Origin of the sequence: Cobetia sp. L2A1, assembly GCF_009796845.1 — a bacterium.
In the GTDB taxonomy this organism is placed as follows: Bacteria; Pseudomonadota; Gammaproteobacteria; order Pseudomonadales; family Halomonadaceae; genus Cobetia.
In genome coordinates, this window is the sequence record NZ_CP047025.1 from 3,573,277 (window position 1) to 3,688,619 (window position 115,343).

Consider the following 115,343-nt stretch of genomic DNA (forward strand, 5'->3'; position numbering starts at 1 on the left):
TTCACCTCATCAGCTTCACCACGGCGCCTGACAACGACAACTGAGTCGCGCCTGCCTCATCTTTCAGAAACGACAACGCCCGCCTCCCATTCACATGGGGGCGGGCGTTGTCTTGTCGGCTCAGGCACTCATTCTGTCAGTGATGACACTGGCTGAAGACTGAACCTCCAGTTCGCTGGATCACTCTTCCATGAAGGAACGTAGTGACTCAGAGCGCGACGGATGGCGCAGCTTGCGTAGCGCCTTGGCTTCAATCTGACGAATACGCTCGCGGGTAACGTCGAACTGCTTACCGACTTCCTCGAGCGTGTGGTCAGTATTCATGTCGATACCGAAACGCATGCGCAGCACCTTGGCTTCACGCGCGGTCAGGCCAGACAGAATGCCACGAGTCGCTTCGATCAAGCCTTCGCCAGTGGCAGAATCGATCGGCGACACCATCGAGCCATCTTCGATAAAGTCACCCAGGTGCGAATCATCATCATCACCAATGGGCGTCTCCATGGAGATGGGCTCCTTGGCAATCTTGAGTACACGACGCACCTTGTCTTCCGGCATCTCAAGACGCTCGCCGAGCTCTTCTGGCGTCGGCTCGCGCCCCATCTCCTGCAGCATCTGACGCGAAACACGATTGAGTTTGTTGATCGTCTCAATCATATGCACCGGAATACGAATGGTGCGCGCCTGATCCGCAATGGAGCGGGTAATCGCCTGACGAATCCACCAAGTAGCATAGGTCGAGAACTTGTAACCGCGACGGTACTCGAACTTGTCGACTGCCTTCATCAAACCAATGTTGCCTTCCTGAATCAAATCCAGGAATTGCAGACCTCGGTTGGTGTACTTCTTGGCGATCGAGATCACCAGACGCAGATTGGCTTCGACCATTTCCTTCTTGGCACGACGTGCCTTGGCCTCACCGATCGACAGGCGACGATTCACTTCCTTGAGATTGCTGACCGGCAGCTGGACCATGTCCTGCTCGAAGGCGATCTTGCGCTGAGCGCGAAGCACATCGGCACGGAACGGCTCAAGCTTGTCGGAATACTTCTTGCTGCCACCGATGAAACCATCGAACCAGCCCATGTCAGACTCGTTACCCGGGAAGGCTTTGATGAAGCTCTTACGGGGCACCTTGCCGCGCTTGACGAAGATCTGCAGGATGACTTTTTCCTGCTGACGCACCTGCTCGACAGAGACGCGAATCTGACCTACCAAGCGCTCAAAGTGCTTAGGCACCAGCTTGATTGGCGAGAACAACTCGGCCAGACGATCCTGCTCGGCCAGCGCCTCGGGAGAACGAAGACCGTATGCCTCGAGAGCTGCCTTGGTCCGTTCGTTCTGCTCACGAATCTGCTCAAAGCGGACGCGCGCAAGCTCCGGATCAGGGCCACCTTCAGACGCAGTATCATCTTCGTCTTCTTCGTCGCCTTCGGTTTCTTCGCCTTCAGGAGTCTCTTCGACTTCTTCGACTTCGACTTCAGCAACACCAGGCACGCCTTCATCAGGATCGATGAAGCCGGAGAAAAGGTCAGACAGACGCCCGCCATCTTCTCCGAGTGTACCGTCGTAGGCTTCCAGGATAGAGTCGACGGCTCCCGGCAAGAATGCCAGTGCCGACATCACCTCACGCGTGCCCTCCTCGATCCGCTTGGCAATTTTGATCTCGCCTTCACGGGTCAGAAGTTCTACGGTGCCCATTTCGCGCATGTACATGCGCACGGGATCGGTGGTGCGGCCCACGTCGCTTTCTACCGCGGCGAGAGCGGCAACGGCCTCTTCGGCGGCAGACTCGTCGGTGGAAGAGTCAGACATCATCAAGGTATCGGCATCAGGCGCTACTTCAGAAACCTTGATCCCCATATCATTGATCATGCTGATGATGTCTTCTACCTGTTCGGGATCAGCGATATCCTCAGGCAGGTGATCGTTGACCTCGGCATAGGTCAGGTAACCCTGTTCCTTGCCGCGCGCGATCAACTCCTTGAGACGCGACTGCTGCTGCGCATTACCAGCCATAGAACCCCTATCTCGACGAAGAAGAATGAAGCACCTGGACGCGACGCAGCTCAGCGAGCAAGCATGGCGCCGGTATAGGAACGAAGGGAGCATCAAGCGCACCAGTATAGCGTGCCATCACGAGATGCTGCCAGCGGCGTATTTGCCGAGTCATCCAGGTGTGTTAGCGTAATTGGTTACGTTGCGGCAGTCCGCATCGGGAACTACCTCTTTAAATAGTGTGTGTAGCACCGTCTTTCAAGGCCAGTTAACGTTTTTTCATCCACTGACCTTTCGAACGACCACACATCAGCGCCGCGTTGCCAACTGCATCAGCAGTGCCATCAACCGCTGCTTCTCTTCTGCAGATAACTTCTCGCCACGCTTTTCCTTGGCCAACAGCGCCTGATACTCAGCTTCCGGTGTGCTACGCGCCCGCTGATGCTGGCAATGCTCCACCAAACCTTTCAACTCGGCACTACGTACCTCACGCGGAATCAGCAACTCATGCGCTGCCAATTGCTCCAGGCGAGGTCCTTGCGCTGTACCAAGAAAGTGCGCCAGCAACACTTGGGGCGAGCGATACTGCCCTGCCTTGAGCAGACAGATCACCTCGCCCAGCAGCAGAGCATCTTCACTGTCGAGCGACTCACCGGCACCTTCGATCCAATCGTCAGAATCCGGAAGCTCAGCGGCCAATAGCGGCTCATGGACCAGCATATGCAACAAGCGCGTCAGCATACTGACAGAAAAGCGCTTACTGGCGGCCTTAGGCGAACTACGCCGTACCTGCTGACCCGGCGAAGTCCCTGAGGGTGAAGTCCCGTGGTGCTGTGGAGCCCCCTCTTGCGGCTCACTACTCGTACTTTGGTGCCAGTCATCAGGCTGCCAGCCATCAGACTCACCATCACCGAAGCCTGCATCCGCCATTTCATCCAGCGACGACCAATCTCCTGCGGCCTCTGCAAGCGTGCCACCCTCAAGCGGGTTACCTGCCGAAGCGACGCTGGCTGACTGTCGTAGCTGCTGATGCTGCTGCAAACGTGCCTGCTGTGCTTCCCGCACGGCCGCACGCTCAATGAGCATGGCGTCCAGACGCTCTCGCTCAAGGCCGCTACGACGCTCAAGCTCCTTGAGTAACAATGAGCGTAGTACGCCTTCCGGTACGCGGGAAATCCACTCCAACGCCTGGGTGACAAAACGTTCCAGCTGCTCCATCCGCTTCAGGTCGCGGCCCTCTGCAGCCTGCTCAAAGAGAAACTCGGAGAGCCCCGAGGCACAGGTCACGCGTTTCTCGAACGCCTCCTGCCCCTCTCGTCGCACCAGCGAGTCCGGATCTTCACCATCCGGTAGAAACAAGAAGCGCGCTTGTCGGCCATCGATCATGACGTCAAGCACCGTTTCCAGTGCTCGGCGTGCCGCCTGGCGCCCAGCCTTGTCGCCATCGAAGCAGAACACAACTTCATCTACCAAGCGGTAGAGGCGCTTCAAGTGGTCTTCGCTGGTGGCAGTCCCTAGCGTCGCGCAGGCATTGCGAATCCCATACTGCGCCAGCGCTACCACGTCCATATAGCCTTCAACGATCAGCATGCGCTCGAGCTTGCGATTCGCCTTACGGGCTTCAAACAGACCGTAGAGCTCTCGCCCCTTGTGGAAAACGGGTGTCTCAGGCGAGTTCAGATACTTGGGCTTGGCATCGCCCATCACGCGACCACCAAAGGCGATGGTGCGGCCTTTCCAGTCCCGGATCGGGAATATCACGCGATCACGGAAGCGATCGTAGCGCCGGCCGCTTTCCTCATGATGGATAAGCAGACCATATTCGATCTGCACATCCTCACTGACTCCCAGCTTGGTCAGATGATGCTTGAGATGCTCCCATCCTTCCGGGGCGAAGCCGATACCGAAATCACGCATGACCTCACGGGACAGACCACGTCCCTCAAGGTAATCACGAGCAGGCTGCGCCAGCGGCTCGGTAAGGCGTTGGCGGAAGAAATCAGCAGCTGATTCGAGCAGATTGACGCCTTCTTCACGGGCTTGCTCTCGACGTTGACGCTCGCGGCGCTCATGAGGACTTTGACTGCCTCCTTCGCGCGGCACTTCAAGCGCCAGCCGTGAGGCCAGTTGCTCGACCGCATCGGGAAAGGGCAGGCGATCAAACTCCATCAGAAACTTGAGTGCACTACCGCTCGCCCCGCATCCAAAGCAATGATAGAACTGCTTATCGGGGATAACATTGAACGACGGTGAGTTTTCCTGATGGAAGGGACACAGCCCAACATAGCTCTTGCCAGCCTTTTTCAGCTGAACGCGCTCGCCCACCACCTCGACCACATCGGTACGGGCTAGCAGATCGTCGATGAAGCCTTGCGGGATAAGACCAGCCATGATTCGCCAGGAGTCGTGGAAAAACGGACTGACCGCAAGATAGCACCTGGTCGATATAAGGCAATCGACGCTACCTTCGGGTCAGGCCATTCCTCGAGAAAACGACGTGTGCAGAAGCGTAAGCACACGGCTCGAGAAGAAACGGACCACCAGAGACAAAAACAAGCGGCCACCGTAAGGCAGCCGCTTGGTGTCCTTCCAGAGAGCAACTATCACTCCCCAAAAGTACGGATCAGTAGAGACGCTCGAAACGCTTGCGCTCACGCTGAACCTTCTTGGCGTGGCGCTTTACAGCGGCCGCCTGCTGACGCTTGCGAACAGCTGTCGGCTTCTCGTAGTGCTCACGACGACGCACTTCGGATAGAACACCGGCTTTTTCGCAGGAGCGCTTGAAACGGCGCAGGGCGACGTCGAACGGCTCGTTGTCACGTACTTTAACTGAAGGCATTAAACACTCACCTACCTTGAGATCATGAGTTCGGTTTGAACGCACATCCGCTGCAGCCACTCCTCAGGAGCTACCTCCAAGCAACGGTAAACCGCCACCTGTCGGCTAATCCGGCATCAATCTTTCACCTGCAACACCACCGGTGAGGGTAGCCGTCACATGTAGATTTCATGAATTGGGGAGCTTTTGCGGGATGGTCGGATGTACGACCCAGTCTTGCAGAGTGCCATATTCTAGACATCCGGCACTGTCTTTGCAAACTCAGCCTGAGCAATCCTGTTTGCGCAGACCGTGCATGGCCATTTATAGAGACACTCTTCACTGCTGCAGAAAGCCCTGGAACACGACCGCCTCGCGCGACACTCGGCCCTTCAGTCAGTAGAATGACGGTCATCCACGACGCAGCTGATATGCAGGCACTTTCATTGCTGCACTCCTCAGTATGCGCCACCCTCTTATTCTGATACTTCCTGAGAGTCAGCCATGCGCGTGCTCGGTATCGAGACCTCCTGCGACGAGACCGGCGTCGCTCTTTATGACACCGATGATGGCCTGCTTGCAGATGCCCTCTACAGCCAGATTGCCATGCATGCCGAATTCGGCGGCGTGGTGCCGGAACTGGCCTCCCGCGACCATACTCGCAAGCTGTTGCCCTTGATCCAGCAAGTCATGGATGAGGCTAACGTCACTGCCAGCGACATCGATGCCATCACCTATACGGCAGGCCCGGGGCTGGTCGGTGCACTGATGGTCGGTGCATCTACCGCGCACGGCCTTGCACGCGCCTGGCAGGTGCCTGTGCTCGGCGTGCACCATATGGAAGGCCACTTGCTGGCCCCCATGCTTGAAGACGATGCACCAGAGTTCCCCTTCGTCGCGCTGCTGGTCTCTGGCGGTCACACCCAGCTAGTCGCCGTGCGTGGACTGGGTGAGTATGAACTCCTGGGCGAGTCCGTTGACGACGCTGCCGGCGAAGCCTTCGATAAAGCCGCCAAGATGCTGGAGCTGCCCTATCCCGGTGGCCCGCAGATTGCAAAGCTGGCCGAGCAAGGCGACCCGAAGCGCTATCGCTTCCCGCGTCCGATGACCGACCGACCCGGTCTCAACTTCAGCTTCTCCGGCCTCAAGACGCACACGATGGTCACGCTCAAAAAGGCCAAAGCCAGCGGTAAGGTAGATGAGCAGCACCGCGCCGATATTGCACGCGCCTTCGAAGAGGCCGTAGTTGATACGCTGGTGATCAAATGCCGCCGTGCGCTGGATCAAACCGGCCTCAAGCGCCTGGTCGTGGCAGGTGGCGTCAGCGCCAACACTCGCCTGCGTGAGCGCCTTAGCCACGAACTGACCAAACGCAATGCACGTGCCTATTATCCGCGTGGCTGCTTCTGTACCGACAACGGTGCAATGATTGCCTATGTCGGTGCTCAGCGTCTAAATGCCGGCGAACAGGACACGGGCCCGATGCGTGCAGTACCGCGCTGGCCACTCGACAGCCTAATTCCCCCGAAGGCGTCAGGCCTTTGATCTCGCGCTAGCGACCATCAAACACACAGAAAAAAGCCCTACCGGTATCCGGCAGGGCTTTTTTTCGCTGAGCAGTATCACTGCATGACCTATATCGCCCTTCAGGCGATAACGCTGGCTTGAGAGATTCTGCGACAGCGCCAACTGAAATCAACAGCCCAGAGACGCTGCTGCTCTGCACGCCCTTCTGCCACGAATTCACGCCACAGGCTAGCGTAATCACGACCACTGACCGGATGCTGCTCGTCACCAAACACCTCGGCCAACGGCAACAGCACAAACGCATTACGGTCCACTTCATCACGCGGCAGTATCACGCCATCCACCTCACCCGTGAGCGAGCCGACGGTGAGCAAATCAATATCCAGCGTACGTGGGCTGAACTTGAGGCTGTCCTTGAGACGGCCGTTGGCAAACTCCACCCGTTTGCACCACGCCTGCAACTCGCCGACATCCCAATCACTGTCAAAACCAGCAACCAGATTATAGAAGTTACGCCCATCGATGAAGCCAACCGGCTCACTCTCGTAAACCGATGACAACGTCAGTGCACCAAAGGTCTCCTCGAGCGCATCCAGACACACGCTGACATGGTGATCACGCTCGATATTACTGCCGATAGACATCAGCACCAGACTCATGCGATCTGGTCCGTAGCTGGCGTCAACGTACCGCGCTCGATACGCACGCCAACAGCTACTGCCTCAGGCACCGCACCCGGCTTGCGCAGTGTCATGCGCAGCCAGGGAATGCTGAACTCTTCACGCAGCAGGGCCGCCAGCCGCTCAGCGAAGGTTTCCACCAGCTCAAAGCTGCTCTCGGCGGCGTAAGACTGAATGCGCGCACTGATGGCGGCATAATCCAGCGTATACGTCAGATCATCGCCCGCGGCGGCCGCACGAATATCAGTCGCCATTTCCAGATCAATCACCAGACGCTGGCGGATGGTACGCTCCCAGTCATAGACTCCAATGACGGTCTCTACTGCCAGAGCCTCGATCAGCACACGATCCACGGCGTTACCTCTATGCTTGTCGGATATACGAATAAAAACGACGCCCAGGGCCCCGCCATCATGCGAGAGATTCTACTGCACCCGGCCCCCGCTTGGCCAAGCTGCACCCGACCTTCCGCATGCCCTCAAAAGCCATGCCGAGCATTACGGAGGGAGTAGCATGCTGAATGCATTGATCAACTGGGGAGCAGAACTGGCGAACTGGCAGCAGCTGAGCCTGTTGCTGGCCACTGCCTATGTCTGCGGGTCAGTTCTCGGGGCCGTGTGGTTATGCCGGATATTGCACCTGTCAGACCCACGCCTGGCGGGGTCGTTCAACCCGGGGTTCTCCAACGTGCTAAGGCTGCACGGCAGCCTTCCTGCCTTGTTGGTGCTGGCCTTCGATGCCGCCAAGGGCATGCCAGCACTATGGCTGGCGATCCACCTTGGGTTGGCACAATGGGCATTGGGATTGGTCGGGTTGGCCGTACTGATTGGGCATAGTCTGCCACTGTGGCATCGCGGTCATCGCGGCGGCAAGGCCGTCGCCGCCGCCTTTGGCGTGCTACTGATGCTGGCACCCGGTGTTGCACTGAGCTGCGCGACACTGTGGATAGGGCTGGCATGGCGGCTGCGCACGGCTGCCATCGCCTCGCTGGTAGCGGGCCTGGCGGCGCCGCTTTTCAGCTTGTGGCTAGCACCCCAGATGAGCGGGGTGGTGATGGTGTTCGCCAGCCTGATCGTGGTGCGTCACGCCTTGAACCTGCGTCGCCTGAGCGATGGCAGTGAGCCAAGGCTTTGAACCCTGATCCACTCACTTCTGAAAGCGACAGACTGAGCGTCAGTGGCCGTGCCCACAACCACAGTGCGGTGCATGCACTTCTGGCATCGCCTGCCATTCACTCAACGCCGTCTCAATCGCTTCCTGACGCTGCTGAGACAGGGCCCGACCTATCTCCGCTCCCTTGAGGCCTTGCGCCACCAGCGACTGCGGTGACACCGCGGTTGCCGCCTGCCATACCATGTTGCCGAGGCGCGCCAACCCCGCGTCATCGACCGCCAGAAGCCCGATCAGCACCTGCTGACGCTCGCCACGCCGCCAAGCATCCACACCATCCAGCCAGGCTTTGAGATCCGGTGCTGTCACTCCCCCTTCACGCTGCGCTGTCTCGCGCAACTCGCGACACAGACGTGCCTGCTGCGCAGCATCTCGTACGGCACTTGGTAAACGCAGATCCTGCGCAAGTACATCAATCGCATCGCGATCCAGATGCTCCACCAGCCGCGCCATGCGCCAGCAGACCATGTCGGACTCATCTGCCAAATGACGCGGCAAACGGTCCAGCCTGAGCAACGCCTGAGGTAACACAGCTGCATCAAGCACCAACGCTGGCATCAGTACCGCCAAGGCCCCCAGCTCATCGAGCAGCTGAAAATAAGCTTCTGGATTTGCCTCGCCAAGCGCCTTCTCGGTTTCCTTCCAGACCCGTTCAGCCACCAGGTGTGAGACCTCACCACTCTCGACCATGCTCGTCATCAGCTGACGGGTTTCGTCTGCAACGGTAAAGCCGAGCCCCTGATAGCGCGCCAGAAAACGTGCCACACGCAATACACGCAACGGATCTTCGCTGAAGGCAGCAGAAACATGACGCAAGAGACGCGCCTCAAGATCCGCAAGTCCCCCATGTGGATCGATCAGCTCTCCCTGTCCCGGCTGGCTGTCCAGAGGCTCCGCCATCGCGTTTATGGTCAGATCACGACGCACCAGATCCTCTTCCAGCGTCACATCAGGGCTGGCATGCACGGTAAAACCGACATAACCATGCCCTGATTTACGCTCGGTGCGCGCCAACGCATACTCCTCTTGCGTCTGCGGATGCAGGAAGACAGGAAAGTCACGCCCGACCGGGCGAAAACCGCGCGCCTGCATGTCTTCAACCGACGCGCCTACCACTACGAAATCGCATTCATGCCAAGGCCAACCAAGACGAGCGTCGCGTACCGCACCGCCGACCCGATAGACCTCAAGGCCAGCCAACAGACGGTCGGAGGATGTGGTAAGTCGATGAGTGGCGATACGGGTCATGCTGCCCTCCTTTTCGCGTGACGAGTGATGGATGAACAGGGTGAAGAAACGTCTAGCTACCACTCTCGACATCGTCGCCATGCGTGAGCTGATACTGGGTAAAACCACCATCGAGGGAATAGACGTTCTCGAAGCCCTGGCCTACCAGCCAGGCTGCAGCCTGCTGACTGGAGTGACCGTGATAGCAAACGACGACCAGCGGCCGGTCACGCGGCGTGTCTTCGAATATCGCACCCGCACTTGCATTGTCGAGATGGCGACTGCCGGGAATACGCCCTTGCGTGAAACTCAGCGGATCACGGATATCCAGCAAGGCGAGCGGCTGATCGCGTTCACGCCAGTCGCGGAGGGTAGCAAGATCAAGATGTTCGAAACTCATGCGAACTCCAATAACAAGGAAGGGGATAAGAGAGGTGTGAAGAGAATCTCGGGCCGCACCAGTCACTCAGCCGAGACCAAGACAGGATGGTGAGCGCATCAGGCGTTAACGGCAGGCTCGAAGACACGCTCATCCGTCTCAAGATTCAAGGCCGTCAGCCCTCCCCCCCACACACAGCCGGTATCGAGTGCTTCAACATCCTGCCGCGCAGCCGGTGCTTTACCCTCCAGCGCCGCCCAATGCCCAAACAGCAGCCGCGGAGAATCGTCTCGGCCACCTTCCGGACGCGGATACTGGAACCAGGGACGATAACCTTCAGGAGCCGAGTCGAGTCCTTCCTTGGCGGCAAAATCCATTCGGCCATTACGATCAATGAAGCGCATTCGCGTGAAGACGTTGACGATGCAACGTAGACGCGCAACCCCTTCGAGCTCCTCCTGCCAAAGGTCTGGCGTATTGCCGTACATCTCACCCAGGAAGTCACGGTACTGGTCACCACTCAGTACGGCTTCTGCCTCACAAGCAAAACCGGCGGCCTGCTCCAGCGTCCAGTTTGGCAACACGCCTGCATGACTCATTACCGTGTAACGAGCCCCGATCGTGGCCGTCACCATCAATGGCTGACGGCGCAGCCAGTCAAGCAACTCATCGCGGTCTGGCGCGTCAAGAATCGGCGTGAGCGTATCGGAGCGTTTGAGGCGACCATAGCCTTCCGCCACGGCGAGCAGATGCAGGTCATGATTACCCAGCACGACTCGCGCGCTGTCGCCGAGCGCTTTCACATGGCGCAAGCACTCGAGTGAACCCGGCCCACGATTGACCAGGTCACCCGCCAGCCATAGCTCATCGCATTCCGGCGTGAAATCAAGCCGCTCCAGAAGCCGCACAAATTCTTCGTGACAGCCCTGTAAATCGCCAATGGCCCACTGCGTCATGCCTGCTCCCTGACCGCCACCGCGGCCTGACTCTTGATGAATGCTTGCGCAAAGGCTCGTGATGAAGACTCGTGGCAAAGACGTGTAATGACGACTTAGTGGACCTGGTGCGGTCCAGCAAGACGAAATGGCGCAATGGCAATGTCAAAGGTACGCGTATGAGTCGCGTCACAGAAAGTATAAGCGCCTTGCATCACCCCCACTGGCATATCGAGTACTGCGTGTGAGGTATAGCTAAAACTCTCACCGGGCGCGATCAGCGGCTGCTTGCCAACAACGCCTTTGCCGCGCACTTCCTGCTCATTGCCACTGCCCTGGGTAATTTTCCAGTAGCGGGCCAGCAACTGCACTGTCTCATCTGTCCCGTTATGCACGGTGATGGTGTAGCGGAACACGAAGCGATTCTCTTCGGGGCGGCTATCGTCGGCACAGTACTCTGGCACGGTATCCACACGAATGGCCGTCACGTCATTCATGCGTCACTGCCGTCGTCATCGGCGCCTGGCTCGCCGTGATCGACACTGTTCTGTTCAGCGCCAACGGTCTCAGCATTGCCATGCCCAACATTGCTGCGCGGACGCTTCTTCGGCGCAGTATCGGTCTTCCCGACGGTCATTCCCTGCGCGCTCAGATGATCACTGATCATGACAAGCTCCGCGACAGACAAGGTTTGCGGACGACGCGTAGGATCAATACCCAATGCCGTCAGCTGGTCTGCATCAATACGCCCCTTGAAGTTGTTACGCAGGGTCTTGCGACGCTGAGAGAACGCCTCACGCACGATAACGGCCAGCAGTTTCTCGTCAGCCGCAGGATGCGGCAAGGTCAGATGCGGCACCAGGCGCACGATGGCAGACTCGACCTTGGGCGCCGGGAAAAAGGCCGTCGGCGGTACAAGGAAGAGGTTCTCTACCGTGCAGTAGTACTGGGTCATGACGGACAGACGACCCCAATCCGTACCACCCGGCTCGGCAGCCAGACGCTCGACCACTTCTTTTTGCAGCATGAAGTGCATGTCGGCAATGGCACCACGCGCTTCCAACAGGTGGAATATCAGCGGCGTAGAGATGTTATACGGCAGGTTGCCGACGACACGCAGCGCGGGGCCGTCGCCCACTAGCGCCGGAAAGTCGAAGCGTAGGGCATCGCCTTCGTGAATCACGAAATCAGGGTAATTGAAGAACTGCACGCGCAGCCCGGGGATGAGATCGCGATCCAGCTCGATGACCTCAAGCTTACCGGCAGCTTCCAGCAACGGGCCTGTCAGTGCCCCCTGACCCGGGCCGATCTCTACCAGTCGTTCACCCTCATCCGGGCGAATGGCATTCACGATGCGAGAGATGATGCCGAGGTCTTGCAGGAAGTTCTGACCGAAGCGCTTGCGTGCGCGATGCGCCGGGAAATGTTGGGACATGAGACTGACTTTCCTCCGGGGAATCCTTGAAGATTCCCGACAACAAGACGCCGCCCATGACCTATCGATAGACAGACAAGGGCGACGAGACCATCAGTGATGGTCGAATGACTGGGGTGGCATCAGCGCCACGAATGGGCGCACGCCTGACGGACCGTTAAACGGTCACGCCCGAATGGGGGGGATTATCTCAGGCTCGCGCGGCGGCTGCCATCTCGATGGCCACATGCACGGCTTGTACAAGACTACCGACATCGGCACGACCGGTGCCCGCGAGGTCCAATGCAGTACCGTGGTCGACCGAAGTACGCACGATGGGCAGGCCCAACGTAATATTGGCCGCCTGGCCGAAGCCTGCATACTTGAGCACCGGTAGTCCCTGATCATGATACATCGCCAGTACCGCATCGACGCCCGTGAGGTGACGCGGCGTAAATAGCGTATCCGCGGGAAGAGGGCCTTCAAGCTGCATGCCTGTCGCACGCAACATGTCTAGCGTCGGTATGATCACCTCGATCTCTTCATGCCCGAGATGCCCGCCCTCGCCCGCATGAGGATTCAGTCCACATACCGCGATTCGTGGCGCCTCACACCCGAAGTAGCGCGTGAGATCATGAGCAAGAATAGCCAGCACTCGCGCAAGTCCCTCCTGCGTGATCGCATCGGCAACGTCGCGCAATGGCAGATGCGTTGTCGCCAGCGCCACACGCAGCCCCGGACAGGCCAGCATCATGACCACTTCCTCGACGCCACAGACATCACGTAGATATTCGGTGTGCCCCGTGAAACCGGCATGCCCAGCCTCAATCACCGCCGCCTTGGACAGCGGTGCTGTAACCATGGCACTGGCATGCCCTGCCTGACAGGCAGCAATGGCCACATCAAGCATGGCCAACACATGATCACCATTGCGCGCATCAATCACGCCTGCCTCACTCGGCACAGCAAGAGACACCGGCCAAACGGCCAGATGCCCATTGCATGCGGGTGGCAGCGGATCACCCGGCGCCACCTCGTGAAGCGTCAGCGGCAGGCCGAGCAGCTGCGCGCGACTCGCCAGCAGTGCGGGGTCTGCCACCGCCACCAGCTGCGCCGGGAAGGTTTCTGCCTGACCCGCCAGCATCACTAACAGCTCGGGCCCGATGCCCGCGGGCTCCCCCGCGGTCAACGCAATCACCTGACTATTCATGCCTGCGTCCTGATGAGTTAGCTTTTCTCGTCGAGACGATTGTCGACGTACGCCTCAGCGCGAATCTGCTGCTGCCAGGCTTCCAGCTCATCATTCAGCTTGCGCTGGAACAACGTCTTTCTGACCTTGTCGCGCTGACTTGAGTTGGTCACGTCTTGCTGGCGACGCTCTTCCACTTCGATGATGTGATAGCCGAAACGAGTCTTGATCGGCTGGCTGATCTCACCCACTTTCTGGGAGTTCATGGCCGTCTCGAACGAGGATACGGTCTGGCCAGGGCTGACCCAACCCAGCTCGCCACCTTTCAGTGAGCTTCCCTTGTCGTCGCTGAATTCCTGCGCGAGAGAGGCAAAGTCTTCCCCTCCCAACAGGCGGCGACGAATGGACTCGGCACGCGCTCGCGCCTGGTCATCGCTCATGTTCGGGTTAGGCTGAATCAGGATGTGGCGTGCACGCGTCTGAGCGATCAGCGCCTTGCCAGCACCGCGCTTCTCGATCAACTTGACCAAGTGATAACCACTGGCACTACGCAACGGCTCAGAGACCTGGCCGACTTGCATGTCCGGCACCACATCTGCAAACACGCTCGGCAACTCACCGCCAGCACGCCAGCCAAGATCACCACCGCTCAGTGCCTGACTACCCGCAGATTCAGCAGCCGCCATCTGGGCAAAATCAGTGCCCTGTTCGATCTGCTGACGCAGCGCTTCAGCCTTGGCACGTGCTTTCTTGACCTGATCCGGCGTCGGCTCCTGCGGCAGTGCAATCAGCAGATGCGCCAGATGGTATTGCACATCGCTGGCAACATTCTGTTGGCTGAGATAACGGTCTATCTCGCGATCAGAGATACGTACCTTGCTGGCGATACTGCGCTGCTGAACCTGCTGAACCAGTAGCTCGCGCCGAACTTGCTGACGCACTTCGGCCAATGACATGCCGTCTTTTTCCAGCTTGTCAGCAAAGGCTTCCAGGCTCATACCATTATCCTTGGCAATACCGCGCAAGGTGGCATTGAGCTGAGTGTCATCAATGTTCAGATTGGCCTGTTCCGCCATCTGTAATTGAATCTGCTCATTGACCATACGATCGAGCACCTGGCGTTCCAGCACATTACGCGGCGGCAGATTGATGCCACGATCTTTCAACTGCTGGCTAGCCTGTGTGACGCGCTCCTCCATGTCGCTTTGCATGATGGCGTCCTTGTTGACCACAGCAACTACACGGTCAAGCAACTCAGCGGCGCTGGCTGGCAGACTTGCCAGCACAAATGCCAGCCCCAGCGGGGCAATCAGGGTCTTGCGCATCACTTGATCTCTCGGCGTAAAAGCGTGTTGATGGCGCTGCCTGTCAGCAGCGCCTTGACATAGTCATTCACGAACCGTCGCAGCGAATTAGAAACCAGCGTTACGGTAGCCCGGTACCGCCTGTTCCAGATAGCTGTCAGCTCCGCGGCCAACGCCTCCTAACCCCTTGAACTCGAAGGTCAGGAAGATACCGTTCTTTTCTTCATCATCAGAGACGGTACTGGCGGTGTCGTTATCATCCTGCCATTCGCGCCAGGTCACCTGCACACCGTAACAGCAGTCGTTGTACTGGACACCCAACACCTTCTCCAGCGAACGGGAATTGGTGCTGTCGTACTGATAACGCCCCAGCAACGACCAGCTCTCGGTCACCGGCGTCGCGAATGAAAGATTCCACTCGTTACGGGTGTATCCGATCACGTCATCTTCATCGTCGTCATCGTAGGGGACAAAGCCTTCGATCTCGCGATTGTAGCCAAAGTTCATTACCAGCCCATCATCGCCACGGAAACTCAATGAGGTCTGGGCACTTTCAGTCACACCGCGATCGAAGTCCTGGAACACTGCCTGGCTGGCAGTCCACTGATCATTGAGCGTCAGATCAGCCTGGAAGACGACCGGCGAACGATCACGCGTCGCACGGTAGTAATCGGCATAGCTGTCATAATCCGAGCGCGAGCTCTTGTCGGGATCGCCATCCATGTCGATGTTACGATCTTCCAGATAACTGGATTGCCCCACACCCAACTTGAGGCGCTCACGGCCGCTCTCGTCGCTGATGAAGCGAGAAGAGACGCCATACGAAACCTTGTTGGTATCCCCGACGCGATCACCACCGCTGAAACGATACGGAGACCACAGCTGATTCCAGCTGAAGGCATCTTCGGTGGTATCGAAATCAGGAAAATCCGACTGATCGACTTCCGGCACGTAGGCGTAGTAAAGACGCGGTTCAAGCGTCTGCTTGTAGCCTTGACCGAACCACTCGGTCTCACGGTCAAAGATCAGGCCGCTATCCAGTGATATCACCGGAATGGTCGCCGAGGTACTGGTATCGCGATCCGTATCGCGATCACCGTAGTCGAGGTCGTAGTTGAGACTCACCAGTTGAGCGCGTGGCTCGATGAAGCTCCAGCTCTGATCACTGCGCCAACCTGCAGCCGGCGCCAGGCGCAGACGCGTGCCATTGGCGGCCTCATCGACGGGGATGTCGGTATCTGTCTCATCCACATCGCGCCAGAAGTAGGTCGCGTTGGAATTCCACTCCTGGTAGAAGCCGTTGGACTGACTCCAGTGTCCATTGGCCGTCAGGCTCGGCAAGCGATAGAACGGCTTGTCGTCGTCATCCAACGGATAGTCCATGCGCTGATAACCCTGGGACTTGAACTCAAGTTCCCAGGTGTCGTCGCGGTAGTTGAGCTCTGCCAGACGCTCCAGGCTATCCGTTTCGGTCTCGCCGAAATTACGCCCGAAGTCATCGAAGTAATTACCGTCAGACGCGGCACCATACTTGAGCCGATAGTCGGTATTCGCATTGAAGCGACCGCTTTGCTGATAGTTGATATACCAGCGATTTTCTCCGATGAGATCTTCTTCATCATCATCAGGGTCACTGCCGCCATCATCATCGGCAAGCCAGGCTCCCTCAAGGGAACCTTCGTCGCCATTCGGCAGCAGGTAACGGAATTCGCCTTCCAGCATCTCTCCACGCTCGGAAATGTAGCGAGGCGTGATGGTGGCATCGTAATTGGGCGCCAGATTCAGATAGATCGGCTGCGCATAATCGAAGCCACTGGAACTGGTGTAGCTGATCTGCGGCCACAGCAGGCCCGTATGGCGGCGGTCATCAACCGGGAAGCGTATATAGGGCCAATAGAAGACCGGCACGCCGCCCATTTCCATCCGTGCATTCTCTGCCGTACCCCAACCAGATTCACGATTGATGGTGATGTCGCTACCGACCAGACGCCACAGGCTATTGCCCGGCTCACAGGACGTGAAGCTGGCATCTTTCAAACGGTAACGCCCATCTTCCAAGCGTGCCAATTGCACTGCATCGCCACGGATACGCTGCTTGTGGAAGACATAGTGGCCGTTATCAACACTAGCCGCATCGCTGTTGAGCGATACACGAGCATCATCACCGCGTAGCAGCACACCCGGCTGACGGTAGGTGGTAGGCCCTTTGGCCGTTGCCGTGTCACGCGCCTCGTTGACGCTGACCTCCGGCGACTCCAGCTGAGAATCACCACGACGCAACACGACCTCACCCATGAGGGTGGCCGCACCATCGTTACCATAATTGGCTTTGTCGGCAGACGTCGTGACCTGCTCCGGCGTGTCACCGGCATCAATCCGATAGGCCGGCGTCACATAGCGTCCGCTACATAGCTGCCCGCGAGGCACGTCGTCGTATTCCTGCCAGTCAAGCTGGCTTGCTGACAGTGGCTCCGGCGGTGCGGCCTGCGCCAACAACGGCGCACCAGCGGCCAGCGGGGCCAACGTCCATAACAGACGAAACACCAACGGTTTGAGCCGCCATGTCGGCCGCTCACCGTTCAGCAAGGCTGTCGATGTCGACATCAGGGGGCTCTCGAGACGACGATTTCGTCGCCCGAGGGCAGACACCGGCTTGCCCGGGTGTGTTGAATGGCTGCGCTGGGCCATGGCTGCTCTGTGTCCTTGGCTGGGGGAATCGGTATCATACAGGCCCAGCAACCGGCCTTCCTGCTTGCCGGTCCCGCCTGCTTCATGGGTCACCACCCGATAGCATGCGGGGCCGCGGCACAGGCGTCAACTGACAGCCGGCCCTCGTATACGCCAACAGGAGCCCCGCCCCATGACATCCGACGCCCGACGCCAGGCCCTGCACACCTGGGCCGCCGCTCGACACAACCTCACTCCCGATGCGGTGCGCATGAGCGCTGTGGCCGACGACGCCAGCTTCCGACGCTATTTTCGCCTGCATCTTGAGGAAGTCACCCCGTCGAAACCGGCGCGTATCTTGATGGACGCTCCGCCCGAAAAAGAAGATAGCCACGGTTTCGTCACCATCGCTCGGCAATGGCGCGACGCTGGCCTTCCTCTGCCTACCGTGCATGCTTTTGATGAAAGGCAGGGCTTTTTGGAGCTCGAAGATCTCGGCGATACGCCGCTGATGACTGCGCTGACCAGTGTCGACACTGCTGATCACTATTACGGGGAAGCCATCGGACTGCTGGAACGTCTACATGAATTGCCGTTAGCAGAGCTACCGGCCTATGACGACGCTAGACTCAAGGCTGAACTGGATCTATTCCCGGAGTGGTGTCTCGGTCAGTTGCTCGAGATGCCACACGATCGCCGCTACGCCGCATGGGAGAAGCTCTCCCGCCAATTACTCGAGGCAGCGCGTCTTCAACCAATCGTGACGGTGCATCGCGATTTCCATGCTCAGAACCTATTCCTGCATGCCGATGCCAACCAGTCTCAAGACCATCTGTGGATAATTGATTTTCAGGACGCCGTGACCGGTCCCGAAAACTACGACCTCATCTCGCTGCTGCGTGACCGTCACTGGCGCTGGCCGGAGTCCGCCATGGCGCGCTGGATTGAACAATCACGCCTCGCCGCCCTGCCACGCTATGCCGCTGCTGGCTTGCCCATGCCGTCGCCGCTCGAATATCGCCAGAGCGTCGAGCGCATGGGCGTACAGCGTAATCTCAAGATTCTCGGCATCTTTGCGCGCCTGACCCTGCGCGATGCCAAACCGCGCTATCTGACGCTGATGCCACGTTTTCTTGGTCATCTGCGTGAAGGACTGGCCTTCTGCCCGGAACTGACTCCCTTCACGCATTGGCTGGATGAAGTGCTGACACCGGCATTATCGCTACATATCGCGCATGAAAGCGAGGTTCGTGATCTGCGACTGGCCAATGGCGAGTACCCCGAGATCAACCTTGATGACTACGATGAGCTGGCAGCACTGGCAGACCGCGCCGCACGCCTGATGCGTGACGCTGCCCCGCAGATATCAAACTCAGCGCAGGGACTTGCCTGATGCGCGCGATGATTCTGGCCGCCGGTTTCGGTACCCGCATGCGTCCGCTGACCGACCACACACCCAAGCCACTGCTTGAGGTCGCCGGGCTGCCATTGCTGGAGCATCACCTGCTGCGGCTAGAGGCTGCCGGCGTGGAGACGGTAATCATCAACGTCGGCCATCTCGCTGAACGAATTCTCGATCACTTTGGTGCAGCGCCCACGCCAGAGGGCTTGCTACGCGCCTTCTGGCAGGGCCAGACGCGAGCACTGACGCTGACGTTCTCGCACGAGGAGATTCCACTGGAAACCGGTGGTGGCATTGCACGCGCCCTGTCACTGCCTGGAGCATTGGTTGCCGATGATGCGGACGACACACCTTTCCTGCTCATCAATGGTGATGTGTGGTGTGATGCAGATCTCACTCTGCTGATGCGCGAGGCCATGACACGCCAACAACACAGCCCACTTCCGCTTGCCGGCCTGGCGCTGGTCGATAACCCACCACATCACCCCGAGGGCGACTTCCTGCTCACGCCCGCAGGCGAGGTATGCGATGAGACAGATACCACGGGAAATGATGAAGCCAGTGACGGCACCCGCCTGACCTTTTCCGGTGTCTCCTGGTTATCACCGATATTGATCCGGCGGGCTATCGCCGAATGCGCAGCGTTACGGGATACGAATAGCGTTTTCAAGCTGGCACCCTTGCTGCGTGATGCCATGCACCGCGGTGAGGTGAGAGGCTTCCATCATCGCGGTGCATGGATTGACGTAGGGACGCCTGAGCGACTGGCCGAACTGGATGAACTGCTCCGCCGCCGCAAGACATGATTGCGGGCATAAGCTCATCACCGGACATTCCTCCAGAGATGCAGCGAGAATGCTATTCTGTCGGCCTTCGTGCCACCCCGAGCCCCTGAATCGGACGCACATCATTGAGTCATTGAATCACCGAATGGAGAGATTTCGACATGGCAATGAACGCCAGCATCAAGTGGACCGATGGTCGCCAGTTCCTCGCTGAATCCGGCAGTGGCCATAGTGTCGTGATGGACGGTAATCCGGAAAATGGTGGCCGCAATACAGGCCCCCGCCCGATGGAGATGATGCTGATGGGGCTCGGCGGCTGCACCAGTTTTGACGTCATCCAGATTCTTGAGAAGGCACGTCAGCAGGTCACCGATTGCCATGCACAACTGACCGCAGAGCGCGCCGATACCGTGCCTAGCGTATTTACCAGGATTCACGTCAACTTCGTGGTCAGCGGTCGCAATCTGAAGGAAGCTCAGGTCAAGCGTGCCGTTGAGCTATCTGCCGAGAAGTACTGCAGCGCCTCACTGATGCTGACAGCGGGCGGCGTCGAAATCACCCACTCCTACGAAGTCGTGGACGTCGCACCCTGATCAAGTGAATGCACTCCCGTCACGACATGGCAGCATCGGGGGCGGGTTGTTGTCATCCAACGCAAGGCAGTGGACAGGCGGCAGCGGGAATTGTCACTGGCATGCCAGCCCTGCCTGTGCATAATACCCCCCTCAAACCGGTAGTCTTCTCGGTAGCTCACAGGCCATTGGCTGTGTTGTGAGCGCGACGAGACCACCTCTTCGGCCCGATGTTCATCACTCATTTTCAGACCTTGAGAGACGCATCGGATGTCATACCACCCTCCCATCTCAAGGAGGCCTGGACGTGAGCGATCAACTCCGCCTTCACGGGTTCAACAACCTCACCAGTTCGTTGAGCTTCAATATTTACGACATCTGCTATGCGCAGACCGAAGAGCAGCGTGAGGCATACATCGATTATATCGATGAGCTTTACAACGCCGAACGCCTGACCCAGATACTCAAGGATGTGACCAACATCATTGGCGCACACGTGCTGAATATCGCACGTCAGGACTATGAGCCGCACGGCGCCAGTGTGACCATCCTGATCGCCGAGCATGAGCTGGAAGAGCAGGACGCCAACCAGACTGAACCTGGCCCGGGCCCGCTGCCGGAAACGGTTGTTGGCCACCTGGACAAGTCTCACGTCACGGTGCACACCTATCCGGAGTCTCACCCGGATAACGGCATCAGCACCTTCCGTCTCGATATCGACGTATCAACCTGTGGCATGATCAGCCCGCTCAAGGCGCTGAACTATCTTATCCACAGCTTCGATTCCGACATCGTGACCATGGACTACCGTGTGCGTGGCTTCACGCGGGACGTGGATGGCAAGAAACTGTTCATCGATCACGACATCACCTCCATCCAGGATTACCTGGCGGAAGACACCAAGCGTGCCTATCAGATGGTCGATGTGAACGTGTATCAGGAAAACATGTTCCACACCAAGATGCTGCTCAAGGACTTCGAGCTGGACAACTACCTCTTCGGCACCTCGCGTCGCGAGCTGACCTTTGAGGAAGCCACCAATATCGAAGGCCGTCTGCGTCGCGAAATGCTCGAGATCTTCTACTCGCGCAACTTCGACTGATTCGCAGCGTCGATGACTGATCTACAGCATCCATTCGTCGTCAGCTGACGTGTCAAAAAAAGCCCTCGACACCATTACGGTGTCGAGGGCTTTTTCATGTCGGCTATCGACAGGAGAGGCATCCTGCCTATCGCTGCCCAACTATCACTGCCCCCATCTCCGTCTGATCCATCACTTGTCGACATCAGGCGTGTCTTTCCCCGGAGAATGCGCCTCTTGATAGCGTTGCTCCATTTCATGATGCGCTTCACGACGGAGCGCCTCACGGCGCAACTCACGCTCAGCAAGAGGCTCCCTCTGTGTTTCGGCCACTTCATCAAGGCGTACCCGCAACTCACGCACCTCGGTGGTCAGCTCGCTGATCTGATGGTAGAGCGCACGCGTCATGTCACGCTGGGCACGCGCGGCACGTGCATCTTGCTCACTACCATCCGCGATGAATATCGAACTGATATAGGCCGCGAAGCTACCGAACAGCCCTACGCCACCGACCATCAACAATACCGCGACGACTCGCCCCAGCGTGGTAATCGGATAGAAATCACCATAGCCCACGGTGGTGACAGTCACGATCGCCCACCACAGCGCCTCATCCGCCGTATTGATGGGACTATCCGGATTGGGGCTTTCCACCATCAGCATGGTGATCGCACCAAAGGCGACCAATAGCACCGTGGCAGTCGCTGCTGATGCAAAGACACCTTCGGCACGGTTGCGAAACAGCAGTCGCCAGATCATCTCCATCGACTTGATGGCGCGCAGCACGCGCAGTACCTGTACCACACGAAACAGGCGTGCCCCTTGGAACCAACCCGCCGGAATACAGGCAAGCAGATCGATCCAACCCCATTTCATGTATTCAAGCTTGCTGGGAGCACTGGCGAAGCGCTTGCAGAAGTCGATGAAAAAGAACACGCAGACCACATAGTCCATATACTGCAACAATTGCTGGACCTGTGGCGTGAGCTCGAACACGAGATCGGCCGCCATCGCGCCAATGACATAAAGCGATATCACGAGTATGAATAGCTGAAAGGGCGTGACGCGTTCCTGCATCCGTGACTCTCCGAGGATGGCTGCCAATGCGTGGCCTGATGCATCGCAGTATGCCGGTGGTTCAGAGTTTATCCAAAGCCTACCCAACTCCGTCGCTGACAGCGCAGAGATTCCCCGACGACCATCGACAGATTGTCACTCCTGCATATCGTCACTGTTGCTTGTCATCACTCCTTTAGCCATCGGGATGCACAAAGGTGGAGCGTGCACTGATGTCCTCACCACTCATGCGCTGCAACAGCTTCTTGAGCTTATGACGTTGGCGACGTGATGATAGACGACGGGAGTCCCAGTGCTCCGGCAACAGATCACAGACGCCCTCACCGTTGCGAAGCTTGAAGGAACGCTCGACGCCAATCGGGTGATCTTCACTGCCATAGATACCGATAATGCGCAGTGTCAGGCGCTGAAACTCGACCTTCTCGTGACACGGCCAGTGACCATCGAGATCTACCCCATTGCTGCGCGCGAGTCGTTCCACTACTTCGGCAAAGGTGCCGATGTGCAGAAAGTCACCGGATTGCAGCGGGCCTTGGCGAGTGGTGTCGACAATACGCATGTCACTGACCTTGACCCTCCCCTGTTGCGCAGTCTGAGAACTTTCCGCCCACGTAGACGAATGTTGAGAGGTTGAGGAGGAAGCTGAGGAAGTAGCAGACGCGGATTCATTGGCGTTGCTCTTGCCAGTGTCGTACTGGCGGCCGTCCGTGTGGTCGCCATCGGTTCCTTCGATATTGTTGCCGTGCTCATCACCTTGCTGATAGTTGCGTTCAAGCTCGGTGACATCCATCAGCAGGCTGCCGCAGTTGGTATCAAGCTGGGCCACGATATGTTCGATGAAGATCGACTCGGCACTCATGTTACTGATGATGCACAGGCTATCGATGCCCTTGCTCTTGCCGCGATTGATCAGCACACGCGGACGACGCTGGCGCCGAAAGTTGTGGTACAGCAGTTGCGCATAGACCAGCCAGATGAAAAACGAGCCGATGCTGGCAACTGCCGAGATGGTCTTTGAGTGATTCGCGACCCATTCAAGCATCCTGGCCTCCCTAGTCATGTTGATTGAAGACGTATTTACTGGGGATGGACGCACAAGATTGCGAGCATTGATGTGACGTTTAATGCGTCAGATTCATTCAAGCAGCACTGGATTCACCCAGTAATGCCTGCCAGATGGCGACGACGCGCTCACGATGCATGGCCAGCAGCGGATATTGATTCAATCGCACCAGGCTGCTGCGCTTTTCCAACGCCAAACGATGACTCGCATCACGATAGGCAAGATAGGCCTCACGCAGCTCGCTGGCCTGCTCGCCAGGCAGGCGGCCACAGGCTTCCAACGTTTCCAGCAGGCGCATGTTGTCGCTCCACTCCAGCAACGCCGGTACCTGATGGCTCATTGACAGTACGCAGTACTGGGCGAGGAATTCGATATCGACGATACCGCCGGCATCCTGCTTGAGATGGAACTGGCCAGTCTCGCGGTCCTTGGCGGTACTGCCAAGGTGGTCGCGCATCTTGTGGCGCATGGCGATGACCTCCTCACGCAGACTGACGGCATCGCGCTCACGATCCAGCACCTCTCGCCGCACCTTTTCAAACGACTTCGCCAGGGCAGGATCACCGGCCACGGCACGTGCACGTACCAACGCCTGATGCTCCCAGGTCCATGCCTGGGTGAGCTGATAGTCACGAAAAGCCGTCAGACTCGACACCAAAAGCCCCGAGTTTCCTGAGGGCCGCAGGCGCATGTCGACGTCATACAGCGCACCGGCAGGTGTCACAGCAGTGAGCAGGTGAATGACGCGCTGCCCCAGACGAGTGAAAAACAAGGGATTGTCGAGGGGCCGAGGTCCGTCCGTCTGGCCCTTGCTAGCGGCGTCATGCAGGAAGACCAGATCCAGATCCGAGCCATAACCCAGCTCGATACCGCCGAGCTTGCCATAGCCGACGATCACGAAGCTGCCACTCAAGCCATCTCCCGTGATCGACTGACCATCACGCCCAACTGGAAAACCGTGCTTGCGAGACAATGTCTTCCACGCCATCGCCAGTACCTGCTCCAACACCACCTCGGCGATGTAGGTCAGGTAATCGCTGACTTTCATCAATGGCCGAGCCCCTGCGATGTCAGATGCGGCAACGTGCAACACCTGCGCATGTCGGAACACACGCAGCGCCTCAAGCAGTGCCTCCTCATCGTCTTCGGGAATTCGTGACAGCGCGGTACGCAGCTCATTGGCGAGACGCGCCTTGTCGGCGGGCGAGTAGAGATTGTGCGGATGCAGCAACTCATCCAGCAGCACCGGATAGCGCGCCAATTGTTCCGCGATCCACGGACTGGCAGCACATAGACGCATCAGCTGAGCCAGTGCATCAGGATTCTCACGCAGCAGTGCCAGATAGGCGGTACGACGCAGCACCGCCTCGATCAAGGGCAATACGCGTTCCAACACGCGACTGGCGTCATGCTCACCAGGCTTTTCAGGATCGCCAGCAGCGGCTCCCAGCGCCTGCAGCAGCGAAGGCATCAGAGCATCAAGTCGATCACAGCCAATACGCTGCATACCCTGCACCGCTCTGGAACGACGTAGCGTATCCAGCCGCCGCAAACTCTCGGTAGGCGACTCAAAGCTGCTGTCGGCCAGCAGTGTCTCGCCTTCCTCAGTGGTCAGCTCGCCACGCCACAGCGCGCGCCATTCATCCAACGCCAGCTGACCATCAGCCGGTTCGACATCTTCATCTTCCGGTGAGGCAATCACGTTATCGAAGTGATGACGAATACGGGCACGTACGGCCTCGAGCCGTTCGTACAGGGCATCCCAATCCGTTAGCGACATGGCCAACGCAAGGCGCTCTCGACCCAGTGGGTCCAGCGGCAATGTCTGGGTCTGGCGATCCGCCTGCGCCTGCAGTGCATGTTCAAGATCACGCAGGAAGACATAATCCGGCACCAGCTCATCCACCACGGATTGCGGCAGCAACCCCAGCGCCGGCAAGCGCGCAAAGGCCTGCCGTAGCGAGGTGACCTGTAACTCCGACTCACGTCCGCCACGAATCAACTGGAAAGCCTGAGCGACAAACTCAACCTCGCGAATACCGCCAGAGCCAAGTTTGATGTTGTCAGAAAGCCCGCGGCGCTTGACCTCGCGGTTGATCATCGCCTTCATCTCACGCAGTGATTCGATGGCGCCGAAATCAAGATACTTGCGATAGACGAAGGGACGCAGATGAGCGATCAAGCGCTCGCCTGCTGTCACGCTACCGGCAACAGGACGCGCCTTGAGCATCGCGTAGCGCTCCCACTCACGCCCCTGATCCTGATAGTAACTGGCCAGCATCGAGAAGCTGCCGACCAGTGGTCCGCCATCGCCCAGCGGACGCAACCGCATGTCAACGCGGAACACGAAGCCATCAGAGGTCATCGCGTCCAGTGCTGCGATCAGCTTCTGCCCAAGGCGTGTGAAATATTCCTGATGGTCCAGTGACTTGCGGCCACCTTCGGTCTCGCCTTTATCGGGGAAGGCGAAGATAAGATCGATATCGGAGGAGAGATTGAGCTCGCCGGCACCCAGCTTTCCCATGCCCAGTACGACAAGGCGTTGTGGCTCACCGAAACGGTCCGGCGAGGGGTGGCCATAACGCGGTGCCAGCGAAGTCTCCAGCCACCCAAGCGCTCCCTCGAGCGTGACCTCGGCCAGCCGTGAGACGGCGCCGGCCGTATTCCACATTTCAGCACCATTCAGATCACGCCACACGATGCCAAGCATGCGCAGCTGTCGAAAGCGGCGCAGCACACTCTGCATCATCTTTTCGTCAGTCGCTGTTGCAAGCCCTTCGGTCAATCTTGCCGTTAGCTCAACGGCCGGCAAGGCACGCTCAAGCTCGCCACTGGCGACAAGCTCCGCCAGCAATTCAGGACGACGACACAGAGTATCGAGAGCAAAATCAGACAGCGTAACAAGCCGCCCCAGCTGGTAGCGCTGCGCCTCATCGAGCGTAGTAAAGGCCGTCAGCGGCGATGTCTCATGACCTCGCATCTCGCTGAGATCACGGGCTTGCGCCAGACTGTCATTGAGACGCTCAAGTGCGCTGTGGACGGCGCTTTCAAGAATCGCGCGACTCTCTTCAGACTGCTCGGAAAGCAGTGATGACAGCGGAAAGAAATCAGCGGACAGCAATTGGCGGGACTGTGCGGGGGCGGGCTGGGGCATGGTCGTCTCCTTCGATCCAGCCCTCAGCATAACGGAGGCCGCCGGCACATGACATGTGCTGAATGTCGTGTGCCGGCGTTATCTTTGCGACGACATGAGGGCCTGCCGAACAAGGGTCAACCGAACAGCTTGTCGTACAGCAGCATGCCCCACGTCAGGCCCGCAAAAATCAGGCTGATCATCACTGCCGCCGACCCAAGATCCTTGGCGCGTCCAGATAACTCATGGAACTCGGGACCGATGCGATCAATCGCGGACTCCACCGCCGAATTGAGCAGCTCGACCATCAATACGATCAAGCTGGAGCCCACTAGCAGCAGCCATTCGACATGTGAGTCACCAATCCACCAGGCGAACGGCAGGAGCAACGCACACAGTACCAACTCCTGCCGGAAGGCCTCCTCGTTTCGCCAGGCAGCCTTGAGTCCTTTCAACGAGTAACGCGTGGAATGTTTGAGGTGGGTCAAGCCGGTATGACGTGATTTCATCTTCATTTCTCGTGCGGAGGCAGAATGAATCGCTGCGCAGGGCCGGTTTCAAGATCGGTTTTCAAGGGGGCCTTTCAAGACCAGAGACTACCCGGAGCCTGGTGATCGAGCATGCTCCAAGACAAAACGGTACGTGATAATGGCGGCGATGATAGCAAAGCTGAGGCGACAAGATATCCGCAGTGCTGCCCGTGGCTCCGATCCAACAATAACAAGGTATCGAAACGGATATCGCCCATGAATCCCACGCCTCGTGGAGGCCGTCAGACGCTTGGCTATGGACTGACTCGCAACTTCCTCGGACAGTCGCCACGCTGGCACAAGCAACTGATGTGCCTATTTTTGATCACCAAACCGCTACTGCTGTGGCTCAGCGGGCCACTGGTCGGCCTGATGACGGCACGCAGCGTCATTCAAGTGATACACGCCAGGCGGGGTGGCACCAAACCAATCATCGCAAGCGTTGCGTCGTTGTCATCCCAATGTCGGAGTCACACGCCTTCCCCGTAACGCGCCTTGCAGGCAAGGTGAGGTAGGGCGTCGACGCTGGACACCCAATGATTGTCACCCATCGGCACGCCGCCAGATAAAGACACTGCCAAGGAATCGGAGAACGCCATGTCACGCGCACTAATGCTGCACGAAGATGCCCCCCGGGCCCGAGTCATCGAACTCGAGGATACCCAGTTGCCAGACCTGCCAGTCACGGTGGCCATCGAGCGCTCCGGCCTCAACTACAAGGATGCGCTCGCCATCACCGGGCGCGGCAAGATCGTACGTGAGCTGCCCTTCGTACCCGGCATTGATCTGGCAGGCCGCGTGGTGGCCTCCGATTCATCGGACTATCAGGTCGGTGACGAGGTCATCTTGACTGGCTGGGGCGTGGGTGAGCGCCATTGGGGCGGGCTGGCCGAGCGCATGCGCGTCAAGCCCGAGTGGCTGGTAGCACGCCCTGAGGGCATGAGTGCCGAACAGGCCATGGCCTTCGGGACTGCCGGCCTGACTGCCATGCTGTGCGTGATGCGTCTCGAAGAGGCAGGACTGACACCAGAACAAGGGCCTGTGCTGGTGACTGGTGCTACTGGCGGTGTCGGCAGTTGGGCAGTGCAGATGCTCGCGCAGCAGGGGTTTGAGGTGCATGCCGTCAGCGGCAAGGCCGAGCAACGCGAGTGGTTGATGTCGTTGGGCGCGCATGAGGTACACCAGCGCAGCGACTTCGAAGCCAAGGGTCGGGCTCTAGAGAAGAGTCGCTGGGCGGGTGCCGTAGACACCGCAGGCGGGCAGGTACTCGCCAACGTACTGGCACAGATGCACTACGACGGCAAGGTCGCGGCAGTGGGCCTGGCAGCAGGCGCAGATCTCCCCACCAGCGTGATGCCCTTCATCCTGCGTGGCGTGTCGCTACTCGGCGTGGATAGCGTGATGATCAACGCCCAGCGTCGCCAACAAGTCTGGCAGCGCCTGGCGGCATTACCGGCCACTATGCATTCACGGATGCAATTGGAAACAGTAGGGCTGAATGATCTGGCGGAGCGGGCCGAGGCCATGCTCGACGGCACCACCAGTGGCCGTGTTCTTCTTGACCCTTCGCGCTGAGTCGGCATTCAAACGAATGTCCCATGAGAAAAGTGGCATCTTCCGGCCAGAGATTGACCCAAGTCATTGATTGTTGCGGTGCAATACGGGGTTTGGCGTTAGCCATCGAGGCCACACAACGCTATGCTCTAGACATCTCGTTGCGCCCTGTCGAGCGTCCCGAGTGCCCTCCCCTCAGCCATGCCGGGCGTGTGGAGGACCACCCCGCCTTCGGGCGGGGTTTTTTGTGTCTGTCTGTCACGAATTGGCCGTACAACTGCTGCCTAAAGCCCCAGACGAAGACACCCCGCCAGAGGCGAGGTGTCTTCATTGATCACATGGCTTTCCGTCAGACTGTGTGTCGATGGATACAACGGCTCAGGCCACAAAGCCAGACAACCGAGCCAGCCGATCGCCTCGCCTGTAGCTGAGGGGTCAGTTGCGCTCGATCATCGCCGTCAGGTCCTCGGCGACCGGATCCAGCACCTGCGGCCAGGAGAGGTATGGCACGGCAGCACGGCCGTTGACCATGACCGCGAAGGCGCCCCAACGGCCACTCTTGCCACGGAAGTAACCCGAGATGGCACGCACCGGCACCGGCTGATTCAAGGTACCTGTCTTGACCATCACGTTGTTGCGGAAGGTCTCGCTTCCCCGGCGGATGAAGCGCATCGGACCATTGGTGGGTGCCTGCATACCCGCCACGAAGGTAGGGAACAGCGCCGCCCGATGATACATGCTGTCGAGCAGTGCGATCAGTCCATTGACACTGGTGCGGTTTTGCGAGGTCAGGCCACTGCCGGAATACATGGTCAGCGGACCGTGATTCGGAATCGCACTCGCGAAGGTCTCGAGCTTGGCACCGCCTTGACGCAGCGTTGCCTGACTACCCCCCACCAGCGCCAGCGTCAGCTGATCCGCCATGAAGTTGTTGGAGTAGTTGAGCATGCGCGTCAGCAGCTCCTGCATCGGCTTGCCTTCGACACTGCCCAACTGGGTAGCGCTTGACGGCGGAGCAGTAGAGGTCAAATCCACTCCCCCGGTCACGTCGATACCTGCGCGTGACAGCATGTCACGCATCAGATGGCCGGTATAAAGCGCCGGATTTGATACCGCACGATAGATACTGCGCGGCTGACTATCGGCAGCGATCGTACCGCTGACCACCAGGGTGTCACGACCGTTGCTCGTCGTGCGGCGTGCATTGATGGCGTTCTTGCCACCGGCGGCTACGGTAGTGACCTGATTATCGAATGCCTCTGCCGGTTGCGTCATATCACAGCTGGCCAGTTGCGCCGGTGCCTGGCTGCCCACGCCAGGCAAGACCTTCACACACCAGCTGGCATAGTTACTGGCAGCCGATGACAGCAATGCGTCATAGGCATTGCTGGAGCGACGCGACGCGTTGCAGCGATCAGTACTGATGCAAGGCACCGGACCAAAGCGCCACTGGCTGACCAGCAGACGGCCATTGATGCGACGAATACCACGGAAGCGCAGCTCCTCCGTGAGACGCCACAGCTCCTCGCTGGTCAGTGCTGGATCACCACTGCCTTCCAGTACCAGATCACCGTTCAATACACCATCGCTGACGGTTCCGGTGCTACGCAGCCGGGTAGAGAAGCGATATTGCGGCCCGAAGCGGTCCAACGAAGCTGCCGCGATATAGAGCTTGGAAACCGAGGCCGGCGTGAGCTGCAGTGCAGGATTGACCGACGCCAGCGTCTCACCACTATCCAGCATGCGCGCCTGGGCACTTACGATAAATCCTTTATCGGCGAGGCGAGCCAGGTTATCAAAGCCGGCGGCTGTCGCCTGTCCGGCTGCAAACAGTGCGGCACCAGTCCCCAGCGATAGCGTTAACCAGCGCAGGGAGCGCGCGAGGTGGCGGGACAGATCACGTGCCGGCGCAACAAGCACTGGCAGTATTGCACGCGGCAGCGCAGAGGAAAGTGCAGAGGGAAGTAAGGGCATTAGGCATCCAGTGACGTCGTCGGTGAGCATCCATGTCACAGCCCTGATGGCGCCGTGATGCCCCCTAGCTTAATGAGGACTGGCGCTGGAAAACAGATGCAGGATGGCGACACCGCCCACAATCATCGCCAGACCCAGTATCGCCGGCAGGTCCGGAACCTCTCGATAGACGACGACACCGAACAGAGTGACCAGCACGATACCCAGCCCGGACCACACCGCATAGGTCACGCCCAGCGGTAGATCACGTAGTACCAGCGTCAACAGATAGAACGACACCCCATACCCCAGGACCACGACGAGACTGGGGCCGAGTCGCGAAAAGGACTCGGAGGCCTTCAAGGCACTGGTCGCGATAACCTCGGCCAGAATCGCCAGCACAAGAAATACATAGGTCATGTCATCACCCCCGGTTTACCAGTATTGGGTCGTCCTGATGCCTGGCCGCCGTGCGGTCCATGCGATATTTCATGACGGCATCAAACACCGAATTGAAGATCAGCGCCCAGACGAGAAAGAAGATCACGAAGCCAAGGTCCAGCAACAGTGCCTGCCATAGGCCGATATCCAGCCAGGCCGCCACGATGAAGACCGTCACCACCACCAGCCCCGCCTCGAACCCCAGTGCCTGAAGCACTCGCTGTCCGAAGGAGCGGGTGCGCGTCGGCACCCATCGATCAAACAACCAGTTCCAGGCAATGCTCCAGATCACGGCAAGTGAGGACATCATGATGGCCAGTGTGCCCATGCTCGCCAGATCGTGCCCCGTCACCAATACCGACAGCGGCGCCACGATCACGATACCGCCCAGTTCCAGCAATCCCGCCTGTGCCAGTCGCTCTTTTTTTGAACGCATGACGCTTGCTCCTTTCGACATTCACATGTGATGCCATGTGGCTGTGCTATGTGAATATGTCAGGCATTCTAAAGGGATTGGAGATGGATAAAAGTTAGTACCCATCTGATAATCAGATAGATATCACTGGGAGGTCAGCATATGAACTGGACGCTGGAACAGCTGATGACGCTACGCTGCGTCGCTGAGACAGGCTCTTTTTCAGCGGCCGCACGACGACTGGGTCGTGCCCAATCTGCCGTCAGTACCGCTATCGCCAATCTTGAGCTGGACCTGGGATGTGAGCTGTTTGATCGCAGCCCACGCACCCCTCGCCTGACCCCCGCAGGCGAGGCACTATTGCACGAAGCCGACAGTGTGCTGGCTCAGTGCCAGCGACTTGAAGCGCGCGCACGCACCCTGAGTCAGGGGCAGGAAGCGAGCCTGACCCTGGCCATCGATGAAGCGTTGGTGGAAATGCCGCCCGTGATGGCGGTTCTGGAGCGTCTGGCCGTGCACTACCCAAGCCTGACGCTGACACTGCTCAATGGCGCGCAGGATGAGGTATCACAGTGGGTTGAGCAGCACCGTGCCAATCTCGGCATCATGTTTCGCCAACCCTTGAGCGCCATGGCACTGGAGCGCGAACCCTTGGGCCGCCTGGAGCAGGTATTGATCGTCGCCAAGGACCACCCATTGGCAAGCATCGAAGCACCCAGCCCCAGTGATCTGGCCAGCCATCGACAGTTGATGATCGCCCAACGTCAGCAGATTGACAGTGAGCTGGGTAATACCCCGCCACAGGCGCAGCGCTTCTGGCAGCTCAATAGCTTCTATGCCATGGCAGAACTGGCAACCCGAGGACTGGGGTGGGCGCAGGTACCGCGTCATATCGCGGGTTACCCGCCCTTTCAGGCTCGCCTGGCCCTGTTGGATGTCGGTCCATTGGGCGCGGCATCCGACATCGACATCGAGCTTATCTCGCGCCGAGACAGTCCACGCGGCCCCGCCGCCAGCTGGTTGCGCCAGTCACTACGCAGCGCTTTCAGAGATAGTAGTGCGCTCAGAGAACACAACGCCCCCCTACTCGCTGGCTCATCAATGCCTTGAGATCACATCAGGCATTGACGTCTTGTGCAGATGAAGGAGTGTGCGACAAGGGAGCCGGCGACAGGGTCGGCTTCCAATGCACGTTGTCAAAGCGCGAGAGGATAGCGTGCTGGCGTGTGCTCAAGCTGGCAGACAAGTCGCCATAATGTCTGACCGGATTCGTGATACTTACGCTCAAAGTGGGTCAGATAGTCATTCTGTGGCACGAAAGGCAGCGCGCTGACCTCGATACCAGTCGCATGCCCAACGGCCAGAGCGAACTCCCGCGCGTAAATATCCCAATTGGTTCGCAATTCCAGTTGGCCGCCCAGTGCCATGATGATGGGAAAGACGGGATGGCCCTGCCAGCGCATCTTCAGATGGCGCGCCTTGGGGTAGGGATTGGGATACAGCAGGGTGTGATGGGTCGGTGCCCACCCCGCGGCTAGTGCCAGGCGCCAGAAGTCCACCAGATCAGCACGGACCAACCGCGCATTGTCGGGTAGTTCACCGTGCTTGCGACTCAGACGATCTTCACTACGGTCCACTCCTATCACGGCATGATCCGGATAGGTCAGCGCCAGTTGGCGCGTGGAACGCCCGACACCACAGCCGCTATCTAGCCACAGAGGCTTGTTCTGGGCCGACAACCATTGATCAGCTTGCGCAAATGCCTCACGGGTATGGTCTGCGACAGGCTTACGCAGTGGATGTGACATGGCGCGCTGTACTCGCCTCTCGAGGTCGTCGTGAGGTCCGGACTGCGGGGAGTCGATCTGGCGGGAGTTGGCGTACATCAGGAATTCCGGTGGCAAACAGGCGGGAAAGTCGCAAGGGGATTCTACCAGATGCCTTGCGACGTGATCCGTCCGGCTATCACGTGAGTCACATGTACCTCTCGAAACCTCGGTTCAAGACGCAAAAAAGGCGCAAGCCAAAAGGCATGCGCCGACACCAACTCTAGCGACTCAAACAGCATATGCAGCATGACAGTAGGCCTCGAATAAATCAAACATACGTTTAATCACTCTTTGTTTGCGAGGGTATCCCAATGGTAGAAAGACATGTGAGAACACAGAGATATCGCACAGTGTTCGCAGCAAGCCCTTGCTACTGCCACAGCGCAGACACAGGGCGTGCATGACGCCTGTATTAAGGGGGTGTTATCATCTCGCCATCATTTGGACGAATACCCGTAGAGGTATCGCCCAGACCAACGACTCACAGTATTTTTCACGAGGAAAGCGGCTTGTCACACTTACCGGTGATCGTCGGCATGGGCGGAGTCAATGCCGCCGGCAGAACTTCGGGTCATCAAGCCTTTCGGCGCACGGTGCTCGATTCCCTGCCGGAGACAGACCGCCAGGAGACCCTACTCGGCCTCGCATCGCTCATGAATCTTGCCCGTTGTGATGATCAGGGCCAGTGGTTCGATGCCGAGGGCCAGCCTGCCGATACCGAGGCGCTCGTCTCGCGTCTGGCAGACCAGGTTCTGGCGCATACGCTGATCCGCCGTATCGAAGATGAACGCTTCAACGCGGCTGGCATTCCTGCCAGTCGTCAGTCGCGTCTGACACTCGAGCAAGATCTCACCTTCACTCTGCGTAGCCGCCAGCTACCAGAGCAGCCGCCGGCTGACTGGAAGGTTCGCAAACTGGATAACCGTCACGTCGAGGTCACGGTGCCGGCCGGCGAATTCGATGTACTGCTACCTGATCGCCGCCAGGCACTGGTACGAGCCGCAGGTCAGCTCCCCAGCGGCTTTGCCCCTGAACAGCTATATCGCAGCGTGCACCATCCTCGTGGCCTCTCGATGACCATCTTTGGCGCCAGTGACTGTCTCGGTGATAGCGGCCTGGACTGGGACGTCCTGCGCGATAGCCTCGACCCGGATGAAATTGCCGTCTATGCGGGCAATTCCATCGGACAGATGGATGCCGAGGGCTGGGGTGGCCTGATGAAGTCCTTCGTCTCCGGCGAGCGTGCCACATCCAAGCAGATGCCGCTGGGGTATGCACAGATGCCCGCCGACTTCCTCAATGCGTATGTATTGGGCAATGTCGGTGGTGCTGGCGCAGCCCTCGGTGCATGTGCCAGCTTCCTCTATAACCTCAAGCTGGGCCTCAACGATATTCGCAGCGGTCGACGTCGCGTCGTGATGGTGGGCACTGCTGATGCTCCCATCACGCCGGAAGTCATTGAGGGCTTCCGCAGCATGGGCGCACTGGCGGATGATGAGAGCCTCAAGGCACTCGATGCGCTGGAAGTGTTGACCGACAGTGACTATCAAAAAGCGTGCCGCCCCTTCGCGCGCAACTGCGGCTTCACCATTGCGGAATCGACCCAATTCCTGATTCTGATGGCGGATGACCTGGCACTTGAGATGGGCGCACGCATTCTTGGTAGCGTGCCGGATGTGTTCATCAATGCTGATGGCTGGAAGCGCTCCATCTCGGCACCAGGTGTCGGTAACTACATTACTCTGAGCAAAGCCGTCTCGCTGGCGCGCAGCATCGTCGGTGACGAGGGCGTGCGTCTGCGCAGTTTCGTGCATGCACATGCGACCTCCACCCCGAAGAATCGCACCACCGAATCCCATGTGCTGGATGAAGTGGCGCGCGCACATGGTATCGATGCGTGGCCAGTCGTGGCCGTCAAAGCTTTCGTTGGACACAGCCAGGGTAGTGCCGCCGGTGATCAGACTGCGTCGGCCCTCGGTAGCTTCGCCAATGGCGTTCTGCCGGGTATCCCGACACTGGATGCTATCGCCGATGACGTGCACCACGAGCATCTCGACCTGCGTCGCGAGCAGCGTGAATTCACCGCCGACGTCGCCTTCATCAATGCCAAGGGCTTCGGTGGCAACAATGCCAGTGGCGTCGTGCTCTCTGCTGACGTGACACTGCGTCTACTGGAAGCACGCCACGGCAAGCCGGCACTGGCGGCCTGGCGTGAACGTAGCGACACCTGTGAAGCGCGTCGTGCCAACTACCTGTCCAAAGCGCAGCGAGGCGAATTCAAGCCTACCTATCGCTTTGGCGAAGGCGTGCTGGAAGGCCCTGAGCTTGAGATCAGCGATACCGAGATCCGTATCCCGGGCTACGCGCGCGCAGTATCACTCAAGGCTGACAATCCCTTCGGCTCGCTATAATAGTCGCAGTCCATTTTCCCTCGTACTTCTGGCAACGGCAGCCCGAGGGGATCTACACTCGGCAGTAGTCGAAATGATGCGTGAGTCACGGGTTCGTGAATTCACGAATCAAGCTCCTCCGGCTCCTCATCTGCCGTCGTCCACTGCAGCATGGAGTTTGACTATCCTGCTGCTGACAGAACACGAGTTCGTCATGCCCAAGAATATTGCCGTCTACCCAGGCACCTTCGACCCGATCACCAACGGTCATACTGACCTGATCGAACGTGGCGCACGTCTTTTCGACAAGATAGTGGTGGCGGTGGCTTGCAGCCCCGGCAAACAACCAGCTTTGCCGTTGGACATGCGCATCGATCTGACACGCCAGATTCTCGCGCATCTCGATAACGTCGAAGTCATTGGCTTCAGCTGCCTGCTGACAGAACTGCTTGATCAGCAAAATGCGCGTATTATTCTGCGCGGCCTGCGTGCAGTCTCCGATTTCGAGTACGAGTTGCAGCTAGCCAACATGAATCGGGTCCAGGCACCGCATGTTGAAAGCCTGTTCCTGACCCCGGAATTAGAGAACTCCTATATTTCATCGACTATCGTGCGCGAAATCTCACGACATGGCGGTGACGTGTCACGCCTGGTACATCCGATAGTGGCCGAAGCACTTGCTCGCCACTTCAACCCAAGCGACGACACAGCCACAAGCTGAGGACATCATCATGGCCCTGATCATCACTGATGAATGCATCAACTGCGACGTCTGCGAGCCAGAATGTCCTAACGGCGCCATCTCGCCGGGTGAAGAGATCTATATCATCGACCCGGATCTGTGCACCGAATGTGTGGGCCATTTTGACGAGCCACAATGTCAGCAGGTGTGTCCTGTCGATTGCATTCCGCTCGATCCGGCGCACAAGGAAAGTCAGGACGAGCTGATGGACAAGTACCACATCATTACCGAAGCACTGGGCAACTGATTCCCCGCCTGAGGCCATGACTCCTCTGGCTCCGCTGCCATGTGTAAAATGCTGCCGTTTCGATCTGGTGTAATGCCAGGTTGAAACGGCAGTGTGCTGTCAGGCATTACAATAATAATTAAAATCAGCAGCTTGCTGACGCATTGATTGAGAACTTCAGCACTCGAAGCTCAAAAGGTTATTTCCTGTTAGCACAATGTAACCAATCTAATCTATCCTGTAGCCACCAGTCACGGAACGCACTCCTCGTGCGCATGGATAGCCAATGTCATCGCGTTACTTGTCATCTGTCCTTAAGTCCCCGCTCTTGCGCGCTCGTTTACAGCTGCCTTCCAAAGGGCTTATCGGGCTGGCTGGAATGCTGGTCATCATGCTGATATTGATGCTTCTGCCACGTCCTGAGCTCTTTTCCTCAGTCAATCAATATCTAGTACCACACTCCCTGTTGGAGATTGGCTCGGTACTGGTGGCATTGATGGCAGCCGTCTCGATCTTCCAGGGTCATCGCAGCACATTGCCAACTAGCTTTCTGGTGATGGGATGCGCCTTCGTGCTCTCGGCCTTATGTGATCTGGTGCATATCTTCAGTTACGAAGGCATGCCTGACTTCATCAGCGAAGCATCGGTTCAGAAAGCGATTCACTTCTGGCTGGCAGGGCGCACCGCCTTTGTCTTCGCACTTCTGGCCCCCTGTATCATCACCTCACGTCCTGTGACACGCCGTCATTTGCCATTGGCTCTAGCAGCGACAATCGCCGTGGGGCTAGTCATTAGTTGGGTCGGTCTTTATCACCTCGACTACCTGCCAGCGACCTTCGTCACCGGTAGCGGCTTGAGTGACTGGAAAATAGGCTACGAATGGGCATTGACGCTTTCCGCACTCGGTGCCGCGGTATTGCTGATCAGTACAAAGCGCCTCCCCAAGGGGACGAATGCAGGCTGGTTAGCCGCTGCAGCGCTCGCCAGTGGTCTCTCTGAATTGTGTTTCACCCTTTATGCCAGCGCCTATGATGTCTTCAACCTGCTTGGTCATCTTTACAAGATGGTGGCCTATGCAATGATCTATCACGCCATCTATTCTTCACGCCTTACCTACCCCTATCAGCAGCTGGAGAAAATGAGCACAGCGCTGGCAGAAGCCGAGCAACGCTGGCAGTTTGCGCTGGAAGGCTCCGGCGCAGGTGTCTGGGATTGGAAGCAGGACAGCGATCACGTTTTCTATTCTACCCAGTGGAAAGCGACACTAGGCTTTGAAGAGGAGGATATCGGTAGCAGTTTCGATGAATGGAAATCGCGCATTCATCCCGACGACATGCCGCGTACGCTTGATGATCTGAAACAACATTTCGAAGGGCATAGCCCAGAATATCGTAACGAACATCGCATGCTGACCCGCAGCGGCGAATGGAAGTGGATTCTTGATCAAGGGCGTGTCGTGGAGCGCGCCGAAGATGGCCGCCCGTTGCGCATGATTGGTACCCACAGCGATATCGACTTGATCAAGGAGCAACAACAACGCCTGATTACCAGCCGCGCGCGCCTGCGCTCCATTTATCACTCAGCTCCGATCGGCATTATCGTTGCAGATTGCAATGGCGTCATCGCGGATGCCAACTCCGCCATGCACAGCATGTTAGGCAAGAGTGATACTGAGCTATTCCAGCAGTCGTTGTGGGGCTTGTTCTCACTCGAGGAAGTGAGTCGAATGAAGCGAGCCTGGGGACAATTGCAGCGCGAGGGCGGTAACTTTCAGGACGAGTACCGCATGCAGACTGAGCGTGGACACATGTTCTGGGCAGAGGTAACTCTCACCCCACTGGAGGGCGAAGACCGTACCCTAGTATTGATCAATAATATCGAGGATCGTCGTCGCGCCATCGAGCTGCTGGAAGAGAACGCCACCCTTTATCAAGAAGTCTTCAGCACCGGTAACGCCATCAAGTTACTGATCGATCCAGAGCGTGCAGAAATCATTGATGCCAACCCCGTCGCGGCAGAATTCTACGGCTACAGTATTGGCGAAATGTGCGGCATGCCGCTGGGACGCATCAATGTGCTGGCAAGCCAGGCAATATCCCAGCGCATCCGTGCCGTGATCAGCCGTACCGACAACCACTTTGAAGCCAGCCATCAGCTCGCCAATGGCGAGTTGCGTGATGTCGAGATATTCACCGGCCCGGTGGATTTGAATGGCCGCACACTGCTGTTTTCCATCGTACACGATATTACCGATCGCAAGCGGGCTCAGCGCGATCTGCAGGCAGCCAATCTCAAGTTGTCGCGCCTGTCCGAGAGCCGCAGTCAGATTCATCATCTGGCGGAATGTCTGCTGACGTGTTCTCAGCTTGATGACATCATCACACAGCTCAATGTACGACTCCCCAGCCTGTTTGCGGGCAGTGAAGGTCGCATGACTCTGTCTATTCCGAATGATGAACACCAGACAATGCACATCAATTGGGGGGCGGCACCCACCGAAGCATGTCTGGTGAGCCATCCATTGATCATAGGCGATAGCGAAATCGGCAATTTCATCCTGCAGATTCCTATCGATGCAGAAAGCCAGGAGCGTCTACGACCGCTGGCGGAAGACGTCTGCCGTCTGATATTGCTGGCATTGGCAGATCTGCAGTTGAAGCAGGGTCTCTCGCATGAAGCGCGCAAAGACACACTCACTCGCCTGTATAACCGTCGGTATCTCGATGAGATCCTGCCGCAGAAGCTTGCTGAAGCCAGCATCGGTAATCCGCTGTCGCTGGTGGTACTGGATCTTGACCACTTCAAACAGGTCAACGACACCTACGGACATGAGATGGGGGATCGAGTCCTGACAAGGCTGGCCAAGCTGATTCGTGAATCCCTGCGCAGCTCAGACGAGGCTTGTCGTTATGGAGGTGAGGAGTTCGTCATTCTCATTCCCGGTGCCAGTGCCGCTGTCTCGCGAGCCAGAGTCGAAGCCATTCTTGAAGCCTTCCGGGAAGAAGTCTTTGAAAGTGAGATTCAACCACCACTGACAGGGCTGAGCTTCTCTGCCGGCGTTGCCAGCGCACCTCATGATAGTCAGGCCACAGAGACGTTATTCAGCATGGCCGATAACGCGCTGTATCAAGCCAAGCGCACCGGGCGACAACGTGTACTTTGCTATAGCGGTCTGCCGCCATCCGAAGATAGCCTGGCGCGCACGCCCAGCTGAATCATTTATCCGAAAGTTTGGAAACGCCGCCGCCGGCCTTTATGGCCGGCGGCGGCGTTTCTACTCAGGTACACCTCACAGCGACCCACTCTTTATCCTGTCGCTACATGAACTGACCCTGGCACTCTGTCAGTCCCAGTCCACACGCGTTGTCTTGCAGCCCAGACAGCGAGCAAAAGTCGCTTGCGCCGGTGTAGCGACCAGCACGCGCGCAGTTTCATCAATATTCCGCCCCATCGCCGCAAAGGGTGCTGAGACAACAAAGATCGCGGCCCCCACCACGGTTGTCGCCAACAGCAACGGGCGACCGATCAATGCATCCGCCACCATCATGCCGGCACTCGGCGTATCATCACCTTGCTCGCTGGGTAGCTCGATGGCGTATGCAGGTGTTGCCAATACCAGAGTCATGCCAGCAGCTGCAATTCCTTTGCGCAGGCGCGCACTCCGCTGAAGAATCATGTGTTTCATACTCAGGTCCCTTGCGTCCGGACGCTCCATGCGTCCTTGTTATGGATCATCACTCCGAGTGCAATATCCACCATGAATAACAGCAGATCACTCCCTTGCCAATCAACGCATGGGGGAGCGCGCAGCCAGGGCCACTGAAATTAGATTAGTCTTCTCGTGACAATACGCCCAGCCCTTGCAGGCCACGCTGCTATCAACACCTGTCTTGCATGCTTTTTTGATGCTCAATTCTTGACGTCCTTGCCATGTATGAGCCAACACCCTTTCGGAAGCTCAATGACTGATTCATCACGACTCATCACCTTGCTATCACGCCTGTTTCGTCCTGCTGATCGCCATCTATGGCAGCTGGCATGGCCGATTATCCTGTCCAATATCTCGGTGCCGCTGCTCGGGCTGGTGGACACTGCAGTAGTAGGTCATCTGGAAGATGCTGTCTATCTGGGTGCCGTGACATTGGGTGCTGTGCTGTTCAGCTTCCTCTATTGGGGCTTTGGATTTCTGCGCATGGGCACGACTGGCATGACGGCTCAGGCCCATGGCCGTGAAGACCACGACACGCTGCGCACCTTGCTCGGGCAAGGCATCATGCTCGCACTGGTGATCGGCGGCTTGTTGCTGTTGCTAGGGTCACCACTGATATCACTAGGCTTGAGCCTGATGGAGGCCAACGAGGCAACACGTGAACTCGCGCATGGTTACGCGAGCATTCGCCTGTGGTCTGCTCCTGCGGTGCTGATGAACTATGTGATATTGGGTTGGTTTCTGGGGCTGGGTAATTCTCGTGTCACCCTCGGCATTCTTGTACTGACCAACGCCATCAACATCCTGCTGGATCTGGCCTTTGTGCCGGGACTGGGCATGACCAGCGATGGCGTAGCTCTGGCCAGCGTGATTGCCGACTACTGCGCATCAGGTGCCGGCTTATGGCTGGTAGCCCGTCAGCTTGCCCGCATGCCAGGCAACAGCAACCTTGCTACACTCTTCTCGCTTGCCGCATGGGGGGAGCTGATCCGGGTCAATCAGCATCTTTTCGTACGTACCCTGTGCCTGCTTGGCGCTACTGCTTACTTCACCTCACAAGGCGCGAGCTTCGGTGACAATATACTGGCGGCCAACGCTGTGCTGCTGCAGTTCGTGATGATCACCTCGTATGGCCTTGATGGCTTCGCCCAAGCCGCGGAGTCAGAGGTTGGTCGCGCAGTGGGCCAGAATGACTGGCAGCGCTTCGCTCGTAGCGTCGGTGCAGCAACCCGTTTTTCACTGATTACTGCGACGGGCGCCAGTGTACTACTCTGGCTATGCGGCCCACTCCTGATCGGACTGCTGACTGACCTCCCGGAGGTCCGCGCCCTTGCGATCACCTATCTCCCCTGGATGGTCGCCATGCCATTGGTCGCGGTGTGGAGCTACCTGCTGGATGGCATCTTCATTGGTGCCACCGCCACGCGCGAGATGCGCAATACGTTGGTCATCTCACTAATCGCCTTTGTGGGCCTCTGGCCGTGGCTTGAGCAATACGGCAACCACGGCTTATGGCTGGCCTTCCTGCTATTTACTGGCGTCCGTTCGGCAGTACTCGCCGGCTATTATTTTCATCATCGCCGTCATCGCTGGTGCTGATGGAGGGTTGATACAACGCAGACTCCGCTTCAACACCTTGAAAGACCCGTGGGCTACTCGACCATCGCGCGATACTCACCTGTCGTGAGATAGATTAATGTAAGCATGCCAACCCAACTCCCATACCGATCAAGAAAAAGACTCAGGGAGCATCACATGCTGCAATTCCTATCCCGTCCAGCCGTCAAGCTGGTCGAGCGCTATCTACCTGACCCCTATATCTTCGTACTGCTGTTGACCGTGATCGCCGCGGCAGCTGCCATGCTGATCGAGCAACGCTCGCCAGTCGACGTCATGCGCTATTGGGGTGACGGCTTCTGGAGCCTGCTGACGTTCTCCATGCAGATGCTGCTGGTACTGATCTCCGGCTTCATGCTGGCCAATACGCCGCCCGTCAAGAAGGCACTGGCCAGTCTTGCCTCGTTGGCGAAATCTCCGGGCAGCGCCATCATCCTGGTCACTGTCGTTTCCCTGATCGCCAGTTGGATCAATTGGGGCTTCGGTCTGGTCATCGGTGCCTTGTTTGCCAAGGAACTCGCCAAGTCGATCAAGGTCGACTATCGCCTGCTGATCGCCAGTGCCTACTCCGGCTTTGTCATCTGGCATGCAGGGATTTCAGGTTCGATTCCGCTGACGATCGCCACTGCAGGCCACTTCACCGAGGACACCATCGGGATCATTCCGACGTCCGATACCATCTTTGCCTTCTTCAACATGGCCATCGTCATTGCGCTGTTGATCATCATGCCGTTGGTCAACCGCGCCATGATGCCCTTCGAGAACGAAAGCGTTTACGTCGATCCAGCACTGCTGGAAGAAAAACCGACCGTTGTCAGCGATCAACCTCGCCCGGCTGAACGCCTCGAGAACTCCCCCATACTGGCGTGGATAGTGGGGCTATTCGGGCTTGCCTGGCTGATAGATCACTTCGTGTTTCGTGGCGGTGGCTTGAATCTGAACGTGATCAACTTCAGCTTCCTGTTCCTTGCCATCGTACTGCACGGCACACCGCGCAAACTGCTGGACAGCCTGAATGAGGCCATCAAGGGCGGTGCAGGTATCGTCATCCAGTTCCCCTTCTACGCCGGCATCATGGCCATCATGGTCCAGTCCGGCCTGGCGGCAACGCTGTCCGAAGGCTTCGTCTCGATAGCTACCGCTGACAGCCTACCGTTCTGGTCCTTCATCAGCGCCGGTATCGTCAATCTGTTCGTGCCATCCGGTGGTGGTCAATGGGCAGTGCAAGCGCCGGTCATGATCCCCGCCGCACAGGCATTGGGCGCAGACCTGCCGCGCGTCGCCATGGCGGTCGCCTGGGGTGATGCCTGGACCAACATGCTACAGCCATTCTGGGCGCTGCCGGTTCTGGCAATCGCTGGCCTGAAAGCCAAGGACATCATGGGCTTCTGCCTCGTCCAGCTGCTGGTCACCGGCGTCATCATTTCACTGGGCCTGACTCTGCTGTAGTCCAGCAGCACGCTTCACACACCACGCAAGCCCGCACGTTGCCCCCGCCCTAATTGCGGGGGCAACGTCGTTCATGGGCTGCTTATATGCCGCAAACGAGGTGCCAAGCCGCTCTGATTCCCTCAAACTAGGGCATACAACGACACTCGAGGCCGTTCCCCGACGGTGACTTGATGCCTCCTGACTCCTGCCCCACCCAAGGACTTATCGATGAGCGACCAGCACCCCGACCAGCATGACGCACTGCCAGGCCAACACCAGCTGATCATGACGGAGCTGATGACTCCTGACATGGCCAACTTCAGTGGCAAGGTTCATGGTGGCGCGATTCTCAAGAAGCTGGATGAAGTGGCATTCGCCTGTGCGAGTCGCTACAGCGGCAACTATGTAGTCACCCTGTCGGTAGACCAGGTTCGTTTCAAGCAGCCCATCCACGTCGGCGAACTGGTGACGTTTCTCGCCTCCGTCAATCATGTCGGCCGCTCTTCCATGGAGGTCGGCATCAAGGTGGTTGCCGAATCCATTCAGGGCCGCCTGATTCGCCACACCAATAGCTGCTATCTGACCATGGTCGCAGTGGACCCGGATGGCCACCCCGTACCGGTACCGCCACTGAACCTGGAGACCCAGGAGCAGAAACTGCGCTTCCACAAGGCAGGAATCCGCAAGAAGCTGCGCAAGCAGGCCGAAGAAGAAGAGAAGCGTCAGGAATCGATGGAGTTCTGAGAAACTATCTCAATAGTCAGCGCAAGATGCGGAGTGCAGATGGTCAGTGGTACGGCGATACTTGTCAGAAACCTGCGTGACCACGAACTTGGCATAGCGAGATGAGCGATGACGGCAGCATATTCCGAGACCGACAGCGTACAGGCGAACAAGACAGCCGCTGATGAGGCACTATGGCAACGCGTGCTATCGCGCCAAGTAATTCCCGGCGAGACTATACGCTACGGAGTCATCACTACCGGCATCTTCTGTCGTGTTGGCTGCCCGTCGCCCTCTCCTCTGCGTGACAACCTGCGTATCTATCCGGATAACCAGACTGCGCGTGCCGCTGGCTTGCGTGCCTGCCGACGCTGTCATCCGGAGTCAGAACGCGAGGTCGGCGCTATCGAATCCAATCACTGGCTGCTTGCTACCTGTCGTCAACTGGAAGCCGCCATCACTGCTGGTGAGACCGCGCCATCATTGGCCACGCTTGCGACACGTGCCGGGCTCAGCACCAGCCATCTCCAGCGGCGCTTCAAGACACTGCTGGGCCTGTCACCGGCCGAGTACGTCAGCGGGCTACGACAGCTGCGCTTCCACGATCTGCTTGAACAGGGTAGCAATGTCACTGACGCCATACTCGCGGCGGGATATCGCTCGACCAGCCGCGCCTATGCCCGCGCGGATGGCATATCGCCAAGCGTGCGTCAGCAAGGGGGCAAAGATGAAACGCTACTGGGTCTCCACTGGCCCTGCAGCTTCGGCATTCCCGAGCAGCACTGCTGGCTGAGTGCAGGGATCAGTGAACGCGGCGTCGTGGTCATCCAGCTGACAGACAACCGCGAGGCCGGACAGCAGGCATTGGAAGCCCGTCTGCCAAAAGCCTGTTGGCAGCATATCGATCCTCAGGATGAGAATGGACAATCACTGCATGCGGTACTCGGTGCGCGCCTGCTGGTGCTGTGTGAGCAACCGGAGATCAGTCACGCCTTGTTCCTTGAGCTTCCACTGGATATTCGCGGAACAGCCTTTCAGCTCACGGTCTGGCAGCAACTGAATGCCACCTTGAGCGGCAATACACTGACCTATCGTCAGCTGGCTGAGGCATTGGAACGTCCCACCGCCAGCCGCGCCGTCGCCAATGCCTGTGGCGCCAATCCGTTGGCACTGCTGACGCCCTGTCATCGCGTGGTACGCGGCGATGGCGGGTTGGGCGGTTATCGTTGGGGCGTTGAGCTCAAGCAGGCTCGCCTGGCACAGGAGGCCGGAGACAGGGTCAAACCGTAGTCCTGCATACGAATCTTGAATACGAGCCTCGACTCGTTCATGGAATCAACGTGTCAGGCGTTCGTGACAACTCCCTGCCAGTACCGAAGGACTCAGTCTGGCAAGGGGCCACAAGCTTGCGAAATAGCGGACAGTACGGAAGGGAATGCTGCTGAAAAGGGCATGGCGTTTGTGACGTTGCGTCATGCCATGCCCTTTCATTGAACTCAGCGGTCGAATACGGCCTCGAGGTCTTCCTTGCTGGTCTTGCCCTCATGCAATGCCAACATGAGCAACAGGCGAGCCTTCTGGGGATTCAGACCGCCAGCCATCACGGCACCGGCATCGTAGGTGGTTTTTCCGCCGCCCGGGAAGCCATATAGCGGCATGGTGCGTCCATTAGGCACACGTGTCGAGATGACCACTGCCACATCCTTCGACAGCGCATACTTCACGGCCTCGAACATGGAGACATTCATGTTGCCCATGCCGGTCGCTTGAACCACGATACCTTTCGCTCCCTGATCGACGGCATAGCGCAGCAAGTCACCATTGGCGCCACCGAACATGGGCAGAATTTCTACGCGCGGCATGTCGCCAGTGCCGATATCGATGTGTTGGCGACGCAGCGGTGTACGCGAGAATACGACCTTGTCGTCCCAGACCTCGCCCAGAAACCCGAAGTCGCCTGACTTGAAGGTGTCAACATTGCCGGTATGCGTCTTGGTCACGCTGCGAGCGGCGTTGATCTGGCTGTTCATGGCAACCATGACACCTTTGCCCGTGGCTTCCGGCGTGGTGACGATACGAATGGCATTGAGCAGGTTGCGTGGCCCGTCAAAATCAGGCTCTGACGCATTGCGTTGCGCGCCTATCAGCACCACGGGCTTATCAGACTTGACCGTCAGGTCCAGCCAAAATGCGGTTTCTTCCATGGTATCGGTGCCCTGCGCGACCACGACACCCGCCACTTCTGGCCGAGCCAGTGCATCATCGACTGCCTGAGTGAGGCGTGACCACCACTTGGCATCGATATAGTTGGCAGACATCTGAGAGAAATTGTTGACCTCGATGGTGGCGTATTTGGCAGCATCCGGCACCGTCTGCATCAAGTCATCGCCTGAAATGGCAGGTACCACGCCCTTGGTCACAGGGTCCACCTTCATGGCGATGGTGCCACCCGTGGCGATGAACTGTACGACCGGCTTCGTATCTGCCATTGCAGCGTTCGAGATGCAAAACAATGCCGTTAGGGCAAGAGCCAAGATGGGGTGCTGGTGTCTCAAAGGACATCTCCTGTGAAGATTTTTCCCGCTGCGACCTCCGACCGGAGTGCCACACGATAAAATCACGCAATTAGCATGCCACTGGAAAGCATCGATAACGTTCCATGCTCAGGTATAGCGGAGCTGGCTCGCTTTTCAAGGAATCACACCCTGGACTGGCACTATCGTGGTGCAAAGAAGATGACGAACCGAGTGTCTCCGAGCCCCCTGCCCGCACATGGTGCGCCTGGGCGGAAGGCTGGACACATGACACGGGGACATCGAGCTCGAGCCACTTTTTTACACATGCCCTATCCAATGTCTTAAGACACTCTCTCCAGTCGCTTCTAAAGCGTCGTACAGCGCAGCGCTGGGGGAGCGAGCAGCAGCTCGCGAACGATTTCGAGCGCGTGCGTCAACGTCTCGCGACTCGCGGCGGCGCTCAGACAAAGACGCAGCGCCTGTGGTGGGGGTTCATTACCGACACAGAATGGCTCAGCGCTGGTGACATGAATGCCGCGAATCGCCAGTGATTCGACCATTGCCTGACTACGTTGTCCCTCGGGTAATTCAAGCCACAGGTCGAACGAGGAAGGCCGCGCCGCCAGAGACCACTCGTTCAGGACGGAGTGCGCCAACCGCTGTCGCGCACGCACCTCCTCCATCTGCCAGGCGATCAAGGGCGCGGCATTGCCACTGGTCAACCAGGTACACACCGTTTCGACCAGCAACGGCGCCACCATCCAGCTGTGACTGCGCAAGGTGGCACCAAGACGGGGAAGTAGCGCCACAGGCGCACGCAATACACCCAGTCGCAGGCCGCCTGCCAGAAGCTTGGAGGTGCTGAAGAGATACAAGGTTCGCTCCGGTGCCAGCTGATAGAGCTGCATACCGCACTCCTCTGGCGGCAGATACTGCACGCCATCTTCCAGAATCCAGAAATCGTACTGTCGTGCGAGCGCCACCAACGCTTCACGCCGTGCGTGGGATAATTGTGCACCGCCCGGATTGTTCTGCTCGGCCATCACATAGACCATTCTGGGCACCTGCTGACGACATAGACGCGCCAGAGCCTCGATGTCCATGCCCTCTTCATCCAATGGTATGCGCAAGAGCTTCAGACCACGTTCGGCGCTCGCGGATATCAGCCCGGGATAGGTCAGCGCACCCGCCACCAGAGCTTCACCAGGGGCCATCAAGGCAGATAGCGCCAAGGTGATGCCATTCTGGCCACCCTGCGTCAGCATCAGCTCTTCAGCGACGACCGGCACGCCCAGCTCCCCCATCCAATTCGCCAGGAGTTGCCTTTGATTGTCACGCCCGAACTCATTCTGATAGTCGACACAATGCTGGAGAGCGGCAGGTGATTGGCTGATCGCCACTAGCGCATCTGCCATTCCTTGCTGTCGTGCAGGGTGCGGTGGCGGCAGGCTCATGGTGAGATCAATCGACTCAAGTGAAGCCTCCCAAGAGACCCCCGCATCCGGAGGTTCTCCACAGGCGGCCCCTACCCGGAAGACATGACCAAAGCCTTCAGCAGATACACGCTGCGCGCTGACGAGGCCGTTGATGTAGGTGCCACTGCCGACACGTGACGTAACCAGCCCACGACGCTCGGCCTCAGCGTAACCACGCGTGATGGTACCCACTGTCACGCCTAGCGCATCCGCCAGCCGTCGTTGAGGTGGAAGTCGCGTGCCGGCTGGCAGCCGGCCAGAGGCGATATCCAGCCGAATGGCATCCGCAAGCGCACGATAGCGTGGCATGGCCGGATCAAGCATGGGCATCCAGATTGTCATGGTGACAAAAAACCTGTTGACGATAATTGTCATCAGATTATGCTCAAAAAGTGCCGCCATCAAGCGCCAAAAAACGTGTTATGGCGACAATCCCGCAACATCGGCTCGTATCACGACAACATTGAACCCATACAATAATGGCTGACACTGAGAGTCCTGCGCTCCGGACCAGCCTTCGCCTTCAAGGACACCCATGGAATCCCTCGCCTTTCTGGCCCCCGCCACGCTATACATGCTGTCGATGACCCTGACGCCAGGTCCCAATAACGTCATGCTGACGGCCTCCGGTGCCAACTACGGCTACTGGCGCACCCTGCCGCATATTTTCGGCATCATGATTGGCTGCCTGGTGTTATTCGTTGGCATCGCACTCGGTCTGGGATTGATATTCGAGCGTTACCCAATCGTGCAGACTCTGCTCAAGCTACTGGGCAGCGCCTACCTGCTGTATCTGGCCTGGAAGATCGCCACGGCACCACCGCCCGATTTCTCAAGCCAGCAGGACGCGAGACCGATGACCTTCATGGCGGCAGCATTATTTCAGTTCGCCAACCCCAAAGCCTGGGTGATGGGTATCGCCTTGATGGCGGGGTTCCTGCCGGATAATGGACCGGTATTGCTCAATGCTCTGCTGCTGGCGGGTTTCGCTGAACTGGTCGCCCTGCCGTGCATCTCGCTATGGGCCGGTTTTGGTACCGCCATCGGCCGTCTACTGCGCACAGAGCGCTCCTGGAAGATATTCAATCGCGTGATGGGTGTGCTGACCGCCTCCTGCGTCATTTTCATTCTCCGCTAATGATCGTGTTCTAGCGCACTCTCGAGCAAGGATGAGATGCCCTCGGTCTGATCCTTGCATCGCACGTATCGAACACTGTTCGCATTACCACTGTTTTCACGTGCGATGTTCGCTAGACTGTCGAGACGCCTATTCCACGCTCGCACAGGACGCTCCTTCCATGCTGACCCTCTACGGTGATCGCCGCTCCGGTAACTGCTACAAGGTCGAGCTGCTGCTGCACCTTCTCGAACGTCACCATCATTACATCGAAGTCGACATTCTCGCCGGTGACACCCGCACGCCGGAGTTTCTGACCCGTAACGTCAACGGCAAGATTCCCCTGCTGGAACTGCATCGCGGTGAAACACTGTCCGAGTCCAATGCCATCCTGCATTACCTCGCCGATGGCAGCGATTACCTGCCAAGCGACCCCTTTCTGCATGCCAAGGTGCTCCAATGGCAGTTCTTCGAGCAATACAGTCACGAGCCCTTCATCGCCACCGCACGCTTCATCAACCGCTATCTTGGCTTGCCGGAAGAACGTCTCGCCGAATATGAAGCCAAGCAGGAAGGGGGACGACGGGCCTTGCGCGTGATGGAACATCACCTCAAGGATCATGACTGGCTGGTGGGAGAGCAATTCACGATCGCTGATATTTCACTTTATGCTTATACCCATGTGGCAAACGAGGGCGGCTTCGCACTTGAAGACTATCCTGCCATACGTTCCTGGCTCGCTCGCGTTGCCGCTCGTCCGGGGCACTTCGATATCCCACTCGACTGACCCGTTCTTTTCTTCATCGAACACTCATGCTCAGTCCTCCACCAATGACAGGCCTATTGATGCATCCCGTCACCTATCGCGCCATGACACCCGCCGATCATTCCGCCTTCATGACCATGATGGAGGCCACACCAGGCGTAGTCATCCGCAAGGCAGACGAATACGCCGCGGTCGAGCGCTATCTGATCCGCAACCCAGGCATGAGCCATCTGGCTTTCTCTGACGTACGATTGGTGGGCTGTGCCATGTCCGGTCATGATGGCAAGCGCGGCTATCTGCAACATGTCATGACAGCTTCTGACATGCGCGGAAAGGGGATCGCCCGTACGCTAGTCGAGCGGTGTCTTGATGCGCTGGCACAGGAAGGTATCGACAAGGTGCATCTTGATACCCTTCACGATAATCATCAGGCGCATCGCTTCTGGGAGCGGCTTGGCTGGTCAAACCGTAACGCCGAGATCGTACGCTTCTCACGTCTGCTGGTGGATGACCTCAACGCCTGAATACCGCCTTTGCAAAATACTATCTGCTGAGCAAGGAGCTCTGACGTGCAATTTCTTGAAAACGATGACCTTGGCAAGCTGATCCTGCGCCTGACTCTAGGTGTGCTACTGCTGTTTCATGGCCTATCGAAGCTATTGGGCGATGGGGGAACCTTGAGCTGGATCGCTCAGCAGCTGGAAGGTATGGGCATCCCTGGCGTGGTGGCCTATGGCGTCTATATTGGCGAAATCATCGCACCGATCATGCTGGTGCTCGGCTACCAGTCACGCGTGGCGGGGCTTATCGTGGTCGGTAACATGCTGTTCGCGTTTGCTGTGGCGCATATGGGTCAGCTGATCAGCCTGTCGCCCTCCGGTGGCTGGGGACTGGAACTGCAGGGCTTCTATCTCGCGACAGGCCTGGCCGTCGTCTTCCTTGGCAGTGGCCGCTTTGCGGTGCAGGAGGACTGATGGCTGATATCGTCACTGCCAGTACCTATTGCGAGAATGCCCCGAATCACCCGTTTCATGGGCCGTATCACGATCACGAGTACGGCTTTCCGGTCAGTGATGATCGCGTGCTGTTCGAGCGTTTCGTGCTGGAGATCAATCAGGCGGGACTTTCGTGGCTGACGGTACTCAAGAAGCGTGAGGCCTTTCGCGAGGCATTCGAGGAATACGACATCGCCCGCATCGCCACCTATGATGACGATGATCGCGCACGATTGCTGAGCAATGCCGGTATCATCCGCAACCGACTCAAGGTCAATGCCGTGATCCATAATGCTGGCGTGGTCATGCAGCTCAAGGAATCGCATGGCAGCTTCCTTGGCTGGCTGGATACCCATCATCCACAACCATTGCCGCAGTGGATAACACTCTTCAAGAAGACCTTCCGCTTTACCGGCCCGGAAATCGTCAACGAGCTGTTGATGAGCTGCGGCTACCTGCCCGGCTGTCATCGTGATGACTGCCCGGTGCAGGCACACGTGCTGGCCGCCAAGCCACGCTGGGCCGAACCGGGAGCGATGGCAGTGATACAGGCTGGCATCTGATGCAATTCGACGGCTCCCCCCGACACCTTCCCTCGACACTCCCCACTTCGCGCAGGTAGCCGAGCATGGATTCCCTTACCCAGATCTGCCTTGGAGCAGCCGTCGGTGGTGCAGTGATGGCGCCCGCCATCCGACGCATGCCTACCGCACGCCGAGGCGCCGCAATACGCTACGCTCTGCTCGGCGGCGCAATACTCGGTACGGTTCCCGATCTCGATGTATTGATCAACTACGGCGACGCCGTGGCCAACTACACCCATCATCGTGGTTTCAGCCACTCATTGATCGTGTTGAGCCTGCTGGGGCTCGTCCTCGGCTGGGGACTCTCGAAGCTGCCGCGGTTGTCATCGCTGGGTAGTGGTCGGCTTATCGCATACTGCGCCCTGTGTCTCGTCACGCATCCGCTGCTGGATGCCTTCACGACCTATGGCACCCAATTGCTGTGGCCATGGCCCAGCCGACCAATCAGCCTCGCCAGCGTATTCATCATCGATCCGCTTTATACCCTACCGCTATTGATTACCGCTGTGTGGGCGGCAATTCGTGGCCGAGCGGGACACCTTCTGAGCGTAGGTCTGGTGCTGTCGAGTCTTTATCTGGGCTGGGGGCTGGCGGCCAAGAGTTGGATCGACATGCGCATGACACCGGTGTTGGCAAGTCAGGGGCTAAAAGACGCGCCACGACTCATTCAACCTACTCCTTTCAATAGCCTGCTGTGGCGAGTCACTGTCGCCACGCCGGAGGCCGATCACGAATGGCAGGTAGGCGTACTGGATTCAGATGAGCAACTGATGCATCTCGCGCGTCGTGATTATCCCCGCCAGCCGGCGCTCGATGATGCATTGCGCACACTTGAGGATGGCCAGCGTCTGCGCTGGTTTGCCGCGCCGTATCTGCGTACTTCTCGCGAGATGAACGCACACGGCGAAATGCTGCTCGCAGTGACAGATATACGCCTTGGCTCGCCGGATTATCATGTCTTCCGCTTTGCGCTGGCCCGCCAGACACACGCTGGTAAATGGCAGGCGCTCGATGCTAGTCAGCGTCTGCCAAGCCAGCGTGTCGATCGCGCAGCACTGCTCGCCTTGTGGCAGTCCATTCGTGATCCCGAAACACGCATGCAACACCGCAGTCGTGCGGCGTCCGTCACCGAAGACATCGAGAAACAGCCTGCAACCAGCGGCTGAGCCGACCAAGTCCGGCCGTCGCTGACCGCTAGATAAGACAACGCCCACCATGGTCAGCCATGGTGGGCGTTGTCTTATCTAGCGTGATGAAGCTCTCGTTGGCTATTAGCCTAGATACTTGATCATCACGCCTGCCGCGACCGCCGATCCGATGACACCCGCCACGTTAGGACCCATGGCATGCATCAGCAGGAAGTTGTGCGGATTGTACTCAAGCCCGACCTTGTTGGAGACTCGCGCCGCCATCGGCACCGCCGAGACGCCTGCCGAGCCGATCAACGGATTGATCGGGGTCTTCGATATCTTGTTCATCAGCTTGGCCATCAAGACGCCACAGGCGGTACCGATCCCGAAGGCGACGACGCCAAGCGCCAGGATCCCCAGTGTCTCGACCGCGAGGAACTTGTCAGCCTGCAGCTTGGAACCGACCGACAGCCCAAGGAAAATGGTGGTGATGTTGATCAGGGCGTTCTGAGCGGTATCCGACAGACGCTCCACCACACCACATTCGCGCATCAGATTCCCGAAACAGAACATGCCCAATAGAGGCGCAGCATCTGGTAACAGCATCGCGACCAGAATCAGCAGCACCAACGGGAACAGGACTTTCTCGGTCTTCGATACCGGACGCAGCTGGGTCATGACAAGGCTGCGCTCCTTGGGCGTGGTCAGCGCACGCATGATCGGCGGCTGAATCATCGGCACCAGCGCCATGTAGGAGTATGACGCGACGGCAATCGCACCCAGCAACTCAGGCGCCAACAAGCTCGCTACATAGATGGATGTCGGCCCGTCGGCCCCGCCGATGATGCCAATGGCGGCCGATTGTTGCAGGCTGAAGTCCATCACGCCCACCGAAGTCAGCGCGACAGCCCCCAGCAGCGTCGCAAAGATACCGAACTGCGCTGCCGCACCAAGGAACAGTGTCTTGGGGTTAGCGAGCAGCGGGCCGAAGTCCGTCATCGCGCCCACTCCCATGAAGATCACCAGTGGCGCGATACCGGAAGCGATCGAGACATTATAGAAACTATAGAGCATGCCATTATTGAAGCCGGCATCCAGCGCCATGTTACTGGCCAGTTGCTTGAGCACCATCGGCACTTCGCCGTGCAAGGCCTGCTCAACGACGTGGCGAGCCTCTTCCAGCGGCAGACTTGAGATATTGACGTTGAGCGCCTGAGCCATCGCACTGAGCAGCTCAGGCTTGCCCAGATGCGCCGCCTGCTCGGCAGCCGACAGGGCCAGTCCGGCCTCAGGAATATTGGCCAGGATGCCGCCGAAGCCAATCGGCACCAACAGCAAGGGTTCGAAGTTCTTGCGGATCGCCAGGAACAGCAGCAGCAGCCCGATGACGATCATCGCCAGCTGGCCGAAACTCATGTTATAGAGCCCCGATCCATGCCAGAGGTTGAGTATCTTGTCCATGTCGTGTCGCCTTGAAGAGGAACCTCATGATCCGGCCTGCTACGTGTCACTGCCGACCGGACGCACCAACTTACAGGGTGATCAGGACGTCGCCGACACTGACACTGTCGCCTTCCTTGACCTGTACCGCAGAGACGGTACCGGCCTGATGGGCGCGGATTTCGGTTTCCATCTTCATGGCTTCGAGAATGATGATCACATCCCCTTCGGCCACACTGTCCCCGACCTTGACGTTGACCTTGAAGATATTGCCCGCCAGCGGTGCATTGATCGGTTCACCTGAAGATGCCTGTGCGACGGGGGCGGCTGGCACAGCTGCTGATGCACTGGCCTGCACCTGGGTGATGTCCCCGCCCTCAGCGACCTCGACCACATACTGCTTGCCGTTGACGCTGAGCGTGTAGGTCTGCGGGCCACTGAGTGGTGCGACGGCAGCACTGGTGGCAGCAGGTGCACTGACAGCCTTGCCAGCAGCGGCTTTCTCATCCACGGCCTGCGGCGCCGGCTCGAAGGCGTCCGGGTTACCGCGATTACGCAGGAACTTGAGGCCGATCTGGGGGAACAGCGCATACGTCAGCACGTCATCAGTCTCGCGCTCGCCGCTCTCCAGAGAAATGCCCTCTTCGCGGGCCTTGTCCTTGAGCTCAGCTCGCAGGCGATCCATCTCAGACGCCAGATTGTCGGCGGGGCGACAGGTGATCGGTTCGCCGCCTTCCAGCACGCGTGCCTGCAGTTCATTATCAAAGGGCGCCGGGGCAGCGCCATATTCACCCTTGAGCAGTGCCTGCACTTCCTTGGAGATCGACTTGTAACGCTCGCCCATCATCACGTTCATCACCGACTGGGTACCGACGATCTGTGAAGTTGGCGTGACCAGTGGGATATAGCCCAGATCCTTGCGCACACGCGGAATCTCGGCGAGCACGGCGTCCAGCTTGTCACCGGCGCCCTGCTCCTTGAGCTGGCTTTCCATGTTGGTGAGCATGCCACCGGGCACCTGCGCGACCAGAATGCGCGAGTCGATCCCACGCAAGCTGCCTTCGAAGGCGGCGTACTTCTTGCGCACCTCACGGAAGTAAGCCGCGATATCCTCAAGCTTTTCGAGATCCAGACCGGTATCACGCTCGGTTCCCGCCAGCATCGCCACCACCGACTCTGTCGGGCTGTGGCCGTAGGTCATCGACATGGAAGAGATGGAGGTATCGACGTTGTCGATGCCAGCTTCAATGGCCTTGAGCGCGGTTGCGGTGGAAAGCCCCGTGGTGGCATGACACTGCATGTGAATCGGGATCGATAGGCTCGCCTTGAGGCGAGATACCAGCTCAAAGGCAGTATAGGGCGTCAGTAGACCAGCCATGTCCTTGATCGCCAGCGACTGGGCGCCCATGGCCTCGATCTTCTGTGCCAGCTCGACCCACATTTCGAGTGTATGCACGGGACTTACGGTATAAGAGATAGTGCCTTGAGCATGCTTGCCTTGATCCAGCACCGCCTTCAGCGGACGCTCCAGATTACGCGGATCATTCATGGCATCGAAGACACGGAATACATCAACGCCGCTGGTCGCTGCACGCGCAACAAAGGCATCCACCACATCATCGGCATAGTGACGATAGCCGAGCAGGTTCTGTGCCCGTAGCAACATCTGTTGCTGAGTCTTCGGCATTGCCTCCTTCAGCGCGCGAATACGCGCCCAGGGATCTTCTCCCAGATAGCGGATGCAGGCGTCAAAGGTGGCGCCCCCCCAGCTCTCCAGAGACCAGAAGCCGATGTCATCCAGTTTGGCGGCAATCGGCAGCATGTCATCGAGACGCATGCGCGTGGCCAACAATGACTGATGCGCGTCGCGCAGTACCACATCCGTGATGCCCAGCGGTTGCTTTTCCATGAGTGATCCCTTGTTCTTTTAATGTAAATATCAAATTCTGCCGTCGCGGCATGACAGCAATCACCGACATAACACGCAATAGGATGGGCAAGGGACAATGCCTGCCCCGCTGATCAGCCCATGATAGAATCGCCAGGCTCGTCAGCTGGAATCCGAGTAGATCATTAATGTCTGTTGTGGTCCTGACGGAAGCGATGGATCGCGGCAGTCATGACTGCCGTCAGCTCGCCATCGTCCGCAGTCGCCGGCACACCAGAAGCATTGGCGGCACGACGCGGCGCAATGGCGGGTGGCTCAGGTGCAAAGCGGTCCACCAACTTGGCCATCGCCATCATCGCGACTACCAGCAGACTCAGAAACACGAACACGAACCCCATCCCGAACACCATCAGGTTCAAGCCTTCACCGAGCAGATCATTCTCTTGCATGCCAGTGTCCTCGATTCTGTCTTATTGTCGAGCTGCCTTGTGAACAAGCGGCCTTGCCGTACGTTTCTAACAGGCCGTACGTACCATCAGCAGATGATACAAGACGGACACAGCTATCCGCCGGCAGTCCCTGTCGGTGCGCTCATGCAAAAGCATCAAACGCTTGTTGGTCGCTCTAAAGTGCCTGATTCCACGGCAATTGCAATGACACCATCGTTGACCTCACAAGCCCTGGCGCGGGCCGGCCGCATCGGCATCGCGCCGATGGAAGGCGTAATTGATGACATCACGCGCGAATGCCTCACCGGCCTTGGTGGCTATGATTGGTGCGTCACGGAGTTTGTGCGCGTGACCCACGTCAAGCTGCCGCCACGAGTCTTCAAGCGTATCTGCCCAGAGTTAAATGAGGCGTCGCCGACTTATACCGCTCGCACTCGGCACGACACGCCGGTTGCCTTGCAACTGCTGGGCGCTGATCCTGCTGCACTGGGCATCAATGCCAGCGTCGCGGCGCGCATGGGCGCGCCAAGTGTCGACATCAATTTCGGCTGTCCTGCCAAGACCGTCAATCGACACGATGGCGGCGCAGCATTACTGCGCTCACCAGATCGCGTCTTCCGCGCGGTAGAAGGTGTGCGTGATGCTCTCAAGGGCAGTGGTGTGCCGGTGACGGCCAAGATTCGCCTTGGCTTCAATGACCGCCGCCTTGCACTTGCCTGCGCTCAAGCGGCTCAGGCGGGCGGCGCCACTCAGCTGGTCGTGCATGGCCGCACCAAGCAGGAAGGCTATCGCCCCCCCGCGCACTGGGAATGGATAGGCAAGATACAGTCAGAACTCACCATCCCCGTGGTGGCCAACGGCGATATCTGGGACATGCACTGTTACTGGCGTGCCCGCTCCCTCTCTGGTTGTCGCGATGTGATGCTGGGCCGCGCTGCATTGGCAGACCCCTTCCTTGCCGCACGGATCAAGCATTGGCAGGCCACTGGCGAACTGCTGCCGGAGACGGACTGGACACAGCGCGCCCAGGTACTGCTGGCACATGCCGAACGCTGCTCACATCTCCCGGATAAGGTCATGGTGCCGCTACTCAAGCAGTGGATGAACATGATGCGCCAGAGCAATAACGCTGAGGCCGAAATGCGCTTCCAGGCCATCAAGCGTCATAAAGGACGCGCAGAGTTCTTCTCAGGCCTTGTCGCCGGTACAGCGTTGACACTGCCACCTAGCCTGCTGACTTCCGTTACACACATGCCAGAACTGGCATCAGCACCACAACCTGAAACCACGCTTGCTTGATGAGTGCGCCTCTCTGCTCTCTCCTCTGCATCACCTAACTGATGTAGCCACAAAAAAGGCGCCCTTCGCGAAAAGGACGCCCATGACAATTATCCGCCCACATGGAGGTGAGCGACATTACAGTCGAGCAAGCAGACAGCCATCATATATCGCACGAACCGCTAAAAAGACGCGACCTCCGTAGGCCGCTCTATCTAAGGGAAGGGTGTTCTGAGCAATATGTTTTTCTTTCAGACAAAGAAAAACCCGTCTCGATGAGACGGGTTTTTCAATTGGTGCGCCCTGGAGGATTCGAACCTCCGACCGCCTGATTCGTAGTCAGGTACTCTATCCAGCTGAGCTAAGGGCGCATAAACCTGTAAACTTGTGGCCTGAGTCTCTCACGAGATTCAACAGGACTTTCTCTTGCATGGTGCAGTGGTGCGCCCTGGAGGATTCGAACCTCCGACCGCCTGATTCGTAGTCAGGTACTCTATCCAGCTGAGCTAAGGGCGCATCTTACTGCATTTGTACCTAATGGTGGAGAGAGAGGGATTCGAACCCTCGATAGGGCTATAAACCCTATACTCCCTTAGCAGGGGAGCGCCTTCAGCCACTCGGCCACCTCTCCGCATCAGGTACGGCGCATATCTTACTCATTTGATTAGGCTTTGTCTAGCCTCTGCGTCTATTTTTTGGCTTCAATGTTAGACATCTCAGACCAAATCAACAGCAGGCTCAGGGCTGCGCGCGCCTGGGCAATCTCCCCGCATGAACCAAACCAAGACGATGGCTTGCCTGTCGTCGTGTCTCGTTCGAGGGAGCGAGCATATTACCCGACCAAAAGACGTCTGTCTTCCCCTTCGTGAGAAAAAAGTTATCTTTTTCCCTTATGGAACACTGACTTGAGGCTAGCTGCCATCAAGAATGGCATTCAGGGACTGTCACGACATCGTGCTCGGCGCTCAATGACCGCCAGGGGACAAAACATGAACGCCAGCCATGGGGACAAAATGGCTGGCGTTCATGTTTGCACTGCGTGTGACTTGTACAGTTCTCAGGTGCATTACGCATTCAGGCGATAGCGTCACCATTATCTTCTTTTTCGCGCTGAATACGCTGGTAGATCTCTTCGCGATGAACGGCAACTTCCTTGGGGGCGTTCACACCGATACGCACCTGATTACCTTTCACACCTAGAACGGTGACGGTGATGTCATCACCAATCATCAGCGTTTCACCCACTCTACGGGTCAGGATGAGCATGACTGATCTCCTTGTCAGTAATTCATACGGCTTGGACTACAACGGGATATGGCGGCGAACGACGGGACATGCCGAGCGCCGTTAAGCATGAAGCGTGAGGTTCGGATTATGCGTGATGCACGCGCCGACGGCCAATGCCACCCTCTTATCACAACCGATAAGCTCGTTGAATGAAAGCGCCCGATCCATCACTTATCCCCCGAGGAGAAAAGACTGACGAATCGGGCGGCATTCACTCGATTAACTGATGCGCGAATAATGTTCTCGGGCTCAGTCAGCCATCATTTCAATTAAAAATTAATAACACATTGATAATAATGGTTTTTATAAAAAACCCTCGAACACCACACGAGGTGTCAGACGACAAGATCAAGCCATTTCGTCGCTGACAGCCTCTGCATCCAGGCCAAAGGCAGTGTGCAGAGAGCGTACTGCCAGCTCCATGAACTTCTCGTCGATCAAGACAGAAATCTTGATTTCAGAGGTAGAGACCATCCGGATGTTGATGCCCTCTTCCGCCAATACGCGGAACATCTTGGATGCCACGCCCGCGTGAGAGCGCATGCCAACTCCTACCAGTGAGACCTTGGCGATGTTGTCATCCGCACGCAGTTCTCCACCGCCAACGGACGGAATGACGATCTCGGTCAAAATGCGCTGAGTCGCCTTGAAGTCGCTCTTGGCGACAGTAAAGGAGAAGTCAGTCGTATTGCCGTCCGGAGAAACGTTCTGGACGATCATATCGATTTCGATGTTGGAATCGGCAATCGGACCTAGAATCTTCGAGGCAACACCCGGAATATCCGGTGTGTTGAGCAGCGTCAGCTTGGCTTCATTGACGTTGAAGGCGATGCCAGAGATCAGCGGTTCTTCCATGTTGTCTTCTTCCTCAGCGACGATCAGGGTACCCGGGCCGTCCTCGAAGGAGGACAGGACACGCAGGGGAACGTTGTACTTGCCGGCGAACTCTACCGCACGAATCTGCAGAATCTTGGAGCCCAGGCTCGCCATTTCCAGCATTTCTTCGACGGTCACCGTTTCTAGACGGCGAGCCTTGGAACACACGCGCGGATCAGTCGTATAAACACCATCCACATCAGTATAGATCTGACACTCATCGGCCTTGAGTGCTGCTGCCAGAGCGACACCGGTCGTATCCGAGCCACCACGACCAAGTGTCGTGATGTTGCCATCACCATCAACACCCTGGAAGCCCGCCACGACGACGACCTTGCCAGCATCGAGGTCCGCACGCAGGTCATCGGTATCGATATGCTGAATACGCGCCTTGGTATGGGCGCTGTCGGTACGAATACCGACCTGGGCACCGGTATATGAGGTCGCGCTGACGCCAATCTTTTGCAGCGCCATCGCCAGCAGGGAAATTGTCACCTGCTCACCAGTGGAGACCAGCATGTCCATTTCGCGCGGCGTCGGATCATCATTGATCTCGCTGGCGAGACCGATCAGTCGATTGGTCTCGCCGCTCATGGCGGAGACAACCACGACTATCTGATGTCCTTCATCGCGGAACCGCTTGACCTTCTCGGCGACGGCCTTGATGCGCTCAACTGAGCCGACCGAGGTGCCTCCGAATTTTTGAACGTATAGCGCCATGTGCGTTTCCGTTTTCCGTGTCCGTTTGCGTTGCCTCACATGATCTACATGCGAGCCCAAAAAAGAGGCCGGGTCTCCTCGTAAGAAGCCCGGCCTTCATCTTGTTACGTTAGCCCAGCTGAGCATCTACCCACGCCGGCACGCCGGCCAGCGCACCTGGCAGCGAAACGGCATCACTACCGCCGGCCTGCGCCATGTCAGCACGTCCGCCCCCCTTACCGCCGACTTGCTCAGCGACGTGACGCACCAGGTCACCCGCCTTGATACGAGAGGTCAAATCATCGGTGACACCCGCGATCAGGCTGACCTTGTCACCATCAGCTACGCCTAACACCAGAATACCGGAGCCCAGTTTGGATTTCAGGTCATCCATCAGGCCACGCAACTCCTTGCCGGAGACACCTTCGACCTGCTTGGCCAACACCTTGAGACCTTGAACATCAGCGATATCGCCGAGCATGTCACTGGCGGATGCAGAGGCCAGCTTGGCCTTGAGGCGCTCGAGCTCTTTCTCGAGGCCGCGATTGCGCTCCAGCAGGCTAGTCACACGCTCTTCGACCTGCTCCGGTTTGGCCTTGAGACGGTCACCGAGACGAGTCAAGCGGGCTTCCTGTTCCAGCAGGAAATCTCGCGCCGCTCGGCCAGTGATGGCTTCAATACGACGCACGCCAGCCGCAATACCGGTTTCAGCGACGATATGCATCTGACCGATATCACCCGTGCGCTGGACGTGAGTCCCACCACACAATTCGATAGAGAAGGCGTCAGCACCAATGGTAAGAACGCGAACCTCTTCGCCGTACTTGGCATCGAACAACGCCGCTGCACCACATGCCTTGGCTTCGTCCAGCGTCATGAACTCGATCTGTGTTGCAGCGTTGGCCAGAATCTGGGCGTTGACGATGCGCTCAACCTCTGCCAACTGCTCTGCAGTCATTGCTTCAAAGTGACTGAAGTCAAAGCGCAGACGCTCGGCCGTCACCAGTGAACCTTTCTGCTGAACATGCTCACCCAACACCAGACGGAGTGCTTCGTGCAGCAGGTGAGTGGCAGAGTGATTGCGCACGGAGGCGGCACGTAGCTCGGAATCGACCTGCGGACGTACCGCATCACCCACCTTGAGCCCGCCTTCAACCAGCACACCGTGATGCAGATGATGGCCTGTCTGCTTCTGAGTATCACTGACCTGGAAGCGACCAGCGTCAAGATGCAGATAACCGGTATCACCCGCCTGTCCGCCTGACTCGCCATAGAACGGCGTCGTATCGAGTACCACGATACCCTTGGCGTCTGCGGCGAGCTGCTCGACGGCATTGCCTTCATTATCGAACAGGGCCGTGACTGTGGCTTCACCGTCCAACTGATCGTAACCGGTAAAAGCTGTCTCGCCCTCAAGCTCCAGGTTGGCAGAGTAATCGCCACCGAAGTTGCTCGCGGCACGCGCACGCTCGCGCTGTGCTTCGAGAGCTGCATGGAAACCGGCTTCATCCAGCTTGAGCTCGCGCTCGCGGCAGATATCGGCAGTCAGGTCATACGGAAAGCCGTAGGTATCGTAAAGCTTGAAGATGGTATCGCCGTCGAGGGTGTTGCCCTCAAGAGCGGCGATGGCTTCTTCGAGCAGCTTCATGCCGTGCTCCAGGGTACGAGCGAACTGCTCTTCTTCCTTGAGTAGCACGCGCTCGATCTGCGCACGCGCGGCACGCAGTTCCGGGTAGGCATCGCCCATCTCGGCGTCCAGCGCTGCGACCAGCTTGTGGAAGAAGCTGCCACGCGCACCCAGCTTGTGGCCATGACGCACCGCCCGACGAATGATGCGACGCAGTACGTAACCACGCCCTTCATTGGATGGCAGCACGCCATCAGCAATCAGGAAGGAGCAGGAACGGATGTGGTCAGCCACCACACGCAGCGACGGTGTGGCGATATTATCGTGACCGATGATCTCGGCAGCGGCTGCCAGAAGATTCTGGAACAGATCAATCTCGTAGTTGGAGTGCACACCCTGCATCACGGCAGCGACACGCTCCAGACCCATGCCGGTATCGATGGACGGCTTGGGCAATGGGTTGAGGTTGCCAGCAGCGTCACGATCGAACTGCATGAAGACCAGATTCCAGATCTCGATGTAGCGATCACCATCTTCATCCGGACTGCCCGGCGGGCCACCGGCAACGTCTTCGCCGTGATCATAGAAGATCTCGGAAGACGGACCACACGGTCCGGTATCACCCATCTGCCAGAAGTTGTCTTCGTCCAGGCGCGAGAAACGCGTCTGGTCGATACCGACTTCATTGAACCAGATGTCACGGGCTTCGTCATCGCTGACGTGCACGGTGACCCACAGCTTCTCTTTTGGCAGACCGAGCTCTTCGGTCAAGAATTTCCAGGCAAACTGAATGGCTTCACGCTTGAAATAGTCACCGAAACTGAAGTTACCCATCATCTCGAAGAAGGTGTGGTGACGTGCGGTATAGCCAACGTTGTCTAGATCATTGTGCTTGCCGCCGGCACGTACGCAGCGCTGTGCAGACGTTGCACGCGTGTAGCTGCGCGGATCACGCCCAAGGAAGACATCCTTGAACGGCACCATGCCAGCGTTGGTGAACAACAGTGTCGGGTCATTGTTCGGTACCAGCGAGCTGGTAGGAACGATGGTATGACCCTGCTTCTCGAAATAGGTCAGGAAGGCGTTTCTGATTTCTGCGCTTTTCATAGAGGTTCCGTAGCGATGTGCGTAAAGACGCTCCGGGGGTCTTCTGCATGACTTCCACATGGCTTCAGCATGTTCATCCATGTGGGTATGCATGGAGGTGCAATGAAAAGCATGAAAGAAGGCGCCTGCCCCGTGCCGTCGCAAGACGACCTAGTATAACGCCTGTTCGCGCAAGCTAAAGGGGGGTAAATACCTTGAGGGGCTGGTTTTCGCGTTCCAAAGCGCCGTCGGCAGATCTTATTTGAGAATTGGTCCACGGCAATCCACTGACAGCAGCACCTCCTGCCAGGCTTGCGGCTACTCTTCGCCTTCGTCGCTCCAGGCAGCAGACATCGCATAGCGAAGCTGCTCGTAGTCGAAGCCGCGCTGAAGGAGAAAACGTTCGCGTCTTGCGCGTTCTTTCTGCCCATCGCCGGCTGACGAGAAGCGTCGCGCCAGTGTTTCACTGGCCAGTTCAAAGAAGTCCACCACGTCTACATGCCCAAAGACATCCGGCGTAGGGTCACAGGCTTCACGCATCACGGCATTCAGCGTCTCGTTATCGATACCACGTTGGCGCAGCTCTTGCTGAATACGCCTAGGACCTTGTCCTCTGAGCACCCGAGTTCGTAGAAAGCTGGCCGCGAAACGGGTATCTGACTGCAATCCCTCCGCTGCCATGCGTTCGAGCACATCATCAATCAGTAGCTCTACATCAAGCTCCGGCGTCGCTTCGCCATCATCATCAGATTCTGGGGCAAGCATTTCGCTGGCCGGCTTGAGGTAGTCACGGCCTTTTAGATAGTCGTATAGCTCGCGGCGACTGTGCTCCCGACGCGCCAATCGAGCGATGGCGTCACTGCGGGCACGCCGGTAAGGGCTGGCCTCGCCTGATTCAAGCGGCTGATACTCGGGGCCTGCCATATCTTCACTATCGTCGTGCATGATCATACCTCTAGTGATTAGCGAGAAAATCCGCCCAGCTTGAGCGAACCTGATGTCGGCTGACAGGACCTTGATTGCTCCTCTGAAAAGCACAGCGCCCGCCTCCGATGGACGGGGCGGGCGCTGATATGGCACGGATGGCATCGCACGGGTAACGTGTGTAGCCCGGCGAGTGACTCACCTTCGTGTCAGAACACGTCTTATCACGTGCTCGTCAAACGTACTCAGTCGAGATCGAGGTCATCTTCACCCGGCACAGCAGCAGCCTTGGCCGGCTCTTCCTTTGCCTCCGGCGGTGCCAGCAACTGAGCGCGAATCTGTGCTTCAATTTCTTCCATCACCGCAGGATTGTCTTCCAGGTACTGGGCAGAATTAGCCTTACCCTGACCAATCTTGCTGCCTTTATAGCTATACCAGGCACCCGCCTTGCCTACCAAGCCACACTGCACGCCCAGATCAATCACCTCACCGGCATGATAGATGCCTTTTCCGTAGAGGATCTGGAACTCGGCCTGACGGAACGGCGGTGCGACCTTGTTCTTGACGACCTTGACGCGAGTTTCGTTACCGGTGACTTCATCGCCGGACTTCACGGAACCTGTACGACGGATATCCAAACGTACGCTTGCGTAGAACTTCAGGGCATTACCACCCGTCGTGGTTTCGGGGCTACCGAACATCACACCGATCTTCATGCGGATCTGGTTGATGAACACAACCATGCAATTGGCGTTCTTGATGTGACCTGTGACCTTGCGTAGCGCCTGAGACATCAGGCGTGCCTGCAAACCAACGTGAGAATCCCCCATCTCGCCTTCAATTTCAGCGCGCGGCGTCAGTGCTGCAACCGAGTCGATGATGATAACGTCAACACCACCGGAGCGTACCAGCATGTCGACGATCTCTAGCGCCTGCTCACCGGTATCCGGCTGAGAGACCAGCATATCGTCCAGATTGACGCCCAACTTCTCTGCATAGGACGGATCCAGTGCGTGCTCAGCATCGATGAAGGCGCAGACTTTACCCTGCTTCTGCGCCTGAGCGATGACCGAAAGCGTCAGGGTCGTCTTGCCCGAAGACTCCGGCCCGTAGATTTCCACTACGCGTCCGAGTGGGAGACCCCCGATACCGAGCGCAACATCCAACCCCAACGAGCCAGTAGAAATAGACGGCATGGTCACACGCGGGGTATCGCCCATGCGCATGACGGCGCCCTTGCCGAACTGACGTTCGATCTGGGATAGCGCCGCGTTCAGCGCCTTGGTGCGATTGTCGTCCTGTGCCATGTGGCCTCCTGTCGGACGGCGGTGCCACACGGGCAGCCACCTGGAATGAGGAAATACTGAATCTACAATACGGATTCTGAAATACAGTGCTCTCGGTGCTGAAGTGACAGCATGGAAGCATGCGAGTGATGCAATCGCTGCCAGCCTAGTGGATCCAGCATCGCAGCAAAACCCTGTATACATGGACAGTATGATGCCGCAAGTTGCGTCACTCTGCCAGTCCAGTGATGCGCTTTTTCAGACAGGAGCCTCAACGCTTAGTCTTGCATTGCCTGCACTCGTTGGATCAAGCCCTGCAGAGCAACGCGCACGGCCGCATTCCTTACCGTTTCACGATCACCAGCAAAGTGATAATGCTCAGCTCGTTGTGTAGCTTCACTACCCCATGCCAGCCACACAGTGCCCACTGGCTTCTCCTCGCTACCACCGCCAGGCCCTGCCACTCCGCTGATCGCGACACCCAAGTCTGCCCCGCTATCACGACAGGCACCGCGGATCATCTCGCAGACCACCATTTCAGAGACAGCGCCATAACGCGTCAACGACGCCTCACTAACCCCTAGCAAGCGCTGCTTGGCAGCGTTGGAGTAGGTTACGTAGCCCGATTCGAAATATCCGGAGCTGCCTGCAATGGCGGTAATCGCACAGCTCACCCCGCCGCCAGTACAGGACTCGGCAGTCGTGACCTGCAGTCCCTTAGATAACGCCAACTCTTGCAGATGCTCGGCCAACTCACTGATGGATGCACTGGTAGAGGGACTGCAGGATGCACTGACGGAGGATATCTCAGACGTGACGCCAGATGGTTCGTGCACGGTTGGCTCCCCGATTGGCTGGTAAATAGTGTGAGTGTCGTGGATGGCGCGTCACCGGCATTGGAGCCAGACACACCAGTCCGTAGAATATTGGGGCATCCAGTATGCCTCGCTCCAGCATGCCACTTTCCAGCATGTCTTTTGAGCAGTGTGCCTCTTTCACCGTTGCAGTGCAGTCAAGGAAGTCCATGGCCATGGCCAAGAACAGCGCCCCGCAGATGACGCCAATGATGACGCAGTACATGAAGATCAAGCGCGAGCACCCCGGCGTGCTGCTGTTCTATCGTATGGGCGATTTTTATGAGCTGTTCCATGACGATGCCAAGCGTGCATCTCACCTGTTGGATATCACTCTGACGGCACGCGGTAGCTCCAATGGCGCCCCGATCCCGATGGCTGGCGTGCCCTACCACAGTGCCGAGGGCTACTTGGCACGACTGGTAAAAATGGGCGAATCCGTCGCCATCTGCGAGCAGATTGGTGATCCCGCAACCAGTAAAGGCCCCGTGGAGCGCAAGGTCGTTCGTATCGTCACCCCGGGCACCCTACATGATGAGGCACTTCTGGATGCCAGCCGCGATAACTTGTTGGTAGCACTGCATCGTGATGGCGATAGCTGGGGTCTGGCCGCGCTTGAGCTTTCCTCCGGACGCTTCAGCGTGCTGGAGGTAGAGGGTGATGACGAGCTAATGGCAGAAATCCAGCGCCTATCACCTGCCGAGATAATGGTGGGCGAGAACCGCACACTCCCCGCGAGCCTCACCTCACGCCCCGGCCTGACACGCCAAAGCGACTGGCACTTTGATCATGAAACAGCGCTACGTCTGCTGTGTGATCAATTCGGCGTGCAGGATCTCAATGGATTTGGTTGCAGCCACCTGACACGTGCCGTTACCGCGGCCGGTGCTCTGCTCGACTACGCTCGCGATACTCAGCGTACCGGCCTGCCACACGTAACCGCCCTGAGCGTGGAAAGTCGCGATGACTCTGTCGTCATCGATGCCGCCAGTCGTCGCAACCTCGAGATTGACACCAATCTTGGCGGCGGTAGCGAGAACACACTCGCCAGCGTTCTAGATGTGACTTCTACAGCGATGGGGTCACGTCTGCTCAAGCGCTGGCTGAATCGTCCGCTACGCGATCAGGAGCAAGTTGGACTTCGTCAGGCAGCCGTTCAGCGACTGATGGATGGCGATTACCCTCTGGAGCTGCAAAGCCTGCTCAAGCGCATCGGCGATGTGGAACGCATCCTGGCGCGTGTCGCGCTGCGCAGCGCCCGCCCACGTGACATGGCACGCCTGCGCGATGGCCTCAATGCACTACCAGAGCTACGCGCAGTGCTTGCCAGCATCGGAAAGGGCAGCGCTATCGATGATCTACGCGAAGCGATCCGCCTTTTCCCTGCGCTATCCGCCATGCTCAGTGAGGCAATAGTCGAAAACCCGCCCGTGGTGCTTCGCGACGGCGGCGTCATCGCGGATGGCTTTGATGACGAACTTGACGAGTATCGTGGTCTTTCCGAAAACGCCGGCCAGTATCTGATAGCGATGGAAACCCGAGAGCGTGAACGTACGGGCATCAGCAATCTCAAGGTTGGCTATAACCGTGTGCACGGTTACTTCATCGAGCTGCCGCGCTCCCAGTCAGCCCAAGCACCAGTCGACTACATCCGACGCCAGACACTCAAGAATGCCGAGCGCTTCATCATCCCTGAGCTCAAGGAGTTCGAAGACAAGGCACTATCTGCCAAGTCCAAGTCACTGGCGCGTGAGAAGCTACTCTATGAACACCTGCTGGACGACCTGAACACCGAACTTGATGGTCTACAGCAAACCGCTCGTGCCCTTGCCTCGCTAGATGTCCTCAACGCCTTCGCCGATCGTGCGACAGCGCTGGACTTCGTCCGTCCACAGCTTATCGAGACACCGGGAATTAATATCGAGGGCGGACGCCACCCAGTCGTGGAACATGTCAGCGACCACCCCTTCGTGCCCAATGATGTGCGCTTCGATGATGCACGTCGCATGCTAGTCATCACCGGCCCCAACATGGGCGGTAAATCGACTTACATGCGTCAAACGGCACTGATTGCGTTATTGGCCCATACCGGCAGCTTCGTGCCAGCGACTCGTGCTGCCATTGGCCCGCTGGATCGCATCTTCACGCGCATCGGGTCCTCGGATGACCTGGCCGGCGGCCGCTCTACCTTCATGGTCGAGATGACCGAGACCGCCAGCATTCTGCACAACGCCACCGACGAGAGCCTGGTGTTGATGGATGAGATCGGCCGTGGCACCTCGACGTTTGATGGCCTTTCGCTGGCATGGGCAAGCGCCGAGCATCTCGCGCGCGCGCGGGCCTTCACCCTATTCGCCACTCACTATTTCGAGATGACGGCGCTCCCCGAGCACGCAGATGGCGTCGTCAATGTCCATCTGACCGCTGCTGAACATGGTGACGGCATCGTCTTCATGCACCGCGTCGAAGAAGGCCCTGCCAGCCAGAGCTACGGTTTGCAGGTCGCGCAGTTGGCGGGTGTACCACAAAGCGTGATTCGTCGGGCGAGAGAGAAACTCACCAGTCTTGAGCAACAGGAAGTCGATCGTCCGCCTGTCTCACGACAAGATGCGCAAGGCCAGCCGGTGCCACAACAGAACGATTTATTTGCTGCCCCGCCGCATCCCGTCATCGAAGCACTGGATAACCTTGACCCTGATGACCTGAGCCCCAAACGTGCACTGGAGCTTATCTACGAATGGCGACAGGCCAAGTAAGTGCCTGGCGAAGCAGTACAAATACTCGACAGTACCCTCTGGGCATAGCACCATTCCAAAACGATCCGCCTGAGCAGATTGCGAGGGCGGCAGAGCGCTACTAGAATAGCGCCTTATAACGCATGCGCCGCTTATAACCTGAACCATGATTCCGCCCAGACGGTACATGGTCGGCGCCTGGACAACGACCCACGATAGCGACGCCGACCCGCGTCAGGAGATCTGCATGGCATTCATCGTCACCGAGAACTGCATTCGCTGCAAATACACTGATTGCGTGGAAGTTTGCCCCGTAGATTGCTTTTACGAAGGCCCTAACTTCCTGGTGATCAACCCGGACGAGTGCATCGACTGTGCGCTGTGTGAGCCGGAATGCCCAGCCGAAGCCATCTTCTCTGAAGACGAAGTGCCGGAGAATCAGAAGGAATTCATCGAGCTCAATGCTGATCTGGCCGAAGTGTGGCCAAATATCAGCGAGAAGAAAGATGCCATGGCGGAAGCCGAGAAGTGGGACGGTGTCGACGGCAAGCTGGAATATCTGGAACAGTAGCATCTGGAACATCAGCATCTGCCCTGACCAGAGGCTGACCGCAATACCAGGAACGGCTGCCGCGCTGACAAGCGCGGCAGCCGTTCCTGCATCTGGCCTCGCCATGAAATTTCAGGCACAAAAAAGGGCGACCCCGTAAGGTCGCCCGCTCCAAGCGTGTCCCTGTCGATCCATCCTGGATCGTATTCCTGAGTGCTGTCCCTGCCCTTCGCAACATCCTGTCACTCGGAGCGCACTTTCACGCATGGTGGGTGTTGTGGCACTGCTTTCGCAGCTGTCCCACCACAACACCCGATGCCACTATCTTGCCTGCCCTGCTGTAGTACACATGCATTGCCCGGCATCCTGCCGATGCTGCTCCATGTCCTGCTTCAGCTAACAGCCTCATGACACTCCATGATCTGACAAATCCCTGTCGCGGCGTCCTGCCGCCAAGCTGCTGCTGACTGCCTCGTCTGCCCTGACACGGATGATGTCCCGTCATCCGTCACTCCTGTGAAGGCGAGCGTCCTGCTGCATATCCGAGCGATTCGATTCAAAATGACTCGCTCTCGACGTTCCCTGTCGCGGTGGACCGTCCTGGTCCTGGCACTCTCTCCGGTGCCATGTCCTACCATACCTGATCCTTGGCTCCGTCATGCCTGCTCCTTAGACATGATGGACATGCAGATATTCTGCTTTCGACGTCCTTGCCGAGTCCTTTTCACTGAACATCCTGTTCAGTAGAGCCAGAAATCCTGTCCGGCTGAAAACCTTGCACTTGCTGCCCATCCCGTTTGCATCCTGCCGAGACTGCGGTGTCCCGCCGCACCCTCAAAGCCATGACGCTATTCTGGTCAGCTATGGTTCGCGTGGCAACTGCACCAACTAGCTAAAATGCTAAACGCTAATTAACATAATATCCGTATAAAACTATTTTAAATCAGTGGTTTGAATAAAAACACACGTTCGTATTCGTAAGCTGCCGTCAGTAGTTGTATTGATTATCCTTCGCCATTTGTAGGAAAAGGCTTACACAATATGACCAGTCATCCAGTGAACTTCTCACACTGCAGAAGAGCACTGCAGCGGCGATAGTGCGTGAAATACAAACGGGGCCGTGCCTTTTGGGCACGGCCCCGTTGTGGAGCGATGGCTAAAGCACTACCAAAAGCCAGGCAGCACTCTCGATAGCGTGACTTACTGGCCCTTGATCTCTTTCAGACCATTGTATGCCACATCACCCAGCTGCTGCTCGATCACCAGCAGGCGGTTGTACTTGGCGACACGATCGGAGCGGCAAAGAGAACCAGTCTTTATCTGCCCAGCACAGGTACCCACGGCAAGATCCGCGATGGTGGTGTCTTCCGTCTCGCCGCTACGGTGAGAGATGACCGCAGTGAAGCCGGCATCTTGTGCCATCTTGATGGCATCCAGGGTCTCGGACAACGAGCCGATCTGGTTGAACTTGATCAGGATGGAGTTCCCGATGCCTTCATCGATGCCACGCTTGAGGATACGGGTATTGGTCACGAACAGATCGTCGCCTACCAACTGCACCTTATCACCCAACTTGTCAGTCAGCGCCTTCCAACCGGCCCAGTCAGACTCGTCCATACCGTCTTCGATGGAGACGATCGGATATTCCTCAGCGAGGCCCGCCAGATAGTCGACAAAGCCTTGGGCGTCGAAGGACTTGCCCTCGCCCGACAGGTTGTACTGACCGTCCTTGTAGAACTCGGAAGACGCACAATCCAACGCCAACGTCACGTCAGTACCTAGTGCATAGCCAGCATCGCTGACGGCCTGCTTGATAACCGCCAGCGCCTCAGCGTTGGATGCCAGGTTGGGGGCAAAGCCACCTTCATCACCCACTGCCGTGCTCAGGCCACGGGTTTGCAGCACTTTCTTGAGCGCGTGGAATATCTCGGCACCGGTGCGCAGTGCTTCACGGAAGTTTGGCGCGCCAACCGGCTGAACCATGAATTCCTGGATGTCGACGTTGTTGTCGGCATGCTCACCGCCATTGATGATGTTCATCATCGGCACCGGCATGGAGTACTTGCCCGGCTGACCGAAGAGCTCTGCGATATGGGCGTAAAGCTCGATACCCTTGGCCTGTGCAGCCGCCTTGGCTGCCGCCAGAGAGACAGCGAGGATTGCATTGGCACCCAGCGATTCCTTGTTCTCGGTGCCATCCAGCGCCAGCATGGCATCGTCCAGTGCACGCTGGTCCAACGCATCCATGCCGACCAGGCGCTCACGAATCGGGCCGTTGACGGCTGCGACTGCTTTTAGAACGCCCTTGCCCAGATAGCGGCTCTTGTCGCCATCACGCAACTCCAGCGCTTCACGCGAACCAGTGGAGGCACCGGAGGGCGCACAGGCACTCGCGCGCTGGCCGCCTTCAAGCACAACCTCGGCCTGCACGGTCGGGTTACCACGGGAATCGAGCACCTCAAGGGCGCGGATTTCGACGATATTAGCCATCTTGTGTCGTCCTCTACACGGGGGGATTGAAACACCACGACGGGCATCTTGCCCATTGTGCAAAAAGGCCGTTCACACAGTGTGAACGGCCCATAGTCATCCTTAGCGAATATCCAGCGGCGCGAAGCCCTTCACCAATGCATCCAGCGATTGCAGCTGGCGCAGAAAGGGTTCGAGCTGATCAAGCGGCAGTGCGCAAGGTCCGTCACACTTGGCATTGTCCGGATCTGGATGTGCCTCAAGAAACAGACCTGCCAGTCCCAGCGCCACACCAGAGCGCGCCAGATCAAAGACCTGTTCTCGTCGACCGCCAGCTGAATCCGCACGCCCACCCGGACGCTGCAATGAGTGAGTGACATCAAACAAGACCGGCAAGCCAGTCTCCTTCATCTCAGCCATGCCGAGCATGTCGACCACCAGGTTGTTGTACCCGAAGCTGGAGCCACGCTCGCAGAGCAGAATTCGGTCATTGCCCGCCTCACCACACTTGGCGACGATATGGCGCATTTCATGGGGCGCCAGAAACTGCGGTTTCTTGATATTGATCACTGCACCGGTGCGCGCCATGGCGACGACCAGGTCGGTCTGACGCGCGAGGAAGGCTGGCAGCTGAATGACATCAGCCACTTCTGCGACGGCTGCTGCCTGCTCCGGCGCGTGCACATCTGTGATGATCGGCACGCCAAAGCGTGACTTGATCTCCGCCAGAATCTCGAGACCCTTCTCCATACCCGGCCCGCGGTAGGAGTGCATGGAGCTGCGATTGGCCTTGTCAAAGCTGGCCTTGAAGACATAAGGCATGCCAAGGCGAGTGGTCACCTCGACATATTGCTCGGCCACTTCGAGCGCGAGTTCGCGGGATTCCAGTACATTCATGCCGCCGAACAGCGTCATCGGACGGTCATTGGCAACCTTGAGACCCGCAAACTCGATCACGCGCTGCTCATTAATCATCGACTCGTTGCTCATCGACCTTCCTTCCTGAAGTTACCTCAGGGCGCGCAGACATTGGCCCACGCATCCTGATGGATCGATCACTCGCCGCGAGTACGTGCGGCCTTATGATTCAGCGCCGCGTTCACGAAACCAGTGAACAGCGGGTGGCCATCACGCGGCGTGGAGGTGAACTCCGGATGGAACTGACAGGCCACGAACCACGGATGATCCGGCAGCTCAACCATCTCGACCAGCGAGTTATCAACACTGCGACCTGAGAAGATAAGACCCTTCTCTTCCAGCGCCGACACGAACTGGTCGTTGACTTCATAGCGGTGACGATGGCGTTCGATGATCTCGTCACTACCGTATGCCTGGTGTGCCTTGGAGCCATTGAGTAGACGACATGCCTGACCACCCAGACGCATGGTACCGCCCATATCAGACGCCGCATCGCGAGTCTCGATCTTGCCTTCCGGCGTCAGCCATTCAGTGATCAGACCCACCACCGGGTGTTGGGTATCGTGGGTAAATTCGGTGGAGTTGGCATCGCTCCAACCTGCGACGTTGCGCGCAAATTCGATGACCGCCACCTGCATGCCCAGACAGATACCCAGATACGGCACCTTGTTCTCACGGGCGAAACGCGCAGTGGCAATCTTGCCTTCCACGCCACGCTCACCGAAGCCGCCCGGCACCAGCACTGCATCTTTACCCACCAGACGATCAGTACCGTTGCGCTCAATCTCTTCAGAATCGATGAAGTCGACGTTGACCTTCACGCGCCCCTGAATACCGGCATGAATCAGCGCCTCGTTCAGTGACTTGTAAGCGTCGAGCAGCTCCATGTACTTGCCGACCATCGCGATGTTGATGGTCTTGAGCGGGTTGAGCTTGGCGTCGAGCACCGCGATCCACTCGGACATGTCGGCCTCTTTGGCCTCCAGGCGGAACTTGTCGCAGACGATCTGATCAAGGCCGGCTTCGTGCAGCATCAACGGAATTCGGTAGATGGTGTCGGCATCCTGCAGCGACACGACAGCACGCTCTTCGACGTTGGTGAACAATGAGATCTTGCGACGCTCACTTTCCTCAATCTCCACCTCACTGCGGCAGATCAGGATATCCGGCTGGATACCGATGGAGCGCAGCTCCTTGACGCTGTGCTGGGTCGGCTTGGTCTTGGTCTCACCTGCCGTCTTGATGTACGGCACCAATGTCAGGTGCATGAAGATGGCGCGTTCGGCACCCAACTGGGCACGCATCTGGCGAATGGCTTCGAGGAACGGCAGGGATTCGATATCACCGACGGTGCCACCAATCTCGACCAGTGCCACGTCATAACCTTCGCCGCCAGCGAACACACGACGCTTGATCTCATCGGTGATGTGCGGAATGACCTGCACGGTTCCACCGAGATAGTCACCACGGCGTTCTTTACGCAGCACGTGCTCATAGACACGACCCGCAGTGAAGTTGTTGCTCTGGGTCATACGCGAGCGGATGAAACGCTCATAGTGACCAAGGTCCAAGTCTGTTTCCGCGCCATCCTCGGTGACAAAGACTTCGCCGTGCTGGAACGGGCTCATGGTGCCCGGATCGACGTTGATGTACGGATCCAGCTTAAGAATGGTGACCTTGAGGCCACGGGCCTCGAGAATAGCCGCCAGCGAAGCGGAAGCAATGCCCTTGCCAAGCGAGGACACAACGCCGCCCGTCACGAAGATAAATCGTGTCATGGAAACCTGCCGAAAACGTGAGCTGTAGGAGAGATCCGGGGGAACGGATCAGGATGGGTCGCCAGTCTAGCGGAAAGGAACCGCCGGCTCAATTTGATTGCCCATTCAGCATGCCACATCATGACCTTTCTCGCAGGGTCAAGAGATGCATCAGGCCCGCCATGGCGGGCCTGATAGCAGTCTTCACGCACCAGACTCAAGATTTCAAGACTGAGTGACACTACACGCCAACCTCACACTTCGAGATAGTCGAGAATCCCCTCTGCCGCACGTCGCCCTTCATCGATGGCAGTGACCACCAGGTCGGAGCCACGCACCATGTCGCCACCGGCGAACACCTTGAGATTGGTGGTCTGGAACGCCAAACGTTCGGCACTGGTCGCGATCCGACCACGCTCATCAACGCCGATATCGAAATCGGTGAACCACGGTGCCGGACTTGCCTGGAAACCGAAGGCCACGATGACAGCATCAGCCGGCAGAATCTCCTCGGAACCCGGCACCACCTCAGGGCGCTGACGCCCATTGGCATCCGGCTCACCCATGCGAGTCCGCACAACCTTGACGCCCTCAACCTTGCCTTCACCGACGACCGCGACCGGCTGACGATTGAACAGGAAGTCGACGCCCTCTTCGCGAGCATTGGTCACCTCACGACGTGAACCGGGCATATTGGCCTCATCGCGACGATAGGCACAGGTCACGGTGTCCGCACTCTGACGGATGGAGGTACGGTTGCAGTCCATCGCAGTATCACCACCGCCGAGCACCACGACCTTCTTGCCTTCCATGGAGACGTAATCCGCGGGGTCCTTCTCGAAGCCCAGGCAGTGATTGACGTTGGCGATCAGAAAGTCGAGCGCCTTGTGCACACCCGGTAGACTCTCGCCCGGGAAGCCACCGCTCATGGCGTTGTAGGTGCCCATGCCGAGGAAGACGGCATCGTATTCTTCCAGCATCGCATCGAATCCGATATCGCGCCCAACCTCGATGTTGAGACGAAACTCCATTCCCATCTCTTCGAAGATCTCACGTCGCTGAGTCATTACGCCCTTCTCGAGCTTGAACTCAGGAATACCGAAGGTCAGCAGGCCACCGATTTCCGGATGACGATCATAGATCACCGGACGCACGCCATTGCGTACCAGAATGTCCGCAGCGCCCAGACCAGCCGGACCCGCTCCGATGATGGCGACGCGTTTGTCAGTCCAGCTGACCTTGGACATGTCTGGGCGCCAGCCCATCGCGAAGGCAGTGTCGGTAATGTATTTCTCGACCGAGCCAATCGTGACGGCACCGAAGCCGTCATTCAGAGTGCAGTCACCCTCGCACAGACGATCCTGCGGGCAGACACGACCACAGACTTCCGGCAGCGAGTTGGTCTGATGCGATAACTCGGCAGCTTCGAGGATATTGCCCTCAGCGACCAGCTTCAGCCAATTGGGGATGTAGTTGTGAACCGGACACTTCCACTCACAGTAGGGATTGCCACATTCCAGGCAACGATGTGCCTGGCTGGCAGCCTCTACCGGCTTGAATTCGGTATAGATCTCATTGAACTCACGCGCACGCACGCGGGCGTCTTTCTTCTGCGGGTCCTGGCGACCCACATCCAGGAACTGGAAGTCGTTGGCGAGCTGATTAGCCATGATGAATCCTCTCTCAAAATCCGGGCACCGTCGCGGTGCAGGCCCTCATCTCCAATCAGTGAAGATGAGGGGCACGATCACTCCGGCTGACGCCGGGATTGGGCAAGCAGGCCATTCAGACTTGCAGCCTTGGGCTTGACCAACCAGAAGTGACGCACGAAGTCAGGGAAGTCGCGCAGAATGCTACGCCCACGCTCGGAGCCGGTTTCAGCCACATATTCCTCGATGACTTCGCGCAGATGGCGACGATAGGCCTCCATGGCTTCGGTATTGATGCGGTGGATCTCCACCAGCTCATGATTGTATTTGTCGACGAAATCACGACCCTCGTCCAGCACGTAGGCGAAGCCACCTGTCATGCCGGCACCGAAGTTGATGCCGGTTTCACCCAATACACAGACCAGGCCGCCTGTCATGTACTCACAGCAGTGATCGCCCGAACCTTCGATAACCGCATGCGCGCCAGAGTTACGCACGCCAAAGCGCTCACCCGCGGTACCAGCGGCATACAACTTGCCACCAGTAGCGCCGTACAGACAGGTGTTACCGATGATGGCGGTCTTGTGACTTTCAAAGCGAGAGCCACGCGGCGGCACGATGGTCAACTTGCCACCATTCATGCCCTTGCCAACATAATCGTTGGCATCGCCTTCCAGATGCATGTCGAGACCGTGAGCGTTCCAGACACCGAAGCTCTGCCCTGCTACGCCGGTCAGACTCACCTTGAGCGGCGACTCAGCCATCCCTGCCTCGCCGAAGCGCTTGGCAATCTCACCGGAAATGCGCGCACCCACAGAGCGATCACAATTGGTGATGCGGAAACTGAAATCACCGCCAATACGACGCTCGATCGAATCTTCCATCGCCGCCAGCATTTCGAGGTTTTTAGCCCCTGGATCATGCGGCTCATTGCGGCTGACCTGACAGAACTGCGGTGCATCGCTGGGCACTGAGTCATTGCCCAGCAGCGGGGTCAGGTCAAGGCGGCGCTGGGAATTGGTCTCGCCTTCCAACACTTCGAGCAGATCAGTACGACCGATCAGGTCCGTCAGCTGACGTACACCCAATAACGCCATCAGCTCACGCACTTCCTCGGCGATGAAACGGAAGTAGTGCTTGACCATCTCGACAGTGCCACGGAAGTGCTCATCACGTAACGCCTGATGCTGAGTCGCAACACCGGTGGCGCAGTTATTCAAGTGACAGATACGTAGATACTTGCAGCCCAGCGCAACCATCGGCGCGGTACCGAAACCGAAGCTCTCTGCCCCCAGGATTGCCGCCTTGACGACATCGAGCCCGGTCTTGAGGCCGCCATCTGTCTGCAGACGAATCTTGTGACGCAGCTGATTGATACGCAACGCCTGATGCACTTCCGGCAGACCCAGCTCCCATGGAGAGCCCGCGTGCTTGATCGAGGTGATCGGACTGGCCGCAGTACCTCCATCATAGCCGGATACGGTAATCAGGTCGGCGTATGCCTTGGCGACACCGGTAGCGATGGTGCCGATACCCGGCTCAGAGACCAGTTTGACCGAGACCTGTGCCGTCGGGTTGACCTGCTTGAGGTCAAAGATCAGCTGCGCCAGGTCTTCAATGGAATAGATATCGTGGTGCGGCGGTGGTGAAATCAGTGTCACGCCCGGCACTGCGTAACGCAGCCGCGCAATCAGATCATTGACCTTGCCGCCAGGTAGCTGACCACCTTCACCGGGCTTCGCGCCTTGCGCGACCTTGATCTGCAACACTTCAGCATTGACCAGATAAGCTGGCGTCACCCCAAACCGCCCGGAAGCGATCTGCTTGATCTTGGAGGAGCGAATCGTGCCATAGCGCGCTGGGTCTTCACCGCCCTCACCAGAGTTGGAGCGGCCACCCGCTTCATTCATTGCCTGAGCCAGTGCCTCATGCGCCTCTGGTGACAATGCACCCAGTGACATGCCCGCGCTATCAAAGCGCAGCAGTAGCGACTCGACTGGCTCAACATCACTCAGCGCTAGCGGCTCGGCGACCGGCTTGAGGCGTAACAAGTCGCGAATGGTCGTTACCGGACGTTCGTTGACCAAGCGAGCAAATTCCTTCCACTTGCCATAGTCGCCCTGCTGCACAGCTTCCTGTAATTTCATGACGACATCAGGGTTATACGCGTGGTACTCACCGCCATGGACATACTTGATCAACCCGCCTTGCTTGATGCGCTTGCGCGTCAACCAGGCTTCACGAGCCAATAGCTCCTGCTGCATCTGCAACTCAGCGAAACCGGCACCCTGAATGCGCGAGGCCATCCCGACGAAGCACATGTCCATGACTTCGCTGTTGAGCCCGACTGCCTCAAACAGCTGTGAGCCACGATAAGAGCCAATATGGGAAATACCCATCTTGGACAGGATCTTGTAAAGGCCCTTCTGCATGCCCTTGCGATAGTTCTCGCGGGCATCCGCCGGGTTGCCTGATAGCTCGCCGGTACGATGCATATCCGCCATCACCTGATAGGCAAGGTACGGATAGACGGCGGTAGCGCCCACGCCGAACAGCACTGCCATCTGGTGAGCGTCACGGGCATAACCGGTCTCGATTACCAGGTTGACGCGCGGACGTAATGCCAAGGCACCAAGATGATGATGAATAGCCCCTGTCGCCAGCGCTGCATGAACTGGCAGCTGACCTTGCTTCAGTCCGCAATCGCTGAGCACGAGGATGACCTTGCCGGCACGCGCAGCATCTTCTGCCTGCCGGCAGATACCCATCAACGCCTGCTTGAGAGAATCCTTGAGCGGGTCGTAGTGCAGCTTGATCGTCTGCGACGCGAAGGCCGCGTCTTCTTGAGTGACCAGCGCATTGAACTTGCGCGGTGACAGCACCGGCGTGGTCAGAATCAGGCGATGTGCGTGCTCTGGAGTTGCCTCGAAGATATTGAGCTCGGCACCACAACAGGTTTCCAACGACATCACTATCGCTTCGCGTAGCGGATCAATCGGTGGATTGGTGACCTGTGCGAATTTCTGGCGGAAGAAATCGGTCAGCACACGATTCTGGCGCGACAGCACAGCCATTGGTGTGTCATCGCCCATTGAGCCGACAGCTTCCTGACCACTTTCAGCCAGCGGGCGCAGCAACTGATCGCGCTCCTCGAAACTGACCTGGAACATCTTCTGATAGACGTCGAGGGTATCGGCTTCCATGGGCTGAAAGCGCGCCAGTTCGGTCAGTGCAGATTCGAGATAGTTTGCGTTCTCACGCAGCCAGCGCTTGTAAGGATGCGCGACCTTCAGACGCTCACTGACCTGATCGGTATGCAGTACTTCGCCAGTTTCGGTATCAATCCCAAGCACCTGCCCTGGCCCGACACGGCCCTTGGCCACGACGTCTTCCGGCTTGTAATCATAGGTACCGATTTCAGAGGCCAGCGTGATGAAGCCATTACGGGTAATCACCCAACGTGCCGGACGCAAGCCGTTGCGATCAAGCATGCACACGGCATGACGCCCATCGGTGAGCACGATGCCCGCCGGGCCGTCCCAGGCTTCCATGTGCATGGAGTTGTATTCATAGAAGGCGCGCAGATCGGAGTCCATCTGCTCGACGTTCTGCCAGGCCGGCGGCACCATCATGCGGATGGCGCGATAGATATCCATACCGCCGGTCAGCAGCACTTCCAGCATGTTATCCATGCTGGAAGAGTCAGAGCCGACGGTATTGACGATTTCATCCAGCTCAGCGATTTCGGGCAGCTGCGGGGAGACGAAATTCTCCTTGCGCGCATTGGCCCAACCGCGGTTTGCCTCGATGGTGTTGATCTCACCGTTGTGTGCAAGAAAGCGGAACGGTTGCGCCAACGGCCAACGAGGGGCTGTATTGGTCGAAAAGCGCTGGTGGAAGACACAGATCGCCGTCTCAAGGCGCGGGTCACCGAGATCCTTGTAGAAGCGCGGCAGATCGACCGGCATCACCAGGCCCTTGAACGAAATAACCTTGCTGGACAGTGAACAGACATAGAAATCTTCTTCACTTTTCAGCGCTTGCTCAGCACGGCGACGTGCCATGAACAGGTCCACATTGAACGCGAGATCAGAACGAACATCCGAGGCGCCGACAAAGACCTGGCGGATACGCGGTAAGCAATCACGCGCCATCGGACCACAGACACTGTCGTCCACCGGCATGTCGCGCCACCCCAGCACCTCAAGATTACGGGCGCTCAGTGCTGCTTCGAATGCCTCGCGAGCCGTCTGCTCGCGCGCGTCATTATCCGGCAGGAACAAGGTGCCGACGGCATAGCGCTCGCCCAGCTCAAGCCCAAGACTCTCCTGGGCGATCTGGCGCATGAAACTGTCCGGCATCTTGAGCAGCAAGCCACAGCCATCGCCGGTCTTGCCATCCGCAGCAATACCGCCACGGTGTGTCATGCAGGTCAGGGATTCTATTGCGGTCTGCAGGAGTTCATGACTGGCTTGCCCTTCCATATGGGCAATCAGACCGAAGCCGCAGTTATCGCGGAACTCTCCCGGTTGGTGGAGACCTTTGTTCATGGGCGTGCCTCACGGAGAAATCGTATGTCCAGATGCTTTTCAAAAAGCATTATCCAGGTTATATTTATCGGTTATCTTTATTTTTATACCTGCCGATATTGACGTCATCAGTGTCGCTTCTTGACGCCAGATTTACCTTGAGCATATCCCTCAGCTTCCCGCTTACGCAATTCTCCAGACGTCGCCTATTTAGAAAAAAACCTGACAAAACCGAAGGTTATAAGCACAAACTCCAAAAAAACCCTGCAAGCTCAAGCGCTTAGCTTGTAGTCATGCTGCGCGACTTTCGCCTTGCAACTTTAGTCTCGGAATAATAAAAAACAGCGTTTTTTATTAATTTACCCCATACCGATTACGCATACCGCATACCAATACGGGCATATTGGACGTCCACTCCCCTTCCAGAGGCGCGCTCAGACAGCAAAAAGGCCGTCACCCCAGGGTGACGGCCTTTTTCATGACACTGCATATGACACTGCGAGGCAATACATATTCAAGCAGGCGTGGCAGTACTTCGCGGCCAGTGCTCAAGCATCTCATTGAGCATACCTGCCGGCACCTCCTCGGTAATCACTGCCCGACCGATACGCTCAAGCAGGATAAGACGCAGCCGGCCATCGACATTCTTCTTGTCCAGCTGCATGTGACGCAGAAAATCTTCGACGCCCATGCTTTCCGGCGCCGCGACGGGCAGACCGGCCTTGCTGATGATCCGCGACACACGTTCGACATCAGCACTGGAAAGCCATCCCATGTGAGCCGAGAGCTCCGCGGCCATCAGCATTCCAGTCCCCACTGCCTCTCCGTGTAACCAGACCCCATATCCCTGATCCGTCTCGATCGCATGCCCGAAGGTATGACCCAGATTGAGCAGGGCTCTTACGCCCTGCTCGGTTTCATCCTCGGCGACCACGTCTGCCTTGATGGCACAGCTGCGGCGAATGGCTTCACCCAATAGCGTCTCATCGAGACCCATCAAGGCCTCCATGTTGTCCTCAAGCCAACACAGGAAGCTCTCATCCCACAGCAAGCCATACTTGATGACTTCCGCCATGCCTGCTGATAACTCACGCTGCGGAAGAGTGCTCAGACTGGATGTGTCAATCAAGACCAGCCGGGGCTGCCAGAAAGCACCCAACATGTTCTTGCCACGTGGGTGATTGACCCCCGTCTTGCCGCCGACAGAGGAATCTACCTGTGACAACAACGTTGTCGGCACTTGGATAAACGCAGCACCACGCTGATAGCAAGCTGCCGCAAAGCCGGTCATGTCACCAATCACACCACCACCTAGCGCAATCAGAGTGCAACGGCGATTGAAGCCAGCTTCCAGCAAGGCATCCCAGATAAGACCGATACTGGCCATATGCTTGGTCTGCTCACCATCCTCGAGAATCACCTCGCGGATATCGAGACCTTCGCCCAACGACGCCTTTAACGCGGCAAGATACAGCGGCGCGACGACAGTATTGGTGACAATCATTACCTGACGCCCAGCAAGATGCTCGCGTATCAGGTCACCACGCGCCGTAAGGCCCGGGCCGATATGAATCGGATAACTGCGCTCACCAAGCGCAACATCAAGACGATGAGCAGGCGCTTGAGACATCAGAATTCTCCTTGCAACGAGACTAGTGACAGGGCCTTGTTTACAAAGGTTAGCCCGGTGCGTGCAGCGGATCCGCCAGCATCTTGATACGCCGACGAATCTCATTGGTGACGGCCCGAGGGCTACGTCGATCGGTACGCACGATAATATCAGCGGTATCGCGATAAAGCGGGTCTCGCACCTCAAACAGACGCTTGAGGACTCGACCGGGATCATCCTGCTGCAGTAGCGGCCGGTTACGATCACGACCAGCACGCTTGAGCTGCTGTTCGACAGGCGCGTAGAGATACACGACTGTGCCGCGTTCGCGCAGTACCCGACGATTGGCTTCCGCCATGATGGCGCCACCGCCTGTAGCCATGACGACACCACTCAGCGCGGTCAGCTCGTCGATGACGGACTGCTCGCGCTCACGAAAGCCAGACTCGCCTTCGACATCGAAAATCCACGGAATATTGGCTCCGCAGCGGTCTTCGATCACGTGATCGCTATCGCAAAACTCGCGATGCAAGTCGGCCGCCAGCAGGCGGCCGATAGTGCTCTTGCCGGCCCCCATGGGGCCGACAAGGAATACATTGGGAATCACAAGCATCAGCGCACCGTCAGGCCGTCCTCGATGATCTTAGGAGTAATGAACACCAGCAATTCTACCTTCTCATTGGACTCTTCGGTATAGCGGAAGAGGTTTCCAATCACAGGCAGATCACCCAGGAAGGGAGTCTTGAACACGCTCCGAATCTGTTCTGAGGTCAGAATACCCCCGAGCACCACCGTTTCGCCATCATTGACCAGTACCTGAGTCTCGATCTCATTGGTATCGATTGCCGGCTCACCATTGAAACTATCATCCGAGACATCATCATTGTTGATCAACAGGTCCATGATAATACGGTTATCCGGCGTGATCTGCGGGGTCACCTCAAGCGCCAGCACGGCTTCCTTGAACTCGATATTGGTCGCACCGCTGGACGTCGCTTCCTCATAGGGAATCTCCTGGCCCTGCTTGATGATGGCTTTCTTCTGATTGGCGGTAATGATCTTGGGCTGAGAGATGGTCTGGCTCTTGCCTTCACTCTCAAGTGCCGACAACTCGAGATCCAACAGGATGTCACCCGAGAGATAGCCGAAACTGAAGGTACTGCTCGGGCTACTATCGTCGCCAAGATCAACACTCAAACCACCACTGTCAGAGGTGCCTGTGGAAGCACCACTCAAGTCCAGATTTCCGCCACTACCGCCAGAAGAGACCCCCCAGTTGACACCAATCTCACTGGAAACACTGCTGCGTGCAATCACGATACGCGCTTCGATCTGCACCTGGCGCACGGGGATATCCAAATACTCCAGTGTGCCGCGGATTTCCTCGAGAGTGTCACGAGTGTCTTGAATCAACATGGTATTGGTACGCTCATCAACCATGACGCGACCGCGCTCGGAGAGAAGACCAATACCACCTTCCCCTCTCAGCAATGCGGCTAGATCTGCTGCCTTGGCATAACGGACCTGCACATACTCCGTGGTCATCGGTGCCAATTCCTTGACCTGCTGATTCGCCTCAAGCTCCTTACGCTCCAGCGAGGCCAATTCTTCTGCAGGCGCCACCATCAGCACATTACCCATACGGCGACTGCCCAGCCCGTTGGACTTGAGTACCAGGTCCAACGCCTGATCCCAAGGAACCTCCTTGAGATTCAGAGTGACGTTACCCGTCACATTGTCACTGGCGACGAGGTTGAGCCCCGTGAAATCAGCAATGATCTGCAGCACGGAACGCACTTCGATATTCTGGAAGTTGAGCGAGATCTTCTTGCCGGTATACGGGAACTTGTCCTTGATACGCTCAGCCTGCTCTTCGCGAGTAAGCGGCTTCACCTCAAGCACCAGCTCATTTCCAGCCTGCGTCGCGATTTGCGTATAGTAACCACTGGCATCGACCACCAGACGGACGCCATCACGGGTACGCTGCGGATCAATACGGGTCACGGGGGTGGCGAAGTCACCCACGTCCAGCACCTGATTCAGCTCTGGCGGGAGCGTGACGCCCTTGAGGTCGACATAGATCTTGCGCCCCCGCTCTGTTACACGAGACTCGACATTGGAGCGATTGAAATTGAGGACAACCCGCCCCTCGCCTTCGGTTCCGCGACGGAAATCGATGCCACTGATGGAAGGTTCACTGGCGACCTCAAGCGCATCACTGCCTGAGACTGACGCGGCATTCTGCGTAGCGGCAGGAGATTGAGTCGCCACCGGACCGCCTTGCTCCCCGACAATGACATAGAGGCTATTACCCTCTGTGCGGGTGACATAAGGCTTGGACTGATTCAACTTCATGACAAGACGCGTCCGCGAACCGGCCTCAAGCGCTACCAGTTCTTCCACGCCATTCAGGCCCAGATTGAAGCGGCGCTTTTCAAGCTGACTGTGGGTATCCATCAGATCAATAGTGATACGTGGCGGCGTCTCGATACGGTAGCCCTTGACCTCCGGCACGCCACCGGCGAAATCGAGCTTTAGCTCCATGCGATCACCGCCCAGCGAGGTGAACCCAAGGTCCTTCAGCGTAGAGGCTGCCAGCGCCACATTCGCCATCAAAGTGCCGAAAGCTGCCAACCCCAGCAGACTCATTCGTTGCAATCGCGTCATGTTCCCTAGTCCCCTGTCTCGCTATGGCTCCGCTCAGCCTTGGGGCTGATCGCGCCTTATTCTTATCGAAGCGTAATGGTGACGGTCGCAGCCCCTTGAAGGTCGACCGCTCGTCTTCCGTGACAATATTCCTGGCTGTCTGTGCTATCGACCTTGGCCGTTCTTCTGCACAGGCTCTGTCAGTGCCAACGCACGCGTACGTTCAATCCAGCCGCCCTGACCATTGGGCACTATCTCCACGATATCGAGCTGCGTATCACCGATACGCGTGATTCTGCCAAAGTTGCTGCCCATGTGATTGCCTACGCGCACGCGCTGTACTTGTTGCTCCGGCGTCAGAATGAGTGCTGAGCGCGCGCCATCGACATCCAATGTACCGACCATGCTGAGCTGTTCCATCGGCCAAGCCTCAAGAGGCTCGCGCCCGCGATCAAGATCCGGACGGACGCCATTATCCACTTCGGTGAGCTCTTCTTCCGGCTCTGGCAAACGAGCCTGAAACGGGCTACGTGCATCAGCCATGTCATACGTCACCGGATGATACTCGGGCTGAGGCGGCAACTCCTGGACCTGCCCGGAAGGCCGGCCTCTCAGAGACTCAAGCTCCCCTTCCAGTGCGGGTAACTGCGGATCTCCACAGCCCGACAACACCGTAAGCAAGACTGCGCTTCCCAGCATATGCATTCGACGATTCATCAGGCTCATTTCTTGCCTCCCGATGTAGCCGCCGTCTGACGGTAATTATAGGTCTTGGCCAATAGCGACAGCTCAAGCTCATCGGTTTTATCGACGGGCGTGAGGACGAAGTCATGCAGAGTCACGATACGTGACAAGCCAGCGACACCAGACACGAAAGCGGCAATGCGATGATAATCGCCACGCACCTTGATATCGAAGGGCTGCTCAACATAGAAGTCGCGATTCTCGGCAGGCTTGAGACGGATATATTCCACTTCCAGCTGATTGCTGATCGCGGTTTCACTGATGTCGTCGAGCAATGCTGGCACTTCAGCATCGGTCGGAAGCATCTCGAGCAGCTGCTCCATTCTCGAATCCAGCTCTTTCATCTGCTCACGCATGGCGGGCAGATTGGCAGCCTTGAAAGCCTTGCCCTCGAACTGTTTCAACAGCTGGCTTTCCTGAGCCCGCAGCCGCTCAAGGTCTTCTGCCTTCGGAGCAGCGAGGAACCAGTGTGAAGCCCAGAAAAGAGCCCCCAGCACGATCAGCGCCAGCACTGCCTGCAGTGTGACTGGCCAGACACCCGCTTCCTTCAGATCAAGATCACGAAAATCCGTAGACTTGAGGCGACGAACTTCGGCATCGATAAAACTCATTGCCGGCCTCCTTTCTTGGCGGCTTTCGTTTCAGTACCCCCCATCACGGACGACATGGGTCGCTCCGGAATCATGATATTGAAGCTGCGCTGGTCATCATCCCTGCTCTGCACATCGGAAAGCGTGGGAGTACCAAAGGTGTCTGACAATGCCAGCGTACGCATGAGACTGGAGACTTGACGCGTACTTTCAGCAGTACCGCTAGCTTTGATCTGGCGGCCATTACGACTGATGCTCTGGTACCAAGCGCCATCCACTAGCGTCGACACCAGCTGATTGAAGACACGTACCGTCTCGGGGCGGGAGAATTGCAGGCTACGTATCAATTCAATCTGCGCCAGCATCTGGGTGCGGCGCACTTCGATATCCTCGACTTCCTTGATATCACGATTCAGCCGCGCCATTTCCTTCTCGATATACTCGTGTCGCTGCTTTTGCGCCTCGAACTGGCCCTGGTAGTACTCGCTCATGCCATACCCGGCACCAATCCCTACTACTGCCGCCATGGCCAGAACGCCCAGAAAGCGTTTGCTACGTTTCTCGCGGCGATCTTCACGCCACGAGAGTAAATTGATCTCAATGGTCATGACCGCTTCCTCATCGCAAGACCACACGCCGTCAGCATCGCAGGAGCATCTCCCGCCAGTGCCTGAATATCGACACGCGGGTTGACGCTCATGTGGGTGAAGGGATTTGCCATCATCACTTCGAGCCCCGTGTGCTCCGCGAGTGCTTCTCGTAGCCCAATGATCGCCGCAGTGCCGCCACCCAGCAGAATGCGCTGTACTTCTCGGCGCTTTCCAGCGGTGTAGTAGAGCTGCAGAGAGCGAACAATCTGCTGCATGAGGGTATCGCGGAACGGACCCAGCACTTCGCTGTCATAGGTTTCAGGCAGACCGCCGCGCTTCTTGGCAAGGCCTGCTTCATCATTGGAGAGATCAAAGCGGTTCATGATTTCGTCGGTCAACTGACGACCCCCGACCACGGCGTCACGACTATAGACAATGCGTCCGTTCTGGATGACGTGGAATGCCGTCATGGTCGCGCCGATATCGACGACTGCGACGCATTCTTCGTTATCGTAGGTCGGCGGTAGCTGATGGCGCAGCTCGCCGAAGGCGCGTTCAAGCGAGAACGTCTCAACATCTACCGCAGCAGGTTCGAGTCCCGCTTGAGCCAATGCAGATGTCAGCTGATCAACATCCAGGCTACGGCATGCCACCAGCAAAAGATCCTGCTGTTCAGGATTGCGCGGGTTGACCCCTAAATGCTGAAAGTCGAATGCAACATCGTTGAGTGGGAATGGGAAGTGTTTCTCGGACTCGAGCGCGATGCGCTGCTCGATCTCGTCATCAGCAAGGTTTGCGGGAAAGCTCAAGGTTTTGGTGATGGCAGCACTCGCTGGTACAGCGACGACAGCGCGCCTGGAGCGAGGCTGAGCCTGCTCCACTGCACGCTTTATCGCCATCACGACCTCGTCCATGTCCCGAATTCGACGTTCGACGACAGCACCTTCCTTGAGTGGGCGCACAGCATAGCTATCGATCTGGTATCGATTTCCTCGTCTGGACAGCTCCAGGAGCTTGACCGTAGCCGAAGTGATATCAACTCCGATCAGTCCCTTGCCGGCGGATTTAAGTCCCAGCAATTGGCATTCCCCTGCTCTGATGACGATCCTGCCAGACTAGCTGGCCGCCAGTTCCTGGACGACGTCTCCGCGACATCCCTCTATCATTCCAAGATGTTACATTATGTTTCCCAGAATAACACAACAGACGCGTAAGTCGGGGTTCAACGCTGGCCGCATCTCGGCCCGCTACTTATAATGCTCGAGCAATGGAATTGCCTATCGCCGCGCAGCCACTCGCTTCCCATTACCCACGGATCCTGTCTTGCCCATGAAGCTATTAAGACGTCTATTTTCGCCAGTTTTCTGGCTGCTGCTGTCACTGTGTGCCGCGGGACTGCTGGCCATCGTCGGCGCCTCTATCTATTTCGCACCAGGCCTGCCCGATGTCCATCAGCTTCAAGACACCAAATTGCAGACGCCTCTGCGTATCTATACGCGCGACGGTAAGCTGATTGGGGAATATGGTGATCAGCGGCGCATTCCAGTGACCTATGACGAAATACCCAAAACTTTCGTCGATGCACTGCTTGCCGCAGAAGACAGCAACTTCTTCTCGCATCCGGGTATCGATCCGAGGGGCTTGGCACGCGCGGCGCTCCAGCTGGCCTCCAGCGGAAGCATTCAGTCTGGTGGTAGCACTATCACCATGCAGGTGGCACGTAATTACTTGCTGACGCTGGACCAGACTTTTACGCGCAAGATTCGTGAAATTTTGTTATCGCTACAGATGGAGCAGATTCTCTCCAAACAGCAAATTCTCGAGCTTTACGTCAACAAGATATTCCTCGGCCATCGTGCTTACGGGATTGCGGCTGCGTCGCGTACCTACTATGACAAATCTCTGGATGAGTTGACGCTCGCCGAGCAGGCCATGCTCGCCGGTCTGCCCAAGGCACCGTCCAGCTTCAACCCGCTGACCAACCCTCAGCGTGCATTGATCCGTCGCAACTGGATTCTGCTACGCATGAAAGACCTGGGCTACATCGAAGCACAGGCCTATGAAGAGGCCGTCAATGAGCCGATCACAGCAGCCCGCCATTATACGAAGCCAGAAGTCGAGGCGCCTTATGTCGCCGAGATGGCGCGTAGCTTTGCGGTCGATCGCTTCGGCGACAAGGCTTATACCGATAATGTCCGCATCACCACAACACTCGACAGCACGCTGCAGCCGCAAGCGCGAGACGCTCTGATCAAGGGCCTGATAGCCTATGACACGCGTCATGGCTGGAGAGGTGTTGAAGAATCCGATATCTCTGCTTCGCTGGCAGAAGCCCAGGACAAGACCGATCGCGCCGGACTTGAGGAAGAGCTCTCCAAGACGCCAGAAGTCCTCGAGACCGCCAAGCAAGCTGCCCAGAAGAGCGAAAAACGCATCAAGGGCATCGATCGTGACGTTTCAAACTGGCTGAAAGTGTTGGATCGCACGCCAGATTACGGCCCGCTAGAAGCCGCCATTGTGGTGGAAAGCGACGGCAAGCAGATGAAGGTGCTACTCGCTGACTCAACCGTGGCCACCCTTGATTGGGACGGCCTCAAGTGGGCACGTGAATACAAGAGTGCCAAATGGCGCGGCGGCGTGCCAAACTCGGCAGCCAATATTGCCAGCACGGGTGATCTGGTTCGCATCATCAAGCAAGACGATGGCTATCGCTTAGGTCAGCTGCCGGACGCCCAGTCCGCCATCGTCTCGCTGGACCCCGAAAGCGGTGCCATCCTTGCGCTACAAGGCGGCTTCAGTTACTCCGCCAGCAAGTTCAACCGTGCCATTCAGGCACGCCGTCAGGCGGGCTCCATCTTCAAGCCTTTTGTCTATCTCGCCGGGCTTGAAGAAGGTGACATGTCACCCGCGACCATCATCAATAACGCACCCGTCGTCATGCAGGATGGCAGCAAGCTGTGGCGCCCGGAAAATGCCGGCGGCAAGTTTACCGGCCCGACACGTATTCGCGTTGGCCTATATCGCTCCCTGAATCTGGTCTCTATCCGCCTGCTACAGACGGTAGGACTGGACAAGACGCTCGACTTCCTCGTGAAACTTGGCTTCAAGCGTGAAGAACTGCCCAACGGCCTGTCACTGGCGCTGGGAAGTGCTTCATTGACGCCTCTAGAGATGGCGCGCGCCTATGCAGTACTCTCCAATGGCGGTTTCCGTGTCGAGCCTTGGTATATCGATACCGTCACGCGTGGCGACGATGAGATCGACTATGAAGCACACCCCGCCGTTGCCTGCGCCAACTGCTCGCCCGGCATGGTGACGGTGAATCGTGATGGTCGCCAGTATCCGCTGGCCGAGCGCATTGCCTCGCCAGAAGCCATGTATTTGATTCGTGACATGATGGAAGACGTCATCAAGCGCGGGACAGGTCGTGGTGCAATGGTACTTGGCCGTGATGATCTGGCAGGCAAGACCGGCACCACCAACGACCAGCGAGACGCTTGGTTCTCTGGCTTCAACAGCAAGCTGGTCGCGACAGTCTGGGTCGGCAAAGACTCAAATGATACGCTGGCCGAATATGGCGCGCAGGCAGCCCTGCCCATCTGGGTCGACTACATGCGCGGCGCGCTGAAAGACATGCCGTCAGCCACCATGGCGCGCCCCGACGGCATTGTGTCAGCCACGATCGACCCAGATACAGGCAAGCGCCTGCATGATGGTCAGGGCGGGATTAGCGAGCTGTTCCGCAAGGATAGCCTGCCGCCATACCAGGAACGCGGCATGCGCAAAGAGCTTGAGGAGCAAAGCGGATCAGAAGGCACTGGAACTTTCGAGGCCATTTTCTGATCTGATCTCTGTCGCACACGCCAGCCAATGTCATCCGGCTGTCGGCTAGCCTCTAGAAGAGCGGCCACTGGTCGCTCTTCTTTCATCTGAATAGCGTCATTTAGTCAATGATGATGCCATATCCCTCAACCATGCCCGGAGTCTGCATGCTTCACCCTTTGCCCACACTGCGCATGACCGCACTGCTGTGCCTGGCCCTACTCCCACTGCAGAAAGCCTACGCAGAGGACAGTCTGTTCTATGCTCCTCCAGCTGGCAACGACGACTCCGAACCCTTCAGTGGTCAGGCGGAACTAGGATTCACCAAGCTTTCAGGCAACTCCAACAGTGAGACGTTACTGGGCAAGACCAGCCTGTCATGGCACCTCAAGCCGTGGACACACACGTTCCGCGTAGAGGCCAAGCATGTCTCCAGCAGTGGTGAGACCACGACAGACAAGTACTTGATCGGTCAGCGCGAACGCTACGATCTCGGCGACGATCACTATGCCTTCGGCCTGCTGCGCTGGGAAAAAGAACGCTTCTCCGGCTACAACCATCAGGTCACTTCCATTGTCGGCGAAGGCATCTCGTTGCTGACCGGACCGGAGCATAATCTCTCGATCGAAGCTGGCCCCGGTTATCGTTTCGATGACATCACGGCCGGTGAGCACGAGAACTACCTGCTGGGCTACTCGGCCATGGACTATCGCTGGCAGCTATCCGATACCTCCAAGTTTGAACAACAGTTCTCGGCAGAAGCCACTCGCGACAACGTCATCAGCCGCAGCTACACCGCGCTGACGGTGTCGATCAATGCCAGCCTGGCACTCAAGCTTTCCCATGAGATTGAAAATAACACCAACCCACCGGACGAATCCGACGCAAAAACGGACACCACCACGGCCGCCTCCATCCTCTATAGCTTCTAGGCACACGACCCACCACTGTGCTCGCCATTTGTCACTGCCATCGCCAGCACAGCAAAAAGCCCTCATCGGAGATTCCGACGAGGGCTTTTTTATACCGCTTTGTCTAACGGACTCTCACAACATCTGTCGAAACTCAGCCATACACTTGATCAGTATTGGTCAGCGGGTAGTGCGACGGATATGGCTTGCGCGCCACACCAGAATCAATCGCCGCTTGAGCGACGGCAGCCGGAAGACGCTCAAGCAGACGCGCATCCATCGGCGTCGGAATGATATAGCCCGGGCCGAATTCGAGGCTATCGATTTCGTAGGCATCCAGCACTGCCTGAGGAACCGGCTCACGGGCCAGATCTTTCAAGGCATGCACGGCTGCCAGTTTCATCTCTTCATTGATACGGGTCGCACGCACATCAAGCGCACCACGGAAGATGAACGGGAAGCCCAGCACGTTGTTGACCTGATTCGGGTAGTCAGAACGCCCTGTCGCCATGATGACGTCCGGGCGTGCTTCACGTGCGATATCTGGATGGATTTCCGGGTCCGGATTGGAGCAGGCAAATACGATTGGCTTATCGGCCATCTTCTTGAGCTGATCAGCCTTGAGAAGATTCGGCCCCGAAAGGCCCACAAACACATCAGCGCCGTCGATAGCATCGTCCAGAGTCCGCAACTCCGTCTCAGTGGCGAACATCGCCTTGTATTGGTTCAGGTCATCACGGCCACTATGGATCACGCCCTTGCGGTCGAGCATATAGATGTTCTCAACCTTGGCACCACTGGCGACCAGCAATTTCATGCAGGCAATAGCCGCTGCGCCAGCACCCAGGCACACGATGCGCGCGTCAGCCAGTGCCTTGCCTGCGATATCCAATGCATTGAGCATGCCAGCGGCAGTCACGATGGCGGTACCGTGCTGGTCATCATGAAACACTGGAATGCTGCATTGCTCAATCAGCGCCTGCTCAATTTCAAAGCATTCCGGCGCCTTGATATCTTCAAGATTGATACCACCGTAGGTGATCGCGATACGACGCACGGTATCAATGAAAGCTTGCGGGCTTTCGGCCTCGATTTCGACATCGACAGAGTTGATGCCAGCAAAGCGCTTGAATAGCACGCCTTTACCTTCCATGACTGGCTTGGAAGCCAACGGCCCCAGGTTGCCCAATCCCAGGATGGCGGTGCCATCGGAGATAACCGCAACCAGATTGCCCTTGCCCGTATACAGATAGGCATTTTCCGGATCGGCAGCAATCTCGCGGCACGGCTCAGCAACACCCGGGCTATAGGCTAGTGCCAAATCCTTGGCCGTTTCGGTCGGCTTGGTCAGCTCGATGGAAAGTTTCCCGGGAATAGGTTCGGCGTGATATTTCAGTGCTGCTTTCTTCATGGCATCAGACATGCGTGTCATCCGGTATTTTGACTGGGTTGGCTGCCTCCAGAATATAGAAAAACACACCGGCGAACAACCGACGCAACTTATTGTTATAAAAGGATTTAAAACGATAGTTTAAAAAATTATTTAGCCATTCGTCTAGCGTTATGGATGAGTGGCTCATCCATAATCCTTTCCTTATCACTGACGAAGAATAGCGCACGAATCTGCTCAATTTCATGGCTCTTCTCGCAAAAATGCCCGCATTCTGCTGACAATATGCTCAGCATGACCCACTCATATCCGTTGATGCGAGGTGAGAGCTGCACTAATGCCAAATCGGAAACAATTTCGGTATCTTCACAGCGCGCACTTCTTTTTAACGACCCACTTTCATCCAGGGTTGACCCATGACTCATCCAAATCATCTCTGCGAGCAGCTCAACAGACGGGCACAAAAAAACCCGCTCGTAAGCGGGTTTCTTGTTCACACCACTGGGGCATGAAAGCGACAAGCAGCTGAAGGTATCAGCGCTTGATAGCAGCACCGAAACGCTTGTTGAAGCGCTCAACGCGACCACCGGTGGTAGCCTGCTTCTGCTTGCCGGTGTAGAACGGGTGGCACTCGGAGCACACGTCAAGCGCGAAGGTCTGCTTGGCGGTGGAACCAATTTCGTGCTGCGCGCCGCAAGAGCAAGTGGCGGTCTGGCGCTGGTAGTCCGGATGGATACCCTGTCTCATGATGTATAGCCTCAGTTCGCTGTGCACCGCCACCTGATCACTTGCCAGGCACCGTACACGGGTTTTGGATGATAACCGGTCTTTCCGCCGACTCCGACGGAAGGTCGCGCATTTTACCAGCCATCTGCCGCAAGACCAAACTTTGTGCCGTTTATTCACAGCAACACTCTGTAGACTGCACAGTGATCCTCGACACCCTTCTTCACAACTGGATGTTTCGCGTGCCTGACACTACCGACAAGACTGCTTCTTACCTGCCGGGGCGTGTACTGGGCATTGCGATTCCCGGGCCGCTTCGCGATCTATTCGACTACCTCCCTGCGCACACGCCTCCACGCCATGGCTGGCAGGTCGGGTTACGCGTACGTATCGAGTTCGGGCGGCGCCAACTCGTTGGCGTCATTGCCGAACTACGCACTGATTCAAGCTTCCCAATGGAGAAGCTCAAGCCTGTCAGCGAGGTCATCGACGACGAGCCACTACCTGCCGACTGGCTATGGCTGTGTCGCTTTACCGCCCGCTATTATCAACATTCGCTGGGCGACACCTTTGCACAAGCCATGCCCTCATTGTTACGTCAGGGTCGTACGCTGGAAGCACGTACCCGTGAGCGCTGGCATCTGACGGACAAGGGACGGGCCACCGAACCGTCAAGTCTTGGTCGCGCAACACGTCAGATCGCCTTGCTGGAACTACTGGCACAGCATCGTCACGGCATGGTGCATAGTGCAATCACTGCACAGGGTTTCACTCGCCAACAGCTGGAAACCCTGCGTGGTCGTGACTTGATTGCCTCACTCGAAGAACCTGTCACCGGCATTCGCCCTGAACATGCACATAAAGGGGTACTCGCCGAACCTGATCTCTCCCTCAATGATGAACAGGGACGCGCGCTGGCACGTCTCCACGAAGGGCTTGGTCACTTCAGCCCGACACTGCTCGAAGGCGTCACCGGCTCCGGCAAGACCGAGGTTTACCTACAGCTAATCGAGGCAGTGCTTGACCGTGGTGGCCAGGCGCTAGTGCTGGTGCCGGAAATTGGCCTCACCCCCCAGACACTGGAACGCTTTCGTCGTCGATTCAATGTCCCGCAGGTCATGCTGCACTCTGGTGTCAGCGACGGCGAGCGCCTCGATGGCTTCGAGGCCGCACGCAGTGGTCGCGCGCGCATCGTGATCGGTACCCGCTCGGCCATCTTCACGCCAATGGCCAAGCTCGGCGTCATCATCGTCGATGAAGAACACGACGGCTCCTTCAAGCAGCAGGACGGGCTGCGCTATCACGCCCGGGACCTGGCACTGGTGCGCGGCAAGCAGGAAAGCATTCCCGTGGTGCTGGGCAGTGCCACGCCATCGCTGGAAAGCCTACGTCACGCGCGCGAAGGACGCTTCGTACACCTGCATCTATATCAGCGTGCCGGTCGCAGCCAGCCGGCACGCCTTCATCCGATAGACCTACGCGGGCGCATGACACTCGGAGGCCTCTCTACCCAAAGCCTCGAGGCCATCGAGACACGTCTCACGCAAGGCGATCAGGTACTGGTGTTCATCAATCGTCGCGGCTTCGCCCCCACGCTGACCTGCCACGCCTGTGGCTGGCTGGCCGAGTGCGACAACTGCGATGCACGCATGACACTACATCGCCATCCGCCTCAACTGACCTGCCACCACTGTGAGCGCACCCGCCCACTGCCCGATGCCTGTCCGGTCTGTGGTAGCGGCGACGTGCGACCGCAGGGTGCGGGTACCGAGCGCACCGAGGAACTGCTGGGTGAAAAGTTTCCCGAGGTGCCGGTGTTACGTATCGATCGCGACAGTACCCAACGCAAGAATGCGATGAGCGAGGCGCTCGCCGTGATACGACGCGGCGAGCCCTGTCTTCTGGTGGGCACACAGATGCTGGCCAAGGGTCACCATTTCCCTCACGTCACATTGGTCGTCGTGGTCAATGCCGACAGCGGCCTGTATGCCGCCGACTTCCGTGCATTGGAACAATCAGCCCAGTTGCTGATACAGGTCGCGGGGCGTGCCGGTCGCGCCGAGCGTCCTGGCGAGGTTCTGATCCAGACACGACACCCCGAAGACCCCAACCTGCTGACTCTGATTCAGGCCGGCTATCCGCAGCTGGCCGGAGAGCTGCTCGAAGAACGGCGCGTTGCACAATTGCCTCCTTATAGCCATCTGGCGCTACTGCGCGCTGAAGCGCCGGACCAGCAACAGGTAGAACAATGGCTGCTCAAGATTGGCACCGCACTCCGCCAGCACCTGACAGACGCCAATCTGCGCGTGGATTGCCTCGGGCCAGTACCGGCACCGATGGAGCGCCGGCAGAACCGTTATCACGCGCAGTTGTTGTTACGCGCCGATAAGCGTGGTGCCTTGCACGAAGCTGCTGCCTGGCTGGTGTCCCTCTGTGAAAAGGACCGTGACGCACGTCGCCTGCGCTGGTCGCTGGACATAGATCCCATCGGTATGGCGTAAGTCATACCATTGATCACCGATTGATCGCGGTGTGATTGTCCGCGGCGGTTTAAGCAAGACGCCGGATCGGTGATAATGACACCCATTGTGCATTCTTATCCGCACCCCCTACTGCATCGCAGGCCTACCGCCTGCAGCTCCTGTCACCGTCATATCGGCGATGGGAGCGCGATCTGAGCCGTGAAGAGACTGATATTCCATGAAAGAGACGATCATCGAACTGCTGGGCCAGGCCCTGGACTCCCTCAAGACTGACGGTACGATCCCGGCCGATACCAGCCCGCAGATCAAGGTCGATCCGACCAAGGACAAGACCCACGGCGACTACGCCAGTAATCTGGCGATGATGCTGTCCAAGGCTGCTGGCATGAAGCCGCGCGACCTGGCGGAAAAGCTGATTGCCGCACTACCAGCGTCCGAGGCCGTCTCCAAGGTTGAGATCGCCGGCCCCGGCTTCCTCAACTTCTTCGCCGACACCAATGCTGTCGCCGACATCGTGCGCCGCGTATTCAGCGAAGGCGAGCAGTTTGGTCACAGTGATGTCGGGCGTGGCGAGAAGGTCCAGGTAGAGTTCGTATCTGCCAACCCGACCGGCCCGCTGCATGTCGGTCATGGCCGCGGCGCCGCAGTCGGCGACGTACTCTGCCGCCTGCTGTCCGCGACCGGATACGACGTCACCCGTGAGTTCTATTACAACGATGCTGGTGCACAGATCGATAATCTGGCGCTTTCCACTCAGGCACGCACCAAAGGTCTGGGCCCGGACGATGCGAGCTGGCCGGAGAACGGTTACCGCGGTGACTACATCAGCGAGCTGGCTGCCTCTTACATGGCTGGCGACACGGTTGAAGCTGACGGCAAGCAGGTCACTGGTGCGGCCGATACTGACGACCTGGACGCCATCCGCGTCTTCGCCGTTGCCTACCTGCGTCATGAGCAAGATCTTGATCTCAAGGCCTTCGGTGTCGAATTCGATGTCTACTTCCTCGAATCCTCGCTCTACAGCGAAGGCAAGGTCGAAGAGACCGTCAAGCGCCTGGTCGACAATGGCTATACCTACGAAGATGACGGCGCGCTATGGCTGCGTACCACCGACTTCGGCGATGACAAAGACCGCGTGATGCGCAAGCGTGACGGTGGCTACACCTACTTCCTGCCCGATGTCGCCTATCATCTCGACAAGTGGCAACGCGGTTTCACTCAGGTCATCAACGAACAGGGTGCTGACCACCACTCAACCGTAACCCGTGTACGCGCTGGCCTGCAGGCACTCAAGGCCGACATCCCCAAGGGATGGCCAGACTACGTGCTGCACCAGATGGTGACCGTGATGCGCTCCGGCAAGGAAGTAAAACTCTCCAAGCGCGCCGGTAGCTACGTGACACTGCGTGACCTGATAGAGGAAGTCGGCCGCGACGCGACTCGCTACTTCCTCGCCGCTCGTCGTGCCGATTCCCAGCTGACCTTCGATATCGACCTGGCCCGCTCGCAGTCCAACGACAATCCGGTCTACTACATTCAGTACGCTCATGCCCGCGTGCACAGCGTCCTGCGCAAGGCTGATCGCGAAGACAAGGCCTTCGACGAAACCCTGGCAATGGCTCAGCTCGCACTACTGACCAGTGATCAGGAAAAGGCCGTCATGAATCGCATGGCACAATTCCCGGATGTCGTGAGCCATGCCGCTAGCGTACGCGAGCCACAACAGGTTGCTCAGTATCTGCAGGACCTCTCCTCCGACTTCCACACCTGCTACAACGCGGTGAAAGTGATGGTCGAGGACGAAGCTACCCGTAACGCACGCCTGGCATTGGGCCTGGCAACGGCGCAGGTCATTCGCAACGGCCTGGCCCTGCTGGGCGTCAGCGCCCCCGAGGAGATGTAAACCATGGCTGCTCGCCGCCCACCCAGCAAGAAGCCCGCTTCCCGTCAGGGAGCAAGCCCCCGTCGTCAGTCCGCCGCCACTCAGAGCCGCGGCCTACCGGGGTGGCTATGGGGCATCATAGGCCTGATTGCCGGCTTCGCACTGGCCCAGTACTTCGAGAAGCAGGCACCGCGTCTGCCGGTCGCGGCCATTGTTCCCAAGGTCAATACCCAGCAGAACGGCCAGAACGGTAACAAATCGGCCAGCGACAAACAGGGGAGCGCCAAGGAGGATGCAAGCGGCGCCATGCCGACCTTCGAGTTCTACACCTTGCTGCCAGAAACCGAGGTGATTGCCCCCAAGGTGGATGCCTACAAGTCCACGCCTCGCCCGGGCAGCAGTGAGAGCACCAAGGCGTCTACCGCAGCTCTGACGAACTACATGCTGCAGGCAGCTTCGTTTCGTGAAATGAGCGATGCCAAGAAGCTGGCAGGCAAGCTCAAGGACCTCGGTCTGCTGGCCAAGGTCAGCGACGTCAATGCTTCAGGTGGTACGGTGTGGCACCGGGTACAGGTCGGCCCTTACAAGGACACTCGCGAGCTCAACCGCGCACAAGACCTGATGAACACCCAAGGCATCGAGCCGCTGTTGATCAAACTTCAGTAACGCTGATCAGTCGCAAACAGGCCCGCTCATTCGATGAGCGGGCCTGTTTTGTTTGTGACAGCACCAGTGCCTCTCAACGCTCGTGGTCCGGCCACTTGAAACCCATCATAGCGCCCCCATTTACTGCTTTCCGGCGAGTTGTCAGCACTGATGCCAAGTGCTTGACAGCCGTCAACCGTATTTCGCCGATGAGGCTAAAATCTTGTCTGCCCAGTCATATCATGCCCGGCTCTGTTCATCTTATTCCAATCGCCGGCATGTCCTCTCAGGAGTCTCCCATGACCACGATCGTCTCCGTGCGTCGCAACGGCCAGGTCGCACTGGCTGGTGACGGCCAGGTATCCCTTGGCAATACTGTGATGAAAGGCAATGCTGCCAAGGTTCGTCGCCTTTATCGCAATCAGGTACTGGCCGGTTTCGCTGGCGGTACCGCTGATGCCTTCACGCTGTTCGAGCGTTTTGAAGCACAGCTGGAAAAGTATCAGGGTCAGCTGGTCAAGTCGGCCGTCGAGCTCGCCAAGGAATGGCGCTCTGATCGCGCACTACGCAAGCTGGAAGCCATGCTGGTCGTCGCTGACAAGCACTCCTCGCTGATCATCACCGGCAATGGGGATGTGGTGGAGCCGGAACATGGCGTGTTGGCCATTGGCTCCGGCGGCAACTTCGCTGAAGCCGCCGCACGTGCCCTGCTCGACAATACCGAGCTGTCCGCTCGCGAGATTACCGAGAAATCCATCGCCATCGCGGCCGATATCTGTGTCTTCACCAATCACAATGTCATTATCGAGGAGCTGTCCTGAGATGACCCAGATGACCCCGAAGGAAATCGTCAACGCCCTCGATCAACATATCGTCGGTCAGCCTGAAGCCAAGCGCGCCGTCGCAGTAGCAATGCGCAACCGCTGGCGTCGCATGCAGCTCGACGACGATCTGCGCCCTGAAGTCACACCGAAGAACATCCTGATGATCGGTCCGACCGGTGTCGGCAAGACCGAGATCGCGCGTCGTCTGGCCAAGCTTGCTGGTGCGCCCTTCCTCAAGATTGAAGCGACCAAGTTCACTGAAGTCGGTTATGTCGGCCGTGACGTCGAATCCATCATTCGTGACCTGGTCGAAGTTGGCCTCAAGCTGGTCCGTGAAGACGCAATGAAGGAAGTGCGCGACAAGGCAGAAGATGCGGCCGAAGACCGCATCATCGATGCTCTGCTGCCACGTGTTCGCGGCGAAGAGTACGATGCTGCGTCCAACAACAGCAGCACGCGTCAGATGTTCCGCAAGAAGCTGCGTGAAGGTCAGCTGGACGACAAGGAAATCGACATCGAGCTGAGCCCTGCCAGCCAGAGTCTTGATTTCGCCACCCCGCCGGGGATGGAAGAAATGACCAGTCAGCTGCAATCCATGTTCTCCAACATGGGCAAGCAGCAGAAAGAGAACCGCCGCATCAGTGTCAAGGAAGCTCTCAAGCTGGTACGTGAAGAAGAAGCGGCCAAGATGGTCAGCGATGAAGACCTCAAGAGTCGTGCTATCGAAGCCGTCGAACAGAACGGCATCGTGTTCCTCGACGAGATCGACAAGGTCGCCAAGCGTGGCGAATCCGGTAGTGGTGGCGATGTCTCTCGTGAAGGCGTGCAGCGCGATCTGCTGCCGCTGATCGAAGGCTCTACCGTCTCAACCAAGCACGGGATGGTGAAGACGGATCACATCCTGTTCATCGCCTCCGGTGCGTTCCACCTCACCAAGCCCTCGGATTTGATTCCGGAGCTGCAAGGGCGTCTGCCGATTCGCGTCGAGCTGAATGCGCTGACACCGGATGACTTCAAACGCATCCTGACCGAGCCGTCTGCCGCGCTGATCCGTCAGTACAAAGGCTTGCTGGCGACAGAAGGCGTCGAGCTGACCTTTGCTGATGACGCGATCGAGCGCATTGCGCAGATCGCCTATCAGGTCAACGAAGGCACCGAAAATATCGGCGCCCGTCGTCTGCACACCGTGATGGAGCGCCTGCTGGAAGAGATTTCCTATGAAGGGGCTGATAAAGCGGGAGCACTCACCATTGATGCTGCCTACGTCGATGAGCGCCTGGGTGATCTGGCGCGTGACGAAGATCTGTCACGCTATATCCTGTAACGCGAAGCTCGATAAAGAAGCGCTCTGAGTATCTGCGCCTCGTATCTCGTACCCGAATGGCATCCGATGCCATTCGGGTATCGTGCTTCTGACGCCCGAACCGGCTTGGCCCGGCTCGGGCGTCAGTGCATCATGAGTACGCGTGATGTTGCGGGGCGCTGATATCATGAGCCCCACTCGCTGCCCTGCCATTACCGCTAATTCTGCCGACTAGCGCTTGCTCGTCTGGCCGCCTGAGAGGATTTCCCCATGAGTCATGACACACCCTCCGAGCACGGCGAACACCAGTATCGCGTACATGAACGTCAAGCGCGCAACGCCGAGGAAGCTCCGGTTCCCACGCGTGTGCACTATCACAAATCTGAACGCGAACTGGAGCTGGGCTATGCCGATGGCCAGCAATTCCGTCTCTCCACCGAGTTTCTACGCGTCATGTCACCCTCGGCCGAGGTCCGTGGCCACGGGGCGGGACAGGAAACCTTGCAGGTCGGTATGCGTCACGTGGGACTGGCCAACATCACCCAGAGCGGCCGCTACGCGCTCAAGCTGCATTTCGATGATGGCCACGACAGCGGTCTCTATACCTGGGAATACCTGTGGGAGCTGGCCAATCGTCGCGATGCCATGTGGGCCTACTATCTGCGTCAGATGGAAGATGCTGGCGCCTCGCGTGAACCGCTGGGCATTCCGCTCAACCAGCTCTAGCGCGTGACGCGACATCACAGCGCTGCGGCATCTTGCCAAAAGACAGCCCGCTGGCCAGCGGTTACAATCGAGCCACTGCGAAAGCTCACCATATTGCGCTGATGCCGCCTTGCGCGGCCTCACAACAGGGGAAGTCATGGACAAGCGTACGACCCACTTCGGTTATCAGGAAGTTGCCGTGGAAGAGAAGGCAGGCCGCGTCGCCGATGTCTTCCATAGTGTCGCTGCCAAGTACGACGTGATGAACGACCTGATGTCGTTCGGAGTCCACCGTCTGTGGAAGCGCATCACGCTGGAACGAGCCGGTGCCCGCCCGGGTCATACCGTGCTCGATATTGCCGGAGGAACTGGCGACCTGACACTCAAGTTCTCGCGCCTGGTCGGCCCCCGCGGCCGCGTGGTACTGGCAGACATCAACGCCTCAATGCTCCATGTCGGTCGCGACAAGCTGATCGACAATGGTGTCGGTGGCAATGTCGAGTACGTTCAAGCCAATGCCGAGGCGCTGCCCTTCCCGGACAATACCTTCGACATCATCACCATCGCGTTTGGGTTGCGTAACGTCACCGATCAGGCCAAGGCTCTGCGTTCAATGCAGCGTATCCTCAAGCCAGGTGGTCGTCTTCTGGTGCTGGAGTTTTCCAAGCCGACCAACCCGCTACTCTCCACCGCCTATGATCAGTACAGTTTTCGCCTACTACCGAAGATGGGTGAACTGGTCGCCGGTGACGCCGACTCCTACCGCTATCTCGCCGAATCCATCCGCATGCACCCTGACCAGAAGACACTGGCCGGCATGATGGAAGACGCGGGACTCGAGCGCGTCGAGTACACCAACCTGACGGGCGGCATCGTCGCGCTGCACCGCGGTATCAAGCTCTGAGGCTGTCATGGCATTGCTGACCCCCCTGCTATTGGCGACCGCTGAGCGGACGCTCAACCAGCTACTCGCCCGAGATCCGGCCTCTGCCACCCGCCTCAATGCGCTGGTAGGCCGACGCCTGCTGTTGCGGGTCGAACGGCCCGCCTTTGATCTACTGGTGCACTTCGATCTGCAGGGCCTGACGCTATTACGCCTACCGGAAGCGAAAGAGACCGACGGCGACGTGGTAGTAGAGCTCGACATGGAAACTGCTGCCGCACTCCTCTCCGGCGAGCCGATCGAACGATTGATGTTCGAGGGCCGTCTGGCAGTGCGCGGGCGCATTCATCTATTGGAAAGTGCCCGTGAACTGGTGATGGACCTCGACCTGGATTGGGAAGGTGCGCTAGGCGAATGGTTTGGCGAGACTCCCGGCCATAGCCTGGCCAATGGCCTGCGTAGTCTCGGACGCTTTGGCCTGACCAGTCGTCGTGAGCTGGAGCTGGATCTGCGCGAATACCTCACCGAGGAGGCCCACTGGCTGCCAGGTCATGCACAGATGAATGTTGCCCGTGACGAGCTGACCGAACTGGCACAGTGCCTTGATCGCACCGAGGCACGTCTCGCACGTCTGCGCCGTCACCTTGAAGCCGCAACGGCTTCATCTGCGACCTCAACCAACCCTTCTGACCGGGAGTGCCAGCCGTCGTGAGACTCTATCGCCTGCTGAGCATCCTGTGGGTCATCGTCCGCTATCGCCTCGATAACCTGATTCCGCTCTCGCGCGTGCCGGCGTTGCTACGACCTCTGGTCAAGCTATCGCCACTACGCCTGTTCCCCATCGGAAATCGCTCACGCGGAGAACGTCTTCGGCTGGCGCTGGAAGCGCTAGGGCCGATCTTCATCAAGTTCGGCCAGATGCTATCCACCCGTCGTGATCTGCTACCGGCTGATATCGCTGACGAGCTCAAGCGCCTGCAAGACCAGGTGCCGCCTTTCGAGAACAAGGTCGCGCGTGAACTCGTCGAGCAAGAGCTGGGCATGTCTGTCGAGGAAGCCTTTGCTGAATTCGAGGCCCAACCACTAGCCTCTGCTTCGATTGCTCAGGTGCATGCAGCGCGTCTTCATGATGGTTCTGATGTGGTCGTGAAGGTCATTCGTCCGCGCATTGAGCAAGTGATGCGCCAGGACATTGGACTGCTGTACCTGTTCGCACGCATTCTGATGAAGATCTCACCGGAAGCACGCCGCCTGCGTCCGGTAGAAGTCGTCTCTGACTATGAAGCGACGCTGTTCGACGAACTGGACATGCACAAGGAGGCGGCTAACACCTCTCAGCTCAAGCGTAACTTCCTCGACTCGCCACTGCTCTACGTGCCCGCCATCCATTGGCCACTGACCCGTCGTCGGGTCATGGTGCAGGAACGCATTCGCGGCATTCCTGTCGCCGAGATTGATGAGCTGAACGCGCAGGGCACTGATCTGAAGAAGCTGGCAGAACGCGGCGTGGAGATCTTCTTCACGCAGGTCTTTCGTGACAACTTCTTCCATGCCGACATGCACCCCGGCAATATCTTTGTCTCCCGTGAGAACCCGCACGATCCGCAGTTCATCGCCATCGACTGCGGTATCGTCGGCAGTCTCACGCGGGAAGACCAGGACTATCTGGCGCGTAACCTGCTGGCCTTTTTCCGTCAGGATTACTACGAGGTAGCGGTGTTGCACATCGAGTCCGGCTGGGTCGGCGAGGGGACACGTGCCAACGAATTTGCCGCCGCCATACGCGCTGTCTGTGAGCCGATTCTCGAGAAACCGCTCAAGGACATCAGCTTCGGCCAGGTGCTGCTGGGGCTGTTTCAAACGGCGCGACGCTTCAACATGGAAGTTCAGCCACAGTTGGTGTTGCTGCAAAAAACCCTGCTCAACATCGAAGGGTTGGGCCGCCAGCTGTATCCGGAACTGGATCTGTGGGCCACCGCCCGACCCTATCTGGAGCGCTGGATGAAAGAGCGTGCGGGCCCCAAGGCATTCTGGAACGAGCTGCTCAAGCAAGCGCCGGAACTGTCTCACCAACTACCACAACTGCCGGTGATGGCCTTCCAGGCGCTAGAACGTATCGAGGACGAACACCGTGCCCGCACGCGTCAGACCGAAGCCATCACGACACTGCGCGATCGTGTCTCCAGCGCCGCCAGTACCAGCTGGCGTTTGCGCGCTGGTGCGCTATTGATCGCAGGTGCACTGGGGTGGCAGCCCCTGATGGCCTGGGCAGAAACTCAGTCCCCGATAGTGCTCGCAGGCGCAGGACTCGGCATTTTGTTATTGCTATGGCGCTGAACCTATCCGCAAGCCATATAGCCGCTTATTGTTGACGTGACTTGCCCGCTCATAGAGCGCAGTGCAATATGAATGTCATGTAACGGTTGCATCCTGAGTCGCATGTCCGCGACACACTCACGGGTGGCTGATGGGATGTACGCACTGTTCTGTAGACGACATGTCGGCTTCTCGTCTACAGAACACGATTTGATGCTTTGGGCAGCGATGCTTTGCAGCGATGCTTTTTTGAAGCGATGCTTTCAGGAATGATGATTCATGAGTGATATTCTCAACCGTCTGTCGGTAGTACTGGCAGAGCGGCGCGACGCTGACCCGACCTCTTCCTATGTGGCGAGCCTGCATCACAAAGGGCTCAACAAGGTGTTAGAGAAGATCGGCGAAGAGGCGACCGAGACAGTACTGGCCGCCAAGGATTTCACACAGGACGATGTGGACTCTCACCGTGCACTGATCGGTGAAACAGCCGACCTGTGGTTCCATTCCCTGGTCATGCTCTCGCACCTGGGATTGGACCATCAGGAAGTGTTAGATGAACTGGCACGCCGCTTTGGCGTCTCGGGTCACGATGAAAAGGCCGCTCGCGGTCAGTGATGGATCAGCAACTTATCGGCGCAAGCCATTTTTCTCGGCAGCGGTGACGACACCCTGCAAGACTCAAGGCCTCATGACCTAGTCTCAGCGGCCACAACGGAGAACTTCCCATGTTAGGTGGCATCAGTATCTGGCAGCTTTTGATCGTACTCGGCATCATCATCTTGATTTTCGGAACCAAGAAGCTACGCAACGTCGGGTCTGATCTCGGTGGTGCGGTGAAGGGCTTCAAGGGCGCCATGAAAGAAGAAGAGAAAAAGTCGGAAGAGACGGCCGCTCAGCAGAAGGTTGCTCATGAGGAGTCGCGCGGCGAAACCATCGATGTCGAGGCTGAACGCCGCGATGCCGCTGACAAGCGCTCGTAACCCGCATGTTCGATATCGGCTTTTTTGAATTGGCATTGATCGCGCTACTGGCGTTGATCGTGCTCGGCCCGGAGCGTCTGCCTCGGGCCGCCCGTACGGCGGGCCTGTGGCTAGGCCGCATCAAGCGCAGCGTCTCGGGCATTCAGCAGGAAATCAGTGCACAGCTGGAAGCCGAAGAACTGCGTCAGACGCTCAATGAGCAGAAGAAACAGCTCGACGAGACGTTGGCTCACGCACGCAATGAAGCACGCGACGTGGAGAACAGCATCACACAGCCGACACCCCCTGCTGACACTGCGCCGTCTGTCGGCAAGGCGCCTTCTCTCGACAAGGCTACTGCTGTCGACAAGGCACCAACTGTCGGTCAGTCCTCTACCGTACTGCCTACGCCCGAAAGCTCCCGCCCTGCTGGGGCTGACAAGCTCGACGGTGAGCCGAACGCCGCATCCATCACCAGTGAGTCACGGGAGCCGCGTTCCTGATGAGTGATCCGCATGCCCCGGAGCCGGATTCAACCTCCACCGGCGAGACTGTCCACGCACCGCTCATTGAGCATCTTATCGAGCTACGCTCAAGATTATTGCGTGCCACTGTCGTTGTGCTGGTGGTGTTTGCCGCGCTGTATGGCTTCTCCAATCAGATTTACCTCTACGTGGCTGAGCCTTTGATGGCGCTGCTGCCGCCAGGGTCACAGATGATCGCCACAGAAGTGGCCTCGCCCTTCCTGGCTCCCTTCAAGTTGACACTGGTCGTGGCGCTATTCCTTGGCATCCCCATGGTGCTATATCAGGCTTGGGCCTTCATCGCGCCAGGGCTTTACGAAAACGAGAAAGCATTGGCACTACCGTTGCTCGCCTCCAGCATTGTGTTGTTCTATGCCGGCGCTGCCTTCGCGTACTACGTGGTGTTCCCGCTGCTGTTCAAGTTCTTTACCACTACAGGCCCCGAGAACGTGGCGATCATGACGGACATCAATCAATATCTGAATTTTGTCCTCAAGCTGTTCTTCGCCTTCGGTGTCGCGTTCGAGATTCCCATTGCCACCTTCCTGCTGATCTGGACAGGTGCCACGTCAGTTGAGGCGCTAAGCAAAAAGCGCCCTTACATCGTGATCGGCTGTTTCGTGGTCGGCATGATGCTGACGCCGCCGGATGTGATTTCTCAATCACTGCTGGCGATTCCGATGTGGCTGTTATTTGAAGTTGGCATTCTGTCGGCACGCTTCTTCAAACGTCGTCGCGCATTGCCAGCGAAAGATGCCACACAAGAACCATCGTAAGCGTGCGACACGCTAGCTAGCCGTGAATCGTCCAAACGCAAACACCCCGCCATTGGCGGGGTGTTTGCGTTTTATATCTTGAAAGTCGTGTCTGGCTTCATGAGTGGTTAACGCGAGTTAACATTCATTGGCGGCTAGTTCTGCTTATCCGCCTCACGTGCCTGATCATCCGTGATCCAGCCGTCGATACGATCCACCAGCTTGAAAATACCTTCGGCTGCTTCACTGATGCGCTCAGCCAGCATGTAGGCAGGCGTGGTAATAACGCGATTGGCAGCGTCGATCACGATATCCGTCACTTCACAACTCTTGTGCAAGCCGCCCTGCGCACTGATCGCACCTGCGACACTGGCATCGCTACCCACGGTAACGGAAATGCCCTGCCCCAACAGCTGCGGCACCATTACCGGCGCAATGCACATCACACCAATCGGCTTGCCTTCCTCATGGAAGGGCTGCACGGCGGCGCGCAGGCCCTCGATAACCTCGAAATCAGCACCCTTGACAGCAAAGTTACTCAGATTCTTGGCGGCACCAAAGCCACCAGGCAGAATCAGTGCATCAAAGTCATCGACAGAAAGTTCATCCAGCGGCCGTACCTTGCCTCGCGCCAGGCGTGCAGACTCGATGAGCACGTTGCGAGTCTCGTGCATTTCTTCGCCTGTAGAATGATTGATCACATGATGCTGCTCGATATCGGGCGCAAAGCATTCATAGGCAATGCCCAGCTGATCGAGACGCAACATGGTCAAGGTCGTTTCGTAGATTTCGGAGCCATCGTAGACACCGCAACCGGAAAGGATCAGCGCTACCTGCTTGGTCATGGGATACTCCATTGACGGTGAACTGTTTCCGGCGAAGCCGGACAGGTCAGAAAGACATGCGTGGACAGCGGACGTTGGCAGCCATGCAGGCAAAGGATGCCAATACGCCGGTGACTCAAGACTATGGGCAGGTCGGTCACAACTCAAGCCATGATCATGCGTATCATCTTGCGACTTGCCATACCCTCCATCGTCATACATCAATAATTACGCATACAACGCGACACCGTGCCTCATGCTGCGCGCCTGCTGTCATGGTGACGCACTGATATACTCAAGGCACCATCGCATGGCGCTGTATCAGTGCCATGCTCATCTCCCGCATCGACTGGCCGCCCTTGTAATATTATTGAAATATTATAAACCTAGACTGCCAACGTCCATGACGGGAACGGACTATCCGACCCGGAGAGTGATTCTTGAGCCAACGTACCCCGCGCCAGTTTCCTGCGACCCGTATGCGCCGTATGCGCAAGGATGACTTCTCCCGCCGTCTGATGCGTGAAAATCAGCTGACGGCGGATGACTTGATCCTGCCGGTATTCGTGCTGGAGGGCGCTCAGCGCCGTGAAGCCGTCCCCAGCATGCCTGGCGTCGAGCGACTGTCCATCGACCTGTTGGTCGAGGAATGTCGCGAAGTTCACGCACTGGGCGTGCCGGCCATTGCGCTATTCCCGGTGGTGGATATCGATGCCAAGACGCTTTACGCCGAGGAGTCCTACAACCCTGCCGGGCTTGTTCAGCGCTGCATACGCGCCCTCAAGGAGGCACTACCGACGCTGGGCGTGATCACTGATGTGGCACTGGATCCGTATACCACACACGGTCAGGACGGCATCCTGGATGATGACGGTTACGTGCTCAATGACCGTACCGTAGAGACACTCATCAAACAGGCGCTATCTCATGCTGAAGCGGGTGCCGATGTCATCGCCCCCTCCGACATGATGGACGGTCGTATTGGCTCGATTCGTGCCATGCTGGAACAGGAAGGTCTGATCAATACACGCATCATGGCGTATTCGGCCAAGTATGCGTCGAACTACTACGGCCCCTTCCGTGATGCAGTCGGCTCCAGCAGCAATCTGGGCAAGGCGGACAAGCAGACCTACCAGATGGACCCGGCCAACAGCGACGAAGCGATGCACGAAGTCGCCATGGACGTGGCCGAGGGTGCCGATATGGTGATGGTCAAACCGGGCATGCCGTATCTGGACGTCGTCACGCGCGTGAAGACCGAATTGCAGGTGCCGACCTTCGCCTATCAGGTCAGCGGCGAATACGCCATGCACATGGCAGCCTTCCAAAATGGTTGGCTGGACGCCGACAAGGTCATTCTCGAGTCCCTGACATGCTTCAAACGTGCGGGTGCCGACGGCATTCTCACCTACTTTGCCCGCCGGGCTGCCGAGCTACTGGCGGAAAAGAACCGCCTTTGACAACCCCGGCGACTGCGGCTGACCGGGATCATGGAGTTGATGATGGAACAGACGCACAAGCACACCCGTGACGATCACTCGGATACCTTGGCGGACGTCAGTATCCGCCCGGCTCAGGATGATTCGGAAGCTGCCGCACCGGCAGCTTCCGGTGAACTTCAGATCAGCGGGGCAGACCTGCCGACGGATGAACCACCCGCACTGGAACCACCGCCTCTGCGGGTCAACCGGACCCGCACTGGCATTCATGCCAAGGCAACGCTCTCACCGGAAGCGGACCTTGCGGATCCGGCACTATATTTCAACCGCGAACTGTCCAACCTTCAATTCAATATCCGTGTACTCGAACAGGCACAGGACACTTCGCACCCTCTGCTCAATCGACTGATGTTCCTGCTGATCTTCACGTCCAACATGGACGAATTCTTCGAAATTAGAGTGGCTGGCCTCAAGCATCAGATCGCCTTTGATCGAACTGATCCCGGTCCCGATGGCATGCTGCCCGGCAAGGTGCTGGATGAGATCTCACGCATCACTCACGAGCAGGTAGAGCGTCAGTACCGCATTCTCAACGAGGAGCTGATCCCCGCCCTTGAAGAGCAGCACATCCGCTTTCGACGCCGCAATCAGTGGAACGCCAAGCAGAAGGCCTGGGTGCGCAGCTACTTCGAGGACGAGATTCAACCCGTCATCAGCCCGATCGGGCTCGATCCGTCGCATCCCTTCCCGCGCCTCGTCAACAAGAGCCTCAATTTCATCGTCGAGCTGGAAGGCAAGGATGCCTTTGGCCGCGAAGGTGGCCTGGCCATTCTACCAGCGCCACGCTCACTGCCACGCCTGATTCGGGTGCCCGACGACATCACCGATGCTGGCTACACCGAATATGTCTTCCTGTCCTCGATGATTCATGCGCATGCTCAGGAGCTATTCCCGGGGATGAAGATCAAGGGCTGTTATCAGTTCCGTCTGACACGTAACGCCGACTTGTCCGTCGATGCCGAGGATGTCTCGGACCTTGCCTCCGCGTTGCGTGGTGAGCTGCTGGCACGCCGTTATGGCGACGGTGTCCGCTTGGAAGTGGCCGACAACTGCCCCGAGACGCTCTATGCCTTCCTGCTCAAGCAATTCGAACTGGAGCTGCGCGATCTTTATCAGGTCAAAGGGCCCGTCAATCTCAATCGCTTGATGGAAGTCATCGGCGATGTCGGCCGCGAGGACCTGCTCTACGCGCCCTTCACGCCCGGCATTCCGAAGGCATTGAAAGGTGATGGCAGTCTGTTCGATGCCATCCGCCGCGAAGACATCCTGCTTCATCATCCGTTCCAGTCATTCTCGCCGGTCGAGAATCTGATGGCCGAAGCGGCACGCGACCCCAACGTGCTGGCGATCAAGCAGACGCTCTATCGCACGGGCGCTGACTCCAACATCGTCTCATCTCTGGTGGAAGCGGCACGTCAGGGCAAGGAGATCACGGTCGTGATCGAGCTGCGCGCGCGCTTCGATGAAGCAGACAACCTGCAGCTGGCATCACGCCTGCAAGAAGCCGGTGCCATCGTCATCTACGGCGTGATGGCCTACAAGACCCACGCCAAGATGCTGCACATCGTGCGCCGCGAGAATGGTGAGCTGCGCCATTACGCTCACCTGGGCACGGGCAACTATCATGCAAAGACGGCGCGTCTGTATACCGATTACAGCCTGCTGACCTCCAACGAGACGCTATGCGAGGATGTCCACAAGGTCTTCCAGCAACTGACGGGCATGGGCAAGCAGCGCACGATCGAGAAGTTGCTGCATGCGCCCTTCACTCTGCATGAGCGCATGGTGGAGATGATCGATCGCGAGACCCGCAATGCCGAGAAGGGCAAGCGCGCGCACGTCATCGTCAAGTGCAATTCGCTGACGGAACCCAAGCTGATTCGTGCGTTGTATCGTGCCTCACGCGCTGGCGTACAGTGCGATCTGATCATCCGTGGTGTGTGTTGCCTACGCCCTGGCGTGCCAGGTATCTCCGACAACATCCGCGTGCGCTCAGTGATCGGGCGCTTCCTCGAGCACACGCGCACCTTCCACTTCCACAATGCCGGCAGCCCGGAAACCTGGTGTTCCAGTGCGGACTTCATGGAGCGCAACATGTTCCACCGCGTCGAGACCTGCTTCCCGCTGCTGGACAAGAAACTGGCCCAGCGCGTCCGCAAGGATCTGGACACTTATCTGGTCGACAACTGCCAAAGCTGGCGCCTCGAAAGCGACGGCCACTATACCCAGTTGGATGCCGGCGATGCCGAGCCGATCAGCGTGCAGGAGACCCTGCTGTTCGCCTACGCTGCCAAGGCCTGATGCTTTTCTGCTATTGCTGACATCATATCGTCTCCGCCCTTTCGACCCTCACGCTAACCCGTGAGGGTCGTTTTCGTTATGAGCAACTTCGCACAACACCATCACACAGGATGCTCGTCACTCCTTTGCTCGCTTGATGAGCGCTGGTCTGACACAGATACACATGAAAAAGCCCCCGCATCTTGGATGCAGGGGCTTCATTGACACTCAGGCGTGATCCGTCACACCGCCAGCGTCTCAGACACCGACCTGGCCACCATCGGCACGCTGAATCACGACGGTGGATGCACGCGGACGCACGCTCCCTTGTGTCACGGCAGTAGCATCATCGCCCTGCGGCCAATTACTCGGATGCTGGATGTTGACGAATAGCGCCGTTCTGTCTGGCGTCGCGAAGATCCCGGTCACTTCACAGCCATTCGGGCCCACCGCAAAGCGCTTGAGCTGCGCCTGGTTGTCAGCACCGATCACCGCAGCATCGCCCTCAGCCTGCTGGAGTGCCGCCGGCACGACAGCCAGAACCTGATCATTGGTGGCATCTGCCACGCCTTCATAACCGTTGTCAGTCTCGATCCACAGGATACCCTGGCCGTCTTCACGCTCATCGAAGTACAGGCCATCGGGACTGGCAAACTGGTTCATCTCGGTCAGGCCGGACAGGTTGTCCGCATCACTGGCAGCGGCACCAAAGACGAAGATTTCCCAATCGAAGTTGCCATGCCCTTCAGTTTCGCGCCAGCGGATGATCTGGCCTGCCTCGTTATCGGCACGCGGGTTGGCAGCGTTGGCCGGTGCTGTCTTGTAGCCGACACCCAGTTCTTCAATCGCCTTGCCATCGGCCGTGAAGGCCGCAGCAGATCCCTTTTCGGTACGATCAGTGTTGTTGGTCAACGTCATGTAGACCTCACCCGAGATCGGGTCCACCGCGCCCCACTCCGGGCGGTCCATCGGTGTCGCACCCATCAGATCAGCCGCATCAGCGGTATGCACGATGATGCCAGCCAGATCATCGGCAGCCAGATTCAAGGCCGCTGCCAGCGTGCGGCCATCCTTGGTCACGGAGTCCGGTGTCAGCTTGAGCCATTTGCCAGTGCCATCGGCAGAGAACTGGGCAACATGCAGCGTGCCCTTGTCCATGTACTTGCTGCCGATCGCCAGACGGTCCTTCTTGTCTCCTGCCACATGTGCATCGGAGGCATCCCACTTGGCGTCAGACACGAATTTGTAGATGTATTCGTTGCGCGAGTCATGACCCGAATAGAAAACGACTGGCTCGCCTGCCACCAGCTTGCCCGGCCAGCAGCCTTCGTGACGGAAACGACCGAGTGCAGTGCGCTTGACGGCCTTGGCGTCGGTATAGGGATCGATCTCGACGATATAGCCGAAGGACCGCGGCTCATTGCGGTAATCGCCGGTAGCGCTATCTGCGGTCGGAGTGTTGTCAAAGCGTGCAAATTCACCGCTGACCTCGCCGGCATCACCTGCGGCGGTTTCCCATCCATAACGGCCGCGCTCGGTCTCGATGCCGAGACGATCATCGTCCAACTCGCGACCTTCACGCTTGACGAAATATCCCGGCCAGTTCTCTTCACAGGTCAGGTAGGTGCCCCACGGGGTATAGCCATTGGCGCAGTTGTTGTTGGTACCACGTGCCAGCATGCCGTCTTTCGAGAACACCGTCTTGACGTAGTCGCTACCGGCCACCGGACCACTAAGCTCCATTTCGCTGACGCTGGTGAAACGACGGTTGTAGCCGGATTCTGTCACCACGTTCCACTTGCCAGCGGTATCTTTCTTGATCTCGATGACCGACACACCGTGTGCATTGATCTCGGTACGCACTTCATCCGCCGGACGCTTGCCTTCATCGGTATTGGTTGCACCGCCCTTGGGCGCCCACAGGGCATCCTGGTCGATATATTCGTTGTTCATGACCAGCAGGAAGTTGCTGGAGGCTGTCTCTGCCGCGAGTGCGAAGTTGTGCATGCCATCATGGTGCATGCCGACGCTGTTGGCCTGAATCTCAGGCGTCAGGGCAAGATCTTCACGCCACTGTGGCGCAGCGCTATTGAGCGGTGTACCCCACGGCGCCAACACCTGAGCGGTATAGCCAGCGGGAACGACGAAGGCATCGGTACGCGAGCCATTGATGGACTCGAACGCCAGAGTCAGCGGAGTCTTCTCGGGCATGGGTGCTTTTTTGTTGCTGTCGTCACTATTGGCAGCACCGCTGAAACCGGCAAGACCAAAGCCACCCAGTACGCTGACAGCCGCCATCCCCAGACCACCCTGTAACACATTGCGGCGAGAGATATGCTTTTCGATGACAGATGAAAACGGCTCATTGCTACTGGCATTCAGCAGGCGATGATCTTCAATTTCCTTGCTCATGAATATTCCCCGGTGTCAGGTTGCGGGTTGTTCTTCTGGGACATGGCAGCCAATCGCTTACCAAAGGCCACAGAAGTGATACGCGAACCGGATGACATTCATGTGACGGAGCCAAGGCAGTACGGCAGAGACGACGACACCCAGCGACAGGAAAGCCGCTGGGTGTCGGGGTATCGAGAGAGATCGAGGGTGATCAGCAAACTATCGAAAAGCGATCGAGATCAAGCCAGTATCTGCCAGCATCAGCCCAAAATACCTTTTGGACTTAGGCCAAGAATCAATGCCAGAGCGTACTCGAGTAGCTATCAGATACTCCGTAGACGCTCAGCCGCGAGCATCAGCAGGTGCTCCGTCGTCTCCCAGCCGAGGCAGGCATCGGTGACAGACACGCCATGACGCAGCTGAGACAACCGTGAGGCCACCGGTAGCGCCTGCTTACCTTCATTGAGATGGCTCTCAAGCATCACGCCAACCAATGCGTCGTCGCCTTGCATGCGCTGAGACAGCACATCGAGCATCACTTCGCTTTGCCGACGATGGTCCTTGCGCGAATTGGCATGACTACAATCCACCATCAGACGTGGTGTCAGGCCTGCACTTTCCAACTCACGGCGACAGGCTGCCACAGAGGCTGCATCGTAATTGGGCTGACCGTGGCCACCGCGCAACACGACATGCGTGTGCGGGTTACCCGTGGTCTCGATCAAGGCCGGACGACCATCGTCGTCCATACCGAAGTGACGGTGACCATGCGCTGCTGCCCCTATCGCCTGTATCGCGACCTCAACACCACCGTCAGTGCCATTCTTGAAACCCACTGCACAACCAAGGCCTGAAGCCATCTCACGGTGAATCTGAGACTCTGTGGTACGCGCACCGATAGCGGCCCAGCCCAGCAGGTCTTCCAGGTAGGCGGCCGTCAGCGGCTGTAGCAGCTCGGTCGCGACGGGCAGTCCCATCTGATTGATTTCCAGCATCAGCTGACGTGCCTGATGCAGACCGGCGGCCATGTCATCACTACCGTCTAGATGCGGATCATAAGCCAGTCCCTTCCAGCCGACTGTCGTACGCGGCTTCTCGACATAGACACGCATCACCAACTTGAGACGATCACGCACCTTGGGCTCTATTGCTACCAGGCGAGCTGCGTATTCAC

Annotated in this window: 94 protein-coding genes, 3 tRNA genes and 1 pseudogene (2 of these 98 only partly in view); 44 read left to right on the forward strand and 54 right to left on the reverse strand. The window is 57.9% G+C overall.

Annotated elements, in window-relative coordinates; genetic code table 11:
- A protein-coding gene (locus tag GQR90_RS15150) for a hypothetical protein (RefSeq protein ID WP_158774827.1) crosses the window boundary here: on the forward strand, positions 1-31 show its final stretch. It extends 296 nt beyond the left edge of the window; 31 of the gene's 327 nt are visible here — the last part of the coding sequence; its start codon lies off the left edge, out of view; its stop codon occupies positions 29-31.
- A gap of 149 nt (positions 32-180) precedes the next feature.
- On the opposite strand, the gene rpoD is transcribed toward GQR90_RS15150, so the two are convergent.
- The 3 genes from rpoD to rpsU all read right to left on the reverse strand — a co-directional run bounded on the left by rpoD (position 181) and on the right by rpsU (position 4,837).
- Complete coding sequence (gene rpoD, locus GQR90_RS15155; protein WP_158774828.1) at positions 181-2,019, reverse strand: RNA polymerase sigma factor RpoD; 1,839 nt, start codon at positions 2,017-2,019, stop codon at positions 181-183.
- A gap of 288 nt (positions 2,020-2,307) precedes the next feature.
- Positions 2,308-4,389, reverse strand: a complete 2,082-nt coding sequence (gene dnaG, locus GQR90_RS15160) for a DNA primase (RefSeq protein WP_158774829.1) — start codon at positions 4,387-4,389, stop codon at positions 2,308-2,310.
- A gap of 232 nt (positions 4,390-4,621) precedes the next feature.
- Positions 4,622-4,837: a 30S ribosomal protein S21 gene (gene rpsU, locus GQR90_RS15165; protein WP_024951433.1), complete on the reverse strand. Its 216-nt coding sequence runs from the start codon at positions 4,835-4,837 to the stop codon at positions 4,622-4,624.
- 483 nt (positions 4,838-5,320) lie between these two features.
- On the opposite strand from rpsU, the gene tsaD reads away from it, so the two are divergent.
- Complete coding sequence (gene tsaD, locus GQR90_RS15170; protein ID WP_158774830.1) at positions 5,321-6,361, forward strand: tRNA (adenosine(37)-N6)-threonylcarbamoyltransferase complex transferase subunit TsaD; 1,041 nt, start codon at positions 5,321-5,323, stop codon at positions 6,359-6,361.
- Between the two features lie 101 nt (positions 6,362-6,462).
- On the opposite strand, the gene folK is transcribed toward tsaD, so the two are convergent.
- Both folK and folB read right to left on the reverse strand, forming a co-directional pair.
- Complete coding sequence (folK, locus tag GQR90_RS15175) at positions 6,463-7,002, reverse strand: 2-amino-4-hydroxy-6-hydroxymethyldihydropteridine diphosphokinase (RefSeq protein ID WP_158774831.1); 540 nt, start codon at positions 7,000-7,002, stop codon at positions 6,463-6,465.
- Positions 6,999-7,376: a dihydroneopterin aldolase gene (folB, locus tag GQR90_RS15180; protein ID WP_158774832.1), complete on the reverse strand. Its 378-nt coding sequence runs from the start codon at positions 7,374-7,376 to the stop codon at positions 6,999-7,001. The genes folK and folB overlap by 4 nt, the downstream gene beginning before the upstream one ends.
- Before the next feature lie 160 nt (positions 7,377-7,536).
- On the opposite strand from folB, the gene plsY reads away from it, so the two are divergent.
- Positions 7,537-8,157: a glycerol-3-phosphate 1-O-acyltransferase PlsY gene (gene plsY, locus GQR90_RS15185; protein WP_158774833.1), complete on the forward strand. Its 621-nt coding sequence runs from the start codon at positions 7,537-7,539 to the stop codon at positions 8,155-8,157.
- A 39-nt stretch (positions 8,158-8,196) separates the two neighbouring features.
- On the opposite strand, the gene GQR90_RS15190 is transcribed toward plsY, so the two are convergent.
- From GQR90_RS15190 to GQR90_RS15225, 8 genes and pseudogenes are all read right to left on the reverse strand, one after another.
- Entirely contained in the window at positions 8,197-9,441 is a 1,245-nt protein-coding gene (locus tag GQR90_RS15190; protein ID WP_158774834.1) for a polynucleotide adenylyltransferase, read from the reverse strand.
- Positions 9,442-9,493: 52 nt separating this feature from the next.
- The gene (glpE, locus tag GQR90_RS15195; RefSeq protein WP_158774835.1) at positions 9,494-9,820 is read right to left on the reverse strand and encodes a thiosulfate sulfurtransferase GlpE; all 327 of its coding nucleotides are present in this window, start codon (positions 9,818-9,820) and stop codon (positions 9,494-9,496) included.
- A 98-nt stretch (positions 9,821-9,918) separates the two neighbouring features.
- Positions 9,919-10,755 carry a symmetrical bis(5'-nucleosyl)-tetraphosphatase gene (locus GQR90_RS15200; protein WP_158774836.1) on the reverse strand — a complete coding sequence of 279 codons (837 nt, stop codon included), beginning with the start codon at positions 10,753-10,755 and terminating at the stop codon, positions 9,919-9,921.
- Between the two features lie 95 nt (positions 10,756-10,850).
- Positions 10,851-11,231, reverse strand: coding sequence for a Co2+/Mg2+ efflux protein ApaG (apaG, locus tag GQR90_RS15205; protein WP_158774837.1), 381 nt, complete (start codon positions 11,229-11,231; stop codon positions 10,851-10,853).
- A 140-nt stretch (positions 11,232-11,371) separates the two neighbouring features.
- Positions 11,372-12,169 (reverse strand): annotated as a pseudogene (gene rsmA, locus GQR90_RS15210) (16S rRNA (adenine(1518)-N(6)/adenine(1519)-N(6))-dimethyltransferase RsmA); the annotation flags it as partial.
- A 190-nt stretch (positions 12,170-12,359) separates the two neighbouring features.
- Complete coding sequence (gene pdxA, locus GQR90_RS15215; RefSeq protein WP_158774839.1) at positions 12,360-13,358, reverse strand: 4-hydroxythreonine-4-phosphate dehydrogenase PdxA; 999 nt, start codon at positions 13,356-13,358, stop codon at positions 12,360-12,362.
- A 17-nt stretch (positions 13,359-13,375) separates the two neighbouring features.
- Entirely contained in the window at positions 13,376-14,662 is a 1,287-nt protein-coding gene (locus GQR90_RS15220) for a peptidylprolyl isomerase (protein ID WP_158774840.1), read from the reverse strand.
- An 87-nt stretch (positions 14,663-14,749) separates the two neighbouring features.
- The gene (locus GQR90_RS15225; RefSeq protein ID WP_233266345.1) at positions 14,750-17,329 is read right to left on the reverse strand and encodes an LPS-assembly protein LptD; all 2,580 of its coding nucleotides are present in this window, start codon (positions 17,327-17,329) and stop codon (positions 14,750-14,752) included.
- Positions 17,330-17,501: 172 nt separating this feature from the next.
- On the opposite strand from GQR90_RS15225, the gene GQR90_RS15230 reads away from it, so the two are divergent.
- The 4 genes from GQR90_RS15230 (at position 17,502) to speD (ending at position 21,169) form a co-directional block, all read left to right on the forward strand.
- Positions 17,502-18,701: an aminoglycoside phosphotransferase family protein gene (locus tag GQR90_RS15230; protein ID WP_158774841.1), complete on the forward strand. Its 1,200-nt coding sequence runs from the start codon at positions 17,502-17,504 to the stop codon at positions 18,699-18,701.
- Entirely contained in the window at positions 18,701-19,516 is an 816-nt protein-coding gene (locus tag GQR90_RS15235) for a nucleotidyltransferase family protein (RefSeq protein ID WP_158774842.1), read from the forward strand. The genes GQR90_RS15230 and GQR90_RS15235 overlap by 1 nt, the downstream gene beginning before the upstream one ends.
- 146 nt (positions 19,517-19,662) lie before the next feature.
- On the forward strand, positions 19,663-20,088 hold the full coding sequence (locus GQR90_RS15240) for an OsmC family protein (RefSeq protein ID WP_158775590.1): 426 nt from the start codon (positions 19,663-19,665) through the stop codon (positions 20,086-20,088).
- A 286-nt stretch (positions 20,089-20,374) separates the two neighbouring features.
- Positions 20,375-21,169: an adenosylmethionine decarboxylase gene (gene speD, locus GQR90_RS15245; protein WP_158774843.1), complete on the forward strand. Its 795-nt coding sequence runs from the start codon at positions 20,375-20,377 to the stop codon at positions 21,167-21,169.
- A gap of 171 nt (positions 21,170-21,340) precedes the next feature.
- Here the strand turns inward: speD and GQR90_RS15250 are convergent, their stop codons facing one another.
- The 4 genes from GQR90_RS15250 to GQR90_RS15265 all read right to left on the reverse strand — a co-directional run bounded on the left by GQR90_RS15250 (position 21,341) and on the right by GQR90_RS15265 (position 26,930).
- On the reverse strand, positions 21,341-22,225 hold the full coding sequence (locus GQR90_RS15250; protein WP_158774844.1) for an ion transporter: 885 nt from the start codon (positions 22,223-22,225) through the stop codon (positions 21,341-21,343).
- A 175-nt stretch (positions 22,226-22,400) separates the two neighbouring features.
- Complete coding sequence (locus GQR90_RS15255; RefSeq protein WP_158774845.1) at positions 22,401-23,267, reverse strand: hypothetical protein; 867 nt, start codon at positions 23,265-23,267, stop codon at positions 22,401-22,403.
- A 97-nt stretch (positions 23,268-23,364) separates the two neighbouring features.
- Positions 23,365-26,442 (reverse strand): bifunctional [glutamate--ammonia ligase]-adenylyl-L-tyrosine phosphorylase/[glutamate--ammonia-ligase] adenylyltransferase, encoded by a 3,078-nt coding sequence (gene glnE / locus GQR90_RS15260; RefSeq protein WP_158774846.1) that lies wholly within the window; start codon positions 26,440-26,442, stop codon positions 23,365-23,367.
- A gap of 116 nt (positions 26,443-26,558) precedes the next feature.
- Positions 26,559-26,930, reverse strand: a complete 372-nt coding sequence (locus tag GQR90_RS15265) for a diacylglycerol kinase (RefSeq protein ID WP_158774847.1) — start codon at positions 26,928-26,930, stop codon at positions 26,559-26,561.
- Positions 26,931-27,167: 237 nt separating this feature from the next.
- Here GQR90_RS15265 and GQR90_RS15270 point away from each other — a divergent pair, with 237 nt between their 5' ends.
- A complete protein-coding gene (locus GQR90_RS15270) occupies positions 27,168-27,440 on the forward strand; it encodes a hypothetical protein (protein ID WP_158774848.1) in 273 nt (90 codons plus the stop codon).
- Between the two features lie 108 nt (positions 27,441-27,548).
- Positions 27,549-28,526: an MDR family oxidoreductase gene (locus tag GQR90_RS15275; RefSeq protein WP_158774849.1), complete on the forward strand. Its 978-nt coding sequence runs from the start codon at positions 27,549-27,551 to the stop codon at positions 28,524-28,526.
- Positions 28,527-28,940: 414 nt separating this feature from the next.
- Here the strand turns inward: GQR90_RS15275 and dacB are convergent, their stop codons facing one another.
- From dacB to GQR90_RS15290, 3 genes are all read right to left on the reverse strand, one after another.
- Positions 28,941-30,479 carry a D-alanyl-D-alanine carboxypeptidase/D-alanyl-D-alanine endopeptidase gene (gene dacB / locus GQR90_RS15280; RefSeq protein WP_158774850.1) on the reverse strand — a complete coding sequence of 513 codons (1,539 nt, stop codon included), beginning with the start codon at positions 30,477-30,479 and terminating at the stop codon, positions 28,941-28,943.
- 69 nt (positions 30,480-30,548) lie between these two features.
- Positions 30,549-30,878 (reverse strand): DMT family transporter, encoded by a 330-nt coding sequence (locus GQR90_RS15285; RefSeq protein ID WP_158774851.1) that lies wholly within the window; start codon positions 30,876-30,878, stop codon positions 30,549-30,551.
- Between the two features lie 4 nt (positions 30,879-30,882).
- On the reverse strand, positions 30,883-31,335 hold the full coding sequence (locus tag GQR90_RS15290) for a PACE efflux transporter (RefSeq protein ID WP_158774852.1): 453 nt from the start codon (positions 31,333-31,335) through the stop codon (positions 30,883-30,885).
- A 141-nt stretch (positions 31,336-31,476) separates the two neighbouring features.
- On the opposite strand from GQR90_RS15290, the gene GQR90_RS15295 reads away from it, so the two are divergent.
- On the forward strand, positions 31,477-32,424 hold the full coding sequence (locus GQR90_RS15295; RefSeq protein ID WP_158774853.1) for a LysR family transcriptional regulator: 948 nt from the start codon (positions 31,477-31,479) through the stop codon (positions 32,422-32,424).
- An 86-nt stretch (positions 32,425-32,510) separates the two neighbouring features.
- Here GQR90_RS15295 and trmB read toward each other — a convergent pair whose 3' ends face one another.
- Positions 32,511-33,200, reverse strand: coding sequence for a tRNA (guanine(46)-N(7))-methyltransferase TrmB (trmB, locus tag GQR90_RS15300; protein ID WP_158774854.1), 690 nt, complete (start codon positions 33,198-33,200; stop codon positions 32,511-32,513).
- Between the two features lie 479 nt (positions 33,201-33,679).
- On the opposite strand from trmB, the gene GQR90_RS15305 reads away from it, so the two are divergent.
- The 4 genes from GQR90_RS15305 (at position 33,680) to GQR90_RS15320 (ending at position 39,715) form a co-directional block, all read left to right on the forward strand.
- A complete protein-coding gene (locus tag GQR90_RS15305; RefSeq protein WP_158775592.1) occupies positions 33,680-35,554 on the forward strand; it encodes a beta-ketoacyl synthase in 1,875 nt (624 codons plus the stop codon).
- Between the two features lie 193 nt (positions 35,555-35,747).
- Positions 35,748-36,254 carry a pantetheine-phosphate adenylyltransferase gene (gene coaD / locus GQR90_RS15310; protein WP_158774855.1) on the forward strand — a complete coding sequence of 169 codons (507 nt, stop codon included), beginning with the start codon at positions 35,748-35,750 and terminating at the stop codon, positions 36,252-36,254.
- Between the two features lie 10 nt (positions 36,255-36,264).
- On the forward strand, positions 36,265-36,522 hold the full coding sequence (locus GQR90_RS15315; protein ID WP_024951774.1) for a YfhL family 4Fe-4S dicluster ferredoxin: 258 nt from the start codon (positions 36,265-36,267) through the stop codon (positions 36,520-36,522).
- 370 nt (positions 36,523-36,892) lie between these two features.
- Complete coding sequence (locus tag GQR90_RS15320; RefSeq protein ID WP_158774856.1) at positions 36,893-39,715, forward strand: sensor domain-containing diguanylate cyclase; 2,823 nt, start codon at positions 36,893-36,895, stop codon at positions 39,713-39,715.
- Between the two features lie 129 nt (positions 39,716-39,844).
- Here the strand turns inward: GQR90_RS15320 and GQR90_RS15325 are convergent, their stop codons facing one another.
- Complete coding sequence (locus GQR90_RS15325) at positions 39,845-40,186, reverse strand: hypothetical protein (RefSeq protein ID WP_199269439.1); 342 nt, start codon at positions 40,184-40,186, stop codon at positions 39,845-39,847.
- 276 nt (positions 40,187-40,462) lie between these two features.
- Here GQR90_RS15325 and GQR90_RS15330 point away from each other — a divergent pair, with 276 nt between their 5' ends.
- The 4 genes from GQR90_RS15330 to GQR90_RS15345 all read left to right on the forward strand — a co-directional run bounded on the left by GQR90_RS15330 (position 40,463) and on the right by GQR90_RS15345 (position 45,271).
- Positions 40,463-41,809, forward strand: coding sequence for an MATE family efflux transporter (locus tag GQR90_RS15330; RefSeq protein WP_158774857.1), 1,347 nt, complete (start codon positions 40,463-40,465; stop codon positions 41,807-41,809).
- Between the two features lie 156 nt (positions 41,810-41,965).
- Positions 41,966-43,276: a short-chain fatty acid transporter gene (locus GQR90_RS15335; RefSeq protein WP_158774858.1), complete on the forward strand. Its 1,311-nt coding sequence runs from the start codon at positions 41,966-41,968 to the stop codon at positions 43,274-43,276.
- A 210-nt stretch (positions 43,277-43,486) separates the two neighbouring features.
- Positions 43,487-44,002 carry an acyl-CoA thioesterase gene (locus GQR90_RS15340; RefSeq protein WP_158774859.1) on the forward strand — a complete coding sequence of 172 codons (516 nt, stop codon included), beginning with the start codon at positions 43,487-43,489 and terminating at the stop codon, positions 44,000-44,002.
- Between the two features lie 108 nt (positions 44,003-44,110).
- Positions 44,111-45,271, forward strand: coding sequence for a bifunctional transcriptional activator/DNA repair enzyme AdaA (locus GQR90_RS15345; RefSeq protein ID WP_158774860.1), 1,161 nt, complete (start codon positions 44,111-44,113; stop codon positions 45,269-45,271).
- Between the two features lie 206 nt (positions 45,272-45,477).
- Here the strand turns inward: GQR90_RS15345 and GQR90_RS15350 are convergent, their stop codons facing one another.
- Positions 45,478-46,470 (reverse strand): asparaginase, encoded by a 993-nt coding sequence (locus GQR90_RS15350; protein ID WP_158774861.1) that lies wholly within the window; start codon positions 46,468-46,470, stop codon positions 45,478-45,480.
- A gap of 392 nt (positions 46,471-46,862) precedes the next feature.
- Positions 46,863-48,314: an aminotransferase-like domain-containing protein gene (locus tag GQR90_RS15355; protein ID WP_158774862.1), complete on the reverse strand. Its 1,452-nt coding sequence runs from the start codon at positions 48,312-48,314 to the stop codon at positions 46,863-46,865.
- 193 nt (positions 48,315-48,507) lie between these two features.
- Between GQR90_RS15355 and GQR90_RS15360 the strand changes: the two genes are divergently transcribed.
- The 6 genes from GQR90_RS15360 (at position 48,508) to GQR90_RS15385 (ending at position 52,600) form a co-directional block, all read left to right on the forward strand.
- Positions 48,508-49,110 (forward strand): LysE family translocator, encoded by a 603-nt coding sequence (locus tag GQR90_RS15360; protein ID WP_158774863.1) that lies wholly within the window; start codon positions 48,508-48,510, stop codon positions 49,108-49,110.
- A gap of 160 nt (positions 49,111-49,270) precedes the next feature.
- A complete protein-coding gene (locus GQR90_RS15365) occupies positions 49,271-49,876 on the forward strand; it encodes a glutathione S-transferase family protein (protein WP_158774864.1) in 606 nt (201 codons plus the stop codon).
- Between the two features lie 26 nt (positions 49,877-49,902).
- The gene (locus GQR90_RS15370) at positions 49,903-50,379 is read left to right on the forward strand and encodes a GNAT family N-acetyltransferase (protein ID WP_199269440.1); all 477 of its coding nucleotides are present in this window, start codon (positions 49,903-49,905) and stop codon (positions 50,377-50,379) included.
- 45 nt (positions 50,380-50,424) lie between these two features.
- Entirely contained in the window at positions 50,425-50,829 is a 405-nt protein-coding gene (locus GQR90_RS15375; RefSeq protein ID WP_158774865.1) for a DoxX family protein, read from the forward strand.
- On the forward strand, positions 50,829-51,413 hold the full coding sequence (locus tag GQR90_RS15380) for a DNA-3-methyladenine glycosylase I (RefSeq protein WP_158774866.1): 585 nt from the start codon (positions 50,829-50,831) through the stop codon (positions 51,411-51,413). The genes GQR90_RS15375 and GQR90_RS15380 overlap by 1 nt, the downstream gene beginning before the upstream one ends.
- Positions 51,414-51,478: 65 nt before the next feature.
- A complete protein-coding gene (locus GQR90_RS15385; RefSeq protein WP_158774867.1) occupies positions 51,479-52,600 on the forward strand; it encodes a metal-dependent hydrolase in 1,122 nt (373 codons plus the stop codon).
- 105 nt (positions 52,601-52,705) lie between these two features.
- On the opposite strand, the gene GQR90_RS15390 is transcribed toward GQR90_RS15385, so the two are convergent.
- The 3 genes from GQR90_RS15390 to GQR90_RS15400 form a co-directional block, all read right to left on the reverse strand.
- Positions 52,706-54,025 carry a sodium ion-translocating decarboxylase subunit beta gene (locus GQR90_RS15390; RefSeq protein WP_158774868.1) on the reverse strand — a complete coding sequence of 440 codons (1,320 nt, stop codon included), beginning with the start codon at positions 54,023-54,025 and terminating at the stop codon, positions 52,706-52,708.
- A 70-nt stretch (positions 54,026-54,095) separates the two neighbouring features.
- On the reverse strand, positions 54,096-55,913 hold the full coding sequence (oadA, locus tag GQR90_RS15395; RefSeq protein WP_158774869.1) for a sodium-extruding oxaloacetate decarboxylase subunit alpha: 1,818 nt from the start codon (positions 55,911-55,913) through the stop codon (positions 54,096-54,098).
- Positions 55,914-56,077: 164 nt separating this feature from the next.
- Complete coding sequence (locus GQR90_RS15400) at positions 56,078-56,341, reverse strand: OadG family protein (protein ID WP_158774870.1); 264 nt, start codon at positions 56,339-56,341, stop codon at positions 56,078-56,080.
- A gap of 264 nt (positions 56,342-56,605) precedes the next feature.
- Here GQR90_RS15400 and GQR90_RS15405 point away from each other — a divergent pair, with 264 nt between their 5' ends.
- Positions 56,606-57,640, forward strand: a complete 1,035-nt coding sequence (locus tag GQR90_RS15405; protein ID WP_158775598.1) for a tRNA dihydrouridine synthase — start codon at positions 56,606-56,608, stop codon at positions 57,638-57,640.
- A 273-nt stretch (positions 57,641-57,913) separates the two neighbouring features.
- Here the strand turns inward: GQR90_RS15405 and GQR90_RS15410 are convergent.
- The 9 genes from GQR90_RS15410 to GQR90_RS15450 form a co-directional block, all read right to left on the reverse strand.
- Positions 57,914-57,990: transfer RNA gene (locus GQR90_RS15410), tRNA-Arg, on the reverse strand.
- Positions 57,991-58,058: 68 nt separating this feature from the next.
- Positions 58,059-58,135 (reverse strand) — tRNA-Arg (locus tag GQR90_RS15415).
- Positions 58,136-58,157: 22 nt separating this feature from the next.
- A tRNA-Ser gene (locus tag GQR90_RS15420) sits at positions 58,158-58,250 on the reverse strand.
- A gap of 443 nt (positions 58,251-58,693) precedes the next feature.
- The gene (gene csrA / locus GQR90_RS15425) at positions 58,694-58,885 is read right to left on the reverse strand and encodes a carbon storage regulator CsrA (RefSeq protein WP_158774871.1); all 192 of its coding nucleotides are present in this window, start codon (positions 58,883-58,885) and stop codon (positions 58,694-58,696) included.
- A gap of 369 nt (positions 58,886-59,254) precedes the next feature.
- Entirely contained in the window at positions 59,255-60,502 is a 1,248-nt protein-coding gene (locus GQR90_RS15430; protein ID WP_158774872.1) for an aspartate kinase, read from the reverse strand.
- A 109-nt stretch (positions 60,503-60,611) separates the two neighbouring features.
- Complete coding sequence (gene alaS, locus GQR90_RS15435; RefSeq protein WP_158774873.1) at positions 60,612-63,215, reverse strand: alanine--tRNA ligase; 2,604 nt, start codon at positions 63,213-63,215, stop codon at positions 60,612-60,614.
- A 297-nt stretch (positions 63,216-63,512) separates the two neighbouring features.
- Positions 63,513-64,139 (reverse strand): regulatory protein RecX, encoded by a 627-nt coding sequence (locus GQR90_RS15440; RefSeq protein ID WP_233266346.1) that lies wholly within the window; start codon positions 64,137-64,139, stop codon positions 63,513-63,515.
- Between the two features lie 224 nt (positions 64,140-64,363).
- Positions 64,364-65,425, reverse strand: a complete 1,062-nt coding sequence (recA, locus tag GQR90_RS15445) for a recombinase RecA (RefSeq protein ID WP_158774874.1) — start codon at positions 65,423-65,425, stop codon at positions 64,364-64,366.
- 257 nt (positions 65,426-65,682) lie between these two features.
- On the reverse strand, positions 65,683-66,240 hold the full coding sequence (locus tag GQR90_RS15450) for a CinA family protein (protein WP_442778527.1): 558 nt from the start codon (positions 66,238-66,240) through the stop codon (positions 65,683-65,685).
- 194 nt (positions 66,241-66,434) lie between these two features.
- Here GQR90_RS15450 and mutS point away from each other — a divergent pair, with 194 nt between their 5' ends.
- Together mutS and fdxA are read left to right on the forward strand one after the other, a co-directional pair.
- Positions 66,435-69,014, forward strand: coding sequence for a DNA mismatch repair protein MutS (gene mutS / locus GQR90_RS15455; RefSeq protein ID WP_158774875.1), 2,580 nt, complete (start codon positions 66,435-66,437; stop codon positions 69,012-69,014).
- Positions 69,015-69,240: 226 nt separating this feature from the next.
- Entirely contained in the window at positions 69,241-69,564 is a 324-nt protein-coding gene (gene fdxA, locus GQR90_RS15460) for a ferredoxin FdxA (RefSeq protein ID WP_158774876.1), read from the forward strand.
- Between the two features lie 1,179 nt (positions 69,565-70,743).
- On the opposite strand, the gene eno is transcribed toward fdxA, so the two are convergent.
- The 12 genes from eno to pilM all read right to left on the reverse strand — a co-directional run bounded on the left by eno (position 70,744) and on the right by pilM (position 88,120).
- A complete protein-coding gene (gene eno, locus GQR90_RS15465; RefSeq protein WP_158774877.1) occupies positions 70,744-72,033 on the reverse strand; it encodes a phosphopyruvate hydratase in 1,290 nt (429 codons plus the stop codon).
- A gap of 102 nt (positions 72,034-72,135) precedes the next feature.
- Positions 72,136-73,002, reverse strand: a complete 867-nt coding sequence (kdsA, locus tag GQR90_RS15470; protein WP_158774878.1) for a 3-deoxy-8-phosphooctulonate synthase — start codon at positions 73,000-73,002, stop codon at positions 72,136-72,138.
- Between the two features lie 65 nt (positions 73,003-73,067).
- Entirely contained in the window at positions 73,068-74,708 is a 1,641-nt protein-coding gene (locus GQR90_RS15475) for a CTP synthase (RefSeq protein WP_158774879.1), read from the reverse strand.
- Between the two features lie 233 nt (positions 74,709-74,941).
- Positions 74,942-76,357, reverse strand: coding sequence for an FAD-dependent oxidoreductase (locus tag GQR90_RS15480; protein WP_158774880.1), 1,416 nt, complete (start codon positions 76,355-76,357; stop codon positions 74,942-74,944).
- Positions 76,358-76,434: 77 nt separating this feature from the next.
- Positions 76,435-80,886 carry a glutamate synthase large subunit gene (gene gltB / locus GQR90_RS15485; RefSeq protein WP_158774881.1) on the reverse strand — a complete coding sequence of 1,484 codons (4,452 nt, stop codon included), beginning with the start codon at positions 80,884-80,886 and terminating at the stop codon, positions 76,435-76,437.
- Positions 80,887-81,379: 493 nt separating this feature from the next.
- Positions 81,380-82,495, reverse strand: a complete 1,116-nt coding sequence (gene aroB, locus GQR90_RS15490) for a 3-dehydroquinate synthase (protein WP_158774882.1) — start codon at positions 82,493-82,495, stop codon at positions 81,380-81,382.
- Between the two features lie 49 nt (positions 82,496-82,544).
- Entirely contained in the window at positions 82,545-83,087 is a 543-nt protein-coding gene (gene aroK, locus GQR90_RS15495) for a shikimate kinase AroK (RefSeq protein WP_158774883.1), read from the reverse strand.
- The gene (locus GQR90_RS15500) at positions 83,087-85,141 is read right to left on the reverse strand and encodes a type IV pilus secretin PilQ (protein WP_158774884.1); all 2,055 of its coding nucleotides are present in this window, start codon (positions 85,139-85,141) and stop codon (positions 83,087-83,089) included. The genes aroK and GQR90_RS15500 overlap by 1 nt, the downstream gene beginning before the upstream one ends.
- Before the next feature lie 144 nt (positions 85,142-85,285).
- Positions 85,286-85,846, reverse strand: a complete 561-nt coding sequence (locus GQR90_RS15505; RefSeq protein ID WP_158774885.1) for a pilus assembly protein PilP — start codon at positions 85,844-85,846, stop codon at positions 85,286-85,288.
- Positions 85,843-86,475, reverse strand: a complete 633-nt coding sequence (locus GQR90_RS15510) for a type 4a pilus biogenesis protein PilO (protein ID WP_158774886.1) — start codon at positions 86,473-86,475, stop codon at positions 85,843-85,845. The genes GQR90_RS15505 and GQR90_RS15510 overlap by 4 nt, the downstream gene beginning before the upstream one ends.
- Positions 86,472-87,062, reverse strand: coding sequence for a PilN domain-containing protein (locus GQR90_RS15515; protein WP_158774887.1), 591 nt, complete (start codon positions 87,060-87,062; stop codon positions 86,472-86,474). The genes GQR90_RS15510 and GQR90_RS15515 overlap by 4 nt, the downstream gene beginning before the upstream one ends.
- Positions 87,059-88,120 carry a type IV pilus assembly protein PilM gene (pilM, locus tag GQR90_RS15520; protein WP_442778552.1) on the reverse strand — a complete coding sequence of 354 codons (1,062 nt, stop codon included), beginning with the start codon at positions 88,118-88,120 and terminating at the stop codon, positions 87,059-87,061. Before pilM ends, GQR90_RS15515 begins: the two co-directional genes overlap by 4 nt.
- Positions 88,121-88,373: 253 nt before the next feature.
- Here pilM and GQR90_RS15525 point away from each other — a divergent pair, with 253 nt between their 5' ends.
- Both GQR90_RS15525 and GQR90_RS15530 read left to right on the forward strand, forming a co-directional pair.
- A complete protein-coding gene (locus tag GQR90_RS15525; protein ID WP_158774889.1) occupies positions 88,374-90,887 on the forward strand; it encodes a penicillin-binding protein 1A in 2,514 nt (837 codons plus the stop codon).
- 146 nt (positions 90,888-91,033) lie between these two features.
- The gene (locus GQR90_RS15530) at positions 91,034-91,798 is read left to right on the forward strand and encodes a DUF481 domain-containing protein (RefSeq protein ID WP_158774890.1); all 765 of its coding nucleotides are present in this window, start codon (positions 91,034-91,036) and stop codon (positions 91,796-91,798) included.
- A gap of 133 nt (positions 91,799-91,931) precedes the next feature.
- Here the strand turns inward: GQR90_RS15530 and GQR90_RS15535 are convergent, their stop codons facing one another.
- The 3 genes from GQR90_RS15535 to rpmE all read right to left on the reverse strand — a co-directional run bounded on the left by GQR90_RS15535 (position 91,932) and on the right by rpmE (position 93,914).
- Entirely contained in the window at positions 91,932-93,200 is a 1,269-nt protein-coding gene (locus GQR90_RS15535) for a malic enzyme-like NAD(P)-binding protein (RefSeq protein WP_158774891.1), read from the reverse strand.
- 116 nt (positions 93,201-93,316) lie between these two features.
- Positions 93,317-93,664: a hypothetical protein gene (locus tag GQR90_RS15540; RefSeq protein WP_158774892.1), complete on the reverse strand. Its 348-nt coding sequence runs from the start codon at positions 93,662-93,664 to the stop codon at positions 93,317-93,319.
- 37 nt (positions 93,665-93,701) lie between these two features.
- A complete protein-coding gene (gene rpmE, locus GQR90_RS15545) occupies positions 93,702-93,914 on the reverse strand; it encodes a 50S ribosomal protein L31 (protein ID WP_158774893.1) in 213 nt (70 codons plus the stop codon).
- A 212-nt stretch (positions 93,915-94,126) separates the two neighbouring features.
- Here rpmE and GQR90_RS15550 point away from each other — a divergent pair, with 212 nt between their 5' ends.
- The 13 genes from GQR90_RS15550 (at position 94,127) to tatC (ending at position 107,193) form a co-directional block, all read left to right on the forward strand.
- Positions 94,127-96,394, forward strand: coding sequence for a primosomal protein N' (locus tag GQR90_RS15550; RefSeq protein WP_158775604.1), 2,268 nt, complete (start codon positions 94,127-94,129; stop codon positions 96,392-96,394).
- Between the two features lie 199 nt (positions 96,395-96,593).
- The gene (gene argS / locus GQR90_RS15555; protein WP_158774894.1) at positions 96,594-98,279 is read left to right on the forward strand and encodes an arginine--tRNA ligase; all 1,686 of its coding nucleotides are present in this window, start codon (positions 96,594-96,596) and stop codon (positions 98,277-98,279) included.
- Between the two features lie 3 nt (positions 98,280-98,282).
- Positions 98,283-98,924 carry an SPOR domain-containing protein gene (locus tag GQR90_RS15560; protein ID WP_158774895.1) on the forward strand — a complete coding sequence of 214 codons (642 nt, stop codon included), beginning with the start codon at positions 98,283-98,285 and terminating at the stop codon, positions 98,922-98,924.
- Positions 98,925-99,202: 278 nt separating this feature from the next.
- Positions 99,203-99,724, forward strand: a complete 522-nt coding sequence (hslV, locus tag GQR90_RS15565; RefSeq protein WP_158774896.1) for an ATP-dependent protease subunit HslV — start codon at positions 99,203-99,205, stop codon at positions 99,722-99,724.
- Between the two features lies 1 nt (position 99,725).
- The gene (hslU, locus tag GQR90_RS15570; protein ID WP_158774897.1) at positions 99,726-101,051 is read left to right on the forward strand and encodes an ATP-dependent protease ATPase subunit HslU; all 1,326 of its coding nucleotides are present in this window, start codon (positions 99,726-99,728) and stop codon (positions 101,049-101,051) included.
- 249 nt (positions 101,052-101,300) lie between these two features.
- Positions 101,301-101,756: a gamma-butyrobetaine hydroxylase-like domain-containing protein gene (locus tag GQR90_RS15575; protein ID WP_158774898.1), complete on the forward strand. Its 456-nt coding sequence runs from the start codon at positions 101,301-101,303 to the stop codon at positions 101,754-101,756.
- Positions 101,757-101,892: 136 nt separating this feature from the next.
- On the forward strand, positions 101,893-102,639 hold the full coding sequence (gene ubiE, locus GQR90_RS15580) for a bifunctional demethylmenaquinone methyltransferase/2-methoxy-6-polyprenyl-1,4-benzoquinol methylase UbiE (protein ID WP_158774899.1): 747 nt from the start codon (positions 101,893-101,895) through the stop codon (positions 102,637-102,639).
- Between the two features lie 7 nt (positions 102,640-102,646).
- Positions 102,647-103,330 (forward strand): ubiquinone biosynthesis accessory factor UbiJ, encoded by a 684-nt coding sequence (locus GQR90_RS15585; RefSeq protein ID WP_158774900.1) that lies wholly within the window; start codon positions 102,647-102,649, stop codon positions 103,328-103,330.
- Positions 103,327-104,955, forward strand: coding sequence for a ubiquinone biosynthesis regulatory protein kinase UbiB (gene ubiB / locus GQR90_RS15590; protein WP_158774901.1), 1,629 nt, complete (start codon positions 103,327-103,329; stop codon positions 104,953-104,955). The genes GQR90_RS15585 and ubiB overlap by 4 nt, the downstream gene beginning before the upstream one ends.
- 258 nt (positions 104,956-105,213) lie before the next feature.
- Entirely contained in the window at positions 105,214-105,549 is a 336-nt protein-coding gene (locus GQR90_RS15595) for a phosphoribosyl-ATP diphosphatase (RefSeq protein WP_024951275.1), read from the forward strand.
- 110 nt (positions 105,550-105,659) lie between these two features.
- Positions 105,660-105,914 carry a Sec-independent protein translocase subunit TatA gene (tatA, locus tag GQR90_RS15600; RefSeq protein WP_158774902.1) on the forward strand — a complete coding sequence of 85 codons (255 nt, stop codon included), beginning with the start codon at positions 105,660-105,662 and terminating at the stop codon, positions 105,912-105,914.
- Positions 105,915-105,919: 5 nt separating this feature from the next.
- Positions 105,920-106,396, forward strand: coding sequence for a Sec-independent protein translocase protein TatB (gene tatB / locus GQR90_RS15605; protein WP_158774903.1), 477 nt, complete (start codon positions 105,920-105,922; stop codon positions 106,394-106,396).
- Positions 106,396-107,193, forward strand: coding sequence for a twin-arginine translocase subunit TatC (gene tatC / locus GQR90_RS15610; protein WP_158774904.1), 798 nt, complete (start codon positions 106,396-106,398; stop codon positions 107,191-107,193). The genes tatB and tatC overlap by 1 nt, the downstream gene beginning before the upstream one ends.
- A 134-nt stretch (positions 107,194-107,327) precedes the next feature.
- Here the strand turns inward: tatC and elbB are convergent, their stop codons facing one another.
- The gene (gene elbB, locus GQR90_RS15615; RefSeq protein WP_158774905.1) at positions 107,328-108,017 is read right to left on the reverse strand and encodes an isoprenoid biosynthesis glyoxalase ElbB; all 690 of its coding nucleotides are present in this window, start codon (positions 108,015-108,017) and stop codon (positions 107,328-107,330) included.
- A gap of 419 nt (positions 108,018-108,436) precedes the next feature.
- Here elbB and hemB point away from each other — a divergent pair, with 419 nt between their 5' ends.
- Both hemB and ppk1 read left to right on the forward strand, forming a co-directional pair.
- Positions 108,437-109,456 carry a porphobilinogen synthase gene (hemB, locus tag GQR90_RS15620; protein WP_158774906.1) on the forward strand — a complete coding sequence of 340 codons (1,020 nt, stop codon included), beginning with the start codon at positions 108,437-108,439 and terminating at the stop codon, positions 109,454-109,456.
- Between the two features lie 42 nt (positions 109,457-109,498).
- A complete protein-coding gene (gene ppk1 / locus GQR90_RS15625; RefSeq protein WP_158774907.1) occupies positions 109,499-111,796 on the forward strand; it encodes a polyphosphate kinase 1 in 2,298 nt (765 codons plus the stop codon).
- Between the two features lie 237 nt (positions 111,797-112,033).
- Here ppk1 and GQR90_RS15630 read toward each other — a convergent pair whose 3' ends face one another.
- On the reverse strand, positions 112,034-114,187 hold the full coding sequence (locus GQR90_RS15630; RefSeq protein ID WP_158774908.1) for a PhoX family protein: 2,154 nt from the start codon (positions 114,185-114,187) through the stop codon (positions 112,034-112,036).
- 305 nt (positions 114,188-114,492) lie between these two features.
- Positions 114,493-115,343 carry the 3' portion of a 3-deoxy-7-phosphoheptulonate synthase gene (locus GQR90_RS15635; protein WP_158774909.1) on the reverse strand. Its footprint extends 295 nt past the window's final position, so only the last 851 of its 1,146 coding nucleotides appear in the window; the start codon falls outside the window, past its right edge — the gene reads right to left on this strand; the stop codon is at positions 114,493-114,495.

What these genes read in the sequence shown, in the direction of transcription:
- aroK (WP_158774883.1), bottom strand. Translation starts at nt 83,087, where the DNA reads ATGCTTGTGATTCCCAATGTATTCCTTGTCGGCCCCATGGGGGCCGGC.
- GQR90_RS15365 (WP_158774864.1), top strand. Translation starts at nt 49,271, where the DNA reads ATGCTGACCCTCTACGGTGATCGCCGCTCCGGTAACTGCTACAAGGTC.
- elbB (WP_158774905.1), bottom strand. Translation starts at nt 108,017, where the DNA reads ATGACCAAGCAGGTAGCGCTGATCCTTTCCGGTTGCGGTGTCTACGAT.
- GQR90_RS15510 (WP_158774886.1), bottom strand. Translation starts at nt 86,475, where the DNA reads ATGAGTTTTATCGATGCCGAAGTTCGTCGCCTCAAGTCTACGGATTTT.
- GQR90_RS15535 (WP_158774891.1), bottom strand. Translation starts at nt 93,200, where the DNA reads ATGTCTGATGCCATGAAGAAAGCAGCACTGAAATATCACGCCGAACCT.
- rpoD (WP_158774828.1), bottom strand. Translation starts at nt 2,019, where the DNA reads ATGGCTGGTAATGCGCAGCAGCAGTCGCGTCTCAAGGAGTTGATCGCG.
- GQR90_RS15500 (WP_158774884.1), bottom strand. Translation starts at nt 85,141, where the DNA reads ATGACGCGATTGCAACGAATGAGTCTGCTGGGGTTGGCAGCTTTCGGC.
- tatA (WP_158774902.1), top strand. Translation starts at nt 105,660, where the DNA reads ATGTTAGGTGGCATCAGTATCTGGCAGCTTTTGATCGTACTCGGCATC.
- trmB (WP_158774854.1), bottom strand. Translation starts at nt 33,200, where the DNA reads ATGTACGCCAACTCCCGCCAGATCGACTCCCCGCAGTCCGGACCTCAC.
- argS (WP_158774894.1), top strand. Translation starts at nt 96,594, where the DNA reads ATGAAAGAGACGATCATCGAACTGCTGGGCCAGGCCCTGGACTCCCTC.
- GQR90_RS15380 (WP_158774866.1), top strand. Translation starts at nt 50,829, where the DNA reads ATGGCTGATATCGTCACTGCCAGTACCTATTGCGAGAATGCCCCGAAT.
- GQR90_RS15350 (WP_158774861.1), bottom strand. Translation starts at nt 46,470, where the DNA reads ATGGCAGATACGAAGCCGGTCGTACAGTTCATCGCCACGGGTGGCACC.
- pdxA (WP_158774839.1), bottom strand. Translation starts at nt 13,358, where the DNA reads ATGAATAGTCAGGTGATTGCGTTGACCGCGGGGGAGCCCGCGGGCATC.
- glpE (WP_158774835.1), bottom strand. Translation starts at nt 9,820, where the DNA reads ATGAGTTTCGAACATCTTGATCTTGCTACCCTCCGCGACTGGCGTGAA.
- fdxA (WP_158774876.1), top strand. Translation starts at nt 69,241, where the DNA reads ATGGCATTCATCGTCACCGAGAACTGCATTCGCTGCAAATACACTGAT.
- GQR90_RS15430 (WP_158774872.1), bottom strand. Translation starts at nt 60,502, where the DNA reads ATGGCGCTATACGTTCAAAAATTCGGAGGCACCTCGGTCGGCTCAGTT.
- GQR90_RS15560 (WP_158774895.1), top strand. Translation starts at nt 98,283, where the DNA reads ATGGCTGCTCGCCGCCCACCCAGCAAGAAGCCCGCTTCCCGTCAGGGA.
- plsY (WP_158774833.1), top strand. Translation starts at nt 7,537, where the DNA reads ATGCTGAATGCATTGATCAACTGGGGAGCAGAACTGGCGAACTGGCAG.
- GQR90_RS15235 (WP_158774842.1), top strand. Translation starts at nt 18,701, where the DNA reads ATGCGCGCGATGATTCTGGCCGCCGGTTTCGGTACCCGCATGCGTCCG.
- tsaD (WP_158774830.1), top strand. Translation starts at nt 5,321, where the DNA reads ATGCGCGTGCTCGGTATCGAGACCTCCTGCGACGAGACCGGCGTCGCT.
- eno (WP_158774877.1), bottom strand. Translation starts at nt 72,033, where the DNA reads ATGGCTAATATCGTCGAAATCCGCGCCCTTGAGGTGCTCGATTCCCGT.
- rpmE (WP_158774893.1), bottom strand. Translation starts at nt 93,914, where the DNA reads ATGAGACAGGGTATCCATCCGGACTACCAGCGCCAGACCGCCACTTGC.
- GQR90_RS15440 (WP_233266346.1), bottom strand. Translation starts at nt 64,139, where the DNA reads ATGCACGACGATAGTGAAGATATGGCAGGCCCCGAGTATCAGCCGCTT.
- GQR90_RS15345 (WP_158774860.1), top strand. Translation starts at nt 44,111, where the DNA reads ATGACGGCAGCATATTCCGAGACCGACAGCGTACAGGCGAACAAGACA.
- GQR90_RS15515 (WP_158774887.1), bottom strand. Translation starts at nt 87,062, where the DNA reads ATGACCATTGAGATCAATTTACTCTCGTGGCGTGAAGATCGCCGCGAG.
- GQR90_RS15355 (WP_158774862.1), bottom strand. Translation starts at nt 48,314, where the DNA reads ATGACAATCTGGATGCCCATGCTTGATCCGGCCATGCCACGCTATCGT.
- GQR90_RS15200 (WP_158774836.1), bottom strand. Translation starts at nt 10,755, where the DNA reads ATGACGCAGTGGGCCATTGGCGATTTACAGGGCTGTCACGAAGAATTT.
- GQR90_RS15405 (WP_158775598.1), top strand. Translation starts at nt 56,606, where the DNA reads ATGGAAGGCGTAATTGATGACATCACGCGCGAATGCCTCACCGGCCTT.
- GQR90_RS15360 (WP_158774863.1), top strand. Translation starts at nt 48,508, where the DNA reads ATGGAATCCCTCGCCTTTCTGGCCCCCGCCACGCTATACATGCTGTCG.
- GQR90_RS15505 (WP_158774885.1), bottom strand. Translation starts at nt 85,846, where the DNA reads ATGAGCCTGATGAATCGTCGAATGCATATGCTGGGAAGCGCAGTCTTG.
- GQR90_RS15275 (WP_158774849.1), top strand. Translation starts at nt 27,549, where the DNA reads ATGTCACGCGCACTAATGCTGCACGAAGATGCCCCCCGGGCCCGAGTC.
- GQR90_RS15340 (WP_158774859.1), top strand. Translation starts at nt 43,487, where the DNA reads ATGAGCGACCAGCACCCCGACCAGCATGACGCACTGCCAGGCCAACAC.
- GQR90_RS15390 (WP_158774868.1), bottom strand. Translation starts at nt 54,025, where the DNA reads ATGGACAAGATACTCAACCTCTGGCATGGATCGGGGCTCTATAACATG.
- GQR90_RS15370 (WP_199269440.1), top strand. Translation starts at nt 49,903, where the DNA reads ATGCTCAGTCCTCCACCAATGACAGGCCTATTGATGCATCCCGTCACC.
- recA (WP_158774874.1), bottom strand. Translation starts at nt 65,425, where the DNA reads ATGGCACAGGACGACAATCGCACCAAGGCGCTGAACGCGGCGCTATCC.
- GQR90_RS15250 (WP_158774844.1), bottom strand. Translation starts at nt 22,225, where the DNA reads ATGCAGGAACGCGTCACGCCCTTTCAGCTATTCATACTCGTGATATCG.
- GQR90_RS15325 (WP_199269439.1), bottom strand. Translation starts at nt 40,186, where the DNA reads ATGAAACACATGATTCTTCAGCGGAGTGCGCGCCTGCGCAAAGGAATT.
- GQR90_RS15335 (WP_158774858.1), top strand. Translation starts at nt 41,966, where the DNA reads ATGCTGCAATTCCTATCCCGTCCAGCCGTCAAGCTGGTCGAGCGCTAT.
- GQR90_RS15575 (WP_158774898.1), top strand. Translation starts at nt 101,301, where the DNA reads ATGAGTCATGACACACCCTCCGAGCACGGCGAACACCAGTATCGCGTA.
- GQR90_RS15630 (WP_158774908.1), bottom strand. Translation starts at nt 114,187, where the DNA reads ATGAGCAAGGAAATTGAAGATCATCGCCTGCTGAATGCCAGTAGCAAT.
- GQR90_RS15265 (WP_158774847.1), bottom strand. Translation starts at nt 26,930, where the DNA reads ATGAAATCACGTCATACCGGCTTGACCCACCTCAAACATTCCACGCGT.
- ubiE (WP_158774899.1), top strand. Translation starts at nt 101,893, where the DNA reads ATGGACAAGCGTACGACCCACTTCGGTTATCAGGAAGTTGCCGTGGAA.
- GQR90_RS15225 (WP_233266345.1), bottom strand. Translation starts at nt 17,329, where the DNA reads ATGGCCCAGCGCAGCCATTCAACACACCCGGGCAAGCCGGTGTCTGCC.
- aroB (WP_158774882.1), bottom strand. Translation starts at nt 82,495, where the DNA reads ATGTCTCAAGCGCCTGCTCATCGTCTTGATGTTGCGCTTGGTGAGCGC.
- tatB (WP_158774903.1), top strand. Translation starts at nt 105,920, where the DNA reads ATGTTCGATATCGGCTTTTTTGAATTGGCATTGATCGCGCTACTGGCG.
- GQR90_RS15550 (WP_158775604.1), top strand. Translation starts at nt 94,127, where the DNA reads ATGTTTCGCGTGCCTGACACTACCGACAAGACTGCTTCTTACCTGCCG.
- GQR90_RS15585 (WP_158774900.1), top strand. Translation starts at nt 102,647, where the DNA reads ATGGCATTGCTGACCCCCCTGCTATTGGCGACCGCTGAGCGGACGCTC.
- GQR90_RS15255 (WP_158774845.1), bottom strand. Translation starts at nt 23,267, where the DNA reads ATGCTTGAATGGGTCGCGAATCACTCAAAGACCATCTCGGCAGTTGCC.
- GQR90_RS15270 (WP_158774848.1), top strand. Translation starts at nt 27,168, where the DNA reads ATGAATCCCACGCCTCGTGGAGGCCGTCAGACGCTTGGCTATGGACTG.
- GQR90_RS15385 (WP_158774867.1), top strand. Translation starts at nt 51,479, where the DNA reads ATGGATTCCCTTACCCAGATCTGCCTTGGAGCAGCCGTCGGTGGTGCA.
- mutS (WP_158774875.1), top strand. Translation starts at nt 66,435, where the DNA reads ATGGCCAAGAACAGCGCCCCGCAGATGACGCCAATGATGACGCAGTAC.
- GQR90_RS15320 (WP_158774856.1), top strand. Translation starts at nt 36,893, where the DNA reads ATGCTGATATTGATGCTTCTGCCACGTCCTGAGCTCTTTTCCTCAGTC.
- folK (WP_158774831.1), bottom strand. Translation starts at nt 7,002, where the DNA reads ATGAGTCTGGTGCTGATGTCTATCGGCAGTAATATCGAGCGTGATCAC.
- glnE (WP_158774846.1), bottom strand. Translation starts at nt 26,442, where the DNA reads ATGCCCCAGCCCGCCCCCGCACAGTCCCGCCAATTGCTGTCCGCTGAT.
- hslV (WP_158774896.1), top strand. Translation starts at nt 99,203, where the DNA reads ATGACCACGATCGTCTCCGTGCGTCGCAACGGCCAGGTCGCACTGGCT.
- GQR90_RS15190 (WP_158774834.1), bottom strand. Translation starts at nt 9,441, where the DNA reads ATGACCCGTATCGCCACTCATCGACTTACCACATCCTCCGACCGTCTG.
- ppk1 (WP_158774907.1), top strand. Translation starts at nt 109,499, where the DNA reads ATGGAACAGACGCACAAGCACACCCGTGACGATCACTCGGATACCTTG.
- alaS (WP_158774873.1), bottom strand. Translation starts at nt 63,215, where the DNA reads ATGAAAAGCGCAGAAATCAGAAACGCCTTCCTGACCTATTTCGAGAAG.
- GQR90_RS15530 (WP_158774890.1), top strand. Translation starts at nt 91,034, where the DNA reads ATGCTTCACCCTTTGCCCACACTGCGCATGACCGCACTGCTGTGCCTG.
- dnaG (WP_158774829.1), bottom strand. Translation starts at nt 4,389, where the DNA reads ATGGCTGGTCTTATCCCGCAAGGCTTCATCGACGATCTGCTAGCCCGT.
- GQR90_RS15295 (WP_158774853.1), top strand. Translation starts at nt 31,477, where the DNA reads ATGAACTGGACGCTGGAACAGCTGATGACGCTACGCTGCGTCGCTGAG.
- kdsA (WP_158774878.1), bottom strand. Translation starts at nt 73,002, where the DNA reads ATGAGCAACGAGTCGATGATTAATGAGCAGCGCGTGATCGAGTTTGCG.
- GQR90_RS15330 (WP_158774857.1), top strand. Translation starts at nt 40,463, where the DNA reads ATGACTGATTCATCACGACTCATCACCTTGCTATCACGCCTGTTTCGT.
- dacB (WP_158774850.1), bottom strand. Translation starts at nt 30,479, where the DNA reads ATGCCCTTACTTCCCTCTGCACTTTCCTCTGCGCTGCCGCGTGCAATA.
- GQR90_RS15400 (WP_158774870.1), bottom strand. Translation starts at nt 56,341, where the DNA reads ATGCAAGAGAATGATCTGCTCGGTGAAGGCTTGAACCTGATGGTGTTC.
- hslU (WP_158774897.1), top strand. Translation starts at nt 99,726, where the DNA reads ATGACCCAGATGACCCCGAAGGAAATCGTCAACGCCCTCGATCAACAT.
- gltB (WP_158774881.1), bottom strand. Translation starts at nt 80,886, where the DNA reads ATGAACAAAGGTCTCCACCAACCGGGAGAGTTCCGCGATAACTGCGGC.
- oadA (WP_158774869.1), bottom strand. Translation starts at nt 55,913, where the DNA reads ATGGAAAAGCAACCGCTGGGCATCACGGATGTGGTACTGCGCGACGCG.
- apaG (WP_158774837.1), bottom strand. Translation starts at nt 11,231, where the DNA reads ATGAATGACGTGACGGCCATTCGTGTGGATACCGTGCCAGAGTACTGT.
- rpsU (WP_024951433.1), bottom strand. Translation starts at nt 4,837, where the DNA reads ATGCCTTCAGTTAAAGTACGTGACAACGAGCCGTTCGACGTCGCCCTG.
- GQR90_RS15475 (WP_158774879.1), bottom strand. Translation starts at nt 74,708, where the DNA reads ATGACACGATTTATCTTCGTGACGGGCGGCGTTGTGTCCTCGCTTGGC.
- GQR90_RS15525 (WP_158774889.1), top strand. Translation starts at nt 88,374, where the DNA reads ATGAAGCTATTAAGACGTCTATTTTCGCCAGTTTTCTGGCTGCTGCTG.
- GQR90_RS15240 (WP_158775590.1), top strand. Translation starts at nt 19,663, where the DNA reads ATGAACGCCAGCATCAAGTGGACCGATGGTCGCCAGTTCCTCGCTGAA.
- csrA (WP_158774871.1), bottom strand. Translation starts at nt 58,885, where the DNA reads ATGCTCATCCTGACCCGTAGAGTGGGTGAAACGCTGATGATTGGTGAT.
- GQR90_RS15285 (WP_158774851.1), bottom strand. Translation starts at nt 30,878, where the DNA reads ATGACCTATGTATTTCTTGTGCTGGCGATTCTGGCCGAGGTTATCGCG.
- coaD (WP_158774855.1), top strand. Translation starts at nt 35,748, where the DNA reads ATGCCCAAGAATATTGCCGTCTACCCAGGCACCTTCGACCCGATCACC.
- GQR90_RS15290 (WP_158774852.1), bottom strand. Translation starts at nt 31,335, where the DNA reads ATGCGTTCAAAAAAAGAGCGACTGGCACAGGCGGGATTGCTGGAACTG.
- GQR90_RS15595 (WP_024951275.1), top strand. Translation starts at nt 105,214, where the DNA reads ATGAGTGATATTCTCAACCGTCTGTCGGTAGTACTGGCAGAGCGGCGC.
- GQR90_RS15480 (WP_158774880.1), bottom strand. Translation starts at nt 76,357, where the DNA reads ATGGCTAATCAGCTCGCCAACGACTTCCAGTTCCTGGATGTGGGTCGC.
- GQR90_RS15230 (WP_158774841.1), top strand. Translation starts at nt 17,502, where the DNA reads ATGACATCCGACGCCCGACGCCAGGCCCTGCACACCTGGGCCGCCGCT.
- tatC (WP_158774904.1), top strand. Translation starts at nt 106,396, where the DNA reads ATGAGTGATCCGCATGCCCCGGAGCCGGATTCAACCTCCACCGGCGAG.
- GQR90_RS15315 (WP_024951774.1), top strand. Translation starts at nt 36,265, where the DNA reads ATGGCCCTGATCATCACTGATGAATGCATCAACTGCGACGTCTGCGAG.
- GQR90_RS15305 (WP_158775592.1), top strand. Translation starts at nt 33,680, where the DNA reads ATGGGCGGAGTCAATGCCGCCGGCAGAACTTCGGGTCATCAAGCCTTT.
- GQR90_RS15220 (WP_158774840.1), bottom strand. Translation starts at nt 14,662, where the DNA reads ATGCGCAAGACCCTGATTGCCCCGCTGGGGCTGGCATTTGTGCTGGCA.